We start from the raw sequence: 115,343 nt of genomic DNA, 5'->3' as shown, positions 1-115,343 counted from the left end.
TGGTGCAAGGTGATGTTGGCTCGGGGAAAACGTTAGTCGCAGCGCTCGCGGCATTGACGGCGATCGGACAGGGCTATCAAGTTGCGTTAATGGCGCCGACTGAAATTCTTGCGGAACAGCATGCACTAACCTTTCGGCAGTGGCTGGAACCGTTAGGTATCCGTGTCGGTTGGCTAGCAGGCAAGCAAAAAACCAAAGAGCGCCAAGAAAATCTCGCTGTGATTGCCAGTGGTGAAGTGCAGTTTATTGTCGGCACCCATGCGCTGTTCCAAGCTGATGTGAATTATCACAACCTCGCCTTGGTCATTATTGACGAGCAGCACCGTTTTGGTGTGCACCAACGTTTAGAATTACGGCAAAAGGGGGTGGTGCAAGGTTACCAACCGCATCAATTGATTATGACCGCGACGCCAATACCACGCACCTTAGCGATGACGGCTTATGCGGACTTGGCGACGTCGATTATTGACGAGCTGCCGCCTGGGCGCACACCGGTAACCACAGTAGCGATTCCGGATACGCGGCGCGATCAAGTAATTGAGCGCGTTCATCAGGTGTGCACCGAACAAGGGCGACAAGCGTATTGGGTATGCACGCTGATTGAAGAGTCAGAGGCTTTGCAGTGCCAAGCGGCAGAAGACACCGCGACGCAGTTGCAAGAGGCTTTACCGAATTTGCGTATTGGTTTGGTGCATGGGCGCTTAAAGAGCCAAGAAAAAGAAGCAGTCATGGCTGCCTTTAAAGCGCATGAATTGGATTTATTGGTTGCGACCACGGTGATTGAAGTGGGTGTTGATGTACCGAATGCTAGTTTGATGATTATCGAGAATCCAGAGCGTCTCGGTTTGGCACAACTGCATCAATTGCGGGGGCGCGTCGGACGTGGCGCGGCGGCGAGTCACTGTGTGTTACTGTATCATGCACCACTGTCGAAAACCGCAACTCAGCGATTAGCGGTTCTGCGTGACAGCAGCGATGGTTTCGTGATTGCACAGCGCGATTTGGAATTACGCGGGCCCGGTGAATTATTAGGGCAAAAACAAACCGGTTTAACCGAAATGAAAGTGGCGGATTTAGTCAAACATAGTCATTTAGTCGATCAGGTGCAGCAGCTCGCGCACACGATTTGGGAGCGTTATCCGCAAACCGCCGATGCATTGATCCAACGCTGGTTACCACGTCGCGATCACTACGCCCAAGCCTGATTTCGTAGTACACTAGCGGCAGACGCTGAAAAAGGTTTAAACATGAAAGAATCGAATCAAGAAACTATCGACTTTGGTTATAAGCAAGTCGCGAAAACAGAGAAGCAAAACCTCGTTGCCAACGTGTTTAACTCGGTTGCGCAGAAGTATGATGTGATGAACGATCTCATGTCATTCGGTATTCACCGTTTGTGGAAGCGCTATACCATTGATTGCAGTGGTGTTCGCACGGGCATGAAGGTGTTAGACATTGCTGGCGGAACGGGCGACTTAACTGCACAGTTTTCGCGTCGTGTGGGGCCAACTGGCGAAGTTGTCTTAGCCGATATTAATGACGCGATGCTAGAAGTTGGTCGCGATAAACTGCGCAATCGCGGTATTGTCGGCAACGTTCGCTACGTACAAGCGAACGCCGAAGAATTGCCCTTTGCTGATGATAGTTTTGACATCATTACCATTGCTTTTGGTTTGCGTAATGTGACCGATAAACAGAAAGCGTTAGAGTCAATGTTCCGCGTATTAAAGCCAGGTGGTCGACTATTAGTTTTGGAATTTTCAAAGCCGGTTCAACCGTTACTGAATCAAGCGTATGATTTTTACTCATTCAATGTGTTGCCAAAAATGGGGCAAATGGTGGCTGGCGATGCCGATAGCTATCAGTATCTCGCCGAATCAATTCGGATGCATCCCGATCAAGAGACTTTGAAAGGAATGATGATAAAAGCCGGCTACGACCAAGTGACTTATGACAATCTGACCGGTGGCATTGTGGCATTGCACCGTGGGTTTAAATTCTGATGTTGTGGACGGTTCTTCCTACTGGTGCTGCAGAGGCACTGGCCAATCATTTATTAAGCTTAGATGCGCAATCGCCAGCGCGTTTGCAGCAACTTAGCGACAAGCGCGTGCGCGTCACGCTGTCGGAGCTGGGTAAGCCGCTTACCGTGACCGCAGTCGGCGACGGTATTCTTTTGAGCTGGGTGGACACTGATACGGTGGATTGTCATATTATGACGCGCCTCGCGGTGCTTCCAGAACTTCGGGACACGGCCAACATGACACGTCTAATTAAAGCTGGCGCACTGGACATTGAAGGTGACCCAATGTTAGCGCAGCAATTTAGCAAGCTGTTTGCTGAGCTCGATATCGATTGGCAGGAGCAATTAGCACAGCGCTTGGGCGACGTGCCAGCGCATTTTATGAGCCAAGCGTTCATGCGCAGTAAGCATTGGTTGCAGCAGGCTTTAGCTGATCAGCAAGCATGGGTGCGCGATGTACTTGTGGAAGAAAAGCAACTCCTTGTCAGCACCACTGAATTTGACCAGTTTAAGCAACAAATTCAGCAAGTTCGGGCACAAGTTGATCGGATTGAACGAGACCTTCGAGCAAACTTTTCAGCACGCGATAAAAGGTAAGCAAGAGTGAGTCAGCGCATTAGCAGAGCCTACAAAATTACCAAGACCTTCCTCACCTATGGTTTGGATGAGATTATTCCAGCGCGTTGGTTACCATGGAGCTTACGTATTGGCCGTTATGCGCTGTTTTGGATGCCCAACAAGCATAAACAAAAACCAGCCGGCGAGCGTTTGCGCTTGGCTCTTGAGTCATTGGGTCCGGTATGGGTGAAGTTTGGCCAAATGTTGTCGACTCGACGCGATTTATTGCCACCGGACATTGCCCTTGAACTGGCTAAGTTACAAGACAAAGTACGTGCATTTCCAGGCGAGCAAGCGCAACAATTGATTGAGAAGGCACTGGGCCTAGCGCATATCGATGAAGCATTCGACGATTTTTCTGTGCAACCACTGGCCTCTGCGTCCATCGCCCAAGTGCATACCGCGCGCTTGAAACAAGGCGATGATGCTGGTGCAGACGTGGTCATTAAGGTCATTCGCCCAGATATTCGCGCCGATATTGATGCGGACTTACGCTTAATGGAAACCTTAGCGGGTGTGCTAGCGCGGCACTTACCTGATGGTCGTCGCTTGAAGCCGAAAGAAGTGGTGAAAGAGTATCGGAAAACTTTGTTGGATGAACTCGACTTGCTGCGCGAAGCGGGTAATGCCATCCAATTAAAGCGTAATTTCGAAAACTCACCGTTACTCTATATCCCCACTGTATACAGCGATTTTAGTCGTCACAATGTGATGGTGATGGAGCGTATTGATGGGATCCCGGTGAGTGATGTGGATACCTTAATGGCGATGGGCGTGAATATGAAGATTCTTGCTGAACGCGGCGTTGAAGTGTTTTTCACGCAAGTGTTCCGCGATAGCTTCTTTCACGCAGATATGCACCCTGGCAACATTTTTGTTTCACGCGAAAACCCGGATAACCCAAGCTATTTAGGTATCGATTTTGGGATAGTCGGGACACTTAATCGCGAAGATAAACGTTATTTGGCCGAAAACTTTCTTGCATTCTTTAACCGAGACTATCGCAAAGTAGCGGAACTGCATGTGGATTCAGGTTGGGTGCCGGCGCATATCAACGTTGAAGAATTCGAGTCAGCAATTCGTACCGTTTGCGAACCAATTTTTAATAAGCCACTGGCAGAAATTTCCTTTGGCCACGTATTGGTTAATCTGTTTAACACTGCGCGTCGCTTCGAAATGGAAGTACAGCCACAATTGGTGTTATTGCAAAAAACACTGTTATACGTGGAAGGCTTGGGACGTACGCTATATCCGCAGTTAGATTTATGGCAAACCGCAAAACCATTTTTAGAAAAATGGATGAAAGAGCAGTTGGGTTGGCGTGCGGTCGTGCGTTCTATACAAGAAAACGCACCATTTTGGGCAGAAAAACTGCCAGAAATGCCGACCTTGCTTTATGATTATCTGAAGAGTCAACGGCCACAGGCTCTTGCGCAACAGCAAATTTTGGCGCAAATGCGTGAGGCGCAACAATTACAGAGTCAGAAAATTGGATGGGCGGCGCTCAGTTCTGGCTTAATCATGAGTACAACAATTTTATATGTAACGGAACAGCCACTGTGGTTGGTGGCATCGACTGCAGTCGCTGCGGTACTGAGCAGCATTGCGCTGTGGCGTCGAAAAAGTTCATAACAAACGAGGCATGACATGGGTGGAGTAAGTCTTTGGCAATTGCTGATTATTTTGGTGATTGTGGTGTTGTTATTTGGCACAAAACGATTACGTAACATTGGTTCTGATCTAGGCTCAGCAGTAAAAGGCTTTAAAAAATCAGTGAGCGATGATTCTTCAGCAGACCAAGCTGAAAGTAAGCAACTGGATCAAAAACAGCAAGCTGCTGATCAAGACAAAGATAAGTAATCCAGATGTTTGATATCGGCTTTTGGGAACTCATCGTGATTGCCATTCTGGGCTTGATCGTATTGGGCCCAGAACGATTGCCGGGTGCGCTGCGTGGTTTGCAACGCACGGTAAGTCGTGTTCGAGAGTTCTCGAGTAACGTGCAAAATGAACTCAAGCACGAACTTCGGATTAAAGAGCTACACGAGCACTTACAGAAAGCCGAACAACTCGATATGGATAAATTACCCCCAGAACTACAGCGTTCAGTTGCTGAGCTGAAAGCAGCTGCCCAGCAAGTTCAACGCCCTTATGCACCGAAACAAGAAAGCTCAGCAACACCCAAAAGCGATGATAGCAGCAAGCATGAGTAGCCAATCGCCATTAATTGATCACCTGCTGGAACTTCGAAATCGCCTTTTACGCAGCGTGATTGCTGTGGGTTTGGTGTTTGTGGTGGCGGCTATCTTTGCCGAAGAGCTCTATCGTTTGCTCGCCGCGCCGATGTTGGCGAGCTTACCGCAAGGCGCAAGTATGATCGCGACCGATGTAGCGACGCCATTCTTTACCCCATTTAAGTTGGCGTTTGTGGTCTCGATTGCAATCGCGGTGCCTTATTTATTGTGGCAGCTCTGGGCATTTATTGCGCCAGGGCTGTACCGTAAAGAAAAACGTTTGGTGGTACCGTTGCTCGCCAGTAGCACATTACTGTTTTATGCCGGTGCTGCTTTTGCTTATTTTGTCGTACTCCCACTAGCCTTGAGCTTCTTTGCTTCAGCGGCTCCTGAAGGAGTGACCGTTGCTACCGACATTGCCAGCTATCTTGATTTTGTGCTGACTATTTTTATGGCGTTTGGCATTGCCTTCGAAACGCCAGTTGCCATTATTTTGCTATGTTGGACTGGGGTAACTAATGTCGCTGCATTGCGTAAAAAGCGCCCGTATATTATTGTCGGTGCTTTCGTGGTGGGTATGTTACTCACGCCGCCCGACGTTATTTCACAAACCTTATTAGCTATACCCATGTGGTTATTGTTTGAACTAGGTTTAGTGATCGCGGGTCTATATTCAAACGATTCAAAAACCGAACAACATCAGGAATAAATTATGACCAAGCAGTTTGTGGTTCTTTCAATTGCTGCCATGTCGGTAGTCTGGGCCATTTCAAGCCCGGCTCAAGCGCAGTCACTCGAACAGCAGTTAGCGCAATGTACAACTATCAAAAACCCACTGAAGCGACTTGTTTGCTTCGATGATGTGGCTGCTGGAAATGCTACAGCACCAGCTGCAAGCACCAATAGCCCAGTAGCAGGAACGCCAGCATCTGAACGTGCGCAACAACGCGCGAATAATCAAGGTCGTGCGCAACAGACTGAAACAGCGGAAAGTAAACGCGAGCGTTTTGGTTTTGAACATTTGCCAGACGAAGATGCGGAAAACGCCAAACCAGAACGTATGGATATCCGTATCGCTAGTTATTCAAAAAATAGAGTCGGCGTACTGACGATTGAAACTACCGATGGTCAAGTTTGGGAACAAATTAGCGCTGAACGTTTTACGATCAAAGAAGGCGAGCCGTACTACCTTGAGCGCGGCTTGTTTGGTAGCTACTTCTTCCTTGGCCGGGAAGATAGCCCGCGTCGTACGCGCGTCAAACGCATTAAGTAATGCGCTGGTTTGATAGCGGCGTTAATTTAACGAACGGTAAGCTTTATCGGGATGTTGAGGCGGTGCTCGAGCGCGCCGCCGCCGCTGGTGTCGAAAAACTATTAGTGATTGGTACCAATGTTTCTGAAAGTGCTGACGCAATTGCCTTGTGCGACCGCTATCCGAAGCAATTACTAGCTACCGTAGGGGTTCACCCGCATGATGCCGCGGCCGCTGAACCCAACTTCATCAATCAACTTCGGGAACTCGCCAATCATGAAAATGTTGTGGCCATCGGTGAGTGCGGACTCGATTTCAATCGGAATTATTCACCGCAAGCAATACAGCTTGAAGTTTTTGAAGCCCAGCTGGCACTCGCAGCGGAACTACAGCTCCCCGTTTATCTGCATGAGCGCGATGCACAGCAACAACAATGTGATTTATTAGCACGTTATCAAGCAAAAATTCCGCGTATGCTAGCCCATTGTTTTACTGGTGGTAAAAAAGAACTTGCACGTTACCTCGAACTTGGTTGTTATATAGGCATAACAGGTTGGCTGTGTGATGAACGTCGAGGGCTCGAACTTCAGCAAGCTGTGTTAGATATTCCAGCAGATCGTCTGCTTTTGGAAACCGACGCACCATTCTTGCTACCGCGAACGATACGCCCTCGTCCTGCACAAAATGAACCATGTTATTTACCGGAAATCGGTCAATTTTTGGCGCAGCTGCGACACCAGGAAGTCAGAGAAATAGCTGCCCAGACATGGCAAAACAGCCTTCGTTTTTTTACAAAATAGGGAAGCTATGACATACAAAACTTTCCAGCAGTGGATGATTCTACTGGTGGTGTTGTGTTTTGGGGGCGCGCTGTCCGAGGCTCGAGCAGAGCCGACAAAACCACTTATTTATTATCAGCAAGAGAGTGAAAATACGTCACTCCAGCAACTGATAGATTCGCCTGTGCAAAACTGGCAAACCATACCAGAAGGCGAAGCGGTGTCATTTGGTTACACGCCGAACGCCTATTGGTTCCGGATACGTGTCGGCGAACATGAAGCTGATCGAATGCTGTATATGGGGTATCCGTTACTCGATAGCATCGATGTTTATTTCGTGCAATCGGGTAAAGTTTTCAAGCAGCTCCATATGGGCGACCAATTGCCATTTAATGAGCGACCCGTCGATAATAAAAACTTTGTTGTCCCTTTACCTACGCATGCTGCTCACGATGTTTATATTCGAGTGAGAACCGAGAGTTCACTGCGATTTCCGTTAGAGATTTGGGCGCCGTTAGATTTTATGGAATCCCATCAATATCAAGTGGCGGCCACGGGGCTTTATTTTGGTCTATTGCTGTGTATGGCGATATATAACTTGTTTACCTTCTTGGTTACGCGTGACACAAACTTTTTAAATTACTCCGCTTACACGCTGTCTATTGGCTTATTGATGGCTGGCCTCGACGGTGTTGGCTACCAATATTTGTGGCCGAATTGGATTTGGTTACAAGACCGCATTGTGACCATGATCGGCAGTATTATGATTATGTTCGCCACCTTGGTGACTATGGGCGTGCTCCAAACCAAAGTTCACAGCGCCACCATTCATCGATGGTTACAACGCTTCATGATGGTGTTTGCGACCACATTTGTGTTGAGTATCTTTTTGCCGTACGCGGTACTTATTCCATTTGTACTGATATTGGCGGTTGTCAGTTGTAGTTTCCTGCTCGCCAGTGGGATTGTCCTGTGGCGTCGTGGGCTTATTTATGCACGTATTTATACGTTGGCATTAAGCGCGTTGTTAGCGGCGCTGTGTGTCAATGCCCTGGGTTATTTAGGCCTATTTGAATCAGTGTTCGTTCAACGCTACGCAATTATGGGAGCTTCGGCATTCGAAGTGCTGTTGTTGTCGTGGGCGTTGGCAATACGTTTTAACGATGGCCGTAAAGAACAATTGGTGCTCAAAGAACAAATGAACCATCAGCTGGAAGACATGGTATCGCAACGTACTGAAGAGTTGGAACGGGTGATGATGCGCTTGCAAAAGGCGAACCAAGAACTTGAACAGCGCAGCAATGAGGATGGCTTAACAGGTCTTTATAACCGCCGGTTCTTAAATCAGGAATTCAAGCGTGAATTTCGTCGGTGTCGCCGCAACGGCACCAGTTTAACCGTGATTATGCTCGATATAGACCATTTTAAAGCGCTAAATGATAGGTACGGGCATTTACTCGGCGACCAAATATTGATTGATTTGGCGCATTTGCTGAAGCGTAACTTACGTCGTGCAAGTGATACCTTGTATCGTTATGGTGGTGAAGAGTTTACTTTATTACTGCCAGATACAGATGAAGTAGGTGCGCGAGAACTCGCCGTGAAGCTTGCCACACTTGTACGGGAACACCCATTTGATACGGATCATGGTCCAATGCATATTACCGTCAGTATTGGTGTTGCGGTTGCTGCGGCGGGGGTCTATGATCAGCCCACACAATTACTTGCAGCGGCAGATGACGCGCTATATCGCGCCAAAGCCGCGGGCCGCGATCAAATTCGTGTCATTGTGGAAAGAGAGCGCTCCGAGTCAACCTCAACTGAATAAGCGAAGGACAATTTATGCAGCATGTCAGTCAATTTCCATTCCGGCGTATGCGTCGTTTACGTCGCCATGACTTCAGCCGGCGTATGGTTGCCGAAAACCAACTCAGCCCAGCTGATTTCATTTATCCGGTATTTGTATTGCCCGGTGAACAACAGCGCGAAAAAGTTGCATCCATGCCAGGGGTCGAGCGTTTGTCGATTGATTTGCTAGTTGCGGAGTGTCAGGAAATTGCAGCGCTAGGTATTCCGGCCGTGGCTTTGTTCCCGGTAACTCCAGTTGAAGATAAATCACTTACAGCTGAAGCTGCTTGGGATGATAATGGTTTAGCGCAACGTGCTGTGCGAGCGATTAAAGCGACAGTTCCTGAACTTGGTGTAATTACCGACGTGGCTCTCGACCCGTTCACCACGCATGGTCAAGACGGCATTATTGACGAGCAAGGCTACGTGCAAAACGATATCACCACTGAGGCACTGGTACGCCAGGCGTTATCGCATGCACGCGCAGGCGCCGATGTGGTGGCTCCGTCAGATATGATGGATGGGCGTATTGGCGCCATTCGTGAAGCACTCGAAGAGCATGGCTTTATCAACGTGCAGATTATGGCGTACTCGGCCAAGTATGCATCGGCGTTTTACGGGCCATTTCGCGATGCAGTCGGCTCAGCGGGTAACTTGAAAGGTGGTGATAAGAAAACCTATCAGATGGACCCTGCTAATTCAGATGAAGCCCTACATGAAGTTGCGTTGGATATTGACGAGGGTGCTGACATGGTTATGGTAAAGCCAGGCATGCCGTATATTGATATCGTGCGCCGTGTAAAAGATACCTTCAAGGTACCGACGTTTGCTTATCAAGTTAGCGGTGAATACGCCATGATGCAGGCTGCTATTGCGAATGGGTGGCTGAGCGAAGCGGTAATTATGGAGTCGCTATTAGGCTTTAAGCGTGCCGGTGCCGACGGTATCTTGACGTATTTTGCCAAGTACGCAGCACAGCAATTACAGCAGAAATAATTTATTGCGGCATCGAGTGGGTCAGCATGTCGATTAGCAGGCCCTCTCGTAGCGCGCCCTCGGCAATTTCAACACGCTGAATATCTAACTGCTCCACTAATGCAATCAAGATACACAGTCCGCCAACGAATACAGCTTGGCGATCGCGGCGAATACCTAATTTACCTAATCCGCTGACGTGACCGATAGCGCACGCCTTGGTCAGAACTTCACGCAACCATTGTTGACACATGGGCAACTGTTCACCGCGTTCGTTCATGTCGTATAGCGCACGAAACGTTCCCGAAGCACCACTGACATGCTGCCAACCACTTTGCTTAAAACGTGCCGCGTGCGGTTCAATGAGCGCGCAGGCTGCTGCAATTGCGCGTTGACATGCGTTATCGGTAATCACTTGCTCGGGGAAATATTGATTTTGCCAGGTCACGCAACCCATATCGAGACTCACCAAGTGTTTCGGCGCAACGCCTTCGCCAACGATAACCTCAGTACTTGCTCCTCCAATATCTAAAACTAAAACAGCTTTTTGAGAGTGGAGCAAATGCTGCGTAGCACCTTGATAAATAAGTCTTGCTTCAGCCTCGCCACTAATCACTTCAATTGCGTGCCCTAATGCTTGCTTGAATTGTGTAAGCATCGCATCACTGTTGCTGGCTTTTCTTAACGTGGCCGTTGCGACGCAACGAATGCGTTCGGTGGGAATATCTTTAAGGAGATTGGCAAAGCCGAGTAGGCAATCGACGCCGCGAGTAATTGCGGCATCACTGACAACAAGCTGCTCATTAAATCCATCGGCTAGACGAACTTTTTGCCGATAGCGACCTAAAATGCGGTAGTGGCCGTTACGCTTCACCGTGGCAATAATTAAATGAAAACTATTGGAGCCTAAATCTATGGCGGCGAAGCGTGCGTCCTGCGTCATGCTGTGTTACCGAGTCGGTTTACGACCGCCACTTCGTCGCTGTTGGTTGCCGCCACTACGGCGACCTCCGCGAGGGCGACGCTGATTCGAGCGCGGTGTTTTCAAATCAGTTAATAATGCCGTTGGGTCATATTTTGTCACCGGAATACTGTGACCAATATATTCCTCAATGGCTGGCAGATTATAAACATATTCTTCGCAGGCTAGGTTAACCGCTTTGCCGCTGGCACCGGCACGGCCAGTGCGGCCAATACGGTGGACATAATCTTCAAAATCATCGGGTAAGTCGTAGTTATAAACATGACTGACTTCAGGTATGTGAAGGCCACGCGCAGCAACATCGGTAGCGACCAAAAAGTCGAGTTCACCATCGGTAAACTGCTCGAGAATTTTGAGGCGTTTGCGCTGTGGCACGTCACCGGTTAACAAACCAACGCGATGGCCATCAGCTTCAAGCCAATTGAAAACTTTCTCGCAGGTATGCTTGGTGTTGGCGAAAATAATCGCTTTATCTGGCCAATCTTCTTCGATAAGAGTCAGCAATAGCTTGATTTTGTCTTGCTTGGACGGATAAAACAGCTCTTCGCTAATACGCTCACCGGTTTTACGCAATGGCTCAACTTCAACTTTGGTTGGTGAGTCCATGTGTTCATAGGCAAGTTCCTGTACGCGCTGCGACAAGGTAGCAGAGAACAGTAAACTTTGGCGTTGGCCCGGTGCTGGCATTTTGTTGAACATGTAGCGAATATCTTTAATGAAGCCTAAATCGAACATGCGATCGGCTTCATCAAGCACCACGGTTTGGATTTTATCGAGTTGATAAATGCCTTGCTTGTAATAATCAATCAAGCGACCTGTCGTACCAATGAGGATATCAACGCCTTCTTCGAGCTGTTGCCGTTGAGAATCGTAACCCTCGCCCCCATACACAATACCAAGGCGCATATCACAATGCTTCGCAAGTTGTTCGGCGTCATTGGCAATCTGAATGGCAAGCTCACGCGTTGGCGCCATAATAATGGCACGCGGATAGCGTTTCTCACCGTCACGAGGGTTATTAAGCAACGTGGTAAACGTTGCAATTAAAAACGCCATCGTTTTACCAGTGCCTGTTTGGGCCTGGCCTGCAACGTCTTTTCCGATTAACGCAATCGGTAAGCTCAATGCTTGTATCGGTGTACAATATTCAAATCCTGCACTTTCCAGTGCGGACAATACCTGCGGATGCAGGTCGAGATCGGCGAAGCGTGTCTCTGTTAAGTGTGTTTTACTCATGGCGTAAGCATATCAGTTTGCGCTAACATTCAAAAACAGAAATAATAGTGTTTTATTATTTCACGCGAATTCAGCAGCGGAGATTATCATGAGTGACAAAATTGTTCAGCTAAGTGATGAAAGTTTTGAGAGCGATGTTCTTAATTCTGACAAGCCAGTATTAGTAGATTTTTGGGCCGAGTGGTGTGGTCCATGCAAAATGATCGCACCAATCTTGGACGATATTGCCAACGAATACGGCGACCGCATCACTGTCGGTAAACTGAACGTTGACCACAACAATCAAACCCCACCGAAGTACAACATCCGTGGTATTCCTACTTTGTTGTTGTTCAAAAACGGTGAAGTCGCAGGTACTAAAGTAGGTGCGTTGTCTAAAGCGCAACTGGCTGAGTTCATTGAACAAAACCTGTAATTGCTAGACAGATTCGGCGGGTTGTTGAAACTGATCTTCAGCAACCTTTGCCGAGCTTTTGCACAAAATGAGCTGAAAAACTGGACGTTTTTTCATTTAAGTGTTACTTTTCTGGCATAACAATTCTTCAGGATGCCAGCCTTCCGGCAACCGAGCAGTCAAATCCCGAACTGATTTAATAAACTGGTTTAACTGAATAAACGTGTAACTATTTCCATTGGCCAAAAAAGTCATAACCCCCCTATGAATCTAACAGAATTAAAAAATAAACCTGTGAACGAGCTTGTTCAGCTCGCAGACACAATGGGCCTTGAGTCCATGGCGCGCATGCGCAAACAAGATATTATTTTCGCCATTTTGAAAGCACATGCGAAAAGCGGTGAAGATATTTACGGCGACGGTGTGCTCGAGATTTTGCAAGATGGCTTTGGCTTTTTGCGGTCTGCAGACTCGTCTTACTTGGCCGGCCCAGACGATATTTACGTCTCACCAAGCCAAATTCGACGCTTCAACTTGCGTACCGGCGATACCGTATCAGGAAAGATTCGACCGCCGAAAGAAGGCGAACGCTATTTTGCCCTCCTGAAAATCCGCGAAGTTAACTTCGACAAACCAGAAAATTCCCGCAACAAAATTTTATTCGAAAACTTAACGCCACTGCATGCTGACGAACGTATGCGTATGGAGCGTGGTAACGGTTCAACCGAAGACATTACTGCGCGAGTTCTCGATTTAGCATCGCCAATTGGTAAAGGTCAGCGTGGCTTGATTGTCGCGCCACCGAAAGCGGGTAAAACCTTATTGCTCCAGAATATTGCCCAGTCAATTGCCGCCAACCATCCTGAGTGCGTATTGATGGTACTTCTTATTGACGAGCGTCCGGAAGAAGTGACCGAAATGCATCGTTTGGTGAAAGGCGAAGTTGTTGCATCAACCTTCGATGAACCTGCAAGCCGTCACGTGCAAGTTGCTGAGATGGTTATTGAGAAGGCGAAACGTCTTGTTGAGCACAAGAAAGACGTGGTTATCTTGCTGGATTCAATTACCCGTTTAGCACGCGCCTACAACACGGTGATTCCAAGCTCAGGTAAAGTTTTGACGGGTGGTGTGGATGCCAATGCGTTACACAAACCGAAGCGCTTCTTTGGTGCTGCGCGTAATGTTGAAGAGGGTGGTAGCTTAACTATCATCGCCACAGCGTTAATCGATACCGGCTCGAAGATGGACGAAGTCATCTACGAAGAGTTTAAAGGTACAGGTAATATGGAACTGCACCTCAACCGTAAGATTGCTGAAAAACGTGTTTTCCCAGCCATTGATTTCAATCGTTCAGGTACGCGTCGTGAAGAGTTGCTCACCTCGCAAGATGAACTGCAGAAAATGTGGATTCTTCGCAAAATCGTTCACCCAATGGGCGAAACCGAAGCCATGGAATTCCTCATTGATAAATTGCAGATGACGAAAACCAACGATGAGTTCTTCGAAGCGATGAAACGCCAGAAGAGCTAGTTTTCGCTTTTTAAAGCTAACTCAGTCAGTAAAGCAAAATGGTCTGAGCCAAACGGTGGTAACCGTTTGAGCTCAACCAACATGAAGTGATTGCTGTGAAATACGTGATCAAGCGGCCAGCGCATGATCGGTATTTTGGCGTGAAACGTGTTGTATATTCCTCGTCCCATTCGCGGATCAAGTAACTGACTTTCTTCGATAAATGCACGCGTTGATTTGGACCAAGCGACATCGTTAAGGTCACCGGTAACAATCACCGGACCATTCTCGCGTTTCGCTTGGCCAGCAACGAGCATTAATTCGTTATCGCGCTGTTTAGATTTCTCATTTTCGGTTGGGCTTGGCGGGGCAGGATGCACGCAGTGCATTCGTATGACCCGCGTCGGTAATTGCAAATCAAAATGCATTGAAGGCACGCCTGCTTGAACTAAGTCGGTGACTTCAATGTTACTCATGGGCCATTTTGAATACACCATCATGCCGTATAAATTATTCTGTGGCTTGCGTATAACGTGAGGTAGGTCGTCTTCAATATCCCGAAACTGCTGTTCCCACCATTCGTCGGTTTCAACCGCAACAATAACGTCGGGGCGATGGTTATTAATGATTTGAGTGAGTTCAACGGCTCGACGATTGGGCTCAAGCACATTCACGGTTAACAATCGAATGTGTTCGTCTACGTTGGCTTCGTCACGCTTTCGCTTGTATCGTTTCACCGTGCGTTGGGCAAATGGCGTATATGGGAAAATCCACCAAAATTGCCAAGCCCCGCAAGCTAATTGCGCCGCGATCAATAGCCAGGTGCTCAGTTGATCAGCAGGAAGAAAAATAGCACTGGCTATTAATAGGAACAACGCAACAGCAGTTTGCTGCAAACGCGGGAAGTCCCATACCCGGACCCACCAAATTGTTTTGTTCAACCGCGGTAATAAACTGGTTAGCACCAGCAAACCAGTCACGCAGGTAATGATCCAAAAAGCCAGCATTTCGATATCCCTATGAGTTCGTCGAGTCAGCGCTGAAAACTATAACAAAAACATTTATACTGCGCCCTGACTTATTGGTAAAACATAAACCACAGCGAGAGCCCGAGTGAAATATCAAGACCTACGCGATTTCATGGCGTTGTTAGAGAAGCGCGGTGAGTTAAAGCGCATACAGCATGAAATTGATCCCTATCTTGAAATGACTGAGATTGCCGACCGGACGTTGAAGGCAGGTGGCCCTGCGCTGCTATTTGAAAACGTGAAAGGGCATGATATTCCGGTACTAGCCAACTTATTTGGTACGCCAGAGCGTGTTGCTTTGGGTATGGGGCAAGAATCGGTCGAGGCTTTACGTGATGTCGGCAAACTCTTAGCGTTCTTAAAAGAGCCAGAGCCACCAAAGGGCTTTCGTGATGCGATTAACATGTTGCCGATGTACAAAAAAGTACTCAGCATGTCACCCAAACAACTGAAAAAGGCTCCCTGCCAATCGGTTGTGCTTGAAGGCGACGATGTTGATTTAACCAAGCTACCCATTCAACACTGTTGGCCAGGCGATGTGGCACCGCTCATCACTTGGGGACTCACGGTAACTCGTGGGCCACACAAAGAACGCCAAAACTTGGGCATTTATCGCCAACAATTACTCGGCAAGAATAAAGTGATTATGCGCTGGTTATCGCATCGCGGTGGTGCGCTAGATTTCCAAGAGTGGAAACGCGCACATCCTGGCGAAAATTTCCCCGTAGCGGTTGCTTTAGGTGCTGACCCGGCAACGATTCTTGGCGCGGTAACGCCAGTGCCAGATAGTTTATCGGAGTATGCATTTGCTGGCCTGCTGCGCGATGGAAAAACAGAAGTGGCCAAATGTATTAGTAATGACCTACAAGTGCCGGCGCATGCTGAAATTATTCTAGAAGGTTACATTGCGCCGAATGAAATGGCGCCGGAAGGGCCTTATGGTGACCACACGGGTTACTATAACGAAGTTGATGAGTTCCCCGTGTTTACGGTGACTCACGTGACCATGCGCGAAAAGCCTATTTACCATAGCACGTATACCGGACGGCCACCGGATGAGCCGGCGGTACTTGGCGTCGCCCTAAATGAAGTGTTTGTGCCGCTACTACAAAAGCAATTTCCAGAAATTGTTGATTTCTACCTGCCACCCGAGGGCTGTTCCTATCGGGTCGCGGTGGTGACCATGAAGAAGCAATATGCCGGCCATGCGAAGCGCGTGATGATGGGCGTATGGAGCTTCTTGCGCCAGTTTATGTACACCAAGTTTGTGATTGTTTGCGACGATGATGTGAATGCTCGTGACTGGAAAGATGTGATTTGGGCAATGACGACGCGCATGGACCCATCACGCGATACGGTTCTGGTAGAAAATACACCAATTGACTACCTCGATTTTGCGTCGCCGGTATCTGGTCTTGGCTCGAAAATGGGCATGGATGCGACCAATAAATGGCCTGGCGAGACTGACCGTGAATGGGGTGTACCTATTGTCATGGATGCTGAAGTGAAGCAACGTGTTGATGCGTTGTGGGACGAACTCGATATTCTTTAAGGAAACAACGCTGTTATGAAACAACTCGTGTGTCGTGTTGCGACCATAGAAAATTTGACGCCCAACGTGTATCGCATTGTGTTAGCACTACCAGAGCCGATTGAATTCCAAGCTGGGCAATATATTCAAGTGGTTATGGGTGAGCGGGACAAACGACCGTTTTCGATTGCTTCCTGCCCATCGAAGACCTCCGAGCTTGAACTGCATGTTGGGGCGACCGCAGATAACCCGTATGCGATGGAAGTTTTGCAAAAAATGCGTGATACCGGTTCAATTACGATTGAAGCTCCATTAGGTGAAGCGTGGTTGCGTCAGGATAGCGAGCGACCTCTCATTCTTATTGCTGGCGGTACTGGCTTTTCTTACACCTGGTCTATCTTGCAAGCTCATTTACGGAGCCAGTCGTCACGCCCAGTAACTTTGTACTGGGGGGGTCGCAAGCCGGAAGATTTATATTTAGATAAGCGACTACAAGAGCTCGCTGAGCAGCACGAAAATATGCATTATTGCCCCGTCGTTGAGCACGCACCGGATACATGGCACGGAGCTCAGGGGCTTGTGCATCACGCGGTGATGGCTGATCAAACTGATCTTAACGAAGCGGATATTTACGTAGCGGGGCGCTTTGAGATGGTACGCGTTATCCGCGATGCGTTTCATGCGCAAGGTTTACCGTTGTCACAACTTTACGGTGATGCACTGGCGTTTATCTAGCCAGGTCTGTTATACTCGCCGCGCAATTTACCAAGGGGTGCCCGCCAGCATAATCGGTTGGGCTGAGATGCAATTTGCAAACCCTTTGCACCTGATCCGGTTAATACTGGCGTAGGGATGGTAGCAATTTACTCCATTATAAAACCTGCCCGACCGGATTGTTTCTGACTAAGTTTTGAGGAAATAATCCATGTTATCACCTGCTTTACTATTACTTGCAAGCGTTGCTTCCGAAGACCCCATTGAACGGATAGCGGTTCAAGGTCAATATCGATCTGTTTACGTGAATGAAGCGCCAACAAGTGTGTCAGTGCTTACTTCTGATGTGATTGGCCAACGCCATGGCACCCACATGGAAGAGGTGCTGAATATTATTCCAAACCTTAACTTTTCCAGTGGCAGCTCACGCGCGCGATTCTTACAAATCCGCGGCATTGGTGAACGTAGTCAGTTTGTTGATCCGATTAATCCATCAGTCGGCATCTTGATTGATGGCATCAACTATAGCGGCTTAGGTCAGGCTGCACAGTTATTCGATATCAGCCAAGTGGAAGTGTATCGTGGGCCACAAAGTGGGCGCTTCGGAGCGGATGGGATGGCCGGTATGCTCGTGCTCGAAAGCACGCAAGCAGGCACTCAGTTTGATGGGTTTTGGCAACTCGGCGCAGCGAACTATGGTGCGGTTGAAGGCGGTTTTGCTGCTGGCGGTGAACTTGGCGTTTTAGGACGGGCTCGGCTGAGTGTGTATCAGCAAGCTGACGATGGCTTTACCGAAAATACTTATTTGCAGCGTGACGACACCCAATCACGTTCAGAGCGAATCGCTCGTTTCAATTTGTGGACCGAGCTAGCCGATACATGGCAATTGCGCTCAACTGCGCATTTGTACCGTCAAGATAATGGCTATGATGCGTTTTCACTCGACAATACCCGTCAGACGCTCTCGGATGAGCCAGGTCAAGACGATGCGACCATGAAAGCGGCGCGCATGGCGTTGTCGTATACCGGTGCGGATACCCATGAAACTGTACTCAGTTACAGCATCATGAGCGCCGACACGGTCTATAGCTACGATGAAGATTGGAGTTATGTCGGTATCGCCCCAGGTTGGGAATATTCATCGACCGACGCGTATTGGCGCGACCGCCAAGATCAAACCTTTGAGGCTCGTTGGCTCAGTACACAGCCGGCAACGATGTTTGGCGTACCTACCGATTGGGTGGTGGGCTGGTACTATCTCGATCGAACTGAGAACTTAAAACGCGAATTTATGAACTGGGATACATACATGGATGATATGTTCGTCAGTGATTATGCGAGCAAACGTAACGCACTCTATGCAGAGGTCACGCAAAACCTCTCTGAGCAGTGGCAATTGATCACCGGATTGCGCCTAGAGCGTTACCGTAACACCTATCAAGACTCCAACGCTGTGGCGGTGAATCCCAAGGACACCATGGTTGGTGGTCGAATTAGTCTTAACTATAAACCAGCACTAGGGCATATGGCCTATATCACGTGGTCACGTGGTTATAAAACCGGCGGCGTGAACGCTGAAGCATTGGGTAAAGCAACAGATAACCCGGAACTCGAAGAGTTTTTGTTGCAGCGCTCGAGCTTTGCACCGGAATACCTGACTAGCTTAGAAGCAGGTTATAAGTACATTAACGCCGATGATACGCTGTCATTAAATGTCGCGCTGTTTGCGCAAAATCGCGACGATGTGCAACTGAAAAGTTGGATTAATCGCGCCCAAACCTTTATTGGTTACATTGAAAATGCGGCGGGAGGCAAAGTTCAGGGGCTTGAAGCTGAGCTTAATTTGAAGCTGACGCCACAGCTTTCATGGTTTACCAACGTTGGTTTATTAGATACCAAAATTGAAGGTTTTGTGACTGAAGACGGCGTTGATATGGAAGGTCGCGATCAGGCTCAAGCACCAAACTATCAGGTGAATACCGGTATTCATTGGCAGTTCAATAACGATATCAGCGCTACCGTGCAGATAGACAGCAAAGATAGTTTTTACTTTTCTGACTCGCACAATAGCCAAAGCGATGCTTTTAGCCTATTACATGCAAGTTTGCAGTGGCAATTGAATGCTTGGCACATCAAGCTTTGGGGACGTAACCTGACGAATGAAGATTACGCCACACGCGGATTCTATTTTGGTAATGACCCACGTGATGAATATCAGCCTACAACTTATGTCCAGTGGGGTGAGCCACGTCGAGTTGGTATAACTTTTAACTACGCAATGTAATTGGGAGCGAAAATTGGAAAGTATCGCCATTGCTTTTGCGTTGTTGTACTTATTGCTTGCAGCACGCCAGTCTGTTTGGTGTTGGCTAGCAGGCGCTATAAGTTGCGCAATTTATACCTTGCTCATGTTCCAAGTGCAGCTGTACATGGAGGCAGGGTTGCAAGCCATTTATGTTGCTTTATCGGGGTATGGCTGGTGGCAATGGCGATTTGGTCAGGCGCGGGTTGCCGCGCAAGACATCACCGAGTATTCGTGGTGGTGGCATGCCCGTGCTGTTATTCTGCTGGCGCTGATAGCTAGCGCATGTGCTTGGTTGTTGGGGCGCTATACCAACGCCGATCAAGTGTGGTTAGACAGTTTTACTACGGTGTATAGTTTGTTTGCGACATGGCTACTCACACGGAAATTATTTTCTAACTGGTTATATTGGTTGGTGATTGATAGTGTGTATATATACTTATATGCCATCAAAGGTTTTGAAAAAACGAGTGGGCTTTTTGCGATTTATATCGTACTGATACTATATGCCATGTGGAATTGGCGTCGGAGTCAAAAGGAATTATGCAACAACACTGGTTAACAAATTTACCAATACACGGCGTGATGAAAACCGAACCGTTGTTACGCGGAGTCGCCAACGATGTGTATAAAATTACTGCAACCAGCGGCGTTTATGTCCTCAAACACTTTCGCTTTGATCACCCCTACGGTCTCGATCGCGATCAAGAAGTGACGGTTCAGCAAATCCTATTCAATCACGGTCTAGCACCAGAAGTTTTGCATTACGATCCGGTACAAGGGCTGATGCTACAGGCGTTTATAGAAACGCCGGATTTAGCACATGACAAAAAATCGATGGGCACGAAGATTCAACGCTTAGGCGAAATTTGTGCTCATATTCATCGTTTACCGGTTGATGTTCCAGTGTGGTCGCTGCGTTGCCGCGTGCAACGATATTGCGACAATTTGGCACAATATGAACCGGAACGTGCTCGACAGTTTCAAAAGTTATTGCAACAACAGCGCAAGCTCTTGGATAGCTTTGGCAACAATCCAGTGTTCTGTCACAATGATCTCGCTTTTCATCACCTATTCTTGAGCCAGCCGCCACAAGTGATTGATTGGGAATATTCTGGGCTTGGAGAACGCTATTTTGATCTCGCCAATTGTATTCAGGTGAATCAATTAGAACACGGCGAACAGCGCGCGTTCATCAATGCTTACGAAGGTGCATCGGGTGAACGCATTGATATGCAGCATCTCGCCAATTGGTTAGAACTGTCTCAAACCATTAGTCGCTTGTGGTACGAATTACATCATCATTTGCAACATCATCATTTATAACGGTGTCACACCCGAGGAGAGTCTATGTCTAAGCTTACTGACCGCATGTACGGATTGTTAGCTGAGGATGAAGATGCTCGGGTTTGTAAAGATATCCCAGAGAGTGCTTGTAACGATCAACCGCAAGCGTTTATGGCGCATTTATGGTCACTGACACTCACGAAGTTGGGCGACTCCTTAGTCAGCGCACGCCTCGTTTTGCCTTGGATGCTCACAGCACTGGGCGCACCTAGCATATTCATTAGCGCGTTAGTGCCGTTACGGGAATCTTTGGCGTTGCTACCGCAACTATTTATTGCGCAACAAATGCGACAAACCCCGATTCGAAAATGGTTCTGGGTGGTAGGTAGCGTTGGTCAAGCTGCGACGCTCATAGGTATGGTCGTTGCAATTGTTGTGACCGAAGGCACCGTATTAGGCTGGGCTATTGTCATCTTGTTGGCTTTGTTTAGCTTGTCGCGCGGCGTCTGTTCGGTAGCTATTAAAGATGTGCAAGGTAAAACCATTTCAAAAACTCGGCGTGGACGTCTCTCAGGCTTAGCTGCCTCAGTGGCTGGATTGCTTTCGTTGGTCACTGCTTTGGTGATTATTTTCGCGCCGCAGGTAACCGACATTGGACGCGAAGGGGATGCTTGGTTATTTATCCTGTTATTGAGCTTTGCTGCACTGCTATGGTTTACCGCAGCGCTTATTTACGCCAGTGTTCCAGAAGTACCCGGCGCCACTGAAGGCGGCGGTAATGCGCTGGTTGAAGCTCTGAAATCAATTCGTTTGCTGTGGCAAGACAAAAACTTTGGGCAATTTGTTTTAACCCGAGCTTTATTAGTTGCGTCAGCCTTTGCTATTCCATATATCGTGGTGATGATTCAACGTAGCGGCGAAGGTAGTTTAACGAGTCTGGGTGGCCTGATGTTAGCAAGTGGGTTAGCGGGAATGCTTGCGGGACGGTTTTGGGGTCGATGGTCTGATAGCGCCAGTCATCATGTTATGGCGGCTGCCGCAGCAATGGCCTCATTCGTTATGGCGGTGGCTCTAGCGCTTTATATGATGATGCCAGAGCTATTGGCGCAGCAGTGGCTTGCTGGATTACTCATTTTTAGTGCCGCTGTGGCGCACCACGGTGCGCGTGTTGGCCGTAAAACCTATTTAGTGGATATGGCGACGCAAGAAAATCGCGCACAATTTACCGCCGTTTCGAATACGGTGATTGGCATTGTGCTATTGCTAGGTATTTTACTCGGTGTGCTTGAGAGCTTTGCAGGGGTTGAGGCGGTTATCAGCTTATTGGTTTTGCTTGGCATTATTGCGGCATTGCGCGCTTTAAGTTTGCCGAATGTGCAACAGAATTAAAAAAGCGAGCCAATTTGGCTCGCTTCATTTTTGGGCTTAACGACGTGTTAATTTCCGCGATTTACTTGCCGCGAATGACGCCATACAAACCGACAATCACGGCAACCGCGCCGCCAATTAAATACCACATCGCTTCATCGGTTGTTTCGCCAGTAAGCGCTTGAGTCGCTTCAGAGGCAACTGAGTTATACGCTTCCCAACCAAAATAAAGCAAAATAACACCTACCACTAATAGAACGATTCCAATGACTTTGTTCATCGAATTTTTCCTTTTTATTTTCATGGATTAAGGTACTACTGATTCAGCATAGCAAAAATAATAAACTTTGCGAAAGGTATAAAAAAGCCGCGCATTAAGCGCGGCCGTTTTATTTAGAGCGGATTAACCTAAGTAGGAGGTTAACATCCACGACGTTTTCTCTTGCTCTTTAATGTAATCGCTCATCAATGACGCAGTCCCTTCATCACTGGCTTCACCAGCAATCTCAAGAATTTCGCGCTGCAAGCGAATGATCACACGGTAGCTGTCGAGAATTTCGCGTACACAAGCTTTACCGTCGTGAATATCTTTCGCTTCTTGAATCTCACTCGCCTTGATGTAAGTCGAGTAAGCATGCAACGGACGCTGACCTAGTGTCAGAATACGTTCAGCGATTTCATCAACTTTCAGCAACAAGTCATTGTAGGTTTCTTCAAACTTGACGTGCAGCTCGAAAAATTCCTGACCTTTGATGTTCCAATGAAAGCCACGAACATTCATGTACATCACCTGATAGTTCGCCAAAAGTTGGTTTAAACGCTCGGCAAGTTGTTCCGCGTGATGTTGGTCAATACCAATTACATTCAACTGTTGCATGATTAACTCCTTGTTTGAATTTAATTTATAAGTTGTATCTATGAACGAGTATAGACTATTTCAAGCCACAACGAACAACAATTAAACCCGATTGAGCTCATCGACTTTGCCATCGCGGATGTGTTGCTCACCACGTTTTTTCGCTAGTTGAATTTGCTTTTCGCGCTCAGCAAACCGCTCCTTTTGCTCCGGAGTGGTTTTGTCATGACAATGTGGACAGCTCACACCTTTCACGTAGTGTTCTGACTGCTTTTCTTCATCAGTGATCGGCATACGGCAGGCGTAACATTGATCGTAATCACCTTGCTGTAAGCCATGACGCACAGTGACGCGCTGATCAAAAACAAAGCAATCACCATTCCAACTGGTGTCTTCTTCTGGTACTTCTTCTAAGTACTTCAGAATGCCACCTTTGAGGTGATATACCTCGTCGAAACCAATGGATTTCAAATAAGCTGTCGATTTTTCGCAGCGAATACCACCGGTACAGAACATTGCGACTTTTTTGTGTTTTTCCGGATCGAGATGGTCTTTAACGTACTGTGGAAATTCGCGGAAAGAGTCCGTTTTGGGATTGATTGCACCTTCAAAGGTACCCACGGCATACTCGTAATCGTTGCGCGTATCAATCAGAAGAACTTCTGGGTCACGAATCAAATCGTTCCAATCTTTTGGCTCAACATAGGTGCCCACAACGTTTTTCGGGTCAACCCAATCGATACCCATGGTGACGATTTCTTTTTTGAGTTTCACTTTGGTGCGATAAAACGCTTGTTTATCGCTCGGAGACTCTTTGTGCTCGGTATCCGCAAATGCTTCTTGGCTGCGAATAAACGCTAACACATTATCGATACCTTTGCGGGTGCCACAAATGGTACCGTTGATGCCCTCTCGAGCTAACAACAACGTGCCTTTCACATCGTTGTTGATCATGCAGTTATAAAGTGGCTCACGAAAAGCTTCAAATTCATTAAATTCCACAAACTTGTAGAGTGCGGCGCAAATATACATCTGTTATTTCCTTCTTTGGCGATTCGGATCGTAAATCCGAGGTCAAAATTTGCGCACGCATTCTACCACAATTTTATTCGTTAAGCAGTTTTTGTACGGGTGTCTCGAGACTCTTGAGCCCATAGTCACGACCGGTTTGCAACGCTGCTTCGTTCGAGGCGTTGTCGTACCAAGCTGCATGTAACGCCATCATGGCGCCAACCCGGTTGCTACTGGCGCAGTGGATGAGGGTCGTTTGGTTTGCCGTGGCGGCCAAGGCTCGATCAAAATCTGCGACGCTAGCGCGAGTGAGATCACTAGGGCCACCAACCGGGACGCGATAATAATCAAGGCCGAGCTCTTGTGCCCAGCGCGCCTCTTGATCGTCGTTGTTCATGTCATCGTCAGTCAACAGATTAATGACAGCAGTTACACCTTGTTCTTTTAATTTCACCAAATCATCTTTTGAAGGTTTACCGGAGGTGAAGTGTTGCTCGTTCGGGTGATGAATATTGGGAACATCAGCCACGCCCACAGGAATCTTATTTACCGGTTGTTGTTCGTCACAAGCGGATAAAAACAGGACACATATAAGCGATATTACGAAGAGATAAACGCGTTGCATGATAAGACTCCATACGCAGGTTTGAATTGCTGTAAATATAGCGACATTACAGCAGAAGATCACTTTTGATTTGGCTGGTTTCAGATGCGGTATTTCGATAGGATGACAACTACACATGCAGAGGAACAGTCATGAGTCAGCTTACCCCAGGATTTATTGTCGCCCATAGCCATCGGTTACAGGATTTAACTGATCTGGTGATTTCAATTAATCGACAATATCCTATCGGAGCATTAGACAACGAAACGATTTTGGTGCAATCGAATGGTATTGCACAGTGGCTCAAACAACACTTAGCGCGTGACTTGGGTATAGCCGCGATGGTTGATGTGACGTTGCCGGCTCGCTTTCAATGGCAAGCCTATCGGGCAATTTTGGGACACGATCTGCCACGGCACTCGCCATTTGATAAAGACCGACTAACATGGCGAATTTTGCGCCTGCTTCCAGAGCATTTAGATGAACCTGACTTCGCCCCGCTACGCCGTTATATGGCTGATGATCAAGACCAACGTAAGTGTTTTCAGCTCAGCGAACGCCTCGCCGATTTATATGACCAATACCAAATCTATCGTGCTGATTGGCTGAGTGATTGGGCTAACGGCGGCGCCATGGCGGCAACTGATGAACAAGCTTGGCAACCCAAGCTGTGGCGTTACCTCTTAGCTGATGTCGGTGATTCGCGCTGGAACAACCGCGCGTACTTGCATCAACAATTTATTGAAAGTTGTCGTCAACGTAGTGCGCAGCAACGTCCACACACCTTGCCGCCGCGAGTTATCGTATTTGGCATTTCAAGTTTACCGAAGCAAACGCTTGAAGTTTTACAGGCATTGAGTCGCTTCACTCAAGTGGTTCTCTGTGTCCACAACCCATGTCAGTATTACTGGGCTGATATTATTGACGGCAAAGATATTTACGATAAAGAAGTCAAAGCGCGCCAGCAACGTCGTCATCAGCAGTCAATTAATCCCGATGAATTACACGCATACAGTCACCCGTTGTTGGCGTCGTGGGGCAAGCAAGGGCGTGACTATATTCGTTTATTAGATTCCTTTGATGAAACCGATCAATTGCGCCCTGAGTTTCCCGCGCTAAAACTTGATTTATTTGAGCAACCAGTGCCTGACCAGCCATCTATTTTAGATGCCATTCGTTACGATATCTTGCACCTCAATTCACCCAGTGAAGCGCAGACACAATGGCAGAACGTGAGCTTAGATGACGGCGCCATACAATTTCATTGTGCCCACAGCCCGCAGCGTGAGGTCGAAATTTTGCATGATCAGCTGTTAGCGCGATTTGCTGCTGACCCAGACCTCAAGCCTCGCGATGTGATGGTCATGGTGCCAGACATTGATCAGTACGCGCCGCACATCGATGCGGTATTTGGTCGTTACGAGCGCAGCGATACACGCTACATTCCCTATAGTCTGGCCGATCAAGGTGCGCGACATCAGCACCCGATGCTCATTGCGCTCGAATATGTATTAACCATAAGCCAGCAACGTGCCAGCGCCAGTGAACTCTTCGATTTACTGCAAGTCAGCGCAATTCAGCGACGTTTTGGATTACGCGAAGACCAACTAGCGACGTTACAACGCTGGATTGACGCATCAGGCGTGCGTTGGGCACTCGATGAACAACACCGTCAGCAATTGGGGTTGCCACCTGTGCGGCAAAATACTTGGTTGTTTGGCTTGCAACGCATGCTATTTGGCTATGCAGTCGGAGCCACTGAAGGGTTTACACCAGGTTGGCAAAATATTGAGCCGCTGGTCGACGTCGGCGGGCTCGATGCTGACATTGTCGGTGCATTACAACAATTTTTGATGGTAATAAATGAACACTTTGAACAAGCCAGTCAGCCGCGTACCCCAGCACAGTGGGCGAGTTATTTGAATGATTTGCTAGGGCGTCTGTTTTTGCCTGAAGCTGACGCCGATGTGGTGTTGTTGAATAAACTGCAGCAGCGGTTGCAGCAATGGCTTGATGCTACCCAAAGCGCCGCCCTGGAGATACCTGTTAGTATCACCGTGGTCCTTGAGAGTTGGCTGAGTCAGGTTGATGAACCAAGCTTGAATCAACGTTTTTTAGCGGGGCGAGTGAACTTCGCCACGTTAATGCCAATGCGCGCTATTCCATTTAAATATGTTTGTTTGTTGGGCATGAATGACGGCGATTATCCGCGCACACAAAAGCCGTTCGATTTTGACCTGATGGCGCACGATTATCGTCCAGGCGATCGATCGCGTCGCGAAGATGACCGTTATTTATTCCTTGAAGCTATTTTAGCCGCGCAACAGTTGCTTTATATCAGCTGGCAAGGGCGCAATATTCGTGACAATAGCGAAAAGCCACCGTCAGTTCTCGTCAGTCAATTGCTTGAACATATTCAACAAGTTTATGGAAAGCGACGCGATCAATCACCGTGGATTATTGAGCATCGATTGCAACCATTTCATCGCGCCTATTTCCAAGCGTCACAACCACAATCAAACGGTTTATTTAGTTTCGCTGAAGAGTGGCATGTGGTGCATCATGGTGAGCCAACGGCAGCGCCCGCTGTTGGCGAATTAAGTGCATGGTTGCCGCCGCGTGCACTGACCGTGAAACAGGTGAGCGACTTCCTGAAAGAGTCAGCCAAATTGTTCACGCAGGTTCGCCTGAATACCTATTTGCAAGAACAAACGCATACGCTTCGTGACGAGGAACGCTTTGCCTTGACCGGTTTAGAACGTTGGCAGTTGCTACAGCCAACGTTGCATCAAGTATTACGCCAGTTACGTGATGAGCACGATGTGAGCAGTGCTGAAGCCACAATTATCGCCATGCTCGCGCGCTATCAACGTGCTGGAGAACTGCCCATTGGCGCTTCGGGAAGGTTAATGCGAGAAAACTTACTTGCTGATACACAAGGCTTATTGGAGCGGGCGAATGAACTATTGATAGCCTATCCAGAGCCAGTGGACACGCTACAAATTACCCAACAATTTGATCATGATTTGAGTCTGGAAGCGACGTTTCCCACTCTGCAAAAAAATCGTTCGGGCGAGCATCTTTGGTTGCAAGTAACGCCATCGGTGATTGTTGATAATAAACGCAAAGCCTACCGCCCACGACCTGAGCATACGGTGCAATTGTGGGTCGAGCACTTGTTGTTGAATAGCCATCAAGCAACGCATAGTTGTTTGCTCGGGCGCGAAGGTATGATTCAGTTTGCACCAATAACGCAAGCATCAGCGATAGCGCTGTTAACGACGTTGATGCAGTGGGTTTATCGCGGATTGCAGGAACCACTGCCACTAGAGATAAAAACCGCGTTTGAAGGAATTAAAGAAAATCACAAGGATTGGCAGCAAGCCACCTTAAACGACAGCCTTGATGCGCTACATGATAAGGCACAGGAGTTTTATGACAACGGTGGTTATAACCAAACTGCGCAGAAGTTTGTGGCGGTATATACCGCACGTTATTTTCCGGATTATGCGAGTTTAACTGCAGCGGAAACTTTCAATGCGATGGTGCAAGCGCTTTATCAACCGATGTTGCAGCATGTATTTGAGAGCTTGCCAACAGCGGAGGAACACGCATGAGTGCAATCAATAAACTGGTACCGCTGACTTTTCCATTAGTCGGGAGTCGACTGATTGAGGCCAGTGCCGGTACCGGTAAAACCTACACGATTGCCGCGCTTTATTTACGCTTAATATTGGGACATGAATGTTCGCGTTGTTATACCCCAGATGAAATTCTGGTTGTGACGTTTACGGATGCGGCGACAGAAGAACTACGCAACCGTATTCGCGCCAACCTGAGTCAAGCGGCTGCCTTCTTTCGTGACGAGATAGATTCAGGTGATGAGTTTCTGCGGGCGTTGAAAAAGAGTTACGCCGAGCATGACTTAGCGCGCTATGCGCGGTTACTTGATTTAGCGGCTCAGGCAATGGATGAAGCAGCGGTGCATACCATTCACGGCTGGTGTAACCGTATGCTTCGAGAACATGCATTTGCCAGCGGTAGCCTATTTACCCAGCAATTAAACACCGATACGCAAGCACTCTGGCAGCAAGTGAGTGAAGATTATTGGCGCACTTATATCAGTACGTTCTCGGAAACTGAAATCACACAATATCAGCTGGTGACCAAGGAATTTGCTGATCCCGAAGCCTTATTAAAGGCGGTGAAACCTATTTTGAATCACGGCCAACCTGAAGGAATACCAGAACCGGCGGTTGTGTTACAGAATACCGTGCAGGCGCAACAGCACATTCGCGATAAGTTTCATCAGTTGAACTGGCACCAATGGATTGATGATGGCGAATTAATGCTTGCAAGGTTGCGCGATGAAAAACGTCTCAATGGTCAGAAGATGCGTGCCGACTCCATTGTGAAATGGTTGGTTCAGTTGCGCGAATGGGCTAACTCTCTCTCACAACCGAACGCGCCGCTGGTGCCGACGTTGGAACCTGTATCCGGATGGGACCGTTTGACAGTTGAAGGGCTACAGGAGTGTGTGAAAGGCGAGTTGCCAGAACATTTATTATGGCAACACTTTACCGAGCTTCGCTCAGCCTATGAACAAATTCCCACGCCGCGTTCAGGATTATTACAACACGCTGCAAGGTGGTTTCAGAAACGCTTTGCGAAGTTGCAACAGCAGCGCGCCGAAATGGGTTTTAACGATATGCTCACGCGGTTACGATTCGCGCTACATGGTGAGTTTGGTGACGCGCTTGCGACGACGATTCGGCAGCAATTTCCGATTGCGATGGTGGATGAATTTCAGGATACCGATCCAGTTCAGTATGCGATTTTCGATAAAGTCTATCAGTTGGAGCATCCGCACAATGAAACGGGTATATTTTTGATTGGTGACCCCAAACAGGCCATTTATTCTTTTCGTGATGCCGACATTCACACTTATTTAAAAGCTCGTGTAGCGACAGCCGGGCGTCACTACACCTTGGCCACAAACTATCGCTCGACTCAAGCAATGGTGGATGCCAGCAATGCGTTATTTTTAGAAGCGCAGGATACGCCGCATGGGCCATTTCATTTCCGTGATCCGAATTCCGGCGATGACCCCTTACCGTTTGTGCCAGTTGCGGCGAATGGCTTAAAACAGCGTTTTGAAATTAACGGTGTTTCACCTGAGGCGCTACAGTTTGATTGTTTTGCCAGCGAGGCCAAGCAAAATAACGCGAATCTCAATACGATTATGGCCAATTGGCACGCCGAACATATCGTGCAGCTACTGAATAATCCGCAAGCTGGGTTTGTTGAAAACGACAAATTAGAGCGGGTGAAACCGAGTGACATCGCGGTTCTGGTCAATAGTGGCACCGAGGCCAAAATCATTCGCCAAGCCTTGCGCGAACGTGGGGTCCAGAGTGTTTATTTGTCTGACCGCGATTCGGTATTTAGTAGTCCACTGGCGGTGGAGTTGTTACGGGTGCTGCAAGCTTGTGCGCAACCGCGTGATCCACGGTTACTGCGGGCAGCACTGGTGAGTCAATTATTTGCGTTATCACTACATGAAATCGACCAAACACTGAATAATGAATTACTTTGGGATAGCTTTGCTGAGCGTTTCTGGAGCTATCATCAGCGCTGGCAACAGCATGGTATTTTGGCGCTTATTCAGCGGTTGTTGCACGACTATGATGTACCAGCGCGATTGCTTCGCGAAGTAGATGGTGAGCGACAACTTACCGACCTTCTACACATGACCGAGCTATTACAGCAGCATGCGGCAGTTAGTGAAGGGATGTCGGGCATTTTGCGCTATTTAGCCGAGCATATTGAAATGGCACGAGAAGGCAATAGCACTGACGCGAAAGAGCAGCAAGTGCGGTTGGAAAGTGATAGTCAACTGGTACAAGTGATTACTATCCACAAATCCAAAGGGTTGCAGTATCCACTGGTTTATCTGCCTTTTATTGCATGTACCAAAACTAAGGATAAACGGATTAAGTTCCCAGCCGTCTACCATGACAGTGACGGCAACATACAGGTTGCACTGGCAGGTGACGATGACACGATTACTGCAAAACTTGATCAAGAGCGCCTTGAAGAAGACATTCGTAAGCTCTATGTAGCTGTTACTCGTGCGCAATTCGCAACCTATGTCGGGTTAGCGCCTTTTAATACTCTTCCCGACACTGCGATAAATTATGTTCTCAGTGGTGGTGACAAGTTGAACTTGAGCGACTGGACACCACCGCCGCATTGTCAGCGTCAGGATATTCATGACGACGTGCCGCAAACACTTTATGAGCCACCGCAATCAACTGAACCGGCAATTGATTATTGCCAGATGCCCGAGGGTTTTCGGTTTGAAAACTGGTGGGTTGCAAGCTATAGCGCATTGAAATATGGTGATTGGGTTGCGGTGGATGATGTTGATAGCGCGAATGCCTTGGAGGAGCAGTACGACCGAATCCCTGAGCAGGAAGCAGCACCACAGCGCGAGACCATACACAGTTTTCCGAAAGGGGCTGACGCCGGTACATTTCTGCACAATTTATTGGAAGACGCTGCGGATGAAGGGTTTGCGGCGTTGCATACTGACACGGATCGGTTGCGTGAATTCGTGCATGAGCGCACGCAACTCGAGCCTTGGGCAAGTCACCAAACCGTGTTGATACGTTGGTTAGTCGCCATGCTTGCCACGCCAATGCAGGTTGCTGATACCCAACTGGCGTTAGTCAATTTACAACAAGTGAAAGCCGAACCCGAGTTTTGGTTTCCGGCGCCGCACCTTGATGCACAATCAATTGATGCGCTGGTGCGACAACATGTACTTGCCGATCACGATCGTCCGAAAGTTTTGCCGATGCAACTCAACGGTATGTTAAAAGGCTTTATTGATTTGGTATTTGAGCATGACGGTAAGTATTACGTCGCTGACTACAAATCGAATTATCTGGGACCAAATGAAGCCGCTTATACTGAGAAGGCAATGCGCGATAAAATTCTCAGTAGCCGTTATGACCTGCAATATGTCATTTATTTGGTTGCGCTCCATAAGCTCTTAACGGTGCGGTTGGGCGAAGATTATGATTATGATGACCATATTGGTGGGGCAGTCTACCTATTCTTACGTGGAATCGAGGCGCCTTCAGCTGGCGTATTTTTTGACAAGCCGCCACGGCAATTGATTATGCAATTAGCTGAGTTATTCACCGAAGCGGAGGTGCAGTAATGCTAGAGCAACTGCAACTGTGGTATCGGCATGGCTGGATACGAGCCATTGATTTAAGTTTGGCGCAACAGTTGGCGCAACAACTCGGTGATGATGACCAAGCGACCGTGTTATTGGCGGCACTAACCAGTTATCAATTAGGGCGCGGGCATCCATGCCTTGATCTAAATCAACTCTATGTTACCCCCGAACAGACGCTTGATCTGCCAGCTGAACATGCAACCTTGGAAAGTCTGCAAGAGTGTCAAACGCCACAGCAACTGTTAGCCAGTGTGCCAGCGTTGGCGAACCAAGATAGCGCTATGCAGGCATTAATCAGCTCGGTGGCGGTGAATCAAACCAATAGTCCGCTAGTACTTGAACAACAGCGTTTGTATTTGCGCCGTTATTATCGTTATGAACAACAAATTAAAGCTGACCTAGCCGCCCGAATGGCGTCAATTCAGCCAGTTGATGTGCACCAGTTGAAACAGGTTTTAGACGAGTTGTTTGGGAGGCAACAGTCGATAAGTTGGCAACGCACCGCGTGTGCGATGGCGATGCGTAGTCGATTTACTATTGTAACCGGTGGCCCTGGTACTGGAAAAACCTATACGGTCGTGCGACTTCTAGCCACGTTACAAAAGCTGCGTGGGCACCAACAGCCGTTGCGCATTCGCTTAGCAGCACCAACCGGTAAGGCCGCTGCGCGAATGAGTGAGTCAATAAGTAACGAGTTGAATACGCTCAAGACGATAAACGATGTCAAAGCGGATATTCCAACCGAGGCTGTCACGCTACACCGACTGCTCGGCACAGTGCCGAATAGTCGCGGCTTTCGTCATCACCAAGACAACCCACTGCATGCCGATGTACTGATTATTGATGAGGCCTCCATGGTCGATATTGAGATGATGGCTGCGGTTGTGAATGCTTTGCCGGCGCGGTCACGACTCATTTTACTAGGTGACAAAGATCAGCTCGCCTCGGTTGAAGCTGGCGCTATCTTGGGGCAGTTATGTGAACAAGCCGAACAAGGCCATTACACGCCAGAGTTGACTGCATGGTTGAATCAAACCACTGAAGTTGCATTGCCGTTCGATAAAACCGATCCAAACGGAGAAAGTTGGCGGTATCTACAGCACACCACCATGTTTCACGAGAGCCGACGCTTTGACCCGAATAAGGGCATTGGTAAGTTAGCAGATGAAGTGAATCGCCAACAATGTGGCTGGTTAGCGCAATGGCTGCACGATAGCGATGCGATGGCAGCCGCTCATGTCGAATTTGATAACATTCGCATGCGTGCCGTGCCGCGGGCGAATCATCCAGCGGTTCAGCAGTTAGTGGAGCAAGGCTATGCGCCGTTACTACAACTGCTGCAACAACGACCTGATAGCGCTGACGAAGTCGTCATCGATACTTGGGCGAAGGGCATACTCAAACAATTGGAGCAATTTCAATTGCTAACAGCTGTGCGTGAAGGTGACTGGGGCATGCATCAGTTTAATCAACGCATTAGCTATTGGTTGTTTGGTGATCAAGCGGCTGAACATGGTTGGTTTGAGGGGCGCCCGGTAATGGTGACACACAATGATTACAGCCTTGATTTGCGCAATGGTGATATTGGTATTGCTTTACGCCGCACGTCGGATGAACCATTACGGGTAGCTTTCCCAACCGCCGAAGGTGGAATCCGTTGGCTACTCCCGAGTCGTCTGACACAAGTTGATACCGCTTTCGCTATGACCATTCATAAATCGCAAGGGTCGGAGTTTACGCATACGGTAATGATTTTACCGGATCATGATGTCCCGATTTTAACCAAAGAGCTGTTATACACTGGGATTACGCGTGCCAAAGAACAGTTTACGCTGCTATGCGCACAGCCGCAGCTGGTGTTAAAAGCGGTAGAACGTCGTATTCAGCGCAGCGGAGGTTTAGCTAATGGGTGAGATTCAAATATCCCAGCGTGTGACGATTCCTGAGCGTGAAATCGAATGGCAATTTATTCGGTCGTCAGGTGCTGGCGGGCAAAACGTGAATAAAGTATCCACGGCAGCACAGCTTATCTTTGATATTAATGCCTCGTCACTACCAGATATGTACAAAGAGCGCTTACTGGCATTGCGTGACCATCGCATCACGCAAAGTGGCAAAATTATTATTAAATGCCAAGAAACCCGCAGCCAGTTAACCAACCGAGAACTGGCTCTCGAGCAATTCGTCGCATTAGTTCGTAGTGTCAGCGCAACCCGCAAAAAGCGCATTCCTACCAAGCCCTCGAAGGCGGCGCAGCAACGCCGCGTGGATGCGAAGAAAAAGCGTGCATCGATTAAAGCAATGCGCGGAAAAGTTGACTAATTTTTGAACTTGCAGCTCCGACCAGTTCAAGCCATACTGCTGTTGTTTACATGATTTATACAAACGTATTTTCTCAGAACAACCAGGCAAGCTCATGAAAATTAAAACTAAAAAGCTAAACTTACTCACGCCTTTGGTGTTAGCCAGTGGTGTTTTATTACTCTCGGCTTGTGGCGATAGCTCAAGTACCAATGAAGAACCTATTGTTCCAGTATCGCCCCCACCGACGGGGTTAGTCGCTTTTGCTCCGAGTGGCAATCTCAGTGCGGATATCACGTGGACAAATTACGGCGTGCCGTATGTAAAAGCTGACAATATGGAAAGCCTAGGCTTCGGTGTTGGCTATGCGTTTGCGCAAGATAATTTATGTATCCTCGCCGATCAAATTGTGAAGTTTAACTCAAAGCGTGCATTCTATTTTGGTCCTGACGCGGTGCTTGGTTCTGGTGACTCTGAGAATTTACTCACCGACTTTGGCTTTTTGACGCTCGGTATTCGTGCCAACGCTGAAGTTGGTTTCGAGCAAATTAGCGAAAATGCGCAAGCGCTTCTGACCGGTTACGCGGCCGGTTACAACAAGTATATTAATGAAACGTCTGAAGCAGATATGGATCCGACTTGTGCCGGCCAGCCTTGGGTTCAAGATATCACGCCAATTGACCTGATGACCTATGCACAGGGCGTCGCATTGTTGCCAGGCGCGGCAAACTTTACCGGGCCATTGTTCTTAGGCGTCCCAAATAACCAAACCTTTGTGACCACCGATTCAGGTGAGCCAGTTGCTCTAAACTTTGATATCAGCAAGGTCGGCATTCCTGATAGCAACCCGACTGAATCAGGTTCAAATGGCTGGGCAATCGGTAGCGACCTGAGTGCCACTGAGCAGGGCATGCTAATTGCGAATCCACACTTCCCACATACCGGAAACCAGCGTTTTTGGCAGTTTGGTATTGAAGTGCCCGGGCATTTGAAAGTAGTTGGTGGTTCGCTTTCAGGTATGCCAGGTATCGTCAATATTGGCTTTAACGAAAATGTGGCGTGGACCCATACGTTTTCAACCGCGTCGCGCTTCACGATTCATCGGTTAACATTGGACCCAAACGACGCATCAGGTACCAGTTATATGCTTGATGGCGAAAGCGTACCGATGACGACCAAGACACACGATATTCGTGTAGCAACTGGTGCAGACAGTTATATGACGTTGCGCAAAACCAGTTATTACAGTGAATTTGGTCCCGTCATTGTGATTCCAAACGCACTGCCGTGGGGCACCGACGCAACTGGGCAGAACGTTGCCTACGCACTGCATGATGCGAACCTACCAAACTATGATTTGTTTGATCACTGGTTAGGTATGAATATGGCCGACAGCATTGATGCCTATAAACAAACATTCGTTGATTACACGGGTACCGTATTTAACAATGCCATGGCGGTTGATTCGCAGGGCAATGCATTCTTTACGGATGGTTCATCGGTACCCAATATTCTGCCAGAAGCGTTGGCAATGTGGGCTGAGAATCCACTGTATCAGACGCTGACTGAGCAAGCTGGGCTATTTATTTTCCCAGGTGATGACAGTGCATTTATGCCACAAGGTACAGTGCCGTTTGAGCAAGCACCACAACTGGAACGTAATGACTTTGTGCAGAACTCCAATGATAGCTTCTGGTTAACCAACCCGGCAGCCCCGATTGAAGGGGTATCACCATTGTGGGGGCCGGTCGGTAATCAGCAATCTCTGCGTTCGCGTTTAGGTCAGAAGATGCTTGCGGAAGGTGGTTCGGTCGACGGTCGTTTTACTCGCGAAGACTTAGTTGATCGCCTTATCGGTAATCGCAATTATCTTGGTGAAGCGGTACTGAGTGATCTACTGGCACTGTGCCAAACGCAAGGGGCAACGCCGGTAACCATGGCCGATTCCACTACAGTTGTTGTGACTCCAGCTTGTGACGCCTTGGCCTTGTGGGACGGTAAGATGAACCTTGAGAGTCAGGGCGCGATGATGTTCCGTGAGTTTGCTTTTGAGTTTAACCGCAATCCTCAATGGCAAGTTGCTTATAACGCTGAACAACCAACGACAACGCCGAATACCTTGGCAGCCAATAATACTGTCTTACAGCAATTAGCAACTGCGCAACAGCGCATTGTTGATGCTGGGCTGAACCCTGCGGCCACGTTAGGCAGTGTGCAGTTCGTTGAACGTAGTAATCCAGATGGCACGCCGTCAGGACAGAAGTTACCATGGGGTGGCGCGAACAACATTGAAGGTGGCTTCAATGTGTTCCGTAGCAACATGAGTAATGACGGAACGATTTTACCTCGTCATCGTTATCCGTTATTGCCTGGTTCAGATTTGAGTGCTGAAGCGGGTGGATACCACATCACCTACGGCTCAAGCTGGATGTTTGCGATGGAGTTCACGCCTGAAGGTCCGGTAGCTGAGGGTCTGTTAACTTACTCGCAAAGTTCGAACGTATTGTCTGATCATTATCTTGATCAAACCTTGTTGTATTCTGAGCAACCACAATTACGTCCGCTGCATTTCCAACAAGCGGACATTGAGGCAAATGCGGCGACCACCGCGACGTTAAGTGGTTCTAGCTTGCGCTAATCACTATTACGGAAGACCGAAAGGGCAGTTGAAAATTCTCAACTGCCCTTTTTTATTGCCAGTTTATTTGTATGTTTTTTATTTTAGCTATTGACGAAATACAAACTATTGCACATAGTCATAGTATAAATAGTGTACAAAAAGGACGTTAAATCATGACTCATGTGGCTGTTGTTGGTGCAGGCTTAGGTGGTGTTTCTGTCGCATTTGAACTGCGCGAGAAATTAGGCAAGCATTCTAAAATTACTGTTATTGGTGAAGGCGCAGAATTTAACTTTGTCCCTTCGAATCCATGGGTTGCTTTAGGTACGCGCAAGCGTGACGATGTGGTGATGCCTATTGGCGACTTCTTTAGTAAGCGCGATATTGCATTTTCCCCCTCTGGTGTAAAAGAAATTAAAGCGACTCAAAATACTTTGGTTCTTAACGACGGTCATGAAATGGCCTATGACTATTTAGTTTTGTGTACTGGACCAAAATTAGACTTTGCTGCGGTTTCTGGAGCAGGTCCTGAGGCCGGAGGCTCACAGTCGATTTGTACTGTTGACCACGCCGTAACATCGTTTCACGATTATCAGCAGTTATGCGAAAACCCCGGCCCTGTAATTATTGGCGCATTGCCTGGAGCAAGTTGTTTCGGTCCAGCCTATGAATATGTGCTATCGCTCGAATATGAGCTGCGTAAAAAGAAAATTCGTGATCAAGTTCCGATTACCTTTGTTACTCCAGAGCCGTATATTGGCCACATGGGCCTAGGTGGTGTTGGCGACTCAAAAGGCTTAATGGAGCATAAATTCCGAGAGCATGGTATCAAGTGGATTTGTAATGCCAAAGTGACAAAACTAGCTGATGGAATCTGCTACTTTGATGAGCTCAATGACGCAGGAGAAGTCATTAAGCAGCACGAATTGGCTTATAAGCACTCCATGTTTTTACCACCATTCAAAGGCTCTCCAGCTGTTGCTGCAGTTGCAGAGCTATGTAATCCCAAAGGGTTTGTGATTACCGATAAATATCAACGCTCACCTAAGTATCCCAATATTTTTGCGGCTGGTGTTTGTGTTGCGATTCCCCCGATTGAAGCAACACCCGTGCCGGTAGGTGCACCGAAAACCGGATTAATGATTGAGTCGATGACCTCTGCGATTGTGTCGAATATTGAAGCGATGGAAGCCGGCTCCGATGCGTTGGTTGAGCCAACGTTAAGCGCACTGTGTTTAGCTGATATGGGTAATACCGGAGCGGCGTTTTTAGCTATTCCGCAAAACCCACCACGAAATCGGAACTGGACTGGTAGCGGTCGTTGGGTGCATTGGGCGAAAGTCGCATTCGAAAAATACTTTATGTACAAAATTCGCCGTGGTACGTCAGAGCCCATTTACGAAAAGTTGTCGTTGCGTTTTATGGGTGTCGAACGGTTAAAGCCGAAGAAGTAATTAATCTTTGGCGAAAATAAAACGACCCTCAAGGCGTTGGAGGTGATCTTCAGCGCCGCATACTTGATATTGACCGCCGTCGTTATTGTCATCGAGCTGCTGCCATAATGAAACTTTCGCAGGTAACGGCACTGGACGTTTAAAAGCGACGTCAATTTTAGTCACAGGTCGTTTGGCGGCGCGCTCAACTTCAGCTTGAGCGCGACCTGACATGTACATGCCATGAATAATCGGCTGGTCGAAGCCGAACCATCGCGATAGCAACGGATGCAAATGAATGGGATTAAAGTCGCCCGATAACCGCGCATAATCACGTGCAACTTTGCCGGCTAATTTCCATGTATCAATGCGTTGCCAATCGTCGCTTGGTGGTTCCGCTATTTTATTCTCTTTACTACGGCGCGGCTTATCGGTTTGTTTCGGCATCACCTGATATTCGCTGACACAGGTAGCGACGTGCTTGTCGTTCTGCCAAAACTCAACCTGAAATAACGGACGTAAACGGCGAGCTGAAACTTTGGGGCCGCGAGCCGGTAACTGAATGGAAGCTTTTAAGAGAAAACCTTCATCCGCAACAATGGTTTCGTGTTGCTCAATGCTATTACTAACATGAACTAAACCAGGCGCTGGCCATGGGAAGTGCTCGCCGAGCATTTGAGCCAAATGAACGCGTTGCGCCAAGCAATAAATGAGCGTTAGTGGAACTTCGCTCACAAAGCCATTAAATGCTTCGTGATACCGCTTTAATTGCGTAGCCGAAAATGCAGGCGCAGTAAATTCTGCGTCTAAAGTTTGTGGCTCTGCCTCTTCCTGGTCGTTTCGCGCGACAGTAAATAATGAGCGAAAAAACATTCCAGGCAGGTTTGGCAATGTAACCGGTTGCTCGACTTGCATTACAGCTTCATCCTTAAATATATCTACGCAATGTGCAGCGACGTTGTTTATGTATAGCACAATTAGGCAACTATTATACACACCAGTTGGGTGATAACAGACCTTACCACAGCAAAAAAGGGCCGCTTATAAGCGACCCTTGGGGATAATTATTGACGTTGGTGATCAACGCTTAGCGGTTATCGCCATTATCACCATTATCATCTTTCTTCTTTTTCTTAGCTTTAAGCTTGTCGCTTTGTTCATTACGCTCTTTTTGTAGGGCTTCTTTTTCAGCCTTCATTTGAGCGCGTAAGGCTTCTCGTTCAGCTTGAGCTTTATCAGCCTTATCTTTCGCTTCTTCAGCTGTTTGCTGACCTTTTTGTGCATTTTGATCTTGTGCTGTCGCAACGTTCACAACGCTTAATGCGAGCAACATCATGAGTGCAAATCGAATCATTTAAACCTCCTATCAGGCATTTTGCGAAGGCTAGTCTGGTTAGCCAGCGATGCTAAGTAAAGCGCTTATTCGACTTATATACAATGTGGTATAGGTTGGTTTTGCTGTAGTTTTACAAAAATGTAACTGGTGCGACAGATCCTGACGCATACTCGGGGTATGATGGATGTCATATAGTGCCAAAGACAAGGAGCTCGTCAGTGCAAAGTGTTTTACGATATTTAATGCTACTTCAACATATTCCGCGTGAACCGCAAAAAGTGGATGTGCAATCGTTAAGGAAAAGGCTTTCAGAACACGGCGTGGACGTTAGCGTCCGTACCATTCAGAGAAATTTGAATGAATTATCAGAAGTCTTTCCTCTAATTGCTGATGACCGCTCAAGACCATTTGGCTGGAGTTTGGCGAAAACTGCGCCGCACTTACCATTCCCTAATTTGCCAGATAGTAATACTCACGGTGTCCTGGCGCGTATAAAACTAAAATGTACGAATGGGTTGCTGAATCTAGTGACGAACAATCCACTGCATCCAGAACAACATATTGAACGCAATGGGCTGAGCTTTTTTCTTACCTTTGTACAGCCCGTCAGCAAAGATCTCGTCGCATGGATTTTGAGCTGCGGCGAACATATCGAAGTGCTTGAACCGATGTCGTTGCGTAACGAAATTGAGACGCACGTCGCGCGGATGTTTTCAAGTTACAACGGCAAAAGTTAAATTAATCAAAAAATGCCGCTCCTTCATGGCGGAGTAAGAACGCCTTTTTCTCAATACCACCGGTGTAGCCGGTGATACTTCCATCGGCGCCAATAACCCGATGGCACGGAACGACAATTGCGATAGGATTACGACCATTCGCCATGCCGACTGCGCGATTACCCTTCGGGTTACCAATAGCCACCGCGATATCTTTGTAGCTAGCTAATTGCCCATACTCGAGTGTTGCTAATTGCTTCCAAACTCGCTGTTGAAACTCAGTGCCTGCGGGTGTTAACGGTAAATCGAACTGTTGCCGTTGGCGATTAAAATACTCAATCAGTTGCTGCTTACCTATGCTGGTGACATTACAGGATGGGTAACCGTCCGGTTCCGCAAACGCAATTTCACAGATAGACTCACCGTCTTGACTACTAATAGTGACGGGGCCGATGGGGCTTTCAAAACTGTCTTGATACATGACTATCCTAAAGTGTGTCCTGGGCTGTTATTATTATTTAGCATGCTACTCACAACGCTGCCAACTGGGAACTGCAAAAGACCAGGAAAATACGATAATAACAATAACCAAAAATGGGTAAAGAATGACAAAACAGCGACGTTTAAGTATGGGGCCGGCCGCATTGGTTGCCGCAGCGTTTATTGGTCCAGGAACTGTGGTAACGGCTTCATTAGCTGGCGCCAACTATGGTTACGCGCTGATGTGGGCACTCGTTTTCTCCGTGCTGGCGACGATGATTTTGCAGGAAATGTCGGCGCGCCTCGGCGTTGTGACCCAACAAGGGTTGGGCGAGAATATTCGTGCAGCGATTCAACAGCCAGGGTTACGGAAAGTCGTCGTGTTACTTATTTTCGCCGCCGTAATTATTGGGAATAGCGTTTATCAGGGCGGTAATATTAGTGGGGCCCGGATGGGGCTCGCCGACTTAGTGCCGTTCGATGGCCAATATATACCCGTTATTCTTGGCGCCTTAGCTGGCTTTATTTTATGGCAGGGCAGTTATAAGTTGGTCGAAAAGGTATTAATCGCTCTGGTGCTATTGATGAGCGTTGCATTTCTCGCAACATTTATTTTAACCCAGCCGGATTGGTTTGCATTAGTGGCGGGCTTGCTGATTCCATCAGTGCCAACCGGAAGCATTTTGATGGTTGTGGCGCTTATTGGGACTACCGTGGTGCCTTATAATTTATTTCTCCATGCTTCTAGCTGTGCAGAAAAATGGCGCTCTGCGGATCAGCTCAATGAAGCGCGGCAGGATATTTATATCTCGATTCCGCTCGGTGGTCTTATTTCGTTGGCGATTGTTGCTACAGCGGCGTCAGCATTTTTTGGCAAAGCGTTAACAATCGAGGGTGCTGCCGATTTAGGCCAAGCACTGCAACCGTTATTTGGCGATGCGGCGACAACCTTTATGGCGCTCGGCTTATTCGCTGCTGGTCTTTCGTCATCATTGACTGCACCGTTGGCCTCAGCATACGCCTTAAGTGGAGTGCTAGGTTATGCCAATAATCTCAAGGATAAAAAGTTTCGTGCGATTTGGGGCTCCATTTTGACCATTGGTATTTTGGTTGCGTCATTAGGATTAAAGCCCATTGAAGTGATATTGTTTGCGCAAGTTGCCAACGGCCTACTGTTGCCTTTTGTTGCGATATTTTTGGTCTGGGTCTGTAATCAACCGCGGCTAGGATTACATCGTAATTCACGAGCGCAAAATATCTTAGGCATAATCGTTTGCTTTATTGCGACAGGGTTAGGAATGCGAAGTATTGCAGCGGCATTTGGTTGGCTATAGTTCTACTTGCCAAAGAGAAGCTCTAATTCTAAACCAACCATCCATCTCGGTTTGCGTTGTTCCTCAACGGTTTCACGAGGCCAATGCAAACCAACCCAGCCTTCTAAGAATAACCACTCGCGTTTGAATCGACTCCGATGCAGTGCGCGTATGCCGTAGTCTTGCATCGGTACCGCAAGCTCGGTTTCGCCGTACCACCATACTTCACCGGCAATGGCTCGCTCAAAGTGATACATATAATAAATTTTCTGCGAGGCATGCCAGCGCACGCCTTCTGTACGCTCTGCAAAGGTTCCTTTAACCCAACTTTTAGAAAACCAGTTATCTGAAAGCGCAGCATCAAACGCAAATGTTTGTGCCACACCAAAGCCATCGCTGTCGCGCCAAAATCCAACACTTTGTGTGAAAAATTCTACATTTTCGCCGATGATCGACTCATATTTATATCGCACTCGAAAGTAGGGGTCGAGTGCTAAACCGCCGCGAATACCAGCGCCAAATGATAAATTGTGGTTGTTACTAACTTGCGGGTCAAATCCTAAGCCCAGCATCCATTCCTCATCAGATTGATCGCGTCGAATGACAGAGGGGCGGGATTGTTGCGTATCATTAATAAAATCGTCGAAGTCGCCACGACCGATTATGGCAGAGAATTTTCTTTCAGCTTGCGGGAAAACGACGGTTGCACGGAAGCTTGAATCCAGCTTAAATCCGCCATATTCATCCCATTCAGGAGTGACGCGGAGACTACCTGAAGCTGTATCATAGGCATCAGGATCTATCTCATCGGCAAAAAAAGAGTCGAGCCACGCCGCAGTGGCATTCACTGAGCTTGTTAAACCCTCCCGAAACGAATCGATCATTGGTTTATCTTCGTCGGTGGGCTTTTCCGTCTCTTTTGATTGACCCTGAACGGTTGGTGATACCAACAGCAATATCAGGCTCATAATCACCCAGCGCATTCGACCTCCTTGCGTCGCTATGTATTGAACATACAAGGAAATAGGTCGAATCGCCAGTGACTTTGACTAAATGCTTACACGCTTGTAACGACGATATTCTGGACGCCAAAAGTTTGCTTCAATACGATCACGTAAGGTTTCATCACTCACCTCAAGCGCAAGGCCTTGTTGCTGAGCAACTTTACCAACGTTAAATGCAATCTTTTTACTCAGCTCTGCAATCTCGGGGATACCTGGCAATAGATTATCGCCGGTACCGCGCACACGCGGCGATTCATCAGCCAAGGTATTGCTCGCTGCCATCAGCATTTCATCGGAGATAATACGCGCTTTTACCGCAATCACACCCAAGCCAATGCCCGGGAAAATATAACTGTTATTGCATTGGGCAACTGGATAATCAGTCCCTTTGTATTTAATCGCGTCGAATGGACTACCTGTTGCGATGATGGCTTCACCCTCTGTCCATTCAATGACGTGCGCCGGGTGCGCTTCAATTTGCCGCGACGGATTTGAGAGTGGGAAAATAATTGGTTTTTCGGTGTATTGGTGCATCGTCCGAATCACTTGCTCAGTGAAGAGGCCTGGCTGACCAGAGACGCCAATCAAAATACCCGGGTTAGCGCAATGCATTACATCTAACAGTGACGCATAGTCGCCACTGTGTTGCCAATCATTTAGGTTTTCTAATGGTTGTGCTAAAGCTTGCTGAAAATCACGCAGATCACTCATGCCCTCCGTAAGTAAGCCTAACCGGTCAACCATGTAGATATTGCGACGTGCTTGCGTATCGGTAAGGCCTTCGGCCACCATTTGTTGAATAATTTGCTCAGCAATACCGCAACCAGCAGAACCAGCGCCCACAAACGCAACCTTTTGATCTTTCAACTGCACGCCTTTGCTCCGGCAAGCGGCCAAAAGTGTGCCAACGGTAACCGCCGCGGTGCCTTGAATATCATCATTAAAGCAACAGTACTCATCACGATATTTACGCAGTAAAGGCATCGCATTTGGTTGCGCAAAGTCTTCAAACTGAATCATCGCTTCTGGCCAGCGCCGTTTAGCTGCCTTCATAAAGCGATCCACAAAGGCGTTATATTCGCGCTGATCAATACGTTTATGGCGCGCGCCCATATACATTGGGTCGTTTAACAACTTTTCGTTATTGGTGCCAACATCTAAACACACTGGCAATGTGTAAGCTGGGCTAATACCACCGCAAGCGGTGTAAAGGCTTAACTTACCGATTGGAATACCCATGCCGCCAATACCTTGGTCACCCAGACCGAGAATCCGCTCGCCATCGGTGACAACAATCACTTTCACTTTACGCTTCGTCGCATTGCGCAAAATATCTTCCATTTGATCGCGGTCTTCGTAGGAAATAAATAATCCACGTGAACTGCGATAAATATCAGAGAATTGTTCGCACGCATCCCCTACAGTTGGGGTATAGATAATTGGCATCATTTCTTCGAGATGCTGCTGTACTAAGCGGTAAAACAAGGTTTCGTTATTGTCTTGAATAGCGCGCAGATAAATATGTTTATTGATAGCCGTATCAAAGCTTGAATACTGCATGTAACAGCGTTTTACTTGTTCTTCGATGGTTTCATACCGTGGCGGTAATAAACCGGTCAGATTAAATGCTGCTCGCTCTTCTCGAGTGAACGCGCTACCTTTATTGAGTAGCGGCGTTTCAAGCAAATTAGGGCCTGCATAAGGAATATACAGCGGATTCTTCATGAATCATTCTCCTCGCGCGACATGATGACATGGGTGAATCAGTAATTATTGCAGAAAAACTGGAGGAAGACATGGAAAATCCGGCGTTTGAAGTAAAACTTGCGTTGATTGATCACTACAAGTTTGAAGTTGACTTCGGCGAATTTGGACAGCTGATCACCGATGAGCATGAGCCTGTTGGTCACGGTGAAGGGCCTGGCCCGAGCCAGTTATTGGCGGCCGCTGTCGCCAATTGTTTGGCGGCAAGTTTGATGTTTGCCATTCGCAAGTATAAGGGTGACCCAGGTAAAGTTACCGCCAAAGTACAAGGCGACATGGAGCGCGTAGACGGACGCCTGCGCATCAGTTCGATGCAAGTTGAGTTAAATCTCGGCCAAGCGGCGGATCAAATCGATAAACTTGACCGAGTGCTCGAGCAGTTCGAAAACTTCTGTGTGGTCACACAAAGCGTTCGTAACGGCATTCATGTTGACGTAACAGTGCTAGACGACGACGGGCAGGTGTTGAAATCACCCGAATAATTGTTGCCCAGAATTCATTAAAATCCAGCTAGTTAGAATGTACTTATCATTCGAAACCGGGACAGTTCCGCGGTGTGTATGGGTGAAATAACCTGGTGCGATGACCATCCGCCCACGCCGCGGTTTTATGCTGCGCTGCTGATAATAAAAATCAGTGGTGCCACCTTCCTCAACGTCGTTTAAATAAAACATAAACAACAAACTCCGGTGTAATGCTTCAACACTGTTTTTTTCAGGGAACACTTCGCAATGCCAATAATTGTAGTTGCCTTGGTTCTTCAAGTATTTCTGCGCTTGAATCGGCCCTAATCGATAGAGTAATTGCATATAAGCCTGCTCATTACCGGCAACAACCTCGTTAAAGTTCTCATGGGTTAGGTTAACGGCTTCGCCAGTTCGTGGATGCTTCACTTTTAAAGCAACCGGTGCAATCAGCGCAAAATGATACTTTTTGAAATAATCCAAAGCGTAGCGTGTGGTAATATCACAGATAGTCCGCAAGTCGTCGGCATACTCTTGGTGTTGATTGAGGTAAAGGTCCTCACTGCGCTTTTTTTCTGTATCAATGCCGCCACCGGTGCGCCCTTGTTGTTTGTGCGGACTTTGCTCAAAACGCTGAATAAAACGCTCACAAAATTCGGCTGGTAAAGCGTCGTCATAAACTTCAATAAAATCTGTTGTCACGATTATCCCCAATAATTGAAATCTTTGCCGAAACAAACGGCGGAGCTTAATTCGTTGTCGTCAGCTTGCTGATCTTCTAAGTTGAGCGCCTCTAAAATCGCATGCTTTAGAATGGGCAGGTGCGACCGTTCAAAGTTTTTGACTGCGCTTAAAAGCGTGAGTTTTGATTGCCGTGCGTAGCGCAACAGTGGCGTTAAATGGTCTGGGTGTGCACTGAGCTCCTCAAAATAGCGTTCGGCAAACGTTTTATAATCAATTTCTTCTGCGTGATACGCCTTGCGCAAATCATTTGAAGGACAAGCCTCTTTGCACCAATCGCGGTGCTTTAGTGATTCTTTCTTAACGCCGCGTGGCCATAGTCGGTCAACCAGTACTCGGGCACCATCGGTGTCGTCAATTGCGTCATAAACACGCTTAAAGTGTATGGTGTAAGTAGCTGTCATGCCTCACCTGTATAAATGCTGTTCATAATCTGTATTGGCTTAAATTTGGGCTTTTTTCTTTTTTTAGCCGTTGTAACAGACTAGTGTTAATTGAGATTTTCAAATTCAAACCATAGGAACTGCGTATGAGCTATATTCACGATACCATTGAACAATTGCAACAGACCAGCCCAGCTCAATCTGAGTTTTACCAAGCCGTAGAAGACGTACTTGAGAGTTTAGAGCCGATTCTAGAGCAACATCCAAAGTATCGTGAGCAAGCGATTATTGCGCGTTTAGTAGAGCCGGAACGGCAAATCATGTTCCGCGTACCCTGGCTGGATGATAACGGCCAAGTGCAAGTGAACAAGGGGTACCGCATCGAGTTTAATTCCGCACTTGGGCCCTACAAAGGGGGCTTACGCTTTCACCCGAGTGTCAATGGTTCAATCATCAAATTTTTAGGGTTTGAGCAGATTTTCAAAAATGCGTTAACTGGCTTACCAATTGGCGGCGGTAAAGGTGGCGCCAATTTTGATCCGAAAGGGAAATCTGATGCCGAAATTATGCGCTTTTGCCAATCCTTTATGTCGGAGTTATTTCGTCATATCGGGCCTACCACAGATGTTCCCGCCGGAGACATTGGTGTGGGCACCCGTGAGTTAGGCTATTTATTCGGCCAATATAAGCGTCTTGCCAATGCTTTTGACGGTGTGCTTACCGGCAAAGGCCTCGGTTGGGGTGGTTCTTTTGTTCGTAAAGAGGCCACCGGTTTCGGTTGTGTTTATTTTGCTAATTACATGATGGCTGACCGAGAAGAAGAGCTCGATGGCAAACGTTGCGCGGTTTCCGGATCGGGTAATGTCGCTATTTATACCATGGAGAAGCTTTATGAGCTCGGCGCCAAACCTGTGACGTGCAGTGATTCATCAGGCACGATTTATCACGAGGCGGGAATCGATCTCGACTTAGTCAAACGTTTAAAAGAGCAGCAACATGAACGCCTCGAGAAATATCTAGAGACACACTCAGAGGCAAGCTACACACCGCGCGAAGATTATCCCCAAAATGGCCATCAAGTTTGGCGTTATCAAGTTGATTTAGCATTTCCTTGCGCGACCCAAAATGAAGTGACGCGAGAAGATATCGAATGCTTGTTGGAGCACGGCTGTTTAGGCATTGCGGAGGGCGCCAATATGCCACTTACTGAGGCGGCCTTTGACGCAGTGCAACAGAGTTCGATTGCTTATGGACCAGGCAAGGCCGCTAATGCCGGAGGCGTCGCGACCAGTCAACTGGAAATGGCGCAGAACGCTAGTATGCAACGCTGGACCTTTGAACAAGTGGATGAGCGCTTAAAGCAGGTGATGAAGAATATCTATACGGATATTTCTCAAACGGCTGATAAGTATGGAAAACCACGTAATCTAGTACTCGGCGCAAACATTACAGGTTTCAAGCGGGTCGCTGACGCAATGCTCGAACAAGGACTTGTATAATCAGTTAGTTAACTGAATCTTTACAAAAAATAATTGTTTAGATGAAACTAAAATGTACAAAATTGCGACTAAACTAGTAACTAATAGCTTTTCGCTATTTGCCGATTGGAGGCATATTTATGCAAATTCGCCAGTTTAAACACGGTCTCAGTGCCGTCGCAATGTTATGCGCAATGGGTACCACAAGCATTGCTTTGGTGCCGGCAGTGGCGCAAGCGGAAACGACTCAGCAACAAGTTGTCTATTATTCAACAGCTGAACTGGATCGCTTGCTTGCACCGATTGCACTTTATCCAGACAGTCTTTTGTCACATGTTCTGATTGCTGCGACCTATCCATTAGAAGTGGTAGAGGCAGAGCGTTGGGTGCGTCGCCATGAACATTTGTCGCCGCAACAAGCACTGGAACGTGCTGCCGCTGAAACCTGGGATGCTAGTGTGAAAGCTTTGGTTGGCACGCCTGATGTATTAAAGCAAATGAGCGACGATTTACAGTGGACTCAAGCCATTGGTGAAGCATTTTTAGCTCAGCAAGACGAAGTGTTAGAGCGCGTACAAGTGCTTCGTGATGACGCTTATGTTGCTGGTAATTTGCGTTCTAACAAGCACGTGAATGTCGAACGCGAAGACCGTACCATTGTGATCGAGAATGTGCGTCGTGAGGTCGTGTATGTGCCTTATTATGATCCGCGTGTGGTTTATGGTTCATGGCGTTGGCATGACTACCAGCCGGTATTTTGGACGCGCCCGTCATTAACAGTGAGTATCGGCTCCGGTATTTATTGGGGCATTAGTTACAGTATCCCCAGCCACTTCTATTTTAGCCACTTCTATTGGCCACAACGTTATGTCGTGATTAACCATCACTATTATCGTGAGCCGCCGAAAAAGCGTCGTGATTACTACATGACCGGTAAAGATAGTAAACGTTGGTACCATAACCCACGCCATCGCCGTGGTGTGGATTACCGTCACCGCGATTTGCAGCCGGAGCGGCCGAAATATTACATGGTCAACGGTGGTGCAAATGGTCGAGGTGAAATTGTGCGACCAGCGGTTTCTCAGCGAGCAGTGAATAATGAGCGCGTGATGACGGCTAATCGCGCGCAATCGCCGCAACCGACAGTTACGACGCGAAATGTTGCAGTTCAGCGTAACAAACGCCCAGAACAAGATCGGATTGTGCGCACGTTACGTGACAACAAGCCGGCGCGTGCGGTAGTGCGGACGCCGAGTAGAGAAACAGCGCGGAAAGAAGTTATCCAGCGCCGCGATGTTACAGTGACACCACGCAACAAAGCGCCACAATGGGGTGATGCGGTGGTGCGTGAGCGAAATGTTCGAGTTCAGCCAAAGGTAAATAATCGTGATGTACGTCAGCCTTACATGAACGCACCGAAGCAGCCGCAAGTCAGTCAGCGTAGCGTAAGAGTATCACCACAGGCGGCGCCTAAACCGCAACCAAGTTATCAAACGCCGCGGCCAACAGTGAAGCCTGCGCCGTCCTATCAGGCGCCAGCCAAAGCAACGCCGCGCGGGCAGATAAATCGCCCAACGACTGCAAACCCTCGTGCAAAACAAAATCGCATGCAAGATTTTTAAGATATCACAGCGCTTAAATACCGAAGTCATCGTAACGAATTCGAGACTTCGGTATTTTTTTATCTGCTAGTAACTGTAATGTTGCCGCCAGCATCGCTGGTGGGCCGCAAACATAAAAATCGTAATCGCCGGGATTTTGATTTAACCAATGAGCCACCTCTTCATGCACAAATTTATCGACGACTGGGTGGTAGTCGAGCGTTGGCATCAATTTAAATTCATCGGCAAAAATAAGCTCTGCTTCGCTACGGGCGCCATGGAATAGGTGACGTTGTCGCTGACTCTCACTTTCAACTAGCGCATGGATAGGGGCGATACCGACACCTCCGGCAATGTAAACCTGTTCGCGATTCGTGTCGGTGGCGACAAAGTTACCGAATGGTCCAGCAGCATCAACCGTGTCACCCACCTGAAGACCAAGCAAGTAAGATGAGCCGATACCGGCAGGGGTAACGTTTGCAACAGCAGGAACATGCCGAATAAGAAAGTGCAGTAATGGTGTATCAGTTGGCGCTGTTGTCAGTGATTTGGTTGCAAAAGAGTAATGTCGTAACAGTACGTTATTACCGTCAGGAATCTTAAATTGCATGAACTGCCCAGCACTGTATTCACAGCTGGGTTCGCTTTTAAACGTTAGTTTGGTTATTGCTTCTGACAACTTAGTTTTAGCAACTAATGCGAGCTTGAAATGGGTGACATGTTCATCAAGTAAGATGATTGTTTGACCGTGATCGCGATGTTGACAAGCGAGGCGAATACCCGAATTAATTTCAATGGTAGTCAGTAATAATTGCTCTGCTTGCGTTGCCACCGTCGGCTCAGTCAGTTTCACTTTACACAAGCCACAAGTACCACCACCGCCACAGCCGCTTGCGATCGGCTTATGTTGTCGCTGCAAAGACTCTAATATGGTTGGTTGACGACGTGGATTGAAATCGCCACGACGTAGATTTTGCACTAATAACAACACACCCGACAAGGTAAACCAGAGAGCCAACAATGCCGCCGTATATATCAGTAAGTGATTAAAACTCCGTGCACCGGAGTAATCCATAAAGTGCAGCTTAAATGCCCAATCAGCAAGCAGCCACGGCGTATTGCGATGATCCAGCACTTGGCCATTGGCGGCATCAACGTAAATACGTGTATTGAGTTCATCAGCAAACAAGATTTTGTAACCTTGACCTTGCCAGCCAACGAGCTCTTTAGTTTTGGTTAACGGTGAGGTCGAGAGAATGTTACCAGGACCACTGTAGGTAGCGAGTGCCAATTGTTGTGCTTGCTTAGCATTTGTGTGCCATAACTGTCCAGTATGACCGTGTAAGTACACATCTTCATCGGCGAGTTCGACAACGTATTGCGGCGTGTCGCCAATGCGATATAACTGAATTGAAAGAGCCTCAGGATAACGCCGCCAGATCTCTTCAATACCGATGTTGGGCATTGCTTGACGAAGCACCAATCCAGTCGGATTCTGTTTATATTGATGACCGGACATCGCATGATGGCCTTGCAGAGAGAAATATAAGCCACTCACAAGCCACAATACCACCTGAAGTAGCAAAATCAGACCGAGCCAACGATGTAACCATTGTGCGAAGCGCATCATGAATGCGCTCCTTGACCACGACTGCGACCGATGGTGAAGATTAACAACATAATACCCGTGATACTAAGTAAACCGGTGCCGAGAATGAAGCTTCGTAGAAGCCAGTTGGTAATATCTTCTCGCGTTTCATAATCCATAATGTGCAACATCCAGAAGAAGTCGAAGCCACGCCAGAAACTATGTCGCTTAGTAACTAATTCGCCGGTGGTTGGTGAAATATAAAAGCTGGAATTACCGAAATCATCGAAGTTGACCTGCCAAATCGGTAATAAACTTGGGCTAATCTCTGCTGGTGCTCGGTGCTCGAGTAATGTAGCTCTGGTTATGGGTGCGGAGTCGCTTGGTGCATAGAGTCGCTTAGCGATGGCTACAATATCGGCCTCGGTAAATACCACCGGTTGCAGAGATTGAGCGTCAACTAAAAAGGTCTCTCGGTGAGCGAAAACTTCATAGGTAGCAATCCATTTGCCGCCAACAAGAGTGGGCTGCAACGTGACTTCACGAGCGCGTGGAAATGCCCGAATAACATGTTCAACTGGACGTATCTGAGCGCTATTTGGTAATGACGGATGGTTTGTTTTAACTAAGTGATCACCGTGAATAAAACTGAGTTCGAAAAACACCATATACGCGCCGCTGATACTCCAAATAACTAATTGCACCCCGAATACCAGGGATAGCCAGCGGTGCCAAGTACGCCAACGACTTGAACTTTGTTGCACGGGTTTGCTCGAGGTAGACATTGGCTACTCTTTATTGAATGGGTGAAACGACAATCGATACAGTTTATGGTATTTAACCATGAAGATAAAACTTTGATATCCGATCAAAAAACCGCAGAGTAAACGATGAAATTTGATTACTTTTACCAACGTGCTTGTGAGCGTCATGGTGGCGAACCAGCTGTGCATGAGCGCATGCCACGCATAGCAACAGCAGCTGAATTACAGAAGATCACTGATAACCAAGTACTGGGTGAAATGACGCGCTGCGTGTTTCGAGCTGGATTTGCTTGGCGAGTAATAGAAAATAAATGGGCTGGGTTCGAAGCGGCTTTTGCCGGATTTTTGCCGCTGTATTGGCAACAAGTACCGCCCGAACGTCTTGATGAATTGGCGCGTGATGAACGAATTGTGCGAAATTTGCAAAAAATTGCGACGGTGCCAATAAATGCACGGATGATTGTTGAAGTGGCCGAAGGATACGGTAGCTTTGGCAAGTTTTTAGCGCAATGGCCATCAGCTGAGCAAGCTGAGTTACTACGATATTTTAAAAAGCACGGAGCGCGCCCCGGCGGAACGGCAGCGCAACATGTTTTGCGCCGATTAGGTTGGGACGGTTATCTCCTAACGCCTGATAATTTAACCGCATTACGCAATCACAACTTACTTGACGCTTCGCCGTATAGTCGACGCGGCGCAAAGCAAATTCAGGATACGTTTAATCAGTGGCATAGCGAGACAGGGCTGCCATACAGCCATCTGTCTCGCATTTTATCGATGACGCTTGATGTGAAGGGTTAACGCAGGGTAACGAACTCTTCGGCACTAGTTGGGTGCAGTGCGACCGTGGCATCAAAATCGGCTTTCGTCGCGCCCATTCTCATTGCTACGGCAAAACCTTGCAGAATTTCATCCATCCCTTCGCCAATGCCGTGCAGACCGATAACACGCTCTTCAGGGCCAACACATACCAGCTTAAAGGTGCTTAGCGCACGGTGCGGTGTTACGGCGTTATACATAGCAGCAAATTGTGAACGATATACTTTCACGTTATCACCGTGCACTTCACGCGCTTCGGTTTCAGTTAAGCCAACGGTACCAATGGTTGGATGGCTGAACACGATAGTTGGAATCTGACTGTAATCCATATGCGCGTCCGGCATGTCTTTATTGAATAGACGTTCAGCTAATAAACGCCCAGCTTTAATGGCGACGGGTGTTAATTGGGCTTCACCGGTGATATCACCGACGGCATAAATGCCTTTGACATTGGTGTTTTGGTATTTATCAGTTCGAATAAATCCGTGCGCATCAGCGGTCACGCCAGCAGCTTCTAGGTTAATTTTGTCGGTCGCTGGTTCACGGCCGATAGCCCAAATTAAGCAATCAACACCGCCGATTGATTCACCGTTATCGCAATGGATTGTGAGCAAGCCGTCGTCGCCTTTTTCAACGCGCTCAACCACACAACCAGTATGTAATTCTGGGCCATCTTGCTTAAGACGTTCCAATAAAGCATCGGTGATGTCGTGATCAAAGTAACGTAGCGGACGATCGCCACGAACTAACAAGTGAGCGTCTGAACCCAGTGCATGTAAGACACCAGCAATTTCGACGGCGATATAGCCAGCACCAATCACAACGGCTTTATTAGGACGTTCCGTTAGCGCAAAAAAGCCATCCGAATCGATACCATATTCCGCACCCGGTACATCTGGAATCATAGCGCGTCCACCAACAGCGATGGTGATATGATCAGCGGTAATCCGCTCACCATTAACTTCAACCGTGCGCGAATCGACGAAACGGGCAAAACCTTCAATATAGTCAACGCCATTATTCTCAAAGCCACGTTTGTAACCGCCATGAATGCGTTCAATGTAAGCTTCGCGGTTTTTGACTAGGGTGCTCCAGTCAAAACCTTTTTGCTCAAGGTCAAACCCGTATGCTGAACTGTATTTAATGGCTTCGGCAATGTGTGCGCCGTACCACATTACCTTTTTTGGAACGCACCCGACGTTAACACAGGTTCCACCAACGGCTTTGGCTTCAATAACGGCCGCTTTAGCTCCGCGAATTGCTGCTCGGTTAGCTGATGCAATGCCGCCGCTACCGGCGCCAATGGCTAGATAATCGTAATGTCGGGTCATGTGCTCAACTCCTGTGACATGCTAGAGTAATAGTTCATAATAAGAATTCGACTATGATCGCCGAAAATGCCAGCAGGTGCAATGCAACAGCCGGCTGAGGACACGAATAAAGCAACGAAAAAACCGATGAGCCTTATCTACCAAATCAATCGCAGTAAAAAACGACGTAACTTGGCGCTAAAAGTTGCCCGCGGCAATTTAGAAGTTCAAGCACCTTGGCATATGTCGGAGGCCGTCATTGCTCAATTCGTTGAGCAAAAACAAGACTGGATTAATAAGCACCTAAATCGGCAACGTCAGCAGCTCGATAACTTAATGCCGAGAAAATGGCGCTCCGGCGAGCGATTACGTTGGCTTGGACAGCCATTAAAATTAAAGGTATCGGTGGCAACGCGAAAAACCATCGAGCGTTACGGTAACGAATTATTTGTAACCACTACCGCGCGCAGTAATAGCGAGCGCGAGCCCAAACAGACGATTGTTAATTGGTATAAAGAACAAGCTATGCAATGGCTCGATCAGTTTTTTTCGGCCTGGTCCACAGCGCATCAACTTAATCCGACCAGTTGGTCGATTGGTGACTTCACCAGTAAGTGGGGGCATTGTACGCGTAAGCGTGAATTACGTTTTAGCTGGAAATTGTGGCTGGCGCCGGAGTGGGTGGTACTTAACGTTGTGATTCATGAACTCTGTCACTTACAAGAATTCAATCACAGCAAAGCGTTCTGGCAGTTAGTTGCACAACACTCACCTGACTATGAAGCAGCTGAACAGTGGTTGCGTCAGCACGGCGTAACCGTGCTGAACAACCAATATCTTGATTTTACCGACGACTAAGGCGTACTGACTGGAAGGTTTTGTTTCAAAAACTCAACCATCATGGTACGCAAATGCTGCGTGGTGCCTTTGCCTTCGCTAATGCCATGCGTACGGTTCGGATAGGCAAAATAATCGAACTGCTTGCCATGCTTAATCAACTCATTGACTAAGCGCTCAGAACCCTGAAAATGCACGTTATCATCACCGGTGCCATGCACTAACAACAAGTCCCCTTGTAAGTTTTCGGCATGAGTGATGGCTGACGTTTCACGGTAACGCTCTGCAGCTTCAGGCAGTAAACCAGAGTAACGCTCTTGGTAAATGGTGTCGTAAAGTGTGAGATCAGGAACTGGCGCTAACGCCATGCCGACATGGTAAGCTTCTGGATAGCGAAATAGTGCATTCAGCGTTTGTGAACCACCGCCACTGTGCCCCCAGATGCCGACGCGATCACCGTCAATGAAATCCCAGCGCTTTAACATCGCCTGCAAGGCGTCATGCTGATCACGAACGGTGATATCACCCAGATTTTTGTAAATTGAGCGACGCCATTCAAAACCGCGTGGTGAACGCGTACCGCGGTTATCAACTGATGCAACGATGTAGCCTTGTTGCGTTAAGTAGGTATGGAATAAAAAGCGCTCACCGCCCCAGCTGTTTGAAACCGTTTGCCCCCATGGTTCGCCGTAAACGTAAAACAAAATCGGATATTTTTTGCTTGGATCAAAATCGGTTGGTTTCATTAAAAAACCATCAAGCTTTAGACCATCTTGCGCTTCGACTTGAAAGAATTCAAAAGCGCCACGTTTGAGTTTATCAAAGGCGTCCTGCGCGTTTTCGTTATCTTTAATGACGCGAATACGACGATGTTCCGGCAGCGAAATCATGTCGACAACAGGCATGTTATTCACGTCAGAAAAGGTATGCACGGCATACTTGGCATCAGCCGAAAGTTGATAACTATGTGTGCCTGGCTGGTCTGGTGTCAAGCGTTCAAGTTTGCCGCTACCATCAAGGCTGGCACGGAATAAATAACGCTCTAACGGCGTTTCTGGAGAGGCAATAAAGTATACCCAGCCATCATTTTCGTTAATTTGCAAAACCTCGATGACATCCCAATTGCCGCGAGTAATTGTGCTGAGGCGTCCAGTATCGCGCTGTACTACGTAAATATGGCGAAATCCGCTGCGCTCACTCAACCAAGTAAATGATTTACCGTTGTCGATAAATTGCAAATCATCAACGTATTCTGCCCAACTCTCTGTGACTTCTTGCAATAATTCGCGGACTGCACCAGATTTTGCATCAGCTAAATAAGCAGTATTCACTGCTTGCGAGCGGGTCAGTTGCTGAATTAATAGCTGCGAGCTATTGCCAGCCCACTGCATGCGCACCAAATAGTTTTGACGTGGGTCGCCTGGTATTTTCATCCATTTTGTGTCGCCGCCGCTCGCCGGCATGACGCCAATTCGCATGGCGGCATTGGTTTCACCGACCTTCGGGTACGGAAATTGCTTCAGCGTTGGGTATAGCGCATCGGTGTTATTGATCATCGTAAACAGTGGAGTGCCTTCGGTATCCAATTGCCAATAGGCAATTGAGCGGCCATCAGGGCTCCAACGGAAACCATCGCGTAAGAAAAACTCTTCTTCGTTAACCCAATCGAAAGTACCGTTGACGATAGTGTCGTTACCGTCATCTGTCAGCTGCGTGATTTTCTGCGTACTTAGGTCTTCTACATAAATATTGTTTTTCATCACGTAAGCAACACGAGTTGCTTGCGGGTCAAACTTTGCAAATTGCAGTGTCGACGGCTCGGCATTGCCACCGAGTTGCTGTAAACGCTTGGTCGACAGATTATAAACCCAGTAATCACCTAAGGTATGGGTACGCCAAGAGCGCTTCGTGTTGGTAAAAATAAGTAATTTTTTACCATCTTCGGACCAACTGTAGTCGGCAACTTCAAGTGGTTCTTCAGTTGCACTTGGGCGCAGGTTTTCAGCTTCGACAAGTACGGTACGTTGCTGAGTTTCAGGATGGTATCTAACGAGGTCGTGGCCACCGTTTTCGGTGCTCTCTAGAACGGTATAACCGCTACCATTTGCCAACCAACGCGTTGGGCCGACGCCCCGCGCATTAAATTTGCCTTCGCCATACAGCTCGTCAAATTGAACAGCTTCAGAACCCTGTGCCGACGCAACTGTATCGGTGTTACTGCCACCGGGTAACGAACTACAGCCGCTGATCAGCAACGCTGCAGTCACTGCAGTGAAAGTTTGGCGTAGCCAATAGGAGGTATTTTGTGTCATTGTTATTCCCTGTTGTGAAGTGCAGCCCTTGATATTAGACCGAGCACCCATATCTCATCATTAGAAACGCGATAGTAAAATATTTACGCATTATTCAAGAGGAAGTTCCATGAGTCAAAACCCTTTGCTCGGTGATTACCATTTACCACCCTTCGAAGCGATTCAACCAGAGCACATTGTGCCGGCAATCGAGCAGCGTATTCGTGATTGTAAAACGACGATTGCTGAGGTTATCGACAAAGGCGATTTCACTTGGAACGGTCTTGTTGAGCCGCTCGAGCAAGTGGACGACTTGCTGGAAAGAAGTTGGTCACCGGTTTCGCATTTAAATGCTGTGGTGAGCTCAAAGGAGCTGCGCGAAGCGCATGACCAATGTCTACCATTACTGTCTGAGTATGGCACTTTTGTTGGCCAACACGAAGGTCTTTATCTTGCTTTTAAATGGTTAAAAGAAAGCGCGGAATTCAACCAACTGACTGAAGCACAGCGCAAAGTGATTACCGACACGCTGCGCGACTTCGAATTATCTGGCATCGCGTTGCCTGAAGATAAAAAGCAACGTTATGCAGAAATTCAAACGAAGTTATCCGAGCTGTCGTCGCAATTTAGCAATCATTTACTCGACGCAACCGACAGTTGGTACTACTTGGTGACCGACGAGAGTGAATTGGCCGGCTTACCGGAAAGTGCTATTGCTGCCGCACAGGCGGCTGCCGCCGAACACGACCAGCAAGGCTGGCGGTTTGGCTTGGATTTTCCGAGTTATTTGCCGGTAATGACCTATGCGGATAATTCTGAATTCAGACGCACGATGTATGAAGCGTTCACGACCCGAGCATCCGATCAAGGGCCGCAAGCAGGCGAATTTGATAACTCGCAAATTATGTCGGAGACGCTTGCTTTACGACATGAGCTAGCCGTGTTACTCGGCTTTAAAAACTATGCCGACTTGTCACTGGCAACGAAAATGGCGGAGTCAACGTCGCAAGTTGAACAATTTCTACAAGATTTAGCGCAACGTTCTATGCCGCAAGCACGGGCTGATTATCAAGAAGTACTCGATTTTGCGCGTGATCATTACCAAGTCAATGAGCTCGAAGCGTGGGATGTTGCATATTACAGTGAGAAACTGAAACAACAGCGCTATGCCATTTCCGACGAGCAACTGCGCCCGTACTTTCCTGAAAACCAGGTTGTGAAGGGATTGTTTAGCGTTGTCCAAACCCTCTTTGGCATTCGCATTGAAGAACAAGATAATGTCGCTGCGTGGCACCCGAACGTCCGTTACTTTGTGATCACCGACAATAACGGTGATGTACGTGGTAGCTTCTTCTTAGATTTATATGCACGTTCAGGGAAGCGCGGTGGTGCGTGGATGGCCGAATGTGCGGTGCGACGGATCACGGCGAATCACACACTACAACTGCCGGTTGCTTATCTCACCTGTAACTTTAATAAACCAGTCGGTGATAAGCCGGCGCTGTTTACGCATGACGAAGTACTGACCTTGTTCCATGAATTTGGACATGGCCTGCATCACATGTTGACCAAAGTTGATGTTGCTGGAGTTTCAGGGATTAACGGTGTGGCATGGGACGCAGTAGAGCTTCCATCGCAGTTCTTAGAAAACTGGTGCTGGGAACCAGAGGCCTTAGCCATGATTTCTGGGCACTATGAAACCGGCGAACCGTTGCCTCAACAACTGCTCGACAACATGTTAGCGGCGCGCAACTTTCAGTCGGCGATGCAAATGGTCCGGCAATTAGAGTTTAGTTTGTTTGATTTACGCATTCATCGCGATTACGACCCAGCACAGGGTGATACCATTCAAGCCATCTTAGATTCAGTTCGTGATGAAGTTGCAGTGCGCAAGCCACCCGCTTATAACCGCTTCCAGCACAGTTTCGGGCATATTTTTGCTGGAGGCTATGCGGCTGGTTACTACAGTTACAAGTGGGCGGAAGTATTATCGGCAGACGCCTACTCACGTTTTGAAGACGAGGGTATTTTCAATCGTGAAACTGGACAAGATTTCTTGCGGGCAATTCTAGAGCGGGGTGGTTCGCGCGAAGCCATGGCGCTATTCAAAGAGTTTCGTGGCCGTGAACCTCAGGTTGATGCACTATTGCGCCACTCTGGCATCACTAGTCTGGAACAACCCAGCTAACGATCAGCACCAGCGTTAGCACAAACAAGATGACAAACACTGCACCGACCGCGACGTAAATCACTGGATTACCATGATTGAAATCGCGCTGTCGGTTGCGGTCAGATTGAACACCAAACAACGCTGCTAATACACTGATGATAATGTCTAGAAAAGAGGGCTTTTTTGCCGGCTCGGCATCTGTCTTCAGTAAAGACATAACCACTTAACCACTGATTGGATGATTGTAGTCGCGCTTGCTGGCTTCAGAGGAGCCAAACAGCAACTCGAATAAATCTAAGAAATGAAATTGTGTTGAACGGCTTTTCCCACTAAACCAGCTTCCCCAAGTCACACTTTGCTGATGTGCTTCACACACTTGTTGTGCATTAGGTTGCTCACTATTTTGCATGAGTGCTTGGCACTCTTCGAGCGTTTTGCTGTTTTGTGTATGCCACGCAGAAGCACCCACTGCGCTAGTAAGCACAATGCTTGTAGCCACTAAGACTGACATTGCTGACAGTTTCATGGGAACCTCCGGTTAATAAATGAGCTACTAAAATAGCAGGAAATAACGCAAACTGCCAAGCAAATTCCCGCATTTTTTTGACTGCTAAGCGCACTAACCTTTGGTACACTATGGCGAATTTTATACAGGTGAGGTGTTTATGCGTGACTTTCTAATTGCACCATCGATATTGTCAGCCGATTTTGCTCGACTCGGTGAAGAAGTTGAAAACGTTTTAGCGGCTGGCGCAGACGTTGTGCATTTTGATGTAATGGATAATCACTTTGTACCTAATTTGACCATCGGCCCGATGGTTTGCAAAGCGTTGCGCGATTACGGAATTACTGCACCAATTGACGTACATTTAATGGTGCAGCCGGTGGATCGTATGATTGATGACTTCGCTGCAGCTGGCGCGTCAATCATCACCTTTCATCCAGAAGCGTCAACGCACATCGACCGTTCATTGCAACAAATTAAGGCAGCGGGTTGCCAGGCTGGTTTAGTATTTAACCCAGCCACACCATTACATTATTTGGATTACGTTTTGGATAAAGTTGACGTCATCCTATTGATGTCAGTCAACCCAGGCTTCGGCGGTCAAGCATTTATTCCTGCAACGTTGGACAAGTTACGTCAAGCACGACAAATCATTGATGCAAGTGGTCGTGATATTCGTTTAGAAATCGATGGTGGCGTGAAAGTTGACAATATTGCCGAAATAGCCGCTGCTGGCGCTGATATGTTTGTGGCTGGGTCAGCGATTTTCAATCAACCCGATTATGCGCAAGTGATTGCGACTATGCGTCAACAACTTGCAACAGTAGTTTAAAAACGGAATCAACAGATTATGAGTAAACCCATTGTACTAAGCGGCTGTCAGCCATCAGGACAACTTTCAATTGGTAATTACATTGGCGCGTTGCGTCAATGGGTCAAGATGCAAGACACTCATGACTGTCGTTTTATGTTGGTTGATTTACACGCGATTACGGTTCGCCAAGAACCAGAAAAGTTGCGTGAAGCGACGTTAGATGGCTTAGCCTTGTACATGGCGTGTGGGCTGGATCCCGAGAAGAGCGTGATTTTTGTGCAGTCACATGTACCAGAACATGCGCAATTGGCTTGGGTATTAAATTGCTACACTCAAATGGGCGAATTGAATCGGATGACTCAGTTTAAAGATAAATCCGATCGCCACGCAAATAATATCAATGCTGGTTTGTTCACGTATCCAGCACTGATGGCGGCAGATATTTTGTTATACCAAGCCAATGAAGTGCCGGTGGGCAACGATCAAAAGCAGCATCTTGAGCTCGCTCGTGATGTCGCGACTCGCTTTAATAACATTTACGGTGACGTATTTACCATTCCTGACCCGTTTATTCCAGAGGTTGGTGCGCGCGTCATGAGCTTGCAAGATCCAACCAAAAAAATGTCGAAGTCGGATGATAATCCAAATAACTTTATTGGCTTGTTAGAAGACCCGAAGAAGATTACTAAAAAGCTGAAACGTGCTGTAACCGATTCAGATGAGCAAGCACGTATTTATTTTGATACCGAAGAAAAGCCAGGTGTATCGAACTTGCTGTCAATCCTGTCGGCAGCAACAGGTCGTGCCATTGCGGATTTGGTGCCAGAGTACGAAGACAAAATGTACGGTCACTTGAAAGGTGATACCGCCGACGCCGTCGTGGCTATGCTCGAACCTATTCAGCAGCGCTACAACGAATTGCGCCACGATCGTGCATATCTCGATCAAGTGATGGCGAAAGGTGCTGAGGCTGCTAGTGCACATGCCGCAGAAACCTTGCGCAAGGTGTATGACGTGATTGGGTTTGTACCTCGGCCATAACTTATGCTGCTGATGATCGATAATTATGACTCGTTCACGCACAATGTTGTGCGCTACTTTCGCGAGTTGAACGCCACCGTCAAAGTTGTGCGTAACGATCAAATTAGCCTTGCAGAAATTCAGCAGTTACCGCTCAGCGGTATTGTGATATCGCCGGGGCCTTGCACCCCCAATGAAGCTGGCATTTCGCTGGCCGTGATTGAAAAGTTTGCGGGGCAAATCCCGCTACTTGGGGTGTGTTTGGGTCACCAAGCCATCGGACAAGTATTTGGCGCGCAAGTAGTGCGCGCTAGACAAGTCATGCATGGCAAAACTTCCGAACTCCATCATCATAACCTCGGCCTATTTCAAGGCTTACCATCGCCATTTAAAGTTGCCCGCTATCATTCCTTGGTTTTAGCCAATGAGCATCTACCTGAAGAACTTTTGGTCGACGCTTGGGTGACGAACTCCGCGGGTGAGCGAGAGATTATGGCAATTCGCCATGCTGATTTGCCAGTGTGGGGGGTTCAATACCATCCAGAAGCCATAGAGACGGAACATGGCCACGCGATTTTTCAGCGATTTCTGGAATTTTGCCAGCCCACCTGAATAAAAGTTAAGCAATAGATATTCAACGAAAATAGGTGCTTCTGCATACTTATGCAACGCGTCTGCAAATCAAGCTAAGTTCCCTAAAACACCCTACTTTTTGTGTGCTGCAAGCACGACAGCGTTGCTTTTTTCTGCAATAATATAGCCACTTTACGCGACCTCTTCAGAAGGTCAATTTGAACCAATTTGAACGGCATGAGGAATACTTATGACAACCACGAATAAAGTCGAACGCGCGCTTTTTGATGACGTAATGGTACCGAACTATAATCCGGCGAAAATGATTCCGGTAAAAGGTGAAGGTTCACGAGTTTGGGATCAAGAAGGTAAAGAGTACGTCGACTTCGCGGGCGGTATTGCCGTGAACTGTTTAGGTCATTGTCATCCTGCTATGGTCAAAGCTTTAACCGAGCAAGGCAACAAGCTTTGGCACCTCAGTAACGTATTCACCAATGAGCCGGCTATCCGATTAGCGAAAAAATTGACCGACGCGACATTTGCCGATCGGGTTTACTTCGCCAACTCAGGTGCAGAGGCAAACGAAGCTGCGCTGAAATTAGCACGCCGTTGGGCTTTGGATAAGTTTGGTGCTGAGAAAAATCAAATTATTGCCTTCAATAAAGGTTTCCACGGTCGTACTTTCTTCACCGTAACCGTTGGTGGTCAGCCAGCTTACTCTGATGGTTTTGGTCCAAAACCGGGTGCTGTTGAGCACGTTGATTACAACGATTTAGCGGCGCTTGAGAAGCTGATGTCAGAGCAGACTTGTGCGGTCATGATGGAACCACTGCAAGGTGAAGGCGGTGTGATTAGCCCAGACGTCGAATTCGTGAAGGGTGTACGCGAACTGTGTGATAAATACAACGCGCTGTTGGTTTTTGATGAAGTGCAAACTGGTTTTGGCCGCACTGGTAGCTTGTACGCATACCAACAACTTGGCGTGGCGCCAGACATTTTATCGACGGCAAAAGCGCTTGGTGGCGGTTTCCCTATCGGTGCAATGTTAACCACCAATGAAATTGCGCAACATTTAAAGCCAGGTACCCATGGTAGCACTTACGGTGGTAACCCACTGGCTTGTGCGGTTTCAGAAGCGGTATTTGATGTTGTAAACACCAGCGAAGTGCTTGAAGGCGTTAAAAAACGCGAACAATTGTTCAAAGATACACTGCATAAAATCAATGAAAAATACCATGTGTTTAAAGATATTCGTGGTAAAGGTTTGTTGCTTGGCGCTGAATTAACCGAGCAGTTTGAAGGTAAAGCGCGCGATTTCTTAAACGCTGCAGCAGATGAAGGTGCAATGGTATTGGTTGCTGGACCAAGCGTGATTCGCTTTACCCCGTCGTTAATCATTCCTGAGCAAGATATTGTGGAAGGTTTAGCGCGATTTGAACGAGCTGTAGCTAAGCTCGCTGGTTAACCAAAGCGGAGACACGCTATGTTAGTGGTGCGTCCGATTACGCCGCAGGATTATGCGGCGCTTTACACCTGCGCAGTTGAATCTGGGCATGGTTTCACCTCGCTACCGGTCGACGAGGCGTTATTGCGTCGTCGTATCGCTCGCGCGCAAGAAGCCTTTGCGCGTGAACAAGTGAGTGAGCCGGGTGAAGAAGGCTACCTATTTGTCATGGAAGATACGGACACCGGTGAGGTTGTTGGTTGCAGTGGTATCGAAGCGGCGGTAGGGCTTACCGACGCTTTTTATCATTACCATATCGGTAAGGTTGTTCATCATTCGAAAGAGCTCGATATCTACAATGCACTTGAAACGCTCACGCTGTGTAATGACTACACGGGCGTCAGCGAACTCTGTACGTTGTTTTTACGCGAACCCTTTCGCAAGAACATGAACGGCCGTGTCTTGTCGCGTTTCCGCATGTTGTTTATGGCTGAGTTTCGCAATCGCTTTAGCGATATTGCGATTGCCGAGATGCGCGGAGTCTCTGACGAGAACGGTGAATCACCATTTTGGGGTTGGTTACAACAAAATTTTTTCTCGATGGATTTCACCCAAGCCGATTATCTAACGGGCATTGGTGAGAAAACGTTTGTTTATGAATTGATGCCAAAACTACCTATTTATGTGCAGCTTTTGCCGCCGGAAGCGCAAGCAGTCATTGGCCAAGTGCATGACAATACGCGGCCTGCTTTGCGCATGTTGCAAAGTGAAGGTTTCCGCTGTCGCGGGTATATCGATATCTTTGATGCGGGACCAACGGTTGAGGCAGAAGTGTCAAATATCAAGAGCGTGAGAGAGAGTAAGCGCTTACCTGTAGTTATCGGAGAAGTGGCTAAAGATAAACCACGCTTCATTGTTTGTAATACCAAAGTTGCTGAGTTTCGTGCCATTCAAGCACAGCTGAGTGATGAGCACGATCACGTCATTATCGATGCCGAAGCGGCCGCCGCGCTGCGTGTACAAGACGGCGACTACGTTCGATTTGTCACATTGACAGGAGCAAACTAATGTCTGAACAGAATTTATTTATCAACGGCAATTGGGTTGCCGGAGAAGGCGAGTTGTTTAAATCAATTAATCCATCTCGCGATGAAGTTATTTGGGAAGCGAAAGCCGCGACTGACGAACAGGTTGATGCTGCAGTCATGGCAGCACGAGCTGCGTTTGTTGAGTGGGCGGATAAAAGTTTCGAAGAGCGTCTTGCAATCTGTAAACGTTTTGCTGAACTTCTCGAAGAAAATAAGCAAAAATTCGCTCATATTATTGCTGAAGAAACCGGTAAGCCGGTTTGGGAAACGCTAACCGAAGTTGCGGCAATGATTGGTAAAGTCGCTATTTCTGAGCGGGCTTATCATGAACGCACGGGCACGGTAGAAAATGCGATGCCAGGTGCAAAAGCATTTGTACGTCATAAACCGCATGGTGTTGTTGCCGTATATGGGCCATATAATTTCCCGGGTCACTTACCAAATGGTCACATTGTGCCGTCGTTGTTGGCGGGTAATACGGTAATCTTTAAACCAAGTGAGATGACACCTAAAGTGGCTGAGTTCACAGTAAAAATGTGGGAAAAAGCTGGTTTACCAAATGGCGTTTTGAACTTAGTTCAAGGATTGGTTGATACCGGTAAAGCCTTGTCAGCTCATCCACAAATTGATGGTCTTTTCTTTACTGGTTCGTCAAACACTGGCCATGTTCTACACAAATTATTCGCTGGTCGTCCTGATAAGATCTTAGCGCTAGAAATGGGCGGTAATAACCCGCTCATCGTGAAAGATGTCGCAGATATCGACGCTGCGGTGCATGATATTGTGCAATCAGCATTTGTTACCTCAGGTCAGCGTTGCACCTGTGCACGTCGCTTATTTATTGAGAAAAGTGCGCAAGGCGATGCGATTTTGAAGCGTCTAATTGAAGTGACTGAAAATATTCAGGTTGGTGATTACGAAGCCGATCCGCAGCCATTCATGGGTGCAATGATTTCAGCGAAAGCCGCTTCGGATATGGTCAAAGCGCAGAACGATTTGATTGACGCGGGCGCCAAAGTACTGTTGAAAATGTTGCAAAAAGACCACAATCTTGGTTTCGTCACCCCAGGTATTCTGGACGTGACCAATGTCACAGAAATGCCGGATATTGAGCATTTCGGACCGCTATTGAAGATATATCGTTACACTGATCTAGATGCAGCGATTGCAGAAGCGAACAATACGAAGTACGGCCTTTCTGCTGGTATTTTGTGTGATAGTGAAGATACCTATCGTTATTTCTTCAAGCGTATTCGCGCAGGTATCGTGAATTGGAACAAGCCAATTACTGGCGCAAGTAGCGCTGCACCGTTTGGCGGCATTGGTGCGAGTGGTAACCATCGCGCTAGCGCCTATTATGCGGCTGACTATTGTGCTTACCCAGTAGCTTCGGTAGAAGCTGAGCATGTAAGCTTGCCAGAGAAACTAGCACCTGGCCTTAAATTCTAATAGACACAACGAAAAGGAGTTATCGATGGCAGCAACCATGCATGCAACAGTGAATTGGCGTGACGGTTTAGTATTCGAGGCGAAGTCAGGCTCGGGTCATACGGTGGCAATGGATGGCAATAAAGCCGAAGCCGCAAGCCCAATGGAGTTGGTGTTAATGGCTGCTGGTGGATGCTCCTCAGTTGACGTGGTGAGTATTTTAGAAAAGGCACGTCAGCAGGTTACTGGTGTGCAGTGCGAAGTGAAGGGTGAGCGTGCCGATGCAGTGCCTGCTGTGTTTACCCACGTTCACCTGCACTTTATTGTCACCGGTACTGACGTTGCTGAAAAGCATGTTGAACGTGCGGTTGCTTTATCAGCAGACAAGTACTGTTCAGTTGCGAAGATGCTGGAAGCCTCGGTAAAAGTTACGCATAGCTATGCAATCGTAGACACGGGTGAGAATGCGTAGATGAACTATCGGCATAGTTACCATGCCGGCAACTTTGCCGATGTCCTCAAACACGTTTTGCAATGTGTTGCCCTAGAATATCTTCAGCAAAAAGATAAACCATTTTGGTTGCTTGATACGCATGCCGGCATTGGTATGTATGACCTTCAAGGGGAGCAGGCGCAAAAAACTGGTGAGGCAACCGACGGAATCGCGCGGTTACTGGCTCGCGACGATTTACCGCCCGCTATTCAGCGCTACGTTGAGTGGGTGAAACAGGTTAATAGCCCAGAACAACTGCGCTGGTACCCGGGCTCGCCTTGGTTCAGCGCACAACATTTGCGACCACAAGATAGTCTGACGCTGTGTGAAATGCACCCACAAGACAGCGGTGCGTTGGCTGAAAATGTGCGCAGCGAGTTTCCCGCAGCAAAGCAAATTAAAGTATTAGAACAAACCAATGGTTATGGCGCGCTCAAAGCCTTATTGCCACCCCCACAAAAGCGCGGCATGGTGCTGATTGATCCGCCATTTGAACAGCGTGATGAGTTTGAACAAGTCGTGCGTGCGCTTACTGATGGTGTGCGGCGCTGGGCAACAGGGATTTATGCGGTGTGGTATCCGATTAAAGATCCGTTGACCATTGGCGACTTTCATCAAAAGGTGAAACGTATTGCCGGTGTCGAAAAGGTGTTTGCGGTCGATTTACTCATCCGCACAGCCACTGACCGCAGTAAACTCAACGGCTGTGGCATGCTATTTATCAATCCACCGTTTGGTTTAACGGAACAAATTCATGACATTATGGATTATTTAACACCGCTATTGGCGCAAGACCGCGGTGCAGAATATCAAAGCATTTGGCTCTAAGCGCGGCTGTTGCTGCGCTGTTTCTCTAAGATTTCTTCTATCAGCGGGGCTAAGATTAGTTCCATCGCAAACACCATTTTACCGCCAGGTACCACGAGCGTATTCATACGCGACATAAACGAACCGTCGATCATTCGCAGGTAGTAGGGATAGTCGACATTCTTAATGCCACGGAAACGAATCACAACGAAGCTTTCATCCAGCGAAGGGATGTCTTTGGCACTAAACGGATTTGAAGTATCGACGGTTGGCACACGCTGGAAGTTGATATGTGTCCGCGAAAATTGCGGCACAATGTGGTGAATATAATCTTCCATACTTCGCACAATACTTTGCGTGACAGCCTCGCGTGAATGGCCGCGCTCTGAGGTATCTCGCAGGAGCTTTTGGATCCATTCAAGGTTAACGATAGGCACCATGCCGATTAACAAATCGACATACTGGGCAACATCATATCCTTCACCTACCACACCGCCATGTAAGCCTTCGTAGAAGAGTAAATCGGTGGCCTTTGGCAACGGTTCCCATGGAGTAAAAGTGCCCGGTACCTGATTGTAGGGCACGGCATCATCAAAACTATGTAAATAACGACGCACTTCACCATTACCGGTTGCCCCGTATTCGCGAAACAGCGCCTCCAGTCGAGTAAAATCGTTCGCTTCAGCACCGAAGTAGCTAATATGCCGACCTTGCTCCTGTGCTTTACGAATCGCCAATTCCATTTCAGGTCGGGAGTAACGATGAAAACTATCACCTTCTACACACGCAGCCTCAACATTTAGCGAACGGAAAATATGTCGCAGAGCTTGGCTGGTTGTGGTAGTACCGGCGCCTGATGAGCCAGTTACTGCAATGATAGGATGTTGAACCGACATGAAACCTCCAAAAACGTAGAAAGAATGTTATACGGGGTCAGTTACACGCGGTCAAGTTTTGTTCAGGTTAGTAATGGGGCGGGATGTCATCCTCAGGGTTGGTGGAATTGCCACCTTCTCGATCGCTTATTTGTTGGAACTTTTCCACCATTAATTGCATCTTACGTTGCAGAAGTTGTAATTCTCCCGCTTGTTGCGTCACCAATTGATTCAATGTTTCAATGGTATCTTCTTGGAACGCCAATTGGCTTTCTAAATCGGCGATACGTCGTGATAAATCATGTTCGTGTTGCGCAGCCATAGGCAAACACCCCTAATTGTGTGTAGTATATTCAGCGCGACGAATTACAACTTACTCTGACAGAGAATTCAATCCTGGAGACAATAAATGAAGCAATTTAAAAAGCCTTTGGCGCTGGCAGTAATCGCGCTTGCAGTAACCGGTTGTATGCAGCAACAGGAAAAATTTCCGGTAAGCGAAGCTGCACCAGAGGCTGAGCAAGACAAAATGGCTTATGCCTTCGGTTCAACCTTAGGTGAATATGTTGGTGAAACATTGAACCGCCAAGAGCAAGCCGAGTTTGTTTTAGATCGTGAAATTGTGATTGCTGGCTTTGTCGATGCAATCAAAGGTGATGCGAAAATTTCGCAAGCTGAAGCGGAAGAACTAATCACAACCATGCAAACCCAGATTGCTGAGCAAACGGCAACTGTAATCGGTGGTAAAGCGCAGGCTGAAGGCGAAGCGTATCAAGCAGAAAATGCCAAGAAAGAAGGCGTAACAGTCACTGAGTCAGGCCTCCAGTACGAAGTGCTGCAAGAAGGTCCAGAAGACGGTGCGCAACCATCAGCAACTGATTTAGTTGAAGTTCATTATCACGGCACTTTGGTTAATGGTGAAGTCTTTGATAGCTCGGTCGATCGTGGCGAGCCATTAGTATTACCATTGAACCGTGTTATTGCTGGCTGGACTGAAGGGGTTCAATTGATGAGCGTAGGCGACAAATATCGCTTTGTTATCCCTTCAGATCTTGCTTATGGTGAGCGTGGCGCCGGTAACGGTCAAATCCCACCAAACTCAACTCTTATCTTTGAAGTTGAACTGCTCAACATTGTTGATCCAGAAGCGACTGAAGAAGAAACAGTAGAGATTGAAGCGAAGCAATAACCATTACTTCGCTGATTGATAACATCGCTAGAGTAGCTCGTGCTGCTCTAGCGTGTTTAATAAGCGGTCTTCAAACTCCATTCGCAGTTCGAGTGCCTCACCTAAGTTTGATAGATCTCGATCAAACCCATTCAGTTCAGATTCAGGCGTGACATCGCCATAGCTATCATTGAAATCAAGCGCAATCTCTGTGGTATCGCCTATTAATGGAAATAGTTCATCAGCCAGTTCGCGGGTCGATTCCGGTGCCTTTTGGCTATTACGAATAATCGTATCGAAAACTTCAAAATGCCCCGCTGAAATATAATCCATGAGCAATTCGCAAAAATGCGTAATATCTGCTGTCGCAGGTAACGCATGTGCTTCACGTTCATAAGGTGGTAGCCCAGCAAGCTTAAAATATTCAATCAGCATTGCTTGTCGCTCTTGTAACCAAGTATCCACTGCAGCGTGGGCGCCTCCCCAGCGTTGCTTGGCTTGCTCGTTACGCTTTAACATGTGTTTCTCCGTTTGATGAATAGCCACCAATCTACTGATGATGCTAAGCTAGCGTCAACTATTTTCGCTGACTTTCAGGTTATTTTACATGACAAAACCATACCAACGCCCCGCACCAGACGAACCTGTTTGGTGGTTTGTGATTTCAGGTGGTGAGTTACTCATGACCGAAGCCAAGCAAATACCACACGGATTGCTTGAGGATTTGCCGTTTCCTGATTTAACCGAATATAAAACTGTATTTATTGGTGAGTTACGTGAACGCCATTGTTATTTGGTTATAGCCGATTACGGGGATTCAAATTTCACTGCCGTTGGTGAATTTTTGAGTGTGAGAGAGCTCATCATCGGCTCTGACGATGAACTATTCGCGATGGCGGCGCGAGCCAAACAGATTGCTGATTTTCTTGCGACGCACCGGTTTTGCGGTCGGTGCGGAGCGCGCATGCAGGCTGTGGATTGGGAAATCGCCATGCACTGTCATAGCTGTCAGCATCGCTGTTATCCGCGTATTTCTCCCTGTATTATCGTCGCGATTCGCAAAGGTAATCAGATTCTGTTAGCCCGCGGTAAACGCCACCCCGAAGGGCTATATTCGGTCTTGGCCGGCTTTGTTGAAGCCGGTGAGCCGTTGGAGCAAACCTTAATGCGTGAAGTGATGGAAGAAGCTGGGGTTCGTATCAAAAACCCGCGTTATGTCACCAGCCAATCATGGCCGTTCCCGAACTCTCTGATGATGGGTTTTCTTGCTGATTGGGAAAGTGGTGACATTCGTATTGACCCATTTGAGCTTGAAGAAGGCGGTTGGTATGACATCAACGATTTACCAAAAATCCCGCAGCAAGGAACCATCGCCAATAAATTGATTATGCGCTTAAAAGCTGAAATTGATCAGGAAAGAAATTCCTAATACTGGTAAAATATGCGGCAAAATTTAAAGGGTAACTTGGATAGATAAAATGTCTGAACTTAAGTCGGAATTAAAAAACGATCTGTATCTCCGCGCGTTGCTACGTCAGCCAACCGAACGCACGCCGATTTGGATGATGCGTCAAGCTGGGCGCTATTTACCTGAGTATCGCGAAGTGCGTAAACAGGCCGGCGACTTTATGGCTTTGTGCAAAAATGCCGAACTTGCGTGTGAAGTGACGTTACAGCCGTTACGTCGTTTCCCGCTGGATGCAGCCATTTTATTCTCAGACATTCTGACGATTCCTGATGCCATGGGTCTTGGATTATATTTCGAAGCCGGAGAAGGACCTAAATTTGAGCGCCCGGTGCGTGATATTGCGAGTATTGAAAAGCTCGGCGTACCTGATCCAGAGCAAGAGCTTCGTTATGTGATGGATGCGGTGCGAACGATTCGCCGCGAATTAAACGGACAAGTTCCGCTTATCGGTTTCTCAGGTAGCCCTTGGACGCTAGCAACGTATATGGTTGAAGGTGGTAGCACGAAGAATTTCAGTGAAGTCAAAAAGCTGATGTTCAGTGAGCCGAAAGCCATGCATTTATTACTCGACAAATTAGCACAGTCGGTGACCAGTTATCTCAACGCGCAAATTGCCGCCGGTGCCCAAGCTGTGATGATATTTGATACGTGGGGTGGTGTATTGAGCCCGCGCGATTATCGTGAATTCTCGTTAAATTACATGCAAAAAATCGTCAATGGCCTAACGCGTCATGCCGACGGTCGACAAGTGCCAGTCACCTTGTTCACCAAAAATGGTGGTGCTTGGTTGGGTGATATGGCCGCTACTGGATGTGATGCATTGGGTGTGGATTGGACCACTGATTTGGGCACTGCTCGTGCAGCCGTGAACGACAAAGTGGCGCTGCAGGGGAATATGGATCCGAGCGTATTATATGCCCCGCCAGCTCGTATCGAAGCCGAAGTTGCAACCATATTAGAAAGTTACGGTCATGGCCACGGTCACGTCTTTAACTTAGGCCACGGCATTCACCCAGAGGTGAATCCAGACCATGCAGCAGCGTTTATCGAAGCCGTGCACAAATTAAGTCCCGCCTTTCATAAGTAATTGCTATTTGCGGTAAACCCCGCTTATTGTCCGATGAGCGGGGATGTCGCACGGAATCCCTAGGTTACAATAGTGTCAGAACATGACATGAAGCCAAAGTGGTAACCTGAGGGATTTATGGCAGCAAGAAATTTATTTAATCCGATCACCATCATACTCGTTCTCGTGGCAGTCGCCACAGCGTACTTCTTTGGATTTGCAGACCCGAATGCGGGTAAAGAAGAGCGCCCACAAAACGCTGTACCGGTACGTATTCAATCTGCTCAAATAAGTGAATTTCGCGATGTCATTGAAGCGCTAGGTACGGCTCAGGCAAATGAATCAATCGTGGTTACCGCACAAGCGCAAGATATCGTGATGGCTGTCCACTTTGACGATGGTGATGTCGTAGAAGCTGGTGATGTCTTAGTGGAACTTGACTCTCGCGAGGAAACCGCGGTTGTACAAGAACTAAAATTTCGTCTCGCCGAAGCGAATCGCCAGTATCAACGTTTAGTTGATTTGCGCCGCCAAAATGCCGCCTCACAGCAGCAATTAGAAGCACAAGACGTATTGGTCAAAGAAATTATTGCTGAGTTAGAGGTTGCCGAAACACGCTTGGCTCAAAAGCGTATTGTTGCGCCATTTGCCGGACGTCTTGGTATCCGTCATGTCAGCGTTGGCTCGTTAGTCTCTCCGGGTGAACAAATTACGACTTTAGATGATGTCACTCCGATCAAACTCGATTTCAATGTTCCAGAACTCTTTTTTGCCAGTTTAAAAGTTGGGCAAGAAGTTGCTGCACGCAGCGGTGCTTATCCGGGTGAAGAGTTTCGTGGTGAAATTCGTAGTATCGACTCACGTGTCGACCCACTAACCCGCTCTATTTTGGTGCGAGCAACATTGCCAAATAACGATAATAAATTACGCCCAGGCATGTTGCTGCGCGTTAATTTATTACGCAGCGTGGATGAGACAATGATCTTGCCTGAAAAAGCCATTGTGCCAATCAATGATCAAACCTTTGTCTATGTGATTGATGAGAACAACATTGCGCACCAAACGCCAGTAACATTGGGCCGCCGCAAGCCAGGGATTGTTGAAATTATTGATGGCATCAAACCTGGTGATAAAGTCGTGACCGAAGGAATGGTGCGCCTACGTGATGGCGTTGCTGTAACCGTTCGGGAGGGCTAACGCAGATGTTGCTCTCAGATGTTTCGGTTAAACGCCCGGTTTTTGCCTCAGTTGTTAATATCCTACTTATCGTTTTTGGTATCGTCGCGTTTACGATGCTGCCGTTACGCGAGTACCCTGATATTGATCCACCGGTTGTATCGATTGATACAAGCTATACGGGTGCTTCTGCAGACATTGTTGAAACTCAAATCACCCAAGTTATCGAAGATCGTATCAGCGGTATCGAAGGGATTAAAAATATTAACTCAAGCAGTCGTAATGGACGCTCACGTATTAGTATCGAGTTTGAACTGACGCGAGATATTGATGCCGCGGCAAATGACGTTCGCGACCGCGTTTCGCGCGTTCTGGATAACCTACCCGAGCAGGTTGACCCACCTGAAGTTTCAAAAGCAAACTCGGATGAAAGTACCATCGTTTGGTACAACCTACGCAGTGAAACCATGTCGGTGTTGGAGCTAACCGACTACGCTGATCGCTACATTGCCGACCGGTTATCGGTGGTTGATGGCGTTGCGCGTGTGCAACTTGGTGGTGAACGCCGTTATGCCATGCGAATTTGGCTCGATCGCGACGCAATGGCTGCCCGTAACATTACGGTGACCGATATTGAGAATCGGCTACGTTCCGAGAACGTTGAATTACCGGCCGGTGAAGTTGAATCAATTGACCGCGAATTTACCGTTCGCGTCGCCCGTACTTATTTGACACCGGAGCATTTTGAGCGGTTGACGATTAAGCGTGGTGACAACGGTCAATTAGTGCGATTGGCTGAAGTGGCTCGTATTGAAATGGGATCGGAAAACGATAAAACCGATTTCCGCGGTAACGGTATCAACATGGTTGGTGTCGGTATCGTTAAGCAATCTAAGGCCAACACATTAGAAGTGGTGGAAAACGTCAAAAAAGAAATTGATACCATCGCTCAGACGCTACCTGAAACCATGTTCATTGTGCCAAGTTATGATTCATCGATATTCATCAAAGGCTCCATCGACGAAGTTTATAACACGCTGGGTATTGCGATGGCCTTGGTTGTTATCGTGATTTATATGTTCCTCGGTAATATTCGGGCTACCCTCATTCCTGCGTTAACAGTACCTGTTGCGATTATTGCGTCATATATCGCGCTATTTGCAATGGGCTTCTCGATTAACCTATTGACGTTGCTGGCGCTGGTTCTGGCTATCGGTCTGGTGGTGGATGACTCAATTGTTGTGCTCGAAAACATCTATCGTCGTATTGAATCTGGTGAACCACCGTTGTTAGCCGCATACCGTGGCGCTCGCGAAGTTGGTTTCGCAGTTGTGGCGACGACATTGGTGTTGATTTCAGTTTTCGTCCCGTTAGCGTTTCTCGATGGCAATATCGGACAGCTATTCACCGAGTTTGCGTTAGCAATAGCCGCCGCAGTTGCCTTTTCGAGCATCGCTGCGCTGACTTTATCACCAATGCTGAGCTCAAAAATTCTGCATAAAAAAGAGCGCTCGAGTAAATTCGGTCAAATTATAGATAGAGTTTTCGCCTGGGTTGAATCGGGCTATGTTCGTGTACTTAAACGAACTCTAGCGTACCCATGGATGGCGGCTGCACTTATCGTATTATCGGGCGTGTTGTCGTACGGCATGATGCAATTTGTTGAGCAAGAATTTGTGCCACCAGAAGATCGCGGCACATTCTATGTCATGGTGCGAAGCGAGGAAGGCGCAAGCTTCGAATCAAACTCTGCCAACATGCGTGAAATCGAAAGCATCCTCATGCCATATATTGATCAAGGTAAAATCGACCGCTTGATTATTCGCTCACCAGGTTGGGGTAACTCAGCAGGTGTTGCCATTGTTGGTGCAGTGCCGTTTGAAGAGCGCGAATGGTCAACTTTCGAGCTGATGGATGAAGTTTCGCAGCAGCTTAACAATGTGACTGGGGTGCGCGCGTTCGCATTTATGCGCAGCGGTATAAGCGGTGGTAATGGACGCCCAGTGCAGTTCGTTCTGCAAGGCAATACCTATGAGCAACTGGCGGCGTATCGCGATATTGTCATTGAGAAAGCGAGTCAGAATCCGAATTTAATGGATCTCGATAGCGACTATAAAGCCACACTGCCACAATTGTTAATTCGTATCGATCAAGAGCGCGCTTCAGATCTTGGTGTGTCAGTTGGTGATATTGGCCGAACGCTCGAAACCATGTTAGGACAGCGTCGTGCGACCACCTATCTCGATAGAGGTGAAGAGTACGACGTGATTATCGAAGGTGAACGATCGGATTATCGCAGCCCGACCGCCATCGATAATATTTATGTGCGCTCAAATAGTTCCAATCAACTCATCCCGCTATCAAACTTAGTGACAGTTGAAGAACAAGCTACCTCAGGTTCGCTCAATCGCTACAACCGTATGCGCAGTATTACTATCGAAGCGAACTTAGCTGAAGGTTATTCGCTCGGTGAAGCCTTGGCTTATCTTGAAGATATCGTTCGTACCGAGTTACCTGATGACGTGTCGATTGACTATAAGGGCGAATCGCAAATGTACAAAGAGAGCGGCAGCTCAGTAATCTTTGTGTTTGTTCTCGCCTTACTTGTTGCTTACTTAGTGTTAGCGGCACAGTTTGAAAGCTTTGTTCACCCGCTTGTCATTATGCTGATGGTACCGATCGCGTTTTTAGGGGCTATTATCGGCCTTTATGCGACTGGAATGACGATCAACATTTACAGTCAAATTGGTATTGTCATGCTCATTGGTTTGGCTGCGAAGAACGGTATCTTGATCGTCGAATTTACTAACCAACTGCGCGACGCCGGTATGAAGTTTGATGAAGCGATTGTCAAAGGCTCGCAGCAACGCTTGCGCCCGATTGTCATGACTGCGTTCACAACGCTAATGAGCTCTGTGCCATTAATTCTTGGTTCTGGTCCAGGTGCTGAAAGTCGAATGGTGATTGGTACAGTTATTTTTGCTGGAGTCGCTTTGTCTGCATTCTTAACGATCTTCATTATTCCATCGTTATATGCCTTGCTTGCGCGTAATACAACTTCACCGGAAGCGGTTGCGCATGAGCTAACAGCGCTTGAACAACAGCATCCGGATAGTAAAGGAAGTTAAACGACTATTCCCATCGATTGGCTTCACGGGCATCAACAAATAGCCCGTGAAGCACGTTTCTTGCAAGCGTGGGGTGATTGGTAAAGATGCCATCTACCCCCATTTCGTTTAAATCACGCATATCATCGGGTTCGTCAACCGTAAACACAAAAACCTTTAGACCACGTTGATGGGCATCATCCACAAATTCCTGAGTCACAAAATCGACATCGATGTGCACAGACCATGCATCAAGTTGTGCGGCAAAGTACGCGTAATTAAGTGGACAACTGGTGGTAAGCGCACCAATGCGCTGGTGCGGATGATCCTGCTTCAGCTGTGCTAGCCAATGATGATTAAAACTGGAAACTAAGAGCTGTTCCGGTTGGAAATTGGCGTGTTCAACCGCGCGCCGCAAATGGCGGGTTAAGCCGCGCTTAATATCGGCGCCCTTGAGCTCGATATTGACCTGACAACGCCCATGAATAAAGTCGAGGGTTTCATCTAGGGTTGGTATTGGTTGCTGCCCGAACACCTTCAAAGTACGAATCTGAGCGAGGGTCAAATCATGTAAACGCCCAGTTTGAGCGGTTAATCGAGCTAAATAGCGATCATGAAAGACGAGCCATTCATCTTCAATCGGGTAGACATCAATTTCAATGCCGTCAGCTTGCGCATCGAGAGCCCTGCTGAACGCCGCAATGGTGTTCTCCGGTGCTTCAAAGCTTGCTCCACGATGCGCAAAGATGAGCATAACTAGTCGTCACGCTCACCCAATACAGTACCCATACGAGTAACAGTGCCTGGTTTCAATTCGTCGGCAAAATCGATGACGTCATCTGGGAATACCAAAATGACGGTTGAGCCTAATTTGAAGTGGCCCATCTCTTCGCCTTTTTTCAGTCGAAGCGCCTGGTCACCGGCGGTTGGATATTCCCAAGTGTGCACATCACTGCCGCGCGGCGGTGTCACAGTTTCGGACCAAACGGTGCCAATACTAGCTACAATAGTTGCGCCAACCAACACCATCGCAAATTGCCCAAAATCAGCTTCAAATATTGCAACGACTCGTTCATTACGCGCGAATAAATTGGGCACGTTAGCCACTGTTAGCGGATTGACTGAATACAAGTCGCCGGGCACGTAGATCATTTTTTTCAGCACGCCATCACATGGCATGTGAATACGGTGGTAATCTTTCGGTGCCAAGTAGATGGTCGCAAAATCACCATCACGAAACGCATGCGCATCACGCGGGTCACCACCGAGAAGCTCAGTTAGACTGTAATCGTGTCCTTTTGCTTGGAATACGCGACCTTCTTCAATATCGCCGAGTTGGCTGATTGCTCCATCGACAGGGTGAGCAAATTGCTTATCGTCGGTCGCTTTCAACGGACGCAACTCAGGCTTTAGATAGCGAGTGAAAAATTCGTTGAACGTTTTATACGCTTTTGGATCTTCATGAATGGCTTCACTCATGTCAATTTTATATTGGCGGATAAACCACCGAATAAAGAGCTGCGTAAACCAGCCAGCGCGTGCGGCTGCAAATTTACCGACCAGACGCGATACGGCATGCTTAGGTAGCCAGTGTTGCATTTGAATTTTTACGCGATCCCAATTCACGTTTTTTTACCTCGAGTAGTAGCTCTGGATGGCTTTTTGATGGCCATCGATTCAATAATTTTGTGGAAATTGTACAGGCGTAGCGGGTGTAGGTCACCTGCTTCTAATGCTTCGCGAAGTGCACAACCTGGATCATCCTGGTGTTTGCAGTCGCGAAACTTGCACTGTCCTAAGTATGGTCGAAAATCGATATAGCACCAAGCGACGCGCTCAGGCTCTAAATGCCACAGTGCGAACTCACGAATGCCTGGCGAGTCAATGAGTATCCCGCCGGTGGGCACCACATAGCGAGTGGCGACGGTGGTTGTATGTTGACCTAGCCCTGAATTATCCGAGATAGCGCCAACATCAGCATCGATATCAGGTAACAACGCATTGACCAACGATGATTTACCAACCCCTGACTGACCAACAACAATCGAGACATGTGCGCTTAATAGTTCTTGCAAAGCATGCAGAGAATCGCGCTGTTTGGCACTCACTTCGAGCACCTGATAACCGACATCGCGATATACTGCCAGTGCGTGATCAATCTCTTCGCGTTGCTCGGTTTCAAGCTCAGCAAGAAGATCGGCCTTGTTGAGAATAATAACTGGGGTGACCCCAATATCCTCGCATGCCACCAAATAGCGGTCGATAATTTGACTCGAAAACGCAGGTAAGACGCTTGAGACGATGAGAATTTGATCGACATTGGCTGCGACCGGCTTAACACCATCGTAATAATCTGGACGGCTCAGTAACGAACGCCGTGGTTGCACAGCCTCAATCACTCCTGCTACGTCTTCTGAACGTTGTTTGAAACGTCGCCAGATAACTTCGTCGCCACAAACTAATGAATCGACAGCGCGACGAATATGACAACGTAGAGCTGGATCAGATTGGGTGCAGATAATTGCTTGTTGGCCGAAACGGCTTACGACAATGCCTGATTCAGAAGCATCCAAAGCTGCATCTTCAACTTCGATTTCTAATTCAGCACGTTGAATACGCTTCTCTTGATTTGACTTTATTCGGCGTAGTTGCCCTTTGTTCAGACGTCGTTGTTTTGCCATCAAATTAATTCCAGTACATACTAGGGGCAATCATACATTATTCAGCACCAGAGTGCCTGAACTTAATTGTAATCAAATAAGGTAAATTGCATGACAGCGAGCGCAGAACGTCTCATTTGGATCGATTTGGAAATGACAGGATTAACGCCGGATTACGATCACATTATTGAGATTGCGACGATAGTGACTGATTATGAACTGAACGTATTGGCCGAGGGGCCTGTTATTGCGGTGCATCAATCGCAGGCCAATTTAGACAAAATGGATGATTGGAACGTGCGTACGCACAGCCAATCAGGCCTGGTTGAACGGGTTAAAGCCAGTAAAGTAAACGAGCAACAAGCGAGCGATGCGACGATCGAATTTTTACAGCAATGGGTAACCGCAGGCAGTTCGCCAATGTGTGGAAATAGCATTTGCCAAGATCGTCGTTTTTTAGCTCAGCATATGCCTGAGTTAGAGGCGTATTTCCATTACCGCAATCTTGATGTCAGTACATTGAAACAACTGGCTAAGTATTGGGCACCGGATGTTGCAAATGGCTTAACGAAGCAAGGTGCGCATACCGCATTAGCAGATATTCGTGAATCGATTGAAGAGTTGAAATATTATCGAGCGAACTTATTTAAATAATAATAACAACAACAAGGAAGGCTAAGCACGTGATTAAATGGCTCGTTGCTGCAGTTTTCATTATATTCATGGGGCTCACCTATGGCCCACCCAAGTATGTCGCATTTGCTGATTACCAGAAGCAAATTGAGACTGTATATGGTGAGCAAGATGCGTTTTTAAGTTGGCACGTCAACCGTTGGCTACCTTTAGAAATGTTTGCCGAGCTGGTTTGGTATGCGCCTGCTACTGACAGTAAGCAACCACTTACGGAGCTCGAGTTAGCGCAGTTTAAGCAAACATTTGTCATTCCCGGGCATTGGTTTTCAACCTATATTTGGTGGCTATTGCCACCACTTCTATGGGGCTTTAATAGGGTATTTGGCTTGGCATTCTTTGCTTGGCGACAGGTACGTTCACATCAGCGTAACTTCTTCTTAGCTGAACGCCGCAACACCATCATTGCTTACGAAACGTTTTTAAAGTTAACCAAAGACGCTCCCAATAAACCCTTCCGATTGAGACGCAAGGCCAAACAAGCTCGCGAACAACTTTATGATGATTACATGCAATCATTAACGCGTGCCGCTAGCGATGATGACGAAAGAATATTAAATGGCCTAGTCGCAAAAGCCTTGATGTTTAACCGCGAACATAATCAGCGTTATCTGCCGTTACAGTTGAGTATGGCGCCGGGCTTCAAAGCACTAACTCGAGGTGAGTATCGTTACTTTGCAAAGTTTGAAGGCTATTTTGATGAGCGCATGAACCAATCCGCGAAGCAATGGTTGCTAGAAACTCATGGTTCAGGTGTGCCGAGTATGTCGGAGTTATATGACGACTGGGATGCGCGAGCCCGCAATTGTGCAAAAGCAATTCTGACTTCGAAGCAATGGCGACCGCTGACTGATTTACGTGAAAGCTTCCGCGATTTTGCTAAAGATACCCTGTTCCGTATTCTTGGTAAGGCCAACATTCAACGCAATCGTGACGAGCTCGCGCGTTTTGCTGAAGCCTACCTGACCTATTCTGTATACCGTTACTTACCGGTTGATAACCAGCTGAGTGCGTATGAACAAGATTACAAAAAGTTGATTGGTAAACGCATTGCAACAGTGTTCTCCAGCTATTTTCCGCAGGAAGTTACCACCAACAATGTGCGCCCTGACTTGTTTTTGAATCCGTCATTTCGACAGGACAGTCATATGGGGACGTTGACTATTGAATTAATATTTGAAAACAAAGTACTACCAGATGGCATGCCGATGTTGAGTAGCGCATTCTATTTGAAGATGCCGGGTGAAGAACCGCAACGTTTGAAAGAACTTGAGCGAAAAATTTCGCAACTTAACAAGACCAAGGAGAAATCCTGATGCGCCTGATTGTTGCGTTAATGACATTGATGATGAGTGCCCCAGTGAGCGCACAGGAACCGAGTGAGTCGCAGTTACAAAAATTTCGCTGTGAATTGCATACCTGGATTGAACAAACCGATATTGTTCGTCATTGGTTAAATCGAGTTGAGCAAAATAAATTAGTGTTTGTGGATCAACAGGGTGCGATACGGGAGCCGCCACAACCGATTTTGTGGAAAAAAGCCGCAGGATGTTCAAAAACCGAGCGAACAAACAATTCAGCTGAAAAAAGTGGTTGACGGCGACAGACGAATCCGTAAAATACGCCCTCGTTAACACATGCGAGAATAGCTCAGCTGGTAGAGCACAACCTTGCCAAGGTTGGGGTCGCGAGTTCGAATCTCGTTTCTCGCTCCAAATTCGAAAAACCCGAAAGCGTCAAAACTTTCGGGTTTTTTTATTCCCGTCATATTTTTACCGTATACTTTAATTTATCAAACTCTTGCTGTTCAAAAGGAGTAATTTATGACGATTAAAGTGGGTATTAACGGTTTAGGCCGAATTGGCCGACTCGCGCTACGCTTGATTGCGCAGAATCCGGCATTTGAGCTTATACGGGTGAACGATCCGGGCGCAGACGCTGCGACCTTTGCGCATTTACTAAACTTCGACTCTGTGCACGGGCGTTGGCAACATGAGGCATCTGCGTCTGATGAGGCGCTCGTTATTCAAGGCAAATCCATTTCATTCACTCGTTTTAAAACAATTACTGAGAATAACTGGGGTGATTGCGACATCGTGTTAGAAGCATCCGGCAAAATGAAAACGGTTGCTGTATTGAATGATTATCTGCAACAGGGCGTCAAACGCGTTGTTGTATCGGCACCAGTCAAAGAATCTGGCGCATTAAATATTGTGATGGGCGTTAATGACCATCTGTTCGACCCATTCCAACATCGTATCGTTACGGCTGCCTCGTGCACAACAAACTGTCTTGCACCGGTAGTTAAAGTGTTGCAAGAGAAAATAGGTATCAAGCACGGATCCATTACCACCATCCATGACTTAACCAATACGCAAAGCATTCTCGATGCTCCGCATAAAGATTTACGGCGTGCCCGCGCTTGCGGAATGAGTCTTATCCCAACCTCGACCGGGTCTGCCACCGCGATTATTGAAATCTTCCCTGAGCTAAAAGGTAAAATCGATGGCCATGCCGTGCGTGTCCCATTAGCCAATGCGTCATTAACAGACTGCGTATTTGAAGTCGAACGGCCAACCAATTCAGAAGAAATTAACGGCTGGATGCAAGAGGCCGCACGGGGGAAGTTACAAGGAATTCTTGGTTATGAAGACCGCCCATTGGTGTCGATTGATTATAAAACAGACCCACGTTCGAGCATTGTTGATGCGCTCTCAACCAAAGTCATTAACGGCACACATGTGAAGCTTTACGCTTGGTATGACAACGAATGGGGCTATGCGAATCGCACTGTTGAGTTGATGGAGAAAGTAGGGCAATGCTAGCGCAACTGTCACCGGCGATTCGCCAGTACATACTGGTAACTGGCAATTACTGGGCTTTTACCCTGACTGATGGCGCGCTACGCATGTTGGTGGTGCTTCATTTTCATCAGCTCGGTTATAGTGCATTTGAAGTCGCGATGCTGTTTTTGTTCTATGAATTTTTTGGAGTGGTGACGAATTTAGTCGGTGGCTATTTGGGGGCACGCTGGGGTTTGAATCGCACCATGAATATTGGTCTCGGCCTCCAAATTATTGCGCTCGCAATGCTTTTAGTGCCGAGTAGCTGGTTGACCATTCTATGGGTGATGTTAGCCCAGGCGCTCTCTGGTATTGCCAAAGACCTCAACAAAATGAGCGCAAAAAGTACCATCAAGTTGCTGGTACCCGAAAGCGCGCAAGGGCAACTTTACAAGTGGGTGGCACTGCTCACCGGATCGAAAAACACCTTGAAAGGCGTCGGCTTTTTCCTCGGTGGCGTCTTACTGACTTGTCTGGGTTTTGCTGGCGCAGTATTAAGTATGACCTCCATATTAACGCTGGTGTGGATCTCCAGTTTGATTTTCTTGAACCGAGAATCTGGGAAAGCCACATTTAAGCCGAAATTTAAGGAGTTATTCTCTAAAAGTCGCCCTATAAATGTTCTCTCAGCGGCGAGATTTTTATTGTTCGGCGCGCGTGACGTTTGGTTTGTGGTTGCGCTTCCGGTATTTCTTGCCAGTGAGTTGCAGTGGGATCACTGGCAGGTTGGTAGCTTTCTTGCCTTATGGATTATTGGTTACGGCTTGGTACAAAGCTTTGCCCCTAAATTAACCGCAACAACAATAACTGACCGCGCCTCGCATCAAGCCACGCTTTGGGGGGCGTTACTAACTTTTACGCCATTACTAATTGCTGGAGCTCTTTGGTTACAACTTTCGGTGACCTTCGTCATTATTGTAGGCTTGGCACTCTTTGGTCTCTTATTTGCGATTAACTCATCACTCCATAGCTACCTCATCGTGTCATATTCACGAGCCGATGGGGTGTCTCTTGACGTTGGCTTTTACTATATGGCGAACGCTGCGGGCCGCTTGTTGGGGACTGTACTATCAGGTTGGGTCTATCAGCACAGCGGATTGGTGGCGTGTCTGATGATCTCAGGACTATTGTTAGCATTATCGACATTGGTCGTTCGGCAGTTACCGCAACGAACAGGCATTTAGGCAACGAACGCGAACTGCTAGTTCATTGTCGATTGCCGTAAAATAACCAGAGTTGGTTTGCGCCAAGCTGATAACTCAACACGGCCGTGTCGAATATCAACCGTTGTCGCTAAGAATTCGTTGCCGTGTTGAACAAAACCGCTGGTGAGCACCTGAAAGGTTTCAATATTTTCAGCATGTGCTCTGAGCTTCGCCGCATGTTCAGTCAACAAGAAACTTTCTAATTCTGCTTGGGTAGGCAAGCGCAGCTCTGGGTGTGCTGATAACACTTGTTTCGCATCATATGCAGACAATAAAACAATGTCACCGCTACATGTATTAGCGGCCGAAGCTTGCCCATACCAACATGGTTGCCAAGGGGTGTCGCATGCAACAGCTGTAGGCGCTAGCAGGTAAATGAAGATAACTGCGACCATTTTGTTCATTAGAACTCCTTGAGCATGGCCCAAAAAATCCAAATCCACGCCACAATAAAGCAAACCCCGCCGATGGGTGTTATTGGGCCAAAGAATTTAATTCCTGTTAACGCCAACAAGTATAGACTACCAGAGAACAAGATAATGCCAGCCAGCATGATCCAGCCGCCGGTTCGCAACCCACCAGCGTGAGGGTATGGAATTAGCAGTACGGCAACCATTAGCAGACCAAGTGCATGATAAATTTGATACTGAACGCCCGTTTGAAAAACATCGAGCATTTCTGGGCTAATTAACTTTTCCAAACCATGTGCCCCAAATGCGCCGAGAATTACCCCTAACGCCATATTGATTGCACCGAGCATAACGAATACTTTCATACTATGTTTATGACTTACGTTGATGAATGACGTTTAAAATGTAACTGAAAAGGAATCACTATGCTCGTTCAAAATGCACAAGAAGCGCTACATATTCTGGAAGATAATGATGTGATCTGGTGCCAATCCATGGCCGCAACACCATATAAGCTTCTTGAAGGGCTAGCCGAGGTTGCCCTTTCTCGTAAAAATTTAACGTTATTACAGTTGCATACTGAACATAGTGAGATTTTAAGTGACCCAAACCTGAAAGGGCATCTTCGTCAACGCGCGTTCTTTGTCGGTAAGTCAACGCGCGCTGCTGTGAATGAAGGTTTGGCTGATTATGTGCCAATGTTCTTGTCTGAAATTCCTAAATTATTTCGCTCGGGTGAACAGCCTTTGGACGCCGTGCTAATTCAGGTGTCGCCACCCGATGCCCATGGTAACTGCAGTCTGGGCATTTCCGTTGAAGCAACGCGAGCCGCGTTGCAGGTGGCACGAAAAGTTATTGCCTGGATTAATCCGCGGATGCCACGCACCCATGGCGATTCCTTTATTTCGCTGAAGCAAATCGATCGCTATTTTGAAGCAGAAGCGAGCTTGCCACTGCATGCACAACCGCAGCAATCAGCAGTAACCACGCAAATTGGCGAGCGTGTAGCAAGCCTGATTAATGATGGCGATTGTCTACAAATGGGCATCGGTGCTATTCCAGATGCGACGTTGCGTTGCTTAGGTAATCATAGAGATTTGGGAATTCATACTGAGATGTTCTCGGATGGCGTGTTGCCGCTGGTTGAGAGTGGCGTAATTAATAATTCGCGCAAACGTAAACACCGGGGACGTATTGTTACCACGTTCGCCATGGGCAGCCAGCAACTTTATGATTTTGTTGATGATAATCCATTGGTCGCGTTTTTAGACGTGGAATATACCAATGACACTTCGGTGATTCGCCAAAACAAACAAGTCATGGCCATTAACAGCGCGTTGCAAATCGATTTGAGTGGGCAAGTTTGCGCTGATTCAATGGGAACCAAAATCTATTCCGGCGTGGGCGGACAAATGGATTTTGTGCGCGGCGCCAGTTTATCGGAAGGCGGTCGCTCAGTGATTGCTCTACCAGCAACAGCTTGCGGTGGTCAGGTTTCTCGTATCAGCAGCATGCTGAATCCTGGCGCTGGTGTGGTAACAACTCGTGCCCATGTACACTATGTGGTAACTGAATTTGGTGTCGCTAATTTGCGCGCGAAGAGTCTGACAGAACGAGCCGAAGCACTCATCCATATTGCTGCCCCACAATTTCGCGAACAACTGGCAAAACAAGCTTGGGAAGATTGGGGATTGCGCGTGCGTACCTCGTAAGAGGTACTCACGAAAGCACAATAACCGCACTCCCTTCAGTGACATAGATCAAAATTTAATCATGTACTAGGCTTACTATCAGACAAGGTAGTCTCATTTCTCGATGATCCACAAGGAGGACATCTAATGAAACCTAGTACGATAACTAAGTTGTACCCGAAACTGTCTACGCTTGCAGTAGTAACAGGGTTGCTACTAACAGCAGGAAGCTCAGTTGCCGTTGCATCGGATGATGGTAAAAAGGCCTATGAGGCGAACTGCCAGGCTTGTCATCAACCCAATGGGCAAGGTTTGCCGGGCGCTTTCCCTCCGCTTGCCGGTAACCCACATGTCGTTGATGATAAGCTGCACGTGGTGCGAACTATTTTAAAAGGCATGTCCGGTCCGCTGGAAGTAAATGGTCAGAAATACAATGCTGTCATGCCGCCCATGCAACATATTAGCGATGAAGATATTGCTGATATTGCCAACTATGTTTTATCAAGTTGGGGCAATAAAGGTGGTGAAGTAACCGAAGATGAAGTGGAGCAAGTTCGCGTTGATCTGGGCTTAAAAGATCGCGCGGGAGGTCAGCCGCATCAAGGCTCAACCGCTGCTGAAGTCAGTTATAAAGGCGCTCCATCGGCTGTTTCTGGCGGAAAAATGGTGAAAACTCCAGGCGCGCCGGATATCAGCGAAGAGGAATTTGCTAAGGCACAGGAAATTTATTTCCAGCGGTGTGCTGGGTGTCACGGTGTGTTGCGTAAAGGGGCAACAGGTTTGCCGTTAACCACCGATATCACCCAGAAGAAAGGCACCGATTACCTTAAAGCGTTAATCAACTTTGGTTCGCCAGGTGGTATGCCAAACTGGGGCACGTCCGGAGAACTGAGCGAAAAAGACATCGATATGATGGCGCGGTTCTTACAACATGAGCCACCAACCCCGCCGGAGTGGGGTATGAAGGACATGAAAGAGTCTTGGGTGGTACACGTTAAGCCAGAAGATCGTCCGAAAAAGCCACAGCATAATTATGATGTCGATAATATGTTCGCTGTGACGCTCCGTGATGCTGGTGAGGTTGCCATTATTGACGGTGCGAGCAAGAAGGTACTGAATTATGTGAAAACCGGTTATGCGGTTCATATTTCCCGTGCTTCAAGCTCTGGTCGTTACTTCACGACGATTGGCCGAGATGGCAAAATTGACCTAATCGATTTGTATATGAACCCACCGCAAGTTGTTGCCGAAATCAAGATTGGTCTAGAGGCGCGTTCGGTTGAGAACTCTCGCTACAAAGGCTATGAAGATAAAATTGCAATCGCTGGCGCCTACTGGCCTCCGCACTACGTGTTGATGGATGGTGAATCGTTAGAGCCACATAAAATCGTTTCAACGCGTGGTATGACGGTTGATACGCAAGAGTATCATCCAGAACCTCGTGTTGCCGCCATTGTGGGTTCGCATAAACATCCTGAGTTTATTGTTAACGTGAAAGAAACCGGCCAAATTAAGCTGGTGAATTATTCCGATATCGATAACTTACAGGTCACTACCATCGACGCAGCACCATTCTTACATGATGGTGGTTGGGATCGTTCAGGTCGCTATTTTATGACCGCAGCGAATGAAAATGACACCATCGCCGTTGTCGATGCGCAAGATCGTGAGCTGGAGGCATTAATTCCGGTGAAACGTATTCCGCACCCTGGTCGTGGCGCCAACTTTGTTGATCCGAAGTATGGTCCAGTCTGGGCGACAAGCGCCTTAGGTAACGCCGATATCACGTTAATTGGTACCGACCCTGAGAAGCACAAAGACCATGCGTTTAAAGTTGTCCGTGTGTTAGAGGGGCAAGGCGGTGGTTCGTTATTCATTAAAACTCACCCGAAATCAAATAACTTGTGGGTTGATACACCATTTAACCCAGATGCCAAAGTTGCCCAATCCGTTGCTGTATTTGATATCAACAACCTAGACGCTGGTTATAAAACGTTACCGATTGCCGAATGGGCGGATTTAGGTCCAGGCCCGAAACGTATCGTTCAGCCAGAGTACAATATGGCTGGTGACGAAGTTTGGTTCTCGGTATGGAGTGGTCAAGAAGAAGAATCAGCGATTGTTATCGTCGACGATAAAACACGCAAGCTGAAACATGTCATTAAAGGAGAGAAAATGGTCACTCCTACTGGCAAGTTCAATAACTACAACACACGGAACGAGGTGTACTAAGCGTGAAATATACAGCACTTGCTGGTGTTGTGGCTGGGGCATTAGGGTTAATGCCCCAGTTAACACTGGCTTTACCACAAGATGTGAATGAAGCAGCAACAACTCAGCAAAACGCTGACATGGAAGTGATTACCGTGGTTGCCCATCGGCAACCACGCCAACTTTCCGAGGTGGCGGGTACAGTAACGATCATTGACGAAGATGACTTACAACGCGATCTCGTTATTAGCGCTGCCGACTTAGTTCGGTATCAACCAGGAGTAGAGCTCGATGACGATAGCAGCCGGTTTGGTAACAGCGGTTTTCGTATACGTGGTATTGGCGGTAACCGCACCGCAGTCGTAATCGATCAAGTTCCGGTAGCCGATTACTTTGCAGTTGGAAGTTATTCAGATACCGGGCGAGGTTTGCTCGAATTAGGGTTAGCTAGTCGCGTTGAAATTTTACGCGGTCCGGCATCCACAATGTATGGTAGCAAAGCCTTAGGTGGTGTGGTCGCCGTTCATTTGCTAGATGCGGAAGACGTATTACTTAATGGTAAGCGAGGTTCACGATTACAAGCCGGCTTTAACACCGACAGTCATCGTGCCAACCTGATGGGAGCAACAGCATTCGGTGATGGTGGTACTCGATTGCTATTAGCTGGAGCTATTCAATACGGCGAAGATGTTCGCTCGGCTGATTTAGCAGATGCTTTACGCGACGAGCAACAAAGACGTCAGCAAGCATTGTTGGTTAGTGCTGAAACTGATACTTATTTGGGTGAATGGCAGTTTACGCTCGATGCGATGAATGAATCGCGAGACACAGACGTTCAATCAATTATTGGAACCGGACGACTCAGCGCAACCACAAGTTTGCTTGGTGAAGATAGTCGTCAACAGTACCGCTTATTGGCAGAACTCAATCTTGATCCGATGGCATGGATTGATCGCGGTAGCTGGCGCTTATACCATCAAGCGACGGAAATTGAGCAAGACTCTTTTGAGCAACGAATGCTTTTACCCGAGCCTTTGGATATCGAGCGGTTGTTTGATTTTGAGCAAACAACAACGGGGATCGGAGCCGATCTTGAAACTGATACTGAGTTGGCCAATACGCGTCACCGAATCGGCTATGGTTTTGAATTGATGAGTTCAACTCTAGAAGATCAGCGAGATGCAGCGCAAACGAATTTGGTAACGAACGAAACAACGAAAACATTGTTAGGTGAAACGTTTCCGCTGCGAGACTTCCCTCGAAGCCGAGTGACGGAACTCGGTGTTTATCTGCACGATGAATTCGAATTATGGGATAACGGACCGACTGTTAGTCCGGGTATACGCTACGAGCATTACAAATTACGAACGCGTGACGATGCTCTGTTTTCGGAGCGTTATCCAGACTCGGAAGTGACTGATCTGACACATGACGCCTGGCTGCCCAAGCTCGGTATGATTTGGTCAGTATCGGATAACTCCGAATGGTTTGCTCAGTATGCTCGTGGCTATCGTGCGCCGCCGTTTTCTGACGTCAATATCGGTCTGTATTATCCGCAATTTAGAGTGCTGGCGATTGCCAACCCTGATTTGAAAGCAGAGCGTGGCTACGCTTTTGAAACCGGTTTCCGCGGTCGAGATAGCGATACTCAGTGGTCAATAACGGCTTATCACAACCGCTATAGTGACTTTATTCAAAGCCGAGCATCATTGGGATTCGACCCTGCCCGTCAACTATTGATTTTCCAGTCGATTAACCGCGACAAGGTCGTGATTGAGGGTATAGAAGCAAATTGGGAACAACAGTGGTCAGCGGCATGGTCAAGCGCGATAAGCGCTGAATATAGCCGTGGAGAAGACCGTGAAAGTGGTCGTGATTTGGCTGATGTAACACCGCCTCGTATCATCGCCGAACTTCAATATGAAGCCCAAGATTGGGATACGCGATTGGTGCTAACCGCTGTGCGAGGTCAGCGCGCATTACTCGATGAGGCAGACAGCCCATTATTCTCAGCACCTGGCTATGCAACCTTCGATTGGCTTTCACGTTGGTACGTCACGCCCGATCTGAACATAACGGCAGGCCTATTTAACCTGACAGATAAGCGTTACTGGCGAAATGCCCGGGTTAGTGGAATGCCAATCGATGATCCATCATTACCGGTATTAGCTGAAGCGGGGCGTAGTTTCGGCGCATCCGTTTATTATCGGTTCTAAATTAAATACGTAAAAAAATTCGAAAATTGTTGACAACTTACGGTTTCGCCTCTATATCGTCAGTGACGCAAAGAGGCGTTACCGTTTACCTGTAGTTGTTGGTCTGGAGGATGGGCACACAATGGCAACAATGAACCGTGATCAAATTATGAAGAAGCCGTTTAACGACTTCAAAAACTACCCGTACGGCTTTGCTCGTTCGGGCGATTTTTCAATTCGCGAAAGTGAGCTGTTAGCAAAACACGGCAGTTTGATTGCGGCGTTGATGAGTGGTGAGCTTGAACCTGAATCAGCCGAAGAACAATCAATGTTAGCCGTAGCGCGCGGCGAAAAAGCAGCGGATACGGCAGTTGAAAAAGCTTGGTCGAAATATCAAGCGCGTATCAATCGTCCGAAAGTAGGCAGTATGTACGGCCGCAGTCGCTACACTGATGAAGCATTTGAAATCAGTGGTAGTGATGACGACGATATCGTTGTAGAAGATTAAAAAAAGCGCCTTTACGGCGCTTTTTTTTAGGCTTGTTCGCGTCTAATTGCACGATGTGCAATATCGGTGCGGAAATAAACGTTATTCCAGTTTATTTTGTGAAGTGCTGCATAAGCTTGCTGTTGCGCGTCGGTGACGCTGTCACCAATTGCGGTGACGCATAGAACACGCCCACCGGCAGTCACCAGCTCACCATGCTCGTTTCGCTTGGTACCAGCGTGGAAAACTTTAGCGCCGTTTGCCTCAGCTGCTTCAATGCCAGTAATGACATCGCCCTTCGCGTAGCTATCAGGGTAACCACCGGCGGCCATCACAACACCGACCGTTGCACGTGGATCAAAATCGATACTTTGACCCGCGAGCTCGCCAGCACAAGCTAATTGACAAAGTTCGACTAAATCTGAACGTAAGCGCAACATAATCGGCTGTGTTTCCGGGTCACCGAAACGACAATTAAACTCAAGTACTTTGGCTGTACCGTCTGGCGCAATCATCAATCCTGCGTAGAGGAAGCCAGTATAAGGATTGCCTTCTGCTGACATTCCTTCAACGGTTGGTTGAATGACATGTTGCATCACCCAGTCATGTACCACAGGCGTAACCACTGGGGCAGGTGAATAAGCGCCCATACCACCGGTATTTGGGCCTTTATCACCATTATCACGGGCTTTATGGTCTTGGCTTGACGCAAATGGTAACGCTGTTTTGCCATCAACCATGACAATAAAGCTGGCCTCTTCACCTACTAAAAACTCTTCGATGACAACTCGGCTACCAGCTTCACCAAAACGATTACCGGCGAGCATATCGTCAATTGCGGCGAACGCTTCAGCTTCAGTCTCTGCAATAATAACGCCTTTGCCTGCAGCCAGACCGTCGGCCTTAATCACAATAGGTGTACCGTGTTCACGAACATAATTTTTCGCCGCATCAATGTCGGTGAAGTTACCGTAAGCAGCTGTTGGGATATTGTGACGCGCTAAAAAATCTTTACTAAACGCTTTCGAGCCTTCCAACTGAGCAGCTGCTTGCGTTGGGCCAAATATTGATAAACCAGCGGCGGTAAACTTATCGACTACACCAAGTACAAGCGGAGCTTCTGGGCCGACAATCGTCAAACCGATATTCTTGTCTTGTGCGAAAGCGAGTAAAGCATCAATGTCATCAGCGGCAATCGCCACATTCTCGATGCCTGATTCAGTTGCTGTGCCCGCATTTCCGGGTGCAACATAAACCATTTCAACAGCGTTTGACTGCGCTGCTTTCCAAGCTAATGCATGTTCGCGACCACCGCCGCCAATTACCAATACGTTCATGAACTCTCTCGTTACGATTTAGGTTTTACAAATTTCAGAGTGAAGCGATCGCTTTCACCAATTGCAGTATATTTCTCTCGCTCTTCGTCGCCTAAGCGCAAGGTCGGTGGTAGTGTCCAGACGCCGCGAGGATGATCGGCAGTATCTTTCGGGTTGCTGTTGATAGCACTGCTCTCTACTAGTTCAAAACCGGCTGCCTTCGCCATGGCAACTGCAAAGCTTTCTTTCATGTAGCCGGAGCTCGCCATATCTTCGTCTGAGCGTGACTCTGGCAAGCGATGATCAACAACGCCTAACACACCACCTGGCTTTAACGCGTTATAAAACTGCGTAAACGCATTCTTTACCGCCTCTTCACCACCGCCCATATACCAGTTGTGCAGGTTACGGAACGTCAGCACCATATCAGCGCTTGCTGGTGGTGCAATAACGCTGTCGCCCATGGGGGCGAATTCGGTTACAACGACTGCATTAAATGCAGCGTCGTTAGCGACGCGATCTATAAATGCTTGGCGTGAACGCTGATAATATTCACTGCTACTGTTTGCTGGGAAATGCGCTGCGTAAAGTAACCCTTTGTCTTTCAAATACGGTGCTAGGATTTCGGTATACCACCCGCCACCAGGAGAAATCTCAACCACGGTAGAGGTTGGCTCAACACCAAAAAACGCTAACGTTTCAGCGGGATGACGAAATTCATCGCGGGCTTTATTACGCTCTGAGCGAGCTTCAGAGTTAATCGCTTGTTGCAATGCATCCGCATTTGCTGAATTTGCTTGCGCTGATTCCGAACAAGCGTTCAGGCTTAGCACGGTAAGAGGAATGAACAACAGATTTAACAGACGAGTACGTGCAGTCATTATCTTGCTCCTTAGCTATAAGATAGCTTCATCCTAAACCGTGCTAGCCATTTCGGCAAACGAATCCGTTAGTGACGGAAGTGGCGCATGCCGGTAAACACCATGGCAATACCGTGTTCGTTCGCGGCCGCAATGATTTCGTCATCACGAATTGAACCGCCAGGTTGAATAATTGCGGTAATACCCGCAGCGGCTGCTGCATCAATACCATCGCGGAATGGGAAAAACGCATCTGAAGCCATTACTGAACCAGGCACTTCTAAGTTTTCATCGGCAGCTTTAATACCAGCAATCTTGGCACTGTATACGCGGCTCATTTGGCCGGCACCAACACCAATTGTCATGCCATCACGGGCGTACACAATCGCGTTTGATTTAACAAATTTGGCAACTTTCCAGCAGAACAACAAATCTTGTAATTGCGCTTCAGTCGGCTGCTTCTCGGTCACAACTTTCAGATCATCAAGGGTAATTTCGCCTTGATCATTATCTTGCACTAACAAGCCGCCATTCACGCGCTTGTAATCAAGGCTAGCGCTATGCTTGTCTGGCCACTGACCGCACTCCAAGAGGCGCACATTCGCTTTACTCGCTACCACATCGCGCGCCGCTGGGCTGACGACTGGGGCAATAATCACTTCAACGAACTGGCGATCAACAATTGCTTTAGCTGTATCAACGTCGAGCTCACGGTTAAAGGCAATAATGCCACCGAATGCTGATGTCGGGTCCGTTTTAAAAGCCCGCTCATATGCGGCCAACGGTGTATCACCAATCGCAACACCACATGGGTTCGCGTGTTTCACAATCACACAAGCCGGTTGCTCAAATGATTTCACACATTCAAGCGCCGCATCAGTGTCAGCGATATTGTTGAACGATAGTTCCTTTCCCTGCAATTGCACGGCGGTTGCAACAGAAGCTTCTGTTGGCTTCGATTCGACATAGAAAGCCGCTTGTTGATGGCTATTTTCGCCATAACGCAAATCTTGTTTCTTCTCAAACTGAACATTAAAGGTTCTTGGAAACTTGCTTTCTTGTTGCGGCAGACGAGCACCGAAGTAATTGGCAATCATGCCATCATACTGTGCCGTATGCTCAAAGGCTTTAATTGCGAGGTCAAAACGCGTATCAAATGTCAGACTGTTTTGGTTTGCATCCATCTCGGCAATCACACGGTCATAATCGTTTGTATTCACAACAATGGTCACATCGCGATGATTTTTAGCCGCGGCGCGAACCATCGTAGGACCGCCGATATCGATATTTTCAACGGCATCTTCGTGTGAGCAATTTTCATCCGCAACGGTTTCAGCAAATGGATAGAGATTCACCGCAACCAAATCGATTGGCGCAATATTTTGTTCAGCCATAACCTGCTGGTCCACGTCGCGACGCGCCAAAATGCCGCCATGAATCTTCGGATGCAGGGTCTTCACGCGACCGTCCATAATTTCAGGTTGTCCCGTGTGCTCCGAGACGTCGGTTACCGGTACTTGATGCTCACGAAGTAATTTTGCTGTGCCGCCGGTTGATAAGATAGCGACGCCGCGTTGCACGAGCGCTTGTGCAAAAGCGACGATTCCAGTTTTGTCGGAAACACTTAAAAGGGCGCGTTGAATAGGACGATGTTGCATGGTTGCTCTACCTTTCTGATGTCTTACAAAGAAAAAAAGAGCACACAAGGCGCTCTTTTTCCGGGGGCACTTAGTTCATGCCGTATTTTTTCAGCTTCTTACGCAAAGTACCGCGGTTGATGCCGAGCATCGTTGCGGCGCGGGTTTGATTACCACGCGTGTAGGTCATGACCTCTTCCAATAATGGAGCTTCTACTTCAGCGAGCACTAATTCATATAGCTCTTCAGGATCGTGTCCGTCAAGCTGTTTCAAAAATGAATTCAACGCCTGCTTTACCGAATCACGCAGCGGTTTCGGCTGAGCATTGTTACCAATTGTGGTAAATGGAGAAATCGGATCACGATTTGCGTTTTGATCAAACATAGGTGCGCTCTATCTCTTCTAGTTTACTGTTGCAAAAAACTTCGTCAGGGCATTTAGTTGTTCGTTAGCATCTTCAATGCTGACAAACTCCCGACGAAAAGCTGACGCAGGTTGTTGCTGTTGTAAGTACCAACCCACATGTTTTCGGGCAATCCGAACACCGCTATAGTCACCATAGTGGTTGTGAAGGTTGCGAACATGGCGAATGACCACATCACAAACTTCATCTGCATTTGGTGGCGGCAGTTGTTCACCAGTTGCCAAGTAGTGCGCAATTTCGCGAAACAACCACGGATTCCCCTGTGCACCGCGGCCAATCATGATGGCATCGGCGCCGGTATACTCAAGAACCTGTTTCGCCTTCTCAGGCGTGGTGATATCACCATTAGCAACCACTGGAATACGAACCGACTCTTTAATAGCTCGAATGGTGTCGTATTCTGCGTTGCCTTTGTACATACATGCGCGAGTTCTGCCATGAACGGCTAGCGATTGAATACCAAGTCGCTCAGCAATCTTAGCTATTGCTACACCGTTGCGATTGTCTGGATCCCAGCCCGTACGTATTTTTAGCGTAACGGGCACATCAACTGCTGCCACCACCGCTGATATAATTTCTTCAACCAGCTGTGGATATTGCAGCAAGGCAGAGCCCGCTAACTTTTTGTTTACCTTTTTTGCAGGGCAACCCATGTTGATATCAATAATCTGTGCGCCATTATTCACGTTGTGAATTGCCGCAGCTGCCATCAACTCTGGCTCAGAACCTGCAATTTGCACTGCTCGAATACCTGGCTCATCTGCGTGCTCCATACGGTCACGTGATTTCTTGGTATCCCACACCAACGGATTGCTCGATAACATTTCAGACACCGTTAACCCTGCTCCCAACTCTCGGCACAAACGTCGAAAGGGAAGGTCGGTTACTCCCGCCATTGGCGCAAGTATTACTGGATTGTCTAATTGATATGGTCCGATCCGCATCGGTTAAAAACTGTGCAACTCAAGGGTGGGAAATTTTAGGGAATTTGGCGGCTAAAGAAAAGGCTGTAATTTGTACAAAAGCCGCCTTTTTTGTACTTTTTGCTCTTGACAAATTGCAGGAATATTACAGTCTGCGCTGGGCGTGGAGCATTACCCAGCCATCTTTGACCTGTGGCGGGCTGAATTCAAAATGCTCTTGATACGCTGCCTGCACGGCAGGGATCTGTCGTTCGAGTATGCCAGACATGACGAGTTCACCACCTTCGGCGACATAATCTGTAATAACTTGAGCAAGTTCCTGTAATGGTCCGGCAAGAATATTGGCGGCGACTACGTCGGCTTTGAGCGTTGGTTGGTTACTTGGTAGATAAACTTCAAGTTGCTCGGCGACACCGTTGCGCTCTGCATTTTCCATGCTCGCTAGCAAAGCTTGTTTATCAATATCAATACCAACGGCTCGTTTAGCACCGAGTAATAACGCACCAATGGCTAAAATACCGGAACCACAGCCAAAATCGACCACAGTTTTATCAGCAAGGTCTTGTCCATCTAACCATCCTAAACATAGTGCGGTTGTGGGGTGTGTGCCGGTGCCAAATGCCATGCCGGGATCAAGCATGATATTAACAGCCGCCGGATCGGGAATTTCACGCCAAGTTGGGCAAACCCATAAGCGCTTGCCAAATTGAATCGGGTGGAAGTTATCCATCCACTCGCGTTCCCAATCTTTGTCTTCTAATTGGTCGGTTTTGTAGTTAAATCCGTCTTTGAAGTAACTCGATTTCTTCAAATTCTCGATAACTGGCGCTAAGTTGGTTTCCGCAGGGAATAAACCAGTGACCAGTGTTTCTTGCCAATAAACGAGCTCGCCAAGAGGTGGTTCAAAAATCGGATTATCTTGTGCATCGCGGTAGGTTACGGCCATAGCGCCGTTGCCTTCAAGCATGTCCCCAATGTTGGGGGCATGCTTTTCAGGCGCTGAAACAGTTAATTGAATCCAAGGCATCGGGTTTAGTGACCACCCATACCAAGTTTCTTCTCCAGATAGTGGATATTCGTGCCACCATGCTGGAAGTTCTCGTCAGCCATAATATTTTTTTGCAACGGCACGTTGGTTTTAATACCTTCAATGATTAACTCACTGAGTGCATTACGCATACGAGCAATCGCAACATCACGGTTTTCACCGTAAGTAATGAGCTTACCAATCATAGAGTCGTAGTTTGGCGGCACTTTGTAGTCTGCGTAAACATGTGAATCCCAACGCACACCAAGACCACCTGGCGGATGGAAGCGTGAGATCAAACCGGGCGACGGTACGAACGTGTTTGGATCTTCAGCGTTGATACGACATTCAATCGCATGCCCACGAATCACGATATCTTCTTGCGAGATAGACAATTGACGACCGGCAGCAACACGCAGTTGCTCTTTAATTAGGTCGATGCCCGTGATCATTTCAGTCACCGGATGCTCTACCTGAATACGGGTATTCATTTCAATGAAATAGAACTCACCGTTTTCGTACAAGAATTCGAAGGTACCGGCACCGCGGTAACCGATCTCAATACAAGCCTTCACACAGCGCTCACCAATGAACTTACGCATTTCAGGTGTGACACCTGGTGCTGGGGCTTCTTCAACGACTTTCTGGTGGCGACGCTGCATTGAACAGTCGCGCTCACCTAAATAAACGGCGTTGCCCTGACCATCAGCAAGTACTTGAATTTCGATGTGACGAGGATTCTCTAGGAATTTTTCCATGTACACCATCGAATTACCAAAGGCTGCACCAGCTTCAGCTTTGGTTGTGCTAATTGCGCGCAGTAACTCGTCTTCTTTACGAACAACGCGCATACCGCGGCCACCACCACCACCAGCTGCTTTTACAATCACTGGATAACCAATGCGTTTAGCAATCTTAATATTTGTCGCATCGTCATCACCAAGCGGGCCACCAGAACCTGGTACGCATGGAACGCCAGCTTTCTTCATTGCTTCAATCGCGGATACTTTATCACCCATCAGGCGAATTACATCAGCGGTTGGGCCAACAAAGATAAATCCTGAGTTTTCCACTTGCTCAGCAAAATCGGCATTTTCCGCCAAGAAGCCGTAGCCTGGATGAATTGCTGCTGCATCGGTGATTTCTGCCGCACTGATAATGCGCGGAATATTCAAATAGCTATCCGTTGATGGACCGTTGCCGATACAAATCGATTCATCCGCCAACAACACATGCTTCAAATTGCGGTCCACAGTGGAATGCACTGCGACCGTCTTGATACCGAGTTCTTTACAAGCGCGCAGAATACGCAGCGCAATTTCGCCTCGGTTTGCAATCACTACCTTATCTAACATGACGATGTCCTGTGTCGATATATTTATTCGATGACAAACAGAGGTTGGTCGAATTCGACCGGCTCGCCGTTCTCAACAAGAATTTGCTTCACCACCCCGCCTTTATCGGCTTCAATTTGGTTCATCATCTTCATGGCTTCAACAATACATAGCGTATCGCCAGCTTTTACTTGTTGACCAACGCTAACGAAGTCTGCTGCACCTGGTGCTGGGGCCGCATAGAAGGTACCAACCATTGGTGATTTCACTACGTGACCTGATAACTCAGGTGCCGCAGGCGCTTCAGCCGCAGCTGGTGCTGAAGCCGGAGCAGGAGCTGGCGCTGCCATCATTTGTTGTGGTGGCAGTTGATAGTGCATCGGAGCACTGTGGCTACCGCCGCGGTGAATACGTACTGACTCTTCACCTTCAGTGATTTCTAACTCGGCAATGCCTGATTCTTCGACCAGTTCGATCAGTTTTTTAATTTTACGAATATCCATGATCTGTTATGACCCCAATGGTTTGTGTTCGTTATTGCTTGCTTAAAAAGTGCTTGGCGGCTTGTAACGCAAAGTCATAACCTTGCGCACCGAAACCACAAATCACACCAACAGCAACATCGGCTAAAAAGGAATGCTGACGAAATTCTTCGCGAGCGTGAATATTGGAAAGATGTATTTCAGTAAATGGTATTGCTACCCCAGCCAATGCATCACGCAAAGCGATGCTAGTGTGTGTGTAGGCGCCAGGGTTAATAATGATGTAATCGACGTGTGATGTGCGCGCTTCATGAACCCAGTCAATCAACTGGTGCTCGGCATTGGATTGCCGGCAATCAAGGGTGATGCCCATTGACTCAGCGTGTTCGCGTAAGCGATGCTCAATCTTATCGAGGGTGTCGCTGCCATAGATTTCTGGCTCACGCGTACCTAACAAGTTCAAGTTAGGGCCGTTGAGTAGAAGCACTCTGAATTTTTTATCGTTATTTGCTGTCATAATGCTGCGATCTGCTGCGAACGTATCAAGATTGATATTAGAGGCCAAGTTCGGCCTCTAATTCAACACCTAATTCAGCATTATAGTGAAAAAATGAAAATAAGCAGCAAAATACTGGTCTTATCACCGCCGTTCGCTGCAAGTTTTAACGTGTTTTTAACTCTTCGATGTGTTCAGCGAAGTTTTCTGCCGACATAAACCCAGTCACCCGCGAGCGATTTATTTCCTGTTCTGCTTTAAAGAACAGAATTGTCGGCAAGCCGAGCACTTGATATTCGCTTAAAATGGCATTGTTTGATGCTGTATTAGCGGTTACATCGGCCTGCAATAGCACAACATCCGCTGTTGCATTGGCTACCTGTTCGGCAGAGAACGTGTCCCGTTCAAATTCTTTACACGCAACGCACCAATCGGCATAAAGATCCAGCATCACAACCTGATCATTACGAGCTGCCGTTGCTAATTGCTGTTGAATTTCAGCAACCGATGACACTTGAACAAACGGCAGCGTGTGGTGTGACTGTGGCCACCAGCTATATAAAAGTACGCCACCGATGATAATCCAAATAGCGACGAAACGAGCTGCGACTTTCCGAGAAAGCTCACGGACATCGGCTTGAATTAAATAAGCCGCACTTGCTGCAATAAAGATAACCCAGAGCCAATCAGCAACAACGTAGGGAATTAGTCGCTCGACTAGCACAATGGCAACGCCCAACAACACCACTCCGAACACCCGTTTGATGGTATTCATCCACGCACCAGCTTTTGGCAGCAGCTTGCCGCCAGTAACACCGAAAGCCAGTAACGGGAGTCCCATACCCACACTTAAGGCGTAGAGAACGGCGGCGCCAATGGTGAGGTCACCCGATTGCGCAATAAACAAAAGTACGCCTGATAGCGGCGCGGTAGTACATGGTGAAGCGATTAACCCAGAAATTGCTCCCATGGTGAACACGCTACGATGCGCGCCACCGCGTTGTGATTGGCTGAGCTGATTGAGGTAATTTTGCCATCGTTGTGGTAATTGTAATGTGTAGGCGCCAAGCATACTTAGCGCAAGCAGCACAAACACGACTGCTAAGGTAATGAGTATTGCAGGATGTTGTAGCATCGCTTGGTAGCGTAATCCTGCCAGTGCAACGACCACTCCTAATACCGAATAAGTAATGGCCATGCCTTGTACGTACGCAAGGCTTAAGGTGAAAGCGCGGTGGGTACTTAGTTGCTTTGGTTGGCTAGTGCCGGCGCCAGTCTGTCCCATAATGATCGCGGAAATAATCGGATACATCGGCAATACACATGGGGTAAACGCCAAACCAATACCCAGCACTACAAAGAGCAATAAAACTAGCCATAAGGGCTTCTCGATGATCGCATCAAAAAATGTCGATGAAGTGGTTTGTTGCGAATTTTCGGTGACCTGCTGGAAATCAATGGCGACTGAACCATCGCCTTTCACAGCGTTGAGATAAATGGTCTTTTCAGTGGGCGGATAACATAAGCCAGCATCAGCACAACCTTGATATGAAATAGTAAACGCTTGATCAGGGCTCGCTTGGCTTAATTGATAGGTTAGTTCGACAAATTCGCGGTAGACAATTGTTTCACCGAAGAACTCATCAAAGTGAGCTTCGCCCTCTGGCAACTGTGGCTCTTGCTTCAACTGAACCGGTGTTTTGATGACGAACCGGTGCTGGTACATATAGTAGCTATCAGCAATCTCCCAACTTAGCGTGAGTACGTCGCCTTGCTGACGAAAGTCGAACTGAAATGCATCATCAACCGGTAGAAACTGGTTTTGTTGGGCGAACGGGTCATCTTGTCCCAGTTCAAACTGGGCCTGGGCAACAGCAATCGATGGCAATACCAGCCACAGCGACAACATAACAAGTAAGCTTCGAAACCACATTGACTTCATGATTGGGTGACCTGTGTAATCCAATTTAAATAGCTTTCTGAGCCCTCGGTAATAGCGAGAGCCACAATTTCTGGAACATCGTACGGATGCGCAGTTTGAATGAGTTCAAATAGTGCATCAAGTGAACCGACGGTTGTCTTGATTTGTAGCAAAACTTCTTCATCGGCATGAATGTGGTCATCCCACCAGTACATGGATGTGCAGGGTGCTGAAATATTGATGCATGCCGCATGTCGTGCGCGAAGTATCTTATCTGCTAAAGCTTTGGCTACATGTTTATCAGGACAACTACAAATCACTAAACGATATTCTGTCGTCATACATACACCCATTCGTTAAATTTTGGTCAGTATACGAAAACAAAAAAAATTTATCAGAAAACCTTGATATCAATTTTTTACCCCCCATAACAGGGGCACAACAAATTTTTTAACAGCTTCAGCTCATCCCTGAAGCAGAGTTATCAACCACAAACCTTAGGTTTAGGAGTTATCAACGATGAAACTTCGTCCTTTACATGATCGTGTGATCATCAAACGCTCAGAAGCAGAAACTAAATCTGCAGGCGGTATCGTGCTGACTGGTTCAGCAGCAGAGAAATCGACGCGCGGTGAGGTTGTTGCTGTGGGCAATGGTCGCATCTTGGATAACGGTGACGTGAAAGCTTTGGATGTCAAAGTCGGCGACAGCGTATTATTCAACGAAAGCTATGGCGTGAAAACGCAGAAGATTGACGGTGAAGAATACCTGATTATGTCTGAGTCAGACATTCTAGCGATTATCGAAGCTTAAGAGGGAAACGAACATGGCAGCTAAAGAAGTTAAGTTTGGTAATACAGCGCGTCAGCGCATGTTAAAAGGCGTCAACATCCTAGCCGACGCAGTTAAAGTTACGTTGGGCCCGAAAGGTCGTAACGTGGTTTTAGAAAAATCATTTGGCGCACCATTGATCACCAAAGACGGTGTATCTGTTGCGAAAGAAATCGAACTAGAAGATAAGTTCGAGAATATGGGCGCACAAATGGTGAAAGAAGTTGCGTCTAAAGCAAATGATGAAGCTGGTGACGGTACTACTACGGCAACCGTATTAGCTCAAGCTATCGTCAACGAAGGCTTGAAAGCTGTTGCCGCTGGCATGAATCCAATGGATTTGAAACGCGGTATCGACAAAGCAGTTATCGCCGCAGTAGCAGAGTTGAAAGAATTATCTCAGCCTTGCAACAACTCAAAAGCCATTGCACAGGTTGGTACTATTTCAGCTAACTCTGATAGCACCATCGGCGAAATCATTGCTCAAGCAATGGACAAAGTAGGCCAAGAAGGTGTGATCACCGTTGAAGAAGGCCAAGCATTGCAAGACGAGCTTGACGTTGTTGAAGGGATGCAGTTTGACCGTGGCTATCTGTCACCATATTTCATTAACAATCAAGAGAACGGCACTGTTGAACTCGATAGCCCGTTCATTTTGCTTGTTGACAAGAAAATCTCAAACATTCGCGAATTGTTGCCAGTATTGGAAGGCGTTGCGAAGTCAGGCAAACCATTGTTGATCATCGCTGAAGACGTTGAAGGTGAAGCCTTAGCAACGTTGGTCGTGAACAACATGCGTGGCATCGTGAAAGTTGCTGCTGTAAAAGCGCCTGGTTTCGGTGACCGTCGTAAAGCGATGTTGCAAGATATCGCGGTATTGACGGGCGGTAACGTGATTTCTGAAGAAATCGGTATGGAGCTCGAGAAGGCACAGCTTGACGACCTCGGTACAGCGAAGCGTGTGGTGATTAACAAAGATAACACCACCATTGTTGACGGTAGCGGTGATCAAACGGCGATTGAAGGCCGTGTCACGCAAATTCGTCAGCAAATCGAAGAGACCTCTTCAGACTACGATCGCGAGAAACTGCAAGAACGTTTGGCTAAATTAGCTGGCGGTGTTGCCGTGATTAAAGTTGGTGCTGCCACCGAAATGGAAATGAAAGAGAAGAAAGCTCGCGTTGAAGATGCGTTGCATGCAACTCGCGCGGCTGTTGAAGAAGGTGTGGTTCCTGGTGGTGGTGTTGCGTTGGTACGTGCAGCAAGCAAACTTGCTGACTTGCGTGGCGACAACGAAGACCAAAACGTTGGTATTAAATTGGCGTTGCGCGCGATGGAAGCACCATTGCGTCAAATCTCAACCAACGCTGGCGCTGAAGCCTCAGTGGTTGCGAACAACGTGAAAAACGGTGAAGGTAACTACGGTTACAACGCTGGCCAAGACGTTTACGGTGACATGTTAGAAATGGGTATTTTGGATCCAACCAAAGTAACTCGTTCAGCATTGCAATTCGCGGCATCGGTTGCTGCGTTAATGATTACCACCGAAGCGATGGTTGCTGAGTTACCAAAAGATGAACCAGCTGCTCCAGATATGGGCGGCATGGGCGGAATGGGCGGCATGATGTAAGCAAAGCTTGCCCAGCGATGTCTATATAAATCAATGTGTTAGCGTTGCTTGTAGACGCTAATGTAGACAGAGATGTAGACATTCATGTAGTACAGTAAGAAGGGATGGGGTTAGCGCTCCGTCCCTTTTCTTTGCGTATAGGTTGGCCGCTGTTTGTTCATGGAACTAACCTGAAAAAAAGCCCCAGTGACTTGTTATAGTCGCTGAGGCTAGATGTTCTAGTGTTGTTTGGTTCACGTCATGCAAGGCTCTATGTTCTATGCTGGCTCACAGTTGCCTCTTGTTGTTCTGCCAGAGGCGTTGGATTATCAACATAACAGATCTGACGCCAATGACTATTTCCACTTAGTTACAGTCGCTTATTACTACTACTCATTGAGAGCTGAATGCGGTAGGAACAACTTAAAGTCAATTTGTTGCCTGAGACTAGCACAAACGGGGACTAGCATGGGGGAAGCATAGTAAGCGTAATGCTGCGACAGTGGCTGACAGATTATTACTGACAACTTGCCTTAACTCATAATGCATCAGGTTGGCTTTAAGATAGCTCTAGGGTGAGCTTAAGACCATTACTGGTTAACCTAGAGTCATCGTAAAGAAGACCTGTAGTTCATGTTTAGTCTCAATCATTATTGATTATTACCAATAACTAGACTCTGAGAAGACTTAAGGGAAGACCTTAAGATGACTTAGAGTATGCCCCCTTACCCCCACGATTCCTGTCATGCCCCCTTAAGATGACAGGTCGGTCAGACATGATAGTCCAACGATAGAGGTAAGCTGAGTGGCAGCTAAAAGTTCTTGCATAGTAAGACTTTGAGTCTTTTTTTTAGTTTCCCACCCATAGGTGTGTGACCTGCCTGAGCCCGTTATTTACAGGGCTTTGAGTCGTTCGATAGGCGTTGCTGTGTGGCTGCTTTATGATAGTCACCGTGTCAGCCCTTCAGATTTTAAGCAGGGTGAGACAAGTAAGCGCCTAGGACGCTCTGTAAGATCGGCTGCGAGCTTGTCGCTACCATCGTATAGCCTCAGCGCTTGCACGATCTTACAGGCTCATTTAGAGGCCTCTATGACGCTTGGGCAAGCCCTTCCACACTAGAAGCTTCAATGATTCGATGAACTGTACGCCAATGTACTCCAAGGTCACGTGCAATCGCTGCCTTCTTAAGACCTTGTTGGTGTAATGAGATTACGCGCTTGTGGTTAACCTTACGCTTACCCCCAGTATACACGCCTCTCGCCTTGGCTTGTGCGATGCCTTCTCGCTGACGCTCATTAATCATTGCCTTCTCGAACTCACCGACGGCTCCCATCACGCGCAGCATGAGGTCTTGCATTGGGTTGTTACTTTCAGGTGTGAACCTCATGCACTCTTTGACGAACTCTACGGTCACGCCTTTGGCTTTGAATGAATCTATCAACTCAAGCAGGTGACGTAAGTTACGAGCCATGCGGTCGATGCTATGGACAAGCACTGTGTCACCGTGGCGTACATGCTCCAATAGACGGTCAAGCGCTGGCCGCTGCTTCAATCCCCCTGAACATTTGTCGATGAACTCCTTGTCGTAGCTGATACCGTCAAGCTGGCGCTCAGTGTTCTGGTCAGCACTTGATACACGAATGTAGGCGATGCGTTGCATGGGTCTTCCTCCGATTATGTGACAACAGCCTCTAGACTCTCTTAGTAGATCGGCCATCGGATCGGTTGTCAAGCGTTTCGGAGATGAAAACTATGACATAGTTACATGTGACAGCGAGGTACACCTTGTTGAGATACAGAGGTTCTTGTGGTGTCAAAAGGTTAGAGGTTAATCTTGTCAATAATCAGCCACTGAGTCTAACTTAGTGTTGTGCAAGCTAGCCCTACGGGGGGGGAATGAGCTGAGCTACTCGTTTCTACAACCTCACAGATTTTTATTGCTAAAATGACTCGAGGCTCTAGGAAGTGTTAACCGATCTTAAAGATTCTGGCTCTGCCTACTTTCTTGCCTTCTGCCGCACCTCCGTGGTGATAATGAGGCCGACGGAATCTCATCTCCGCTGAACTGTTTTCCTCCATAACAGCAAACTCAATCTTGGCTCGCCTGAAAGTAGAGACAGCGGCTTTTATGGCTGCCTCGGGTGAGGAGAATAATTGGTCGTCCTTCTGAAGGTTTCCACTTTGACGATGGATGCGCACTAGGTATTCACCGCCCGACTCTAATTTTGATTTACCGACTAGCTCATCGAGCGCTAACACTGAGTCGTCGTTAGGGTCATCGAGCGCACGCAATTTGCTAGCGTAGGACAGCCAGCCAATTGCAATCATGACGACGCCCAGTACTAGCGCCAATAGTGTCTCAGCTAGCTCAGAGTTCACTTGGAATTATCCGAGCCACTATATAGCAGTTACCAGTCATCGCTTGACGGAGCAGAGTCGATATACTGGCGTAAGTCAGCGGTTATAGCTTCAACGGCCTTCTTTGCTTTCGCTTTCCTTTCCTCTGTAACGCTATACATCTCAACTGATTGACCACTGCCGACATTTAAGTGCTTATTGATTTTATATTCTGCCTTGAACTTACCATCCTTTGTGTCGACTCGCATGGTAAAGTCAACTTTGAATGCAACAAGCCCAAACGGTTCCTCGACTCCGATAGTAGTTATGCCATTCCCTATTATCGTGCCCGACTCAGCGTCTTCATAGTCAATCACTGACTCCCCAGACACGAAGTACTCTGAGAACCATTGTCTAGCTTTCGTATAGATTTCTTGCTGGCTTGCAGAAACCTCGACCACATTAGTGACGACGGCTGGTTGGTAAGGCTCCGTAGACTGGCAACCTGCGACAGTCAGAAGAGCTGTGGCTCCAATGACCGTATAGTTCCAATAGTTCATAATTTCACCCTTGTAAGCGTTCAGTGGCTCAGTGTATTGAGAGAGTGCGTAAATATCACACGCACAACAAGTATTTGTAACAAGGTAGGGCTAGAAGTCAACAATTGATATTGACGTGAGCCTGTGGGACTCACGTGCTCGACGATTGTGCAAGCAGTCGCTAGTCAGTTTCTATAACAGCCAAGTCGACTGTATATAGCTGACAGCTTTGTCGCATTGTCTTGCCAACAGGGCTAATTCGTTCTCCCTAGCGTAATATCCGTACGACATCGTTTCACCACGCTTGTGACCAAGAATCTCAGCGGCATATCTCTCATGAACATCACAACGCTTGAGTGCGGTTGAGAAGCCTACACGGAGGGAATGAAACACCTTTCGGCTGTCATCTACTACGGAGGACTTCAGCACGGAGAACCAGCGACTGTATGTCTTGCTATCGACTGAAAACAATAGGTCATTTTCAGCTAGACCTTCGCGCAACGCTAGCATGTCAGCTACGAGCTCAGAAGGTATAGGCACGTTTCGTGTCGCGTCCTTCGTCTTACCTTTCTCAATGTGATAGTAGTAATGTTCCCCAGCTTGCTGGATGTTGCCAGCCTTGATGTTGCATATCTCACTAAGCCGAGCGCCAGTGAACAGACCAAGAAGGAATATAAGCCTGCGGTCGCGAGACGTTTCATCCAATGACTTACACAAGGCCTGAAGCTCAGTGGGTGTAAACAGTTCATACTTCTTGGTTTCGCTTGTGCCAGCCATCGTATGACCGTGAAATGGGTTATCTCCTGTGACGTCGCACCTGTCCTTTGCTAGTTCCCATACAACCTTAAGTCGGCTGATGTGGCCTGACACCGTGTTTTTAGCGTAATGCTGAGCAAGGTACTCAATGAAGTCGTACACGTCACGGCGACTAACTGACTGTAAGCTGACGTCTTGTACCTCAAGGAAGTTCAGAAACAGCTTCACAGTGTTGGGAACCTTCCGTTGAGTCTCCAATGACTTGTTTACACCGTGCTTCACTTCCCAGTTATGCAATGCTTCACGCAAGCTAATGTCGTAATGGGCTGACTTGTCATTCGCCCCATTGACTGTGGTGTATGCGTCAACGAACACTATGTCGCCAGCACGTTCAATTTCACGCACGTCGTAAGGCTCATCCCATTCGTAAGGGTTGTCTTGCTTGTCCGCCTGTAAGTGACGAACGATGTGACGGAATCGCGCTGCGTCTGGGTTAGCTCCTGACATCTGCTTGCTAGCTAGTTCGCCGTTGAACTGGTCACGTTTAGACTTAGCAAGCCTAATGTCACCTGTGTTTAAGCTGAAGCTTATGAAGCTGTCACCCTTGTATATGTGCTGTAATGACTTGGGAACTCGTCGCTGATACCACCAGACGTTGCCTCTTAGCTTAAGGTGTTTGGTGTCGTTCGTGCTGTTACGGCTCGGCATGAATGTAGACGCTTATGTAGACAGTAAAGTAGACAGCGATTATCTACGAAACCTATGTAGGCCGCAAGCTGTAAGGCATTTGGCGTGATATTGGGCGGCATGATGTAAGCCGGCGCATTCGTCGCTGAGTTAAAAAGGGAAGCGTTTGTGCTTCCCTTTTTGTTTTCTGGGCTGTCACGAAACTCAGCGTTTCAGCGTCTATACTATTGAAAACAAAATTTCAGAAGCAATATCTGAAAATAGATACTCAGTGTTTGTAATGGAGGTTAACCATGAAAGCGTCCGTTTTAAGTCTTGCTGTTGTCGCTAGTCTGTTTGCTGGTGCGTCAAGCGCAGCGGAAGTTTCGGTAAAATGGGATGACGTGAAATCGTTTACAGATTTCGAAGCCGTTAACGAGTTAAAAAGCCGTTTTGAGGAACGAACTAAAGCTGATTTTGCTGAGTATGTAACAAAGCTAGGTGAGCGCTTACCCGAGCAGAATAAGCTAGAGGTTACTTTTAACGACGTTGATCTTGCCGGTCGAGTGGAGCCGACGTTCGGTGCAACCAGCAGTGCATTTCAGCGCATCCTCGATGATGTTTCTTATCCGTATCTCGTGATTTCATATCGATATACTGATGCGCAAGGTAACGTTTTGAGTGAAGCTGACCATATTGAGTTAAAGTCGCTCGCGCCACCGCGCAATATTAGAAATATCATGGGCTCAAGTCGGGATAGTCTTTATTTTGAGAAAGAGCTGTTACAAGAATGGTTCCGAGAAACCTTTCCTGAAACAGCCAAGTAATTGCTTCTCTGTGCGCGCTGACATCTAAAGCGGTGTCTTGCTGGCTTCACCAGCAATTTCGCGCACCAGTTTAGGAACCAAGAAGCCAGGTAGGCGGGCTCGTAACTCATGTTCAAGTTGTCGAGCTCGCTCATCACTCACAGCGAAATGACTTGCCCCCGCTACTTTATCTAATTGGTGCAAGTAATACGGAGTAACCCGCGCATCAAATAGAGCTTCGCTTAAGGCTTCGAGAACCTCTGCCGAGTCATTAATGCCGGCGAGCAACACACTTTGATTGAACAACGTGACATTGTGCTTGGCCCACATCGCTAGAGCACTCTTTAAGGTACTGGTGATTTCTCGAGGGTGGTTCGCGTGAATGACTAAAATTGCCTGCAACCGACTCGACTGTAATCGCTTAGCAAGCTTCTCGGTAAGGCGTGAAGGTAATACGACCGGGAGTCGACTGTGAATGCGCACTCGCTTTAATTGCGGCAGAGCTTCCAGTTCGGTTATCACTCTCTCAAGCTGGTCATCGTTAGCCATCAATGGGTCGCCGCCACTTAAAATCACTTCATTGATTGCTGCATCAGCTTGGACCAACTCAACCAGCTGTTGTAATTGTGCGCGACCAAAGTGATGGTCCTCATACGGGAAATGCCGACGGAAGCAGTAACGGCAGTTAATTGCGCAACCACCGCGAAGAATCACGAGCACGCGTGATTTATATTTGTGCAAAATGCCCGAGTGATTGCTGCTTTGCTCCTCGAGTGGGTCTGTAACAAAGCCTTCTTTGGTTGCAAATTCTTCTTGCTTCGGCATCACTTGTAGGAGCAGCGGATCGAATCGATCACCGGGTGTCATCAATCCAGCGAAATAGCGCGTTACCCGCAATGGGAATAACTCACGTGCAGATTGATTCTGAGTAATCCAGTCTTCTGGTAGACGCAACAACGCACCGAGTTCACGCGGGTCTGAAATAGATTGTGCAAGCTCTTGCTGCCACTGCGGCCGCACAGAGATAACATTCAGATTCGACACAAGCTTCCTGTAAATTTGTTTAATGACTGCAATTATTTTACCTGAAAATTGCGTCGTTATGGTTTATTATTGCCCGCGAAATCGCTTAATTTGAAAGCATATGAGGAAGCTATGGCGAATTACAGCACGAATGAATTCAAAGCTGGTTTAAAAATCATGCAAGATGGTGAACCATGTAACATCATCGACAATGAAGTTGTAAAACCAGGTAAAGGGCAAGCTTTTAACCGCGTTAAAATCCGTAAACTCATCAGCGGGAAAGTGGTTGAGAAAACCTTTAAATCAGGTGACTCAGTTGAAGGCGCAGACGTGGTTGATATGGAACTATCGTACCTATACAACGACGGTGAGTTTTGGCACTTCATGAACAATGAGTCATTTGAGCAATTGGCCGCCGATGCAAAAGCGGTTGGCGATTCAACCAAATGGTTAGTGGAGCAAGATACTTGTACCCTGACATTGTGGAACGGTAACCCAATTGCTGTTACACCACCGAATTTCGTTGAACTCGAAATCGTAGAAACGGATCCGGGCTTAAAAGGTGATACCGCAGGTACCGGCGGTAAACCAGCAACGTTAAGCACTGGCGCCGTAGTGCGAGTACCGCTTTTCGTGCAAACGGGCGAAGTCGTCAAAGTGGATACGCGCTCTGGCGAGTACGTTTCGCGCGTCCAGAAATAAGTTTCCCGAATCTATATGCAGCTCACTGATGATTGGCAACCAAGCGCATCGCTTGATGTTCTGCAACAGCGAGCTGCATTGTTTCAAACTATCCGAAGTTTTTTTCAGCACCGATGTGTTCTCGAAGTTGATACACCAATCCTTGGCCGATTCGGTGTCACGGATTTACATCTTGAGAACCTTGAAACTTCGCTGAGCCATTTCCCACACCAACGGTTTCAACTGCAAACCTCGCCCGAATATGCCATGAAACGGCTACTTGCCGCACATGGGCAGTCGATTTATCAGCTTGGTAAAGTATTCCGTGACGACGAAGCTGGTCGCTTCCACAATCCAGAGTTTACGATGTTGGAGTGGTACCGAGTAGGTTTCACAATGCAAGACTTAATTGATGAAGTCGTCTGCTTACTCCATTCGGTGCTTGGTGATTTAATCGTTCAGCAGTCAACCTATCAAGCGCTTTTTGAAAAGCATTTGAACATTGACCCGCTGACAATTTCAGTAAAAGACCTTCAAGCGCGATTGATGTACGATGAGCGAATTGCCGATTTGGTCGAGCGAGAAACTGATAAAGATACCTTGCTGCAGTTAGCCATGGCTCTTGTCATTGAACCCCAGTTAGACAAATCACAGATCACAATTGTGCATCGGTTTCCTGCTAGTCAAGCGGCATTAGCTCAACTCGATGTTGAAAATCCGCGGGTTGCACTGCGTTTTGAAGTGTATGTCGGTGGTATCGAGCTCGCGAATGGTTATCAAGAGTTAACCGACGCAACGCAGCAACAAGTGAGATTTGAGCACGATAATCGGCTTCGCCAACAATTTGGAAAGAGTGAGAAGCCGGCTGACTTTCGATTGATTGATGCCCTTAATTCAGAAATGCCTGAGTGCGCCGGAGTTGCGCTTGGCTTTGACCGCTTATTAATGTTGGTTACCGGTGTTTCTGATATTCGTCAAGTTTTACCGTTCGGCATCGCTTGCGCTTAAAATAAGTAATGTTATACTATAACACTCTTGTTCAGAGTAGTTGGTATTCATTGGAGTAAGCGAAAAATGACGCAGCGTTCATTAGACAAAACAGGCATGTGGGTCACCACCTTGTGCGCATTGCACTGCTTGTTGCTACCTGTCATTTTACCAATGCTATCGTTAATTGGTTTATCGTTTATCGGTGAAGAACTGCTCGAACGTGTTATTCTAGGTACCAGTATTTTGCTTGGCTTAGTTGCGCTAATTAGTGGTATTCGCCAGCACGCTCGCTTCTATCCGTTGGTATTATTAATCGCCGGTGGCTTCATCTATTGGCACAAAGATAGTCTAGGTGAAATGGGCGAACCGGTTATTATTTTACTGGGAGCAAGCCTTATTATTGCTGCGCATTGGGTTAACTTACGTTTGGTTCGCTCAACCAGTCTTCTCACCACAGCTTAACTCAAAATTTTTAACGCTTTCTTTTTAGTAATACTCCAGCTTCCATGTGGTGGGTATACGGAAATTGATCAAACAATGCGGCTTGTTTCACCTCGTGAGTTGTCTGCAGTGCCGCTAGATTTTCCACCAGAGTTTCAGAGTTACACGAGATATAAACAATTGAATCGTAATTCCGAACGAGCTCAATCGTATCAGCATCTAAACCTGCTCGCGGTGGGTCGACTAAAACGGTTTGACAGTCAAAGCGCTCCAATTCAGCTTCATTGGCTCGTCGAGACTCACGCTCACCTGCCATAACTGCACTAAATTCCTCGGCAGACATACGCACTACAGTCACATTATCGATGTTATTAAGTTCGCAATTGTATCGAGCTGAGTGAACAGAGGTTTTACTAATTTCGGTTGCCAGAACACGCTTGAAGTTTTGCGCCAAGGGGAGACTGAAGTTACCGTTGCCACAGTAAAGCTCCAGTAGGTCACCTTCACTACCTTGCGTCGCATTAAGTGCCCAACTGACCATATGCTGGTTCACGGCAGCATTGGGTTGGGTGAAACTGTTCTCAACTTGCTGGAAGCGAAATGGTTTATCGTTAATCACGAGAGTCTCTGTGACCCAGTCTTTGTCAATACAGAGTTTCTGTTTCTTAGCGCGCCCAACAATTTCTATCTCGCCAAACTGACTTAAATGCTGACGCATTGCTCGCGCTTCATTCTGCCAGTCTTGATCAAGCTGGCGATGATAAATTAATGAAACTAAAGCTTCGTTTGTTGTCGTTGTTAAAAATTCAACTTGGAACAGTCGTTGTCTTAAGTTTGGACGCCCTCGCACATAGTCGAGTATCTCTGGCATTAGGCGATTAATAAGACGATTGGCGACTGGAAAGGAATCGGTGCGTATTTTTTCTCGCGTATCAGGATCAAACATAATGTAGAACAAGTCGTCACCATCATGCCAAACACGAAATTCCGCACGCATGCGATAGTAAGTTTTTGGTGATTCATAAACCGCAATCTCTGAAACGTTAAATGGTGTAAGCATTGATTCCAAACGCGCGACCTTTTCCGCAAGTTGCGTTTGGTAATTGTCAGAGTTAATGGTTAATTGAGTCATGAAACTTCCTAAATGTATGTCTTACATCTGCAAACGAGGGCGAATTGTAACGGCAGAACTGAAAATGTCTACTGAACTTACGATCAAGCAACTTTACAATTTCTTCACGATATGACATTGCGCATACGAGCAAAATACTACATTATGAGTTGTTGTGGCGTTAAAAAAATAATGAGCCGCAAACGAACAACACATTAAACAACACATTAAAAAGTATAATAAAAAAGGGTCAAATCCATGTCGAACACTACTAAAAATAGTGCGCTAGTTTTAGCGGCGTTGTCGCTTGCTATCAGCACAGCTGTACACGCCCATGGGCCAGCTCATGCAAATAATGAAAAAGAACGCGTTATTGTCGAATTTAAACCAGGCTCAAAAAACGCCATTGAAGCTTTTTTACATTTAGATGATGACGGTTTGCTCGATCCACCTAAAGATGGTGATGATCCAGGCGGCAATAATGATAATAAAATTATCCATCGATACGACCGCTTCAATGCTATGGCAATTCAAGTGCCGCACTCTGCCGTGCATAGCTTAATGAATAACCCGAATGTTGTCAGCGTAACGCCTGATGAAAAGCGCTATGTACAGAACACACAGTGGGAACCAGGTAAGCCATATGGTATCGAAATGGTTCAAGCTGATCTGGTATCAGACGCTGCGGCTGGGACTCGTACTGTCTGTATTATCGATTCTGGCTACGATATGGGCCACCCAGACTTGCAAACAGCAGGTGTTACGGGTGTAAACGATGCAGGTACTGGTACTTGGTATACCGATGAAAATGGTCACGGTACGCACGTTGCGGGGACGATTGCTGCGTTATCGAACGGTGAGGGCGTTGTTGGTGTTATGCCAAACGGTAACGTTAACCTACACATCGTAAAAGTATTCTCAGCTTCAGGCTGGGCATATTCTTCATCGTTAATGGCGGCAGCTGAGCAGTGTGCTGATTACGGCGCTAACGTGATCAACATGAGCTTAGGTGGCTCGCGTGCTAACCGCACTGAAGAACGAGCTTTCGCCCAATTAAACGCAGCTGGTATTTTGAGTATTGCAGCAGCAGGTAATGATGGAAACACACGTCATTCATATCCAGCATCTTATGATGCAGTGGTTTCAGTAGCTGCGGTTGATGCGAATGAACAACATGCGTCGTTTTCGCAACAAACTGACCAAGTTGAACTGGCTGGGCCTGGTGTAAGTGTTCTATCTTCGGTACCACGTGGTATGGGTGAGAAGGTTTCACTTTCAGTTGCTGGTGTGGCCTATGAAGCAACCAGCATGGAAGGTTCTGCTCGAGTAGAAAATTCTGGCGCGTTAGCGAATTGCGGTATCGGCGATACCACTTGTAATGATGCGGTAGGCAAAGTTTGTTTAATCGAACGTGGTGTGATTTCGTTCGCAGAGAAAGTGCAAGCTTGTGAAGCCGGCGGTGGTGTTGGTGCGATTGTTTATAACAACGAACCAGGTATGGTGTTAGGTACCTTAGGAACTTACCAGTCAAGTATCCCTGCAGTTGGTATTAGTGATACGGACGGTGCTACCTTACTTAACCAATTAGGTGCAAACACAACCGTAGGTGTTGTAGATAGTGATTGGGCGTTCTTCGATGGAACATCAATGGCAACGCCTCACGTTGCTGGTGTAGCCGCACTAGTATGGTCGCATCACACAGCTTGTAGTAACGACGATATCCGTAACGCTTTAGCAGCTACTGCCAAAGATTTGGGTGCAACAGGTCGCGATACACTTTATGGCCATGGTCTTGTGCAAGCAAAAGCAGCGGTTGATTACCTAACAGCGAATGGCTGTGGTGGCTCAACGGGTGGCGACACCGGTGGTGATACTGGTGGTGATACCGGCGGCGGTAACCCAGGTAAAGGCGGTCCGAAGAAATAATTCAGGCTCCTAATGTTGAAAAAGCTCGCTTCGGCGAGCTTTTTTTATACGCTTCGCTCACAAAATCAGCAGTTGGCAAAAAAACACATAAAAATGTCAAAAAGGCGCTTGACGCGGCGAGTTAAATCTCTAAAATGCGCCCCACGCTTGAGGCAGACAACGAAGTCGCCAAAAGCACAAGTTTTGAGTCAGAAAAAAATTCGCCGAAAGGCTTGACACAAAACTTCGAGGCTGTAGAATACGCCGCCTTGCTTGCCGAGATGCAAGCCGCTACTTCAGCGAAGTAAGCGAACGTTCTTTAACAATATACCAAGCCAAGCAAACTGTGTGGGCACTTACCGGATTCAGGCAGAGAAGCATCTTCGGATGCAAAAAAGTATCCTTCTTTAATAACGAAGGGGATACACCTGACTGATTGGAAAAGTGCTTAACAAATTAGATTTTATTAAGTCATTGATTCAATGGGTCGATTAAACACTTTAAACTGAAGAGTTTGATCATGGCTCAGATTGAACGCTGGCGGCAGGCCTAACACATGCAAGTCGAGCGGCAGCGGGGAGTAGCTTGC

Annotated in this window: 107 protein-coding genes, 1 tRNA gene, 1 rRNA gene, 1 pseudogene and 1 riboswitch (1 of these 111 running past the window's edge); of the genes and pseudogenes, 64 read left to right on the top strand and 46 right to left on the bottom strand. The window is 47.5% G+C overall.

What is annotated here, in order from left to right; translation table 11 throughout:
* The 11 genes in view from recG to hemB are tightly spaced (at most 42 nt apart) and all read left to right on the top strand, a layout consistent with a single transcriptional unit that may run on beyond the window.
* Positions 1–1,205, top strand: partial view of an ATP-dependent DNA helicase RecG gene (gene recG / locus CWI82_RS09120; protein ID WP_130203294.1) — the 3' portion only. The gene continues 877 nt to the left of window position 1, outside the view; only the last 1,205 of its 2,082 coding nucleotides appear in the window; the start codon falls outside the window, past its left edge; the stop codon is at positions 1,203–1,205.
* A gap of 42 nt (positions 1,206–1,247) precedes the next feature.
* Positions 1,248–2,003 (top strand): bifunctional demethylmenaquinone methyltransferase/2-methoxy-6-polyprenyl-1,4-benzoquinol methylase UbiE, encoded by a 756-nt coding sequence (ubiE, locus tag CWI82_RS09115; protein ID WP_130203293.1) that lies wholly within the window; start codon positions 1,248–1,250, stop codon positions 2,001–2,003.
* Positions 2,003–2,620, top strand: coding sequence for a ubiquinone biosynthesis accessory factor UbiJ (locus tag CWI82_RS09110; protein WP_130203292.1), 618 nt, complete (start codon positions 2,003–2,005; stop codon positions 2,618–2,620). The genes ubiE and CWI82_RS09110 overlap by 1 nt, the downstream gene beginning before the upstream one ends.
* A 6-nt stretch (positions 2,621–2,626) precedes the next feature.
* Positions 2,627–4,273, top strand: coding sequence for a ubiquinone biosynthesis regulatory protein kinase UbiB (gene ubiB / locus CWI82_RS09105; protein ID WP_130203291.1), 1,647 nt, complete (start codon positions 2,627–2,629; stop codon positions 4,271–4,273).
* Between the two features lie 15 nt (positions 4,274–4,288).
* Positions 4,289–4,501, top strand: coding sequence for a Sec-independent protein translocase subunit TatA (gene tatA / locus CWI82_RS09100; protein WP_092857154.1), 213 nt, complete (start codon positions 4,289–4,291; stop codon positions 4,499–4,501).
* 5 nt (positions 4,502–4,506) lie between these two features.
* Positions 4,507–4,854 (top strand): Sec-independent protein translocase protein TatB, encoded by a 348-nt coding sequence (gene tatB / locus CWI82_RS09095; RefSeq protein WP_130203290.1) that lies wholly within the window; start codon positions 4,507–4,509, stop codon positions 4,852–4,854.
* A complete protein-coding gene (tatC, locus tag CWI82_RS09090) occupies positions 4,847–5,584 on the top strand; it encodes a twin-arginine translocase subunit TatC (RefSeq protein ID WP_092857150.1) in 738 nt (245 codons plus the stop codon). Before tatB ends, tatC begins: the two co-directional genes overlap by 8 nt.
* A gap of 3 nt (positions 5,585–5,587) precedes the next feature.
* Positions 5,588–6,148: a hypothetical protein gene (locus tag CWI82_RS09085; protein ID WP_092857148.1), complete on the top strand. Its 561-nt coding sequence runs from the start codon at positions 5,588–5,590 to the stop codon at positions 6,146–6,148.
* Entirely contained in the window at positions 6,148–6,927 is a 780-nt protein-coding gene (locus tag CWI82_RS09080) for a TatD family hydrolase (RefSeq protein WP_130203289.1), read from the top strand. The genes CWI82_RS09085 and CWI82_RS09080 overlap by 1 nt, the downstream gene beginning before the upstream one ends.
* A gap of 7 nt (positions 6,928–6,934) precedes the next feature.
* The gene (locus tag CWI82_RS09075; protein WP_130203288.1) at positions 6,935–8,734 is read left to right on the top strand and encodes a sensor domain-containing diguanylate cyclase; all 1,800 of its coding nucleotides are present in this window, start codon (positions 6,935–6,937) and stop codon (positions 8,732–8,734) included.
* A gap of 14 nt (positions 8,735–8,748) precedes the next feature.
* Positions 8,749–9,750: a porphobilinogen synthase gene (hemB, locus tag CWI82_RS09070; RefSeq protein WP_092857142.1), complete on the top strand. Its 1,002-nt coding sequence runs from the start codon at positions 8,749–8,751 to the stop codon at positions 9,748–9,750.
* A gap of 1 nt (position 9,751) precedes the next feature.
* Here the strand turns inward: hemB and CWI82_RS09065 are convergent, their stop codons facing one another.
* Together CWI82_RS09065 and rhlB are read right to left on the bottom strand one after the other, a co-directional pair.
* A complete protein-coding gene (locus tag CWI82_RS09065; RefSeq protein ID WP_092857140.1) occupies positions 9,752–10,672 on the bottom strand; it encodes a Ppx/GppA family phosphatase in 921 nt (306 codons plus the stop codon).
* Between the two features lie 6 nt (positions 10,673–10,678).
* The gene (gene rhlB / locus CWI82_RS09060) at positions 10,679–11,947 is read right to left on the bottom strand and encodes an ATP-dependent RNA helicase RhlB (RefSeq protein ID WP_092857138.1); all 1,269 of its coding nucleotides are present in this window, start codon (positions 11,945–11,947) and stop codon (positions 10,679–10,681) included.
* Between the two features lie 88 nt (positions 11,948–12,035).
* On the opposite strand from rhlB, the gene trxA reads away from it, so the two are divergent.
* Positions 12,036–12,362 (top strand): thioredoxin TrxA, encoded by a 327-nt coding sequence (gene trxA / locus CWI82_RS09055; RefSeq protein WP_092857136.1) that lies wholly within the window; start codon positions 12,036–12,038, stop codon positions 12,360–12,362.
* A gap of 243 nt (positions 12,363–12,605) precedes the next feature.
* A complete protein-coding gene (gene rho / locus CWI82_RS09050) occupies positions 12,606–13,871 on the top strand; it encodes a transcription termination factor Rho (protein ID WP_092857134.1) in 1,266 nt (421 codons plus the stop codon).
* Here rho and CWI82_RS09045 read toward each other — a convergent pair.
* The gene (locus CWI82_RS09045; RefSeq protein WP_130203287.1) at positions 13,868–14,857 is read right to left on the bottom strand and encodes an endonuclease/exonuclease/phosphatase family protein; all 990 of its coding nucleotides are present in this window, start codon (positions 14,855–14,857) and stop codon (positions 13,868–13,870) included. The two genes, rho and CWI82_RS09045, sit on opposite strands and share 4 nt — an antisense overlap.
* A gap of 106 nt (positions 14,858–14,963) precedes the next feature.
* Here CWI82_RS09045 and ubiD point away from each other — a divergent pair, with 106 nt between their 5' ends.
* From ubiD to CWI82_RS09015, 6 genes are all read left to right on the top strand, one after another.
* Positions 14,964–16,430: a 4-hydroxy-3-polyprenylbenzoate decarboxylase gene (gene ubiD / locus CWI82_RS09040; RefSeq protein WP_130203286.1), complete on the top strand. Its 1,467-nt coding sequence runs from the start codon at positions 14,964–14,966 to the stop codon at positions 16,428–16,430.
* Positions 16,431–16,445: 15 nt separating this feature from the next.
* A complete protein-coding gene (gene fre / locus CWI82_RS09035) occupies positions 16,446–17,144 on the top strand; it encodes an NAD(P)H-flavin reductase (RefSeq protein ID WP_092857124.1) in 699 nt (232 codons plus the stop codon).
* Between the two features lie 23 nt (positions 17,145–17,167).
* Positions 17,168–17,279: riboswitch (TPP riboswitch) on the top strand.
* A 55-nt stretch (positions 17,280–17,334) separates the two neighbouring features.
* A complete protein-coding gene (locus CWI82_RS09030; protein ID WP_130203285.1) occupies positions 17,335–19,407 on the top strand; it encodes a TonB-dependent receptor in 2,073 nt (690 codons plus the stop codon).
* 13 nt (positions 19,408–19,420) lie between these two features.
* The gene (gene pnuC / locus CWI82_RS09025) at positions 19,421–19,987 is read left to right on the top strand and encodes a nicotinamide riboside transporter PnuC (protein ID WP_092857120.1); all 567 of its coding nucleotides are present in this window, start codon (positions 19,421–19,423) and stop codon (positions 19,985–19,987) included.
* Complete coding sequence (locus tag CWI82_RS09020) at positions 19,969–20,751, top strand: phosphotransferase (protein WP_130203284.1); 783 nt, start codon at positions 19,969–19,971, stop codon at positions 20,749–20,751. Before pnuC ends, CWI82_RS09020 begins: the two co-directional genes overlap by 19 nt.
* A 24-nt stretch (positions 20,752–20,775) precedes the next feature.
* Positions 20,776–22,101, top strand: a complete 1,326-nt coding sequence (locus CWI82_RS09015) for an MFS transporter permease (RefSeq protein ID WP_092857116.1) — start codon at positions 20,776–20,778, stop codon at positions 22,099–22,101.
* Positions 22,102–22,162: 61 nt separating this feature from the next.
* Here the strand turns inward: CWI82_RS09015 and CWI82_RS09010 are convergent, their stop codons facing one another.
* The 4 genes from CWI82_RS09010 to CWI82_RS08995 form a co-directional block, all read right to left on the bottom strand.
* A complete protein-coding gene (locus CWI82_RS09010) occupies positions 22,163–22,360 on the bottom strand; it encodes a DUF3185 family protein (RefSeq protein ID WP_092857114.1) in 198 nt (65 codons plus the stop codon).
* Between the two features lie 123 nt (positions 22,361–22,483).
* Positions 22,484–22,957 carry a Dps family protein gene (locus CWI82_RS09005; protein WP_092857112.1) on the bottom strand — a complete coding sequence of 158 codons (474 nt, stop codon included), beginning with the start codon at positions 22,955–22,957 and terminating at the stop codon, positions 22,484–22,486.
* 81 nt (positions 22,958–23,038) lie between these two features.
* Positions 23,039–23,968 carry an oxygen-dependent tRNA uridine(34) hydroxylase TrhO gene (trhO, locus tag CWI82_RS09000; RefSeq protein WP_130203283.1) on the bottom strand — a complete coding sequence of 310 codons (930 nt, stop codon included), beginning with the start codon at positions 23,966–23,968 and terminating at the stop codon, positions 23,039–23,041.
* A 73-nt stretch (positions 23,969–24,041) separates the two neighbouring features.
* Positions 24,042–24,572, bottom strand: a complete 531-nt coding sequence (locus CWI82_RS08995; RefSeq protein ID WP_165383910.1) for a beta-lactamase hydrolase domain-containing protein — start codon at positions 24,570–24,572, stop codon at positions 24,042–24,044.
* Between the two features lie 131 nt (positions 24,573–24,703).
* Here CWI82_RS08995 and recC point away from each other — a divergent pair, with 131 nt between their 5' ends.
* From recC to CWI82_RS08965, 6 genes are all read left to right on the top strand, one after another.
* The gene (gene recC, locus CWI82_RS08990; protein WP_130203282.1) at positions 24,704–28,168 is read left to right on the top strand and encodes an exodeoxyribonuclease V subunit gamma; all 3,465 of its coding nucleotides are present in this window, start codon (positions 24,704–24,706) and stop codon (positions 28,166–28,168) included.
* Positions 28,165–31,779, top strand: coding sequence for an exodeoxyribonuclease V subunit beta (recB, locus tag CWI82_RS08985; RefSeq protein ID WP_130203281.1), 3,615 nt, complete (start codon positions 28,165–28,167; stop codon positions 31,777–31,779). Before recC ends, recB begins: the two co-directional genes overlap by 4 nt.
* Entirely contained in the window at positions 31,779–33,713 is a 1,935-nt protein-coding gene (gene recD, locus CWI82_RS08980) for an exodeoxyribonuclease V subunit alpha (RefSeq protein WP_130203280.1), read from the top strand. The genes recB and recD overlap by 1 nt, the downstream gene beginning before the upstream one ends.
* Entirely contained in the window at positions 33,706–34,122 is a 417-nt protein-coding gene (gene arfB, locus CWI82_RS08975; protein WP_130203279.1) for an alternative ribosome rescue aminoacyl-tRNA hydrolase ArfB, read from the top strand. Before recD ends, arfB begins: the two co-directional genes overlap by 8 nt.
* Before the next feature lie 94 nt (positions 34,123–34,216).
* Positions 34,217–36,739 (top strand): acylase, encoded by a 2,523-nt coding sequence (locus CWI82_RS08970; protein ID WP_130203278.1) that lies wholly within the window; start codon positions 34,217–34,219, stop codon positions 36,737–36,739.
* Positions 36,740–36,894: 155 nt separating this feature from the next.
* The gene (locus CWI82_RS08965; protein WP_130203277.1) at positions 36,895–38,175 is read left to right on the top strand and encodes an NAD(P)/FAD-dependent oxidoreductase; all 1,281 of its coding nucleotides are present in this window, start codon (positions 36,895–36,897) and stop codon (positions 38,173–38,175) included.
* Here CWI82_RS08965 and CWI82_RS08960 read toward each other — a convergent pair whose 3' ends face one another.
* Together CWI82_RS08960 and CWI82_RS08955 are read right to left on the bottom strand one after the other, a co-directional pair.
* Positions 38,176–39,069 (bottom strand): MaoC/PaaZ C-terminal domain-containing protein, encoded by an 894-nt coding sequence (locus tag CWI82_RS08960; RefSeq protein ID WP_092857094.1) that lies wholly within the window; start codon positions 39,067–39,069, stop codon positions 38,176–38,178.
* Between the two features lie 172 nt (positions 39,070–39,241).
* On the bottom strand, positions 39,242–39,508 hold the full coding sequence (locus CWI82_RS08955; protein WP_130203276.1) for a hypothetical protein: 267 nt from the start codon (positions 39,506–39,508) through the stop codon (positions 39,242–39,244).
* 200 nt (positions 39,509–39,708) lie between these two features.
* Between CWI82_RS08955 and CWI82_RS08950 the strand changes: the two genes are divergently transcribed.
* Positions 39,709–40,227, top strand: coding sequence for a WYL domain-containing transcriptional regulator (locus CWI82_RS08950; protein WP_130203275.1), 519 nt, complete (start codon positions 39,709–39,711; stop codon positions 40,225–40,227).
* 1 nt (position 40,228) lies between these two features.
* Here CWI82_RS08950 and CWI82_RS08945 read toward each other — a convergent pair whose 3' ends face one another.
* Positions 40,229–40,687 carry a methylated-DNA--[protein]-cysteine S-methyltransferase gene (locus CWI82_RS08945; RefSeq protein ID WP_130203274.1) on the bottom strand — a complete coding sequence of 153 codons (459 nt, stop codon included), beginning with the start codon at positions 40,685–40,687 and terminating at the stop codon, positions 40,229–40,231.
* A gap of 124 nt (positions 40,688–40,811) precedes the next feature.
* Between CWI82_RS08945 and CWI82_RS08940 the strand changes: the two genes are divergently transcribed.
* A complete protein-coding gene (locus tag CWI82_RS08940) occupies positions 40,812–42,020 on the top strand; it encodes an Nramp family divalent metal transporter (RefSeq protein ID WP_130203273.1) in 1,209 nt (402 codons plus the stop codon).
* A gap of 2 nt (positions 42,021–42,022) precedes the next feature.
* On the opposite strand, the gene CWI82_RS08935 is transcribed toward CWI82_RS08940, so the two are convergent.
* Both CWI82_RS08935 and CWI82_RS08930 read right to left on the bottom strand, forming a co-directional pair.
* Complete coding sequence (locus CWI82_RS08935; protein ID WP_130203272.1) at positions 42,023–42,982, bottom strand: hypothetical protein; 960 nt, start codon at positions 42,980–42,982, stop codon at positions 42,023–42,025.
* 66 nt (positions 42,983–43,048) lie between these two features.
* Entirely contained in the window at positions 43,049–44,728 is a 1,680-nt protein-coding gene (locus CWI82_RS08930) for an NAD-dependent malic enzyme (protein ID WP_130203271.1), read from the bottom strand.
* A gap of 29 nt (positions 44,729–44,757) precedes the next feature.
* Between CWI82_RS08930 and CWI82_RS08925 the strand changes: the two genes are divergently transcribed.
* On the top strand, positions 44,758–45,249 hold the full coding sequence (locus CWI82_RS08925; RefSeq protein ID WP_199286259.1) for an OsmC family protein: 492 nt from the start codon (positions 44,758–44,760) through the stop codon (positions 45,247–45,249).
* Here CWI82_RS08925 and CWI82_RS08920 read toward each other — a convergent pair.
* Positions 45,238–45,933, bottom strand: a complete 696-nt coding sequence (locus tag CWI82_RS08920; protein ID WP_130203270.1) for a 2OG-Fe(II) oxygenase — start codon at positions 45,931–45,933, stop codon at positions 45,238–45,240. The genes CWI82_RS08925 and CWI82_RS08920 overlap by 12 nt on opposite strands.
* A 2-nt stretch (positions 45,934–45,935) precedes the next feature.
* The gene (locus CWI82_RS08915; RefSeq protein ID WP_092857076.1) at positions 45,936–46,376 is read right to left on the bottom strand and encodes a DUF488 domain-containing protein; all 441 of its coding nucleotides are present in this window, start codon (positions 46,374–46,376) and stop codon (positions 45,936–45,938) included.
* 125 nt (positions 46,377–46,501) lie between these two features.
* Here CWI82_RS08915 and gdhA point away from each other — a divergent pair, with 125 nt between their 5' ends.
* The gene (gdhA, locus tag CWI82_RS08910) at positions 46,502–47,854 is read left to right on the top strand and encodes an NADP-specific glutamate dehydrogenase (RefSeq protein ID WP_130203269.1); all 1,353 of its coding nucleotides are present in this window, start codon (positions 46,502–46,504) and stop codon (positions 47,852–47,854) included.
* 119 nt (positions 47,855–47,973) lie between these two features.
* Positions 47,974–49,455, top strand: a complete 1,482-nt coding sequence (locus CWI82_RS08905) for a DUF3300 domain-containing protein (protein WP_130203268.1) — start codon at positions 47,974–47,976, stop codon at positions 49,453–49,455.
* A gap of 13 nt (positions 49,456–49,468) precedes the next feature.
* Here the strand turns inward: CWI82_RS08905 and CWI82_RS08900 are convergent, their stop codons facing one another.
* A complete protein-coding gene (locus tag CWI82_RS08900) occupies positions 49,469–51,064 on the bottom strand; it encodes a 2Fe-2S iron-sulfur cluster-binding protein (protein WP_130203267.1) in 1,596 nt (531 codons plus the stop codon).
* The gene (locus CWI82_RS08895) at positions 51,061–51,807 is read right to left on the bottom strand and encodes a PepSY domain-containing protein (RefSeq protein WP_130203266.1); all 747 of its coding nucleotides are present in this window, start codon (positions 51,805–51,807) and stop codon (positions 51,061–51,063) included. The genes CWI82_RS08900 and CWI82_RS08895 overlap by 4 nt, the downstream gene beginning before the upstream one ends.
* A gap of 105 nt (positions 51,808–51,912) precedes the next feature.
* Between CWI82_RS08895 and CWI82_RS08890 the strand changes: the two genes are divergently transcribed.
* Positions 51,913–52,587, top strand: a complete 675-nt coding sequence (locus CWI82_RS08890; RefSeq protein WP_130203265.1) for a DNA-3-methyladenine glycosylase I — start codon at positions 51,913–51,915, stop codon at positions 52,585–52,587.
* Here CWI82_RS08890 and gorA read toward each other — a convergent pair.
* Complete coding sequence (gene gorA / locus CWI82_RS08885) at positions 52,584–53,936, bottom strand: glutathione-disulfide reductase (protein WP_130203264.1); 1,353 nt, start codon at positions 53,934–53,936, stop codon at positions 52,584–52,586. The two genes, CWI82_RS08890 and gorA, sit on opposite strands and share 4 nt — an antisense overlap.
* Positions 53,937–54,002: 66 nt before the next feature.
* Between gorA and CWI82_RS08880 the strand changes: the two genes are divergently transcribed.
* Complete coding sequence (locus CWI82_RS08880; protein WP_130203263.1) at positions 54,003–54,773, top strand: M48 family metallopeptidase; 771 nt, start codon at positions 54,003–54,005, stop codon at positions 54,771–54,773.
* On the opposite strand, the gene CWI82_RS08875 is transcribed toward CWI82_RS08880, so the two are convergent.
* Positions 54,770–57,064: a S9 family peptidase gene (locus CWI82_RS08875; protein ID WP_130203262.1), complete on the bottom strand. Its 2,295-nt coding sequence runs from the start codon at positions 57,062–57,064 to the stop codon at positions 54,770–54,772. The two genes, CWI82_RS08880 and CWI82_RS08875, sit on opposite strands and share 4 nt — an antisense overlap.
* Positions 57,065–57,173: 109 nt before the next feature.
* Here CWI82_RS08875 and prlC point away from each other — a divergent pair, with 109 nt between their 5' ends.
* Positions 57,174–59,231, top strand: coding sequence for an oligopeptidase A (gene prlC, locus CWI82_RS08870; RefSeq protein WP_130203261.1), 2,058 nt, complete (start codon positions 57,174–57,176; stop codon positions 59,229–59,231).
* Here prlC and CWI82_RS08865 read toward each other — a convergent pair.
* Both CWI82_RS08865 and CWI82_RS08860 read right to left on the bottom strand, forming a co-directional pair.
* The gene (locus tag CWI82_RS08865) at positions 59,209–59,430 is read right to left on the bottom strand and encodes a DUF2970 domain-containing protein (protein ID WP_092857056.1); all 222 of its coding nucleotides are present in this window, start codon (positions 59,428–59,430) and stop codon (positions 59,209–59,211) included. The two genes, prlC and CWI82_RS08865, sit on opposite strands and share 23 nt — an antisense overlap.
* Positions 59,431–59,436: 6 nt before the next feature.
* A complete protein-coding gene (locus CWI82_RS08860; RefSeq protein WP_092857054.1) occupies positions 59,437–59,739 on the bottom strand; it encodes a hypothetical protein in 303 nt (100 codons plus the stop codon).
* Between the two features lie 139 nt (positions 59,740–59,878).
* Here CWI82_RS08860 and rpe point away from each other — a divergent pair, with 139 nt between their 5' ends.
* The 8 genes from rpe (at position 59,879) to CWI82_RS08820 (ending at position 67,406) form a co-directional block, all read left to right on the top strand.
* Positions 59,879–60,550, top strand: a complete 672-nt coding sequence (gene rpe / locus CWI82_RS08855) for a ribulose-phosphate 3-epimerase (RefSeq protein ID WP_092857052.1) — start codon at positions 59,879–59,881, stop codon at positions 60,548–60,550.
* Positions 60,551–60,568: 18 nt separating this feature from the next.
* Positions 60,569–61,573, top strand: coding sequence for a tryptophan--tRNA ligase (gene trpS, locus CWI82_RS08850; protein ID WP_130203260.1), 1,005 nt, complete (start codon positions 60,569–60,571; stop codon positions 61,571–61,573).
* 3 nt (positions 61,574–61,576) lie between these two features.
* Positions 61,577–62,164 (top strand): anthranilate synthase component II, encoded by a 588-nt coding sequence (locus CWI82_RS08845; RefSeq protein ID WP_092857048.1) that lies wholly within the window; start codon positions 61,577–61,579, stop codon positions 62,162–62,164.
* 211 nt (positions 62,165–62,375) lie between these two features.
* Positions 62,376–63,590: an aspartate aminotransferase family protein gene (locus CWI82_RS08840; protein WP_130203259.1), complete on the top strand. Its 1,215-nt coding sequence runs from the start codon at positions 62,376–62,378 to the stop codon at positions 63,588–63,590.
* 18 nt (positions 63,591–63,608) lie between these two features.
* Complete coding sequence (astA, locus tag CWI82_RS08835) at positions 63,609–64,637, top strand: arginine N-succinyltransferase (RefSeq protein ID WP_130203258.1); 1,029 nt, start codon at positions 63,609–63,611, stop codon at positions 64,635–64,637.
* On the top strand, positions 64,637–66,106 hold the full coding sequence (gene astD / locus CWI82_RS08830) for a succinylglutamate-semialdehyde dehydrogenase (protein WP_092857042.1): 1,470 nt from the start codon (positions 64,637–64,639) through the stop codon (positions 66,104–66,106). The genes astA and astD overlap by 1 nt, the downstream gene beginning before the upstream one ends.
* Positions 66,107–66,143: 37 nt before the next feature.
* Positions 66,144–66,557: an OsmC family protein gene (locus CWI82_RS08825; protein WP_130203444.1), complete on the top strand. Its 414-nt coding sequence runs from the start codon at positions 66,144–66,146 to the stop codon at positions 66,555–66,557.
* The gene (locus CWI82_RS08820) at positions 66,558–67,406 is read left to right on the top strand and encodes a 23S rRNA (adenine(2030)-N(6))-methyltransferase RlmJ (RefSeq protein WP_092857040.1); all 849 of its coding nucleotides are present in this window, start codon (positions 66,558–66,560) and stop codon (positions 67,404–67,406) included.
* Here CWI82_RS08820 and CWI82_RS08815 read toward each other — a convergent pair.
* Positions 67,403–68,281: a phosphoribulokinase gene (locus tag CWI82_RS08815; protein ID WP_092857038.1), complete on the bottom strand. Its 879-nt coding sequence runs from the start codon at positions 68,279–68,281 to the stop codon at positions 67,403–67,405. The genes CWI82_RS08820 and CWI82_RS08815 overlap by 4 nt on opposite strands.
* 67 nt (positions 68,282–68,348) lie before the next feature.
* A complete protein-coding gene (locus CWI82_RS08810; RefSeq protein WP_092857036.1) occupies positions 68,349–68,582 on the bottom strand; it encodes a SlyX family protein in 234 nt (77 codons plus the stop codon).
* Between the two features lie 87 nt (positions 68,583–68,669).
* On the opposite strand from CWI82_RS08810, the gene CWI82_RS08805 reads away from it, so the two are divergent.
* The gene (locus CWI82_RS08805) at positions 68,670–69,449 is read left to right on the top strand and encodes an FKBP-type peptidyl-prolyl cis-trans isomerase (RefSeq protein WP_092857034.1); all 780 of its coding nucleotides are present in this window, start codon (positions 68,670–68,672) and stop codon (positions 69,447–69,449) included.
* A gap of 27 nt (positions 69,450–69,476) precedes the next feature.
* On the opposite strand, the gene rsd is transcribed toward CWI82_RS08805, so the two are convergent.
* The gene (gene rsd, locus CWI82_RS08800) at positions 69,477–69,947 is read right to left on the bottom strand and encodes a sigma D regulator (RefSeq protein WP_092857032.1); all 471 of its coding nucleotides are present in this window, start codon (positions 69,945–69,947) and stop codon (positions 69,477–69,479) included.
* 88 nt (positions 69,948–70,035) lie between these two features.
* Between rsd and nudC the strand changes: the two genes are divergently transcribed.
* The 4 genes from nudC (at position 70,036) to CWI82_RS08780 (ending at position 76,266) form a co-directional block, all read left to right on the top strand.
* Entirely contained in the window at positions 70,036–70,857 is an 822-nt protein-coding gene (gene nudC, locus CWI82_RS08795; protein WP_092857030.1) for an NAD(+) diphosphatase, read from the top strand.
* A 49-nt stretch (positions 70,858–70,906) separates the two neighbouring features.
* Positions 70,907–71,983 (top strand): uroporphyrinogen decarboxylase, encoded by a 1,077-nt coding sequence (hemE, locus tag CWI82_RS08790; RefSeq protein ID WP_130203257.1) that lies wholly within the window; start codon positions 70,907–70,909, stop codon positions 71,981–71,983.
* A 117-nt stretch (positions 71,984–72,100) separates the two neighbouring features.
* Complete coding sequence (locus CWI82_RS08785) at positions 72,101–73,159, top strand: efflux RND transporter periplasmic adaptor subunit (RefSeq protein WP_092857026.1); 1,059 nt, start codon at positions 72,101–72,103, stop codon at positions 73,157–73,159.
* Between the two features lie 5 nt (positions 73,160–73,164).
* Positions 73,165–76,266 (top strand): efflux RND transporter permease subunit, encoded by a 3,102-nt coding sequence (locus tag CWI82_RS08780; protein WP_130203256.1) that lies wholly within the window; start codon positions 73,165–73,167, stop codon positions 76,264–76,266.
* A gap of 4 nt (positions 76,267–76,270) precedes the next feature.
* On the opposite strand, the gene CWI82_RS08775 is transcribed toward CWI82_RS08780, so the two are convergent.
* From CWI82_RS08775 to rsgA, 3 genes are read right to left on the bottom strand one after another with little or no spacing between them, the layout of a single operon-like run.
* The gene (locus tag CWI82_RS08775) at positions 76,271–76,999 is read right to left on the bottom strand and encodes a glycerophosphodiester phosphodiesterase (RefSeq protein ID WP_130203255.1); all 729 of its coding nucleotides are present in this window, start codon (positions 76,997–76,999) and stop codon (positions 76,271–76,273) included.
* Between the two features lie 2 nt (positions 77,000–77,001).
* Positions 77,002–77,844, bottom strand: a complete 843-nt coding sequence (gene asd, locus CWI82_RS08770; RefSeq protein WP_130203443.1) for an archaetidylserine decarboxylase — start codon at positions 77,842–77,844, stop codon at positions 77,002–77,004.
* Between the two features lie 23 nt (positions 77,845–77,867).
* Positions 77,868–78,926 carry a small ribosomal subunit biogenesis GTPase RsgA gene (gene rsgA / locus CWI82_RS08765; RefSeq protein WP_130203254.1) on the bottom strand — a complete coding sequence of 353 codons (1,059 nt, stop codon included), beginning with the start codon at positions 78,924–78,926 and terminating at the stop codon, positions 77,868–77,870.
* A gap of 90 nt (positions 78,927–79,016) precedes the next feature.
* On the opposite strand from rsgA, the gene orn reads away from it, so the two are divergent.
* The 6 genes from orn to arsJ all read left to right on the top strand — a co-directional run bounded on the left by orn (position 79,017) and on the right by arsJ (position 83,622).
* Positions 79,017–79,559, top strand: a complete 543-nt coding sequence (orn, locus tag CWI82_RS08760; RefSeq protein WP_130203253.1) for an oligoribonuclease — start codon at positions 79,017–79,019, stop codon at positions 79,557–79,559.
* Between the two features lie 29 nt (positions 79,560–79,588).
* The gene (locus CWI82_RS08755) at positions 79,589–80,911 is read left to right on the top strand and encodes a hypothetical protein (protein ID WP_130203252.1); all 1,323 of its coding nucleotides are present in this window, start codon (positions 79,589–79,591) and stop codon (positions 80,909–80,911) included.
* Complete coding sequence (locus CWI82_RS08750; protein ID WP_130203251.1) at positions 80,911–81,192, top strand: hypothetical protein; 282 nt, start codon at positions 80,911–80,913, stop codon at positions 81,190–81,192. Before CWI82_RS08755 ends, CWI82_RS08750 begins: the two co-directional genes overlap by 1 nt.
* A gap of 42 nt (positions 81,193–81,234) precedes the next feature.
* Positions 81,235–81,310: transfer RNA gene (locus CWI82_RS08745), tRNA-Gly, on the top strand.
* A gap of 108 nt (positions 81,311–81,418) precedes the next feature.
* Complete coding sequence (locus tag CWI82_RS08740) at positions 81,419–82,420, top strand: ArsJ-associated glyceraldehyde-3-phosphate dehydrogenase (protein ID WP_130203250.1); 1,002 nt, start codon at positions 81,419–81,421, stop codon at positions 82,418–82,420.
* Positions 82,414–83,622, top strand: a complete 1,209-nt coding sequence (gene arsJ / locus CWI82_RS08735) for an organoarsenical effux MFS transporter ArsJ (RefSeq protein WP_130203249.1) — start codon at positions 82,414–82,416, stop codon at positions 83,620–83,622. The genes CWI82_RS08740 and arsJ overlap by 7 nt, the downstream gene beginning before the upstream one ends.
* A 17-nt stretch (positions 83,623–83,639) precedes the next feature.
* On the opposite strand, the gene CWI82_RS08730 is transcribed toward arsJ, so the two are convergent.
* Positions 83,640–84,047 carry a hypothetical protein gene (locus tag CWI82_RS08730; protein ID WP_130203248.1) on the bottom strand — a complete coding sequence of 136 codons (408 nt, stop codon included), beginning with the start codon at positions 84,045–84,047 and terminating at the stop codon, positions 83,640–83,642.
* Positions 84,047–84,418 (bottom strand): DUF423 domain-containing protein, encoded by a 372-nt coding sequence (locus CWI82_RS08725; RefSeq protein ID WP_092857004.1) that lies wholly within the window; start codon positions 84,416–84,418, stop codon positions 84,047–84,049. The genes CWI82_RS08730 and CWI82_RS08725 overlap by 1 nt, the downstream gene beginning before the upstream one ends.
* A gap of 60 nt (positions 84,419–84,478) precedes the next feature.
* On the opposite strand from CWI82_RS08725, the gene CWI82_RS08720 reads away from it, so the two are divergent.
* The 4 genes from CWI82_RS08720 (at position 84,479) to maoP (ending at position 90,658) form a co-directional block, all read left to right on the top strand.
* Positions 84,479–85,765, top strand: coding sequence for an acetyl-CoA hydrolase/transferase family protein (locus tag CWI82_RS08720; protein ID WP_130203247.1), 1,287 nt, complete (start codon positions 84,479–84,481; stop codon positions 85,763–85,765).
* A 126-nt stretch (positions 85,766–85,891) separates the two neighbouring features.
* Positions 85,892–87,976: a cytochrome D1 domain-containing protein gene (locus tag CWI82_RS08715; RefSeq protein ID WP_130203246.1), complete on the top strand. Its 2,085-nt coding sequence runs from the start codon at positions 85,892–85,894 to the stop codon at positions 87,974–87,976.
* A gap of 2 nt (positions 87,977–87,978) precedes the next feature.
* Positions 87,979–90,171 carry a TonB-dependent receptor domain-containing protein gene (locus CWI82_RS08710; RefSeq protein WP_130203245.1) on the top strand — a complete coding sequence of 731 codons (2,193 nt, stop codon included), beginning with the start codon at positions 87,979–87,981 and terminating at the stop codon, positions 90,169–90,171.
* 121 nt (positions 90,172–90,292) lie between these two features.
* A complete protein-coding gene (gene maoP / locus CWI82_RS08705; protein WP_130203244.1) occupies positions 90,293–90,658 on the top strand; it encodes a DUF413 domain-containing protein in 366 nt (121 codons plus the stop codon).
* Between the two features lie 26 nt (positions 90,659–90,684).
* On the opposite strand, the gene purD is transcribed toward maoP, so the two are convergent.
* From purD to cutA, 11 genes are all read right to left on the bottom strand, one after another.
* Positions 90,685–91,974, bottom strand: a complete 1,290-nt coding sequence (gene purD / locus CWI82_RS08700; protein WP_130203243.1) for a phosphoribosylamine--glycine ligase — start codon at positions 91,972–91,974, stop codon at positions 90,685–90,687.
* Positions 91,975–91,985: 11 nt separating this feature from the next.
* Positions 91,986–92,834 (bottom strand): class I SAM-dependent methyltransferase, encoded by an 849-nt coding sequence (locus CWI82_RS08695; RefSeq protein WP_130203242.1) that lies wholly within the window; start codon positions 92,832–92,834, stop codon positions 91,986–91,988.
* 68 nt (positions 92,835–92,902) lie between these two features.
* Positions 92,903–94,471 (bottom strand): bifunctional phosphoribosylaminoimidazolecarboxamide formyltransferase/IMP cyclohydrolase, encoded by a 1,569-nt coding sequence (gene purH, locus CWI82_RS08690; RefSeq protein WP_130203241.1) that lies wholly within the window; start codon positions 94,469–94,471, stop codon positions 92,903–92,905.
* 70 nt (positions 94,472–94,541) lie between these two features.
* Positions 94,542–94,835 carry a DNA-binding transcriptional regulator Fis gene (gene fis, locus CWI82_RS08685; protein ID WP_092593808.1) on the bottom strand — a complete coding sequence of 98 codons (294 nt, stop codon included), beginning with the start codon at positions 94,833–94,835 and terminating at the stop codon, positions 94,542–94,544.
* An 18-nt stretch (positions 94,836–94,853) separates the two neighbouring features.
* A complete protein-coding gene (gene dusB / locus CWI82_RS08680; RefSeq protein ID WP_130203240.1) occupies positions 94,854–95,819 on the bottom strand; it encodes a tRNA dihydrouridine synthase DusB in 966 nt (321 codons plus the stop codon).
* A 124-nt stretch (positions 95,820–95,943) separates the two neighbouring features.
* Entirely contained in the window at positions 95,944–96,825 is an 882-nt protein-coding gene (prmA, locus tag CWI82_RS08675) for a 50S ribosomal protein L11 methyltransferase (RefSeq protein WP_130203239.1), read from the bottom strand.
* A gap of 5 nt (positions 96,826–96,830) precedes the next feature.
* The gene (accC, locus tag CWI82_RS08670) at positions 96,831–98,180 is read right to left on the bottom strand and encodes an acetyl-CoA carboxylase biotin carboxylase subunit (protein WP_092856984.1); all 1,350 of its coding nucleotides are present in this window, start codon (positions 98,178–98,180) and stop codon (positions 96,831–96,833) included.
* Between the two features lie 23 nt (positions 98,181–98,203).
* Entirely contained in the window at positions 98,204–98,662 is a 459-nt protein-coding gene (gene accB, locus CWI82_RS08665; protein WP_092856982.1) for an acetyl-CoA carboxylase biotin carboxyl carrier protein, read from the bottom strand.
* A gap of 31 nt (positions 98,663–98,693) precedes the next feature.
* Positions 98,694–99,158 carry a type II 3-dehydroquinate dehydratase gene (gene aroQ, locus CWI82_RS08660; RefSeq protein ID WP_092857575.1) on the bottom strand — a complete coding sequence of 155 codons (465 nt, stop codon included), beginning with the start codon at positions 99,156–99,158 and terminating at the stop codon, positions 98,694–98,696.
* A gap of 145 nt (positions 99,159–99,303) precedes the next feature.
* Positions 99,304–101,070: a protein-disulfide reductase DsbD gene (locus CWI82_RS08655; RefSeq protein ID WP_407681428.1), complete on the bottom strand. Its 1,767-nt coding sequence runs from the start codon at positions 101,068–101,070 to the stop codon at positions 99,304–99,306.
* Positions 101,071–101,075: 5 nt separating this feature from the next.
* Positions 101,076–101,399, bottom strand: coding sequence for a divalent-cation tolerance protein CutA (gene cutA, locus CWI82_RS08650; RefSeq protein ID WP_165383909.1), 324 nt, complete (start codon positions 101,397–101,399; stop codon positions 101,076–101,078).
* Positions 101,400–101,577: 178 nt separating this feature from the next.
* Here cutA and CWI82_RS08645 point away from each other — a divergent pair, with 178 nt between their 5' ends.
* Both CWI82_RS08645 and groL read left to right on the top strand, forming a co-directional pair.
* Positions 101,578–101,871: a co-chaperone GroES gene (locus CWI82_RS08645; RefSeq protein WP_092856976.1), complete on the top strand. Its 294-nt coding sequence runs from the start codon at positions 101,578–101,580 to the stop codon at positions 101,869–101,871.
* Positions 101,872–101,884: 13 nt separating this feature from the next.
* Positions 101,885–103,519, top strand: a complete 1,635-nt coding sequence (gene groL, locus CWI82_RS08640; protein WP_092856974.1) for a chaperonin GroEL — start codon at positions 101,885–101,887, stop codon at positions 103,517–103,519.
* 1,067 nt (positions 103,520–104,586) lie between these two features.
* On the opposite strand, the gene CWI82_RS08635 is transcribed toward groL, so the two are convergent.
* The 5 genes and pseudogenes from CWI82_RS08635 to CWI82_RS11575 all read right to left on the bottom strand — a co-directional run.
* Entirely contained in the window at positions 104,587–105,159 is a 573-nt protein-coding gene (locus CWI82_RS08635) for a recombinase family protein (RefSeq protein ID WP_130203236.1), read from the bottom strand.
* Between the two features lie 308 nt (positions 105,160–105,467).
* Positions 105,468–105,827, bottom strand: a complete 360-nt coding sequence (locus CWI82_RS08630; RefSeq protein ID WP_130203235.1) for a hypothetical protein — start codon at positions 105,825–105,827, stop codon at positions 105,468–105,470.
* Positions 105,828–105,907: 80 nt separating this feature from the next.
* A complete protein-coding gene (locus CWI82_RS08625) occupies positions 105,908–106,396 on the bottom strand; it encodes a DUF4468 domain-containing protein (protein WP_130203234.1) in 489 nt (162 codons plus the stop codon).
* A gap of 171 nt (positions 106,397–106,567) precedes the next feature.
* Positions 106,568–107,638, bottom strand: a complete 1,071-nt coding sequence (locus CWI82_RS08620; RefSeq protein WP_165383908.1) for a tyrosine-type recombinase/integrase — start codon at positions 107,636–107,638, stop codon at positions 106,568–106,570.
* Between the two features lie 24 nt (positions 107,639–107,662).
* Positions 107,663–107,839: pseudogene (locus CWI82_RS11575) on the bottom strand (DUF6538 domain-containing protein); the annotation flags it as partial.
* A gap of 272 nt (positions 107,840–108,111) precedes the next feature.
* On the opposite strand from CWI82_RS11575, the gene CWI82_RS08615 reads away from it, so the two are divergent.
* Complete coding sequence (locus CWI82_RS08615; protein ID WP_092856972.1) at positions 108,112–108,624, top strand: DUF3016 domain-containing protein; 513 nt, start codon at positions 108,112–108,114, stop codon at positions 108,622–108,624.
* Positions 108,625–108,648: 24 nt separating this feature from the next.
* Here the strand turns inward: CWI82_RS08615 and epmB are convergent, their stop codons facing one another.
* Entirely contained in the window at positions 108,649–109,647 is a 999-nt protein-coding gene (gene epmB / locus CWI82_RS08610) for an EF-P beta-lysylation protein EpmB (RefSeq protein ID WP_199286258.1), read from the bottom strand.
* Between the two features lie 111 nt (positions 109,648–109,758).
* Between epmB and efp the strand changes: the two genes are divergently transcribed.
* The 3 genes from efp (at position 109,759) to CWI82_RS08595 (ending at position 111,759) form a co-directional block, all read left to right on the top strand.
* Positions 109,759–110,328 (top strand): elongation factor P, encoded by a 570-nt coding sequence (efp, locus tag CWI82_RS08605; protein WP_092856970.1) that lies wholly within the window; start codon positions 109,759–109,761, stop codon positions 110,326–110,328.
* 15 nt (positions 110,329–110,343) lie between these two features.
* On the top strand, positions 110,344–111,315 hold the full coding sequence (gene epmA, locus CWI82_RS08600) for an elongation factor P--(R)-beta-lysine ligase (protein WP_130203232.1): 972 nt from the start codon (positions 110,344–110,346) through the stop codon (positions 111,313–111,315).
* 66 nt (positions 111,316–111,381) lie between these two features.
* Positions 111,382–111,759 (top strand): MerC domain-containing protein, encoded by a 378-nt coding sequence (locus CWI82_RS08595; protein WP_092856966.1) that lies wholly within the window; start codon positions 111,382–111,384, stop codon positions 111,757–111,759.
* A gap of 10 nt (positions 111,760–111,769) precedes the next feature.
* Here the strand turns inward: CWI82_RS08595 and trmA are convergent, their stop codons facing one another.
* Positions 111,770–112,870: a tRNA (uridine(54)-C5)-methyltransferase TrmA gene (gene trmA, locus CWI82_RS08590; protein WP_130203231.1), complete on the bottom strand. Its 1,101-nt coding sequence runs from the start codon at positions 112,868–112,870 to the stop codon at positions 111,770–111,772.
* A 237-nt stretch (positions 112,871–113,107) separates the two neighbouring features.
* On the opposite strand from trmA, the gene CWI82_RS08585 reads away from it, so the two are divergent.
* Together CWI82_RS08585 and CWI82_RS08580 are read left to right on the top strand one after the other, a co-directional pair.
* Positions 113,108–114,775 (top strand): S8 family serine peptidase, encoded by a 1,668-nt coding sequence (locus CWI82_RS08585; protein ID WP_130203230.1) that lies wholly within the window; start codon positions 113,108–113,110, stop codon positions 114,773–114,775.
* A gap of 481 nt (positions 114,776–115,256) precedes the next feature.
* Positions 115,257–115,343, top strand: a 16S ribosomal RNA gene (locus CWI82_RS08580); the annotation flags it as partial.

This window comes from Pseudidiomarina tainanensis (assembly GCF_004214835.1).
Taxonomy (GTDB): Bacteria; Pseudomonadota; Gammaproteobacteria; order Enterobacterales; family Alteromonadaceae; genus Pseudidiomarina; species Pseudidiomarina tainanensis.
Note: the sequence above shows the minus strand (reverse complement) of the source record. Positions and strands in the feature narration are given on the sequence as shown.

Bases quoted from the DNA above. Each gene is read 5' to 3' on its own strand.
- CWI82_RS08940 (WP_130203273.1), top strand. From the start codon at position 40,812: ATGACAAAACAGCGACGTTTAAGTATGGGGCCGGCCGCATTGGTTGCC.
- nudC (WP_092857030.1), top strand. From the start codon at position 70,036: ATGACAAAACCATACCAACGCCCCGCACCAGACGAACCTGTTTGGTGG.
- arfB (WP_130203279.1), top strand. From the start codon at position 33,706: ATGGGTGAGATTCAAATATCCCAGCGTGTGACGATTCCTGAGCGTGAA.
- CWI82_RS08865 (WP_092857056.1), bottom strand. From the start codon at position 59,430: ATGTCTTTACTGAAGACAGATGCCGAGCCGGCAAAAAAGCCCTCTTTT.
- arsJ (WP_130203249.1), top strand. From the start codon at position 82,414: ATGCTAGCGCAACTGTCACCGGCGATTCGCCAGTACATACTGGTAACT.
- accC (WP_092856984.1), bottom strand. From the start codon at position 98,180: ATGTTAGATAAGGTAGTGATTGCAAACCGAGGCGAAATTGCGCTGCGT.
- prmA (WP_130203239.1), bottom strand. From the start codon at position 96,825: ATGCCTTGGATTCAATTAACTGTTTCAGCGCCTGAAAAGCATGCCCCC.
- CWI82_RS08715 (WP_130203246.1), top strand. From the start codon at position 85,892: ATGAAACCTAGTACGATAACTAAGTTGTACCCGAAACTGTCTACGCTT.
- CWI82_RS08815 (WP_092857038.1), bottom strand. From the start codon at position 68,281: ATGTCGGTTCAACATCCTATCATTGCAGTAACTGGCTCATCAGGCGCC.
- CWI82_RS08970 (WP_130203278.1), top strand. From the start codon at position 34,217: ATGAAAATTAAAACTAAAAAGCTAAACTTACTCACGCCTTTGGTGTTA.
- trxA (WP_092857136.1), top strand. From the start codon at position 12,036: ATGAGTGACAAAATTGTTCAGCTAAGTGATGAAAGTTTTGAGAGCGAT.
- CWI82_RS08880 (WP_130203263.1), top strand. From the start codon at position 54,003: ATGCCAGCAGGTGCAATGCAACAGCCGGCTGAGGACACGAATAAAGCA.
- CWI82_RS08860 (WP_092857054.1), bottom strand. From the start codon at position 59,739: ATGAAACTGTCAGCAATGTCAGTCTTAGTGGCTACAAGCATTGTGCTT.
- aroQ (WP_092857575.1), bottom strand. From the start codon at position 99,158: ATGACAGCAAATAACGATAAAAAATTCAGAGTGCTTCTACTCAACGGC.
- astA (WP_130203258.1), top strand. From the start codon at position 63,609: ATGTTAGTGGTGCGTCCGATTACGCCGCAGGATTATGCGGCGCTTTAC.
- tatA (WP_092857154.1), top strand. From the start codon at position 4,289: ATGGGTGGAGTAAGTCTTTGGCAATTGCTGATTATTTTGGTGATTGTG.
- CWI82_RS08695 (WP_130203242.1), bottom strand. From the start codon at position 92,834: ATGACTGCACGTACTCGTCTGTTAAATCTGTTGTTCATTCCTCTTACC.
- CWI82_RS08965 (WP_130203277.1), top strand. From the start codon at position 36,895: ATGACTCATGTGGCTGTTGTTGGTGCAGGCTTAGGTGGTGTTTCTGTC.
- CWI82_RS09005 (WP_092857112.1), bottom strand. From the start codon at position 22,957: ATGCAACAGTTGAATGTAATTGGTATTGACCAACATCACGCGGAACAA.
- tatC (WP_092857150.1), top strand. From the start codon at position 4,847: ATGAGTAGCCAATCGCCATTAATTGATCACCTGCTGGAACTTCGAAAT.
- trmA (WP_130203231.1), bottom strand. From the start codon at position 112,870: ATGACTCAATTAACCATTAACTCTGACAATTACCAAACGCAACTTGCG.
- CWI82_RS08630 (WP_130203235.1), bottom strand. From the start codon at position 105,827: ATGATTGCAATTGGCTGGCTGTCCTACGCTAGCAAATTGCGTGCGCTC.
- accB (WP_092856982.1), bottom strand. From the start codon at position 98,662: ATGGATATTCGTAAAATTAAAAAACTGATCGAACTGGTCGAAGAATCA.
- orn (WP_130203253.1), top strand. From the start codon at position 79,017: ATGACAGCGAGCGCAGAACGTCTCATTTGGATCGATTTGGAAATGACA.
- CWI82_RS09015 (WP_092857116.1), top strand. From the start codon at position 20,776: ATGTCTAAGCTTACTGACCGCATGTACGGATTGTTAGCTGAGGATGAA.
- rho (WP_092857134.1), top strand. From the start codon at position 12,606: ATGAATCTAACAGAATTAAAAAATAAACCTGTGAACGAGCTTGTTCAG.
- epmA (WP_130203232.1), top strand. From the start codon at position 110,344: ATGCAGCTCACTGATGATTGGCAACCAAGCGCATCGCTTGATGTTCTG.
- CWI82_RS09080 (WP_130203289.1), top strand. From the start codon at position 6,148: ATGCGCTGGTTTGATAGCGGCGTTAATTTAACGAACGGTAAGCTTTAT.
- efp (WP_092856970.1), top strand. From the start codon at position 109,759: ATGGCGAATTACAGCACGAATGAATTCAAAGCTGGTTTAAAAATCATG.
- CWI82_RS08730 (WP_130203248.1), bottom strand. From the start codon at position 84,047: ATGAACAAAATGGTCGCAGTTATCTTCATTTACCTGCTAGCGCCTACA.
- CWI82_RS08890 (WP_130203265.1), top strand. From the start codon at position 51,913: ATGAAATTTGATTACTTTTACCAACGTGCTTGTGAGCGTCATGGTGGC.
- recD (WP_130203280.1), top strand. From the start codon at position 31,779: ATGCTAGAGCAACTGCAACTGTGGTATCGGCATGGCTGGATACGAGCC.
- CWI82_RS09085 (WP_092857148.1), top strand. From the start codon at position 5,588: ATGACCAAGCAGTTTGTGGTTCTTTCAATTGCTGCCATGTCGGTAGTC.
- purD (WP_130203243.1), bottom strand. From the start codon at position 91,974: ATGAACGTATTGGTAATTGGCGGCGGTGGTCGCGAACATGCATTAGCT.
- rsgA (WP_130203254.1), bottom strand. From the start codon at position 78,926: ATGGCAAAACAACGACGTCTGAACAAAGGGCAACTACGCCGAATAAAG.
- CWI82_RS08840 (WP_130203259.1), top strand. From the start codon at position 62,376: ATGACAACCACGAATAAAGTCGAACGCGCGCTTTTTGATGACGTAATG.
- CWI82_RS08995 (WP_165383910.1), bottom strand. From the start codon at position 24,572: ATGCAACGCGTTTATCTCTTCGTAATATCGCTTATATGTGTCCTGTTT.
- hemB (WP_092857142.1), top strand. From the start codon at position 8,749: ATGCAGCATGTCAGTCAATTTCCATTCCGGCGTATGCGTCGTTTACGT.
- gdhA (WP_130203269.1), top strand. From the start codon at position 46,502: ATGAGCTATATTCACGATACCATTGAACAATTGCAACAGACCAGCCCA.
- CWI82_RS08905 (WP_130203268.1), top strand. From the start codon at position 47,974: ATGCAAATTCGCCAGTTTAAACACGGTCTCAGTGCCGTCGCAATGTTA.
- gorA (WP_130203264.1), bottom strand. From the start codon at position 53,936: ATGACCCGACATTACGATTATCTAGCCATTGGCGCCGGTAGCGGCGGC.
- CWI82_RS08845 (WP_092857048.1), top strand. From the start codon at position 61,577: ATGCTGCTGATGATCGATAATTATGACTCGTTCACGCACAATGTTGTG.
- CWI82_RS09030 (WP_130203285.1), top strand. From the start codon at position 17,335: ATGTTATCACCTGCTTTACTATTACTTGCAAGCGTTGCTTCCGAAGAC.
- CWI82_RS08620 (WP_165383908.1), bottom strand. From the start codon at position 107,638: ATGTCAGGAGCTAACCCAGACGCAGCGCGATTCCGTCACATCGTTCGT.
- CWI82_RS09010 (WP_092857114.1), bottom strand. From the start codon at position 22,360: ATGAACAAAGTCATTGGAATCGTTCTATTAGTGGTAGGTGTTATTTTG.
- CWI82_RS08825 (WP_130203444.1), top strand. From the start codon at position 66,144: ATGCATGCAACAGTGAATTGGCGTGACGGTTTAGTATTCGAGGCGAAG.
- CWI82_RS08915 (WP_092857076.1), bottom strand. From the start codon at position 46,376: ATGACAGCTACTTACACCATACACTTTAAGCGTGTTTATGACGCAATT.
- CWI82_RS09020 (WP_130203284.1), top strand. From the start codon at position 19,969: ATGCAACAACACTGGTTAACAAATTTACCAATACACGGCGTGATGAAA.
- CWI82_RS08935 (WP_130203272.1), bottom strand. From the start codon at position 42,982: ATGCGCTGGGTGATTATGAGCCTGATATTGCTGTTGGTATCACCAACC.
- tatB (WP_130203290.1), top strand. From the start codon at position 4,507: ATGTTTGATATCGGCTTTTGGGAACTCATCGTGATTGCCATTCTGGGC.
- groL (WP_092856974.1), top strand. From the start codon at position 101,885: ATGGCAGCTAAAGAAGTTAAGTTTGGTAATACAGCGCGTCAGCGCATG.
- fre (WP_092857124.1), top strand. From the start codon at position 16,446: ATGAAACAACTCGTGTGTCGTGTTGCGACCATAGAAAATTTGACGCCC.
- trpS (WP_130203260.1), top strand. From the start codon at position 60,569: ATGAGTAAACCCATTGTACTAAGCGGCTGTCAGCCATCAGGACAACTT.
- CWI82_RS08875 (WP_130203262.1), bottom strand. From the start codon at position 57,064: ATGACACAAAATACCTCCTATTGGCTACGCCAAACTTTCACTGCAGTG.
- rsd (WP_092857032.1), bottom strand. From the start codon at position 69,947: ATGTTAAAGCGTAACGAGCAAGCCAAGCAACGCTGGGGAGGCGCCCAC.
- asd (WP_130203443.1), bottom strand. From the start codon at position 77,844: ATGCAACACTGGCTACCTAAGCATGCCGTATCGCGTCTGGTCGGTAAA.
- CWI82_RS08810 (WP_092857036.1), bottom strand. From the start codon at position 68,582: ATGGCTGCGCAACACGAACATGATTTATCACGACGTATCGCCGATTTA.
- CWI82_RS08960 (WP_092857094.1), bottom strand. From the start codon at position 39,069: ATGCAAGTCGAGCAACCGGTTACATTGCCAAACCTGCCTGGAATGTTT.
- CWI82_RS08750 (WP_130203251.1), top strand. From the start codon at position 80,911: ATGCGCCTGATTGTTGCGTTAATGACATTGATGATGAGTGCCCCAGTG.
- astD (WP_092857042.1), top strand. From the start codon at position 64,637: ATGTCTGAACAGAATTTATTTATCAACGGCAATTGGGTTGCCGGAGAA.
- CWI82_RS08900 (WP_130203267.1), bottom strand. From the start codon at position 51,064: ATGATGCGCTTCGCACAATGGTTACATCGTTGGCTCGGTCTGATTTTG.
- CWI82_RS08925 (WP_199286259.1), top strand. From the start codon at position 44,758: ATGGGTGAATCAGTAATTATTGCAGAAAAACTGGAGGAAGACATGGAA.
- CWI82_RS09045 (WP_130203287.1), bottom strand. From the start codon at position 14,857: ATGCTGGCTTTTTGGATCATTACCTGCGTGACTGGTTTGCTGGTGCTA.
- trhO (WP_130203283.1), bottom strand. From the start codon at position 23,968: ATGTATATTTGCGCCGCACTCTACAAGTTTGTGGAATTTAATGAATTT.
- cutA (WP_165383909.1), bottom strand. From the start codon at position 101,399: ATGACGACAGAATATCGTTTAGTGATTTGTAGTTGTCCTGATAAACAT.
- CWI82_RS08635 (WP_130203236.1), bottom strand. From the start codon at position 105,159: ATGCAACGCATCGCCTACATTCGTGTATCAAGTGCTGACCAGAACACT.
- CWI82_RS08740 (WP_130203250.1), top strand. From the start codon at position 81,419: ATGACGATTAAAGTGGGTATTAACGGTTTAGGCCGAATTGGCCGACTC.
- CWI82_RS09110 (WP_130203292.1), top strand. From the start codon at position 2,003: ATGTTGTGGACGGTTCTTCCTACTGGTGCTGCAGAGGCACTGGCCAAT.
- purH (WP_130203241.1), bottom strand. From the start codon at position 94,471: ATGCAACATCGTCCTATTCAACGCGCCCTTTTAAGTGTTTCCGACAAA.
- CWI82_RS08595 (WP_092856966.1), top strand. From the start codon at position 111,382: ATGACGCAGCGTTCATTAGACAAAACAGGCATGTGGGTCACCACCTTG.
- CWI82_RS08895 (WP_130203266.1), bottom strand. From the start codon at position 51,807: ATGTCTACCTCGAGCAAACCCGTGCAACAAAGTTCAAGTCGTTGGCGT.
- CWI82_RS08780 (WP_130203256.1), top strand. From the start codon at position 73,165: ATGTTGCTCTCAGATGTTTCGGTTAAACGCCCGGTTTTTGCCTCAGTT.
- rpe (WP_092857052.1), top strand. From the start codon at position 59,879: ATGCGTGACTTTCTAATTGCACCATCGATATTGTCAGCCGATTTTGCT.
- CWI82_RS08625 (WP_130203234.1), bottom strand. From the start codon at position 106,396: ATGAACTATTGGAACTATACGGTCATTGGAGCCACAGCTCTTCTGACT.
- prlC (WP_130203261.1), top strand. From the start codon at position 57,174: ATGAGTCAAAACCCTTTGCTCGGTGATTACCATTTACCACCCTTCGAA.
- dusB (WP_130203240.1), bottom strand. From the start codon at position 95,819: ATGCGGATCGGACCATATCAATTAGACAATCCAGTAATACTTGCGCCA.
- CWI82_RS08720 (WP_130203247.1), top strand. From the start codon at position 84,479: ATGCTCGTTCAAAATGCACAAGAAGCGCTACATATTCTGGAAGATAAT.
- CWI82_RS08725 (WP_092857004.1), bottom strand. From the start codon at position 84,418: ATGAAAGTATTCGTTATGCTCGGTGCAATCAATATGGCGTTAGGGGTA.
- CWI82_RS08955 (WP_130203276.1), bottom strand. From the start codon at position 39,508: ATGATTCGATTTGCACTCATGATGTTGCTCGCATTAAGCGTTGTGAAC.
- CWI82_RS08785 (WP_092857026.1), top strand. From the start codon at position 72,101: ATGGCAGCAAGAAATTTATTTAATCCGATCACCATCATACTCGTTCTC.
- ubiE (WP_130203293.1), top strand. From the start codon at position 1,248: ATGAAAGAATCGAATCAAGAAACTATCGACTTTGGTTATAAGCAAGTC.
- CWI82_RS08585 (WP_130203230.1), top strand. From the start codon at position 113,108: ATGTCGAACACTACTAAAAATAGTGCGCTAGTTTTAGCGGCGTTGTCG.
- recB (WP_130203281.1), top strand. From the start codon at position 28,165: ATGAGTGCAATCAATAAACTGGTACCGCTGACTTTTCCATTAGTCGGG.
- maoP (WP_130203244.1), top strand. From the start codon at position 90,293: ATGGCAACAATGAACCGTGATCAAATTATGAAGAAGCCGTTTAACGAC.
- CWI82_RS09065 (WP_092857140.1), bottom strand. From the start codon at position 10,672: ATGACGCAGGACGCACGCTTCGCCGCCATAGATTTAGGCTCCAATAGT.
- fis (WP_092593808.1), bottom strand. From the start codon at position 94,835: ATGTTTGATCAAAACGCAAATCGTGATCCGATTTCTCCATTTACCACA.
- CWI82_RS08820 (WP_092857040.1), top strand. From the start codon at position 66,558: ATGAACTATCGGCATAGTTACCATGCCGGCAACTTTGCCGATGTCCTC.
- CWI82_RS08655 (WP_407681428.1), bottom strand. From the start codon at position 101,070: ATGTGGTTTCGAAGCTTACTTGTTATGTTGTCGCTGTGGCTGGTATTG.
- CWI82_RS08615 (WP_092856972.1), top strand. From the start codon at position 108,112: ATGAAAGCGTCCGTTTTAAGTCTTGCTGTTGTCGCTAGTCTGTTTGCT.
- CWI82_RS08945 (WP_130203274.1), bottom strand. From the start codon at position 40,687: ATGTATCAAGACAGTTTTGAAAGCCCCATCGGCCCCGTCACTATTAGT.
- CWI82_RS08645 (WP_092856976.1), top strand. From the start codon at position 101,578: ATGAAACTTCGTCCTTTACATGATCGTGTGATCATCAAACGCTCAGAA.
- CWI82_RS08930 (WP_130203271.1), bottom strand. From the start codon at position 44,728: ATGAAGAATCCGCTGTATATTCCTTATGCAGGCCCTAATTTGCTTGAA.
- CWI82_RS08805 (WP_092857034.1), top strand. From the start codon at position 68,670: ATGAAGCAATTTAAAAAGCCTTTGGCGCTGGCAGTAATCGCGCTTGCA.
- hemE (WP_130203257.1), top strand. From the start codon at position 70,907: ATGTCTGAACTTAAGTCGGAATTAAAAAACGATCTGTATCTCCGCGCG.
- CWI82_RS08775 (WP_130203255.1), bottom strand. From the start codon at position 76,999: ATGCTCATCTTTGCGCATCGTGGAGCAAGCTTTGAAGCACCGGAGAAC.
- rhlB (WP_092857138.1), bottom strand. From the start codon at position 11,947: ATGAGTAAAACACACTTAACAGAGACACGCTTCGCCGATCTCGACCTG.
- CWI82_RS09075 (WP_130203288.1), top strand. From the start codon at position 6,935: ATGACATACAAAACTTTCCAGCAGTGGATGATTCTACTGGTGGTGTTG.
- recC (WP_130203282.1), top strand. From the start codon at position 24,704: ATGAGTCAGCTTACCCCAGGATTTATTGTCGCCCATAGCCATCGGTTA.